Below are 115,343 nucleotides of genomic sequence, written 5' to 3'. Positions count from 1 at the left end.
CGTACGGCGCTCCCCCGGCACCGCACGTTGCGCGCGGTGATCGACTGGAGCTGGGAGCTGCTCAGCGAACCCGAGCGAACGGTCCTGCGCCGCCTGTCCGTCTTCGCCGGTGGCGCGAGCCTCGAGGCCGCCGAACAGGTCTGCGCGGACGACCCGATCGACGTCCTCGAACTGCTCACCGCACTCACCGAGAAGTCGCTGGTCGTTGCTGAGGGCAATGATGCGCCGCGGTACCGGATGCTCGGCATGGTCAAGGAGTACGCCGATCAGCGGCTCGCCGAGGCGGACGAGGCGGAGCTCGCGCGGAAGGCCCATCTGGCGTACTTCACCCAGCTCGCCGAGACCGCGGATCCGCACCTGCGCCGCGGCGAGCAGCTGGAGTGGCTCGCCATCGTCGAGGCCGAGCACGACAACATCACCGCCGCGATGCGAGGCGCCCTAGCAGCCGGTACGGCGGAACCTGCGATGCAGCTCGCCGCAGCCGCGTGCTGGTACTGGTGGCTCGGCGGGCACCGGGCCGAGGGCAGTGAGCTGCTGATGGCGGCGACCGCCGTACCGGGTGAGGTGGCCGACGAGATCCAGGCGGTCGTGCTGTCGTTCGTGGTCGGGTTCATGTCTTCCGGGCGGAGCGACCAGTTCGACGCGATGGAGTGGATCCAGCGGCTGTTCCAGCTCAGCCATGACGTGCAGGTCGCCCATCCCGCGGTCCGGTTCGCCGGTGCGCTGGAGAGTCTGCTGCATGACGCAGACGCGGTCATGCCCGCGTTCGAGCGGCTGCTGACCGATGAGGACCCGTGGGTTCGCGCCTTGGCCAGGCTGCAGCTGGGCAAGCAGCGGGTGCAGTTCGGGGACGGCAGCCGGACGGCGGACGCGTACCTGGAGGAGGCGGTCGCGGAGTTCCGCGCGACCGGCGAACGCTGGGGTCTCGCGTTCGCGCTGACCGAGCTGGCCGACCGGATCACCGTCCGCGGCGAGTTCGCGAATGCGGCCGAGTCCTACGATCAAGCTGCTCAGGTGGTTGCCGAGGTCGGCGCCATCGAGGACCTGCTGCGGATGCGGGCGCGACAGTCGCAGCTCTACTGGCTGGCCGGTGACGAGCGCGCGAGCGCGGTCGCGATGGCGGAGGCCGAGCGAGTGGCCCGTGTGGTCGCGTGGCCGGAGGCTCGGGCCGAGCTGTCGCTCGCGAAAGCCGAGCTCGCCCGGTGGAACGGCGATGCCGCGGAGGCCCGGCATCAGCTCGACCTCGCCGCGTCCGGGCTGCCGGCGAAGGCCGGGCAGGCGGGCATGCGCGGAGTGATCGACGGCATGCTCGGCTATCTCACCGACGACCTCGACGAAGCCCGCCGCTATCTCGCGTCGGTCTTCGAGCTCGTGGCGGACAGGTCCCCGTTGATGGCCGCGCAGACCCTCGTCGGGATCGCGGATCTCGCGCTGCGTCAGGGCGAGGCGGCGCAGGCGGCCCGGCTGCTCGCTGCCAGCCAGCAGATCCGTGGGCTGCGCGACCGCTCGCAGCCCGACATCGACCGGATCGAGCAGGAAGTACGGCGTCGCCTCGGCGACACGCTGTTCACCGAGGCGACGCAGGAGGGGGCAGCGGCCGACTGGCGGGAGCTGGCCGCCGTCACGCTTGCTTCGTGAACGTCGACGACGCCCAGAAGTAGCCGACCACCAGGATCCCGACCAGCCACGCGAGCGCGGGGATCACGTCACCGGCCGCCGGTACGCCGTTCAGCAGGCCGCGCAGCGCCTCGATGATCGAGGTGAAAGGCTGGTACTCGGCGAACTGCTTGACGCCCGGACCCATCTTGTCCGCCGGCACGATCGCGCTGCTGAAGAACGGCAGCATGATCAGCGGAACGGTCACCAGCCCGGCCGTCTCCGGGGTCTTCGCCACCAGCCCGAGCGCGACCGTGATCCAGCTGGTCGCGAGGCTGAGAAGCAGCACGATGCCGATCACCGCGAGCCACTGCATGAAGCTCGCCGCCGGGTTGAAGCCGAGCAGGAACGCGACTCCGATGATCGCGCCGACCGCGATCAGGTTGGTCAGTACGGCGGCGATCACGTGGCCGGTGAGCACCGCGTTCGGCGGCACGTCCATCACCTTGAACCGGTTGATGATGCCCTTGGTCTTGTCCGCGTTCACCGCGAGCGCCACGGACCCGAGCCCGTAGCAGACCGCCAGCAGGAGCAGGCCCGGGGTGGCGTAGTCGACGTAGTTGACCCCCACGCTGAAGGCGTCGCCGAGCATGTAGACGAACATCAGCATCACCACGATCGGCATCAGGACCGCGTTGAAGACCGACATCGGGTTGCGGGCGATGTGCTTGAGGTTGCGTCGCAGCATCACGATCGAGTGGTTCTTCATGCGACTACCTCCGTGGTGTGGCCCGTCAGGGCGAGGAAAACGTCATCGAGATCAGGGGTGTGGACCGAGAATTCCTCGGCGTCGATCGCGTACTCGTCGAGCCGGTCGAGCAGACCGCGGACCGACTTGGTCCGGCCGTCGCTGGGCACCCGCAGTACCAGCTCGTTCACGTCCGCGGTGGATCCCTCGAGGACCCGGGCGGCGGTGTCGAGGTCGGCCGCCGTACCGAAGCGGAACCGAACGTGGGTGCCGGGGATCCGGCGCTTCAGCTCGTCAGGGGTGCCTTCGGCAACGATCCTTCCGCCGTCCAGGACCGCGACGCGGTGTGCCAGGTGGTCGGCCTCTTCCAGGTACTGCGTGGTGAGGAGGATCGTGACGCCGTCCGCGACCAGGTCCCGGATGATCGTCCACATCGTCCGCCGGCTGCGCGGGTCGAGACCGGTGGTCGGCTCGTCGAGGAAGATGATCCGCGGGCTGCCGACCAGCGTCATCGCCAGGTCGAGCTTGCGGCGCATCCCGCCCGAGTACGTCGAGGCCTGCTTGTCGGCGGACTCGACGAGCTCGAACCGCTCCAGCAGCTCGGTGATGATCCGCTCGCCCTCGTTGGGCGTGATCGGGCTCAGATCGACCATCAGCTGGAGGTTCTCCCGGCCGCTGAGCAGCTCGTCGACGGCCGCGAACTGACCGGTCACGCCGATCGCCTTGCGAACCGCCTTGGCGTCGGAGGCGACGTCGTACCCGGCGACCCGGACCGAACCGCCGTCCGCCTTGGTCAGTGTCGTGAGGACGTTCACCGTGGTGGTCTTGCCGGCGCCGTTCGGGCCGAGCAGGGCGAAGATCGTCCCGGCGGGGACGTCCAGATCGATGCCGTCGAGGACGACCTTGTCTTGGTAGGCCTTCCGGAGACCAGAAGCCGTGATCGCTGAACCTGTCATGCCTCCAAGATCGCGGCCCGCCCTGACGCTCCCCTGACACCGTCCTGACACCACGATCAGCGGGTGTCAGGACGGTTCGTGGCTCAGGTGATTGTCATGCGAACCACCGGTTCGCGGCCTGCTCGAAGGCATTCCGGTCGGCGTCCCCGGCCCACGCGACGACACCATCCGGCCGGACCAGTACGGCGGCCAATCCGAGATCGTCGCGAGCCCGGCCGGCGGCGTACGGGGCGCCTGTGAATCCCTCGAGTTCTCCGGTGAAGTCGAGCAGGACGCCGCGTCCGTCCGCCATCAGGTCGGCGAGGCGCGTGCCGTCCTCGAGCCGGAACTCCGGGGCGACCCGGCCGACCAGCGGGTGCTCACTACCGAGGTCGTAGCGGTTCTGCATCCCGGAGATCTTGCCGTAGACGTACGCCGCGCCGTCGGGAGTGCCGAGAAGATCGCGCATCACACCCTGCAGGGCGCGGCCGTGCGGACCCGGCTTGAGCACCGTCACCTGGGCACGGGTCCAATCGAGAACCCATTCGCCGATCGGATGGCGCTCGCTCTGGTAGGTGTCGAGCAGGCCGTCCGGCGCGTTGCCCTGGATGGTCGCGGCGAGCTTCCAGCCCAGGTTCATCGCGTCACCGAGCCCGGTATTGAGCCCCTGACCGCCCAACGGCGAGTGGATGTGTGCGGCGTCGCCCGCCAACAGCACCCGGCCGTTGCGGTAGTTCGTCACCTGCATCGCGCGATCGGTGTACGTCGACGCCCGGCCGAACTCGGTGATTGTCACGTCGGTGCCCGACACCCTGCGCAGTACCTCCTGCAGATGCTCCACCGTCGGCTCCTGGGTGCGGTCGAAAGCACCGCCGTCGAAATCCAGGACGCCGATGTGACCGGCCATCCGCAGCGACACGTACATGCCTCGCGGGGTCACGGTGAAACCAGGCTGCAGCTTGGCCTCGTCGTCGACCTCGATCTGCATCGTGTACCCGGTGAACAGCGGATCGGTCCCGACGAACTCGAACCCGGCCAACCGCCGTACCGCGCTCCGGCCGCCGTCCGTGCCCACGACCCAGCGCGCGGCGTACTCGTCGTCACCGGCCCGGACGACCACGTGCTCGTCGTACTGGGTCAGGTCCGTCACGGCCGCGCCCCGCCGGATCTCGACGCCGTACTTCACGGCGCGCTCGGTGAGGACCTCCTCGACATGTGCCAGGCCCGTCATCAAGACCTCCGGCGCGGGCGTCGGCAACCGGTACGGCAGCGTCGCCCCGTCGACCGCGTCGGGATCGATCATGATGCCGGCGAAATGGCCGAACCCCCTGACCTCGCCGGGCTGGTCGTCGACCAGCGAGCCGTCGTCGACCTCCAGCAGATCTGCCAGCAGCCCACGCCGGTAGAACCCCGCCAGCGACGACGCCGTCAGACCCCGCATCCCCAGCGGAGCCGTCCGCCAGACCGAGCCCGGCTCGGCCTCGCGCTCGATCACCACCACCGAAACACCCTGCAGTCCCAGCTCACACGCCAGGAACAAACCGACCGGGCCGGCACCGACTATCGCAACGTCGTACATGAGATTCTCCCTGTCCTTGGCCTACCCCGAGACCATGACAAGAAGCGCTGGCACTGCACACGCACTGCACTGCCCCACCGCTGGCACGCGATGTCAGGCGCTGGTACGACTCACGGCATGACGTTGAAGAGCAGGGCGAGGGTGCCGACGACCTGAAGGAAGAACGTATTGCCGGGGTGCATGCCGATCGACAGCCGGAGGTCCTTCTTCTTGTAGACCATCCAGGCTCCGGGGAGCATGAAGATCACGCGCGAGATGAGCGGCCAGGGCGCCCACAGGTGGTAGAGCGAGAACAGCGCGCTGCTGAGCAGCGGGGTCAGGCGGCCCTGGTGGGGCAGCCGTGGCATCAGGAACCCGCGGAAGTACAGCTCCTCGATGATCGGCAACGACAGACCGGTGAACGGGATGCACACTGCCAGTGCGATCACCATCACCGAGTGCGGGTAGCCGTCCAGGTACGCCGTCACGCTGCCGCCGGCGCCCTCGAAGGGCAGCCAGGTGAAGAACGTGTTGTAGATGAGGTTGTCGAACGGCGTCAGCGCCAGACTCAGCACCAAGAACTGCAGGAACAGCACCACGACGATCGGCACCAACTGCCGCCGCGACAGCGGTTTGTCGAGGTAGTGCACGACCCCGCGCAGGGACCACCGGCCGTTACGTTGCCGCCCCAACCACAACAGCAGCCCCAGCTCTCCCGGCACGAGTACCACCAGCAACGCGATCGCCCAGGCCAGGAACGCCGGGTAGTGGATCGCCTGTGTCAGCGGATGCGCAATCAGGAAGTACGCCGCGACGACCAGCGCCCCGGGCACCAGATGCAACGCGATCGTCAACGGCCACGAGTGGCGCTCGGCCAGCAACCGCTGGGCGAACGGGTTCCTCGTGCCGACCTTCTCCGTAGTCTCCATGCCACCGAGACTCCCGGTCCCGGCAGACACGCCGCTGACACCGCGCTGACACCCCCGCAGTGTGGATTGGGAACGGTGGTTTCGCGGCGGCGGAGTGCGGCGTCGCTCGGATGCGGTATCGGTGGAGCGCAGGCGCAGCACCGCCCGGATGCGGCCGGTGACGCAGTCGGTGGCTGATCGCCGCTGTGGCGACCAGCCACCGCGTACGCGGCCGGCCGCAGTGGTTGAGCACCGGAAGCGGGAGATTCACCGACCAACGACCGGCACAATGGTGGCTGGGACGGTCGAGGGGGGATATGTGGTGACGGACAAGCCGATGGACTTGTACGACGGCGCCGAGCGGCTGGCGGGGCGCGCTTCGGTGGCGTGGCAGCGGAGCTGGCAGACGACTGCGTTGCACGACGCAGACGCGTTCGAGGCGGATCTCGGCGCACTGGACCTGTCCGAGGCCGAGGTCGCGGACCTGCTGCGCGCGCGGGACGAAGCCGCCGAGCGGGCGTTCGCTCGCGAGGACGAAGCCGTGGATCCCCGGTCGGGCGGCGACGTGGAGGCGAGTCCCAGCGAGACCGACGACTGGTTCGACTCCCGGAGATCGTTGGCGGCACGCTTCGCCGATCGGGTGCTGGACCGGAGATTCCTGGTTGACGAGAAGACGACGTACCAGTTGCGAGTGCCCCTGTTCGAGCTGGCGGCGCCGGAGCCGGACGGATGCCTGGTGACGTTCTCGAAGGAACGGATGACGGGCCTGGCGCTCGGCTGGGGCGTCTCGTTGTTCGGTGGTGGCCTCGGCGGCTCATCCTCGATCCGGGTCTCGTCGGTCTGGACGTTCCAGGCGTCGGCCGGGCAGCGCAAGCAGGTGTTCCTGCCCGTGACGGTCACGGTCGGCCGGATCACCGTGATGTCCGGCGACCGTGTCGTCTCGAGAAGCCGGCAGGTGCTCGCCTCGGAGGCGACGCCCGCCACCCAACCCGGCCTCGTCCTGCTGCCCCCGGATCCGCCCAGCCGCCCCGGTGCGCTGCTCGACAGCTTCCCGATCGCCGGGGACACGAGCGGCGCGCCCGCGACGTACGGGACGACGTACAAGTCCAGCTCACAGCGCAGGCTGGAGTTCGGCGCCGAGGTCTTCGGCGTCGGGGCGAACCTGTCCGCCGAGGTGACGATCGACGACGACATCGGCCTCAGCCTCGACCTCAGCGGCGGTCACGACTACGCCCTGCACGGACTCGAGCGCGGCGAGGGCCTGAGCTGGGTCGTCAGCTGAGGCTTCAGCGATTGCAGAGGGCGTCGCCGATGAGCTGATCGGCGAGGTGTTGCTGGCGGAGGGCGTCGGACCACTCGCGGCCGAGGACGCTCGACATCGAGACGGCCGCGCTCCGGCGTCCGTCCGTGGTGACGCCGGTCTCGGTGATGAAACCGCCGTCGCCGCCGCCGTGGCCCCAGTACTCGCCACCGCACGGCAGGGGCCGTTTGAAGATGCCCAGGCCGTACTGGCTGTTGGGCATGAGTTGGGCGATCTCGGGGTCCAGGTCGCGGAGGTTGGTGGTCATCTCGGTCAGCTGCGCCGGCTTGAGCAGCCGGCCGTCGAACACCGCTTGGAAGAACTCGTTGAGATCCTCGGTCGTCGAGACCAGCGAACCGTCCAGGTCGTTCAGGATCTGGTCGGTCACGTCGATCAGCCTGCCCTGCTCGAACGGCTGGTACGAGCGGGCGTGCGGAGCCGGCAACACCGGGCTGCGGTCAGGCCGCGTGTGCTTGAGACCGAGCGGCCGGATCACGCGCGCCTGGAGTTCGTCGTACCAGCTGTGTCCGGTGACTCGCTCGACGATCATGCCGAGCAGGACGTAGCCGATGTTGGAGTAGCTCCACTGCTGGCCGGGCTCGAACGCCGGTGGGTGGCGCAGCGTGCGCTTCAGCAGATCCTCCGACGAGTACCGATCGAACCGATGCCGGTAGAAGTCGGCCTCGGTCGCGAAGTCGGGGAAGTCGTCGGTCAGCCCGTGCGTGTGCTGCAGCAACTGCCGGACGGTGATCCGGCGGCCGTCGTTCCCGTTGCCTCTGATTGCCCCGGGCAACCATCGCTCGACCGGGTCCTCCAGCGACAGCCGGCCCTCGCCGACCAGTTGGAGCACGACGACCGCCTTGAACGTCTTGCCGGTACTGGCGATCCGGAAGTAGCCGTTCGCCGGCACCGGTCGTCCGGTCCGGCGATCGGCCACGCCCGCGGTCGCGACCTCGGTCCGCCCGCCGTCAGCCCGAGCCTGTACGCCGGTAACCCCTGCCGCGCTGAGCGCCGCTGCATCCTGCCGCAGCCGCGAAGGCTCCGCCGCATCGGCCGGAACCACCAATCCGGTAAGAACAATTCCGGCGATTACTGCCGCTCGAATCTTCATGCAGCCAAGCTATTGGCCGGTCCGGGCGGGCTACAGAGTGCTATCTCCCCCAAGAAATCGCGGCCTGCGTATTGACAGATCAGATCATTTCCGGGTCGTACATGAACATGCGGACGTCCTGGGGGCAGCGGCAGGACTTGGCCACCTTGGCGGCCCAGTGCAGGGCTTCTTCGCGGGTGGGGACGTCGACGACGAAGACGCCGCCGATGAGCTCCTTGGTTTCCGGGTAGGGGCCGTCCGTGATCAGGCCGTCGGTGTCGACTACGGCGGGGTCGGCGGCGTACAGGGGGTCCTCGTTGTCGTAGGCCAGGCCGCCGGCGAAGAGCAGGACGCCGGCCTCCTTGGCCTCGCGGCAGACCGCGTGCGAGTCCACACCCACCTGCGGAAAGTCCTCCGCGGGGATGTGGTCCATCGCGCCCTTCTCGAACGAGATCAGGTACCTCGGCATCTCAGCACTCCTTGTGTTCCGGTGGCCTTCTCACCCAGGCAACGAACGTCGATCACCGATTTCGACAGGTCAGGATGCGGAATTCTGCTCGGCCCGGGCGAGGCGCTCCTCGAGCACCCGGATCCGGTCGTAGAGGTCGACCAGGGTCACCCCGTTCGCCACTACGCCGGAGCGCTGCCAGTGCCGCCGGACAAACTCCTCGCGGGTCTCCCCCTCCGCCTGGGCGAACGGATTCTGCCCAGGCGCACCGAGAACGGCCGGCCCGAGCCCGTTCCGCGCCTGCCTGCGGATGCCCTTCATCACCAGGATCGGAACGAGCACGAACAGCAGCACCACAGGGATCAAGATCAGAAACAACCAGTTCGGGTTCATGAAATCCTTTGCCTCACCATAAGGTCGCGGGGCCTGCGAGGACCCAGCCTGTGTCGTGCTCGCGGACGTGGAAGCTCAGGGCGACGTCGAGGATCCGGCCGCGGTAGCTGATCTCGACGTACGGACTGACGCCGCCGTTGATACTCCACGTGATGTCGGCTCGCGCCAGCTCGCCGAGCCAGGAGAGGTCTTCCTTCCACTCGCCCGCTGCTTTGCGGCGATCCCTGTCGGGGCCGACACCGGCCGATTCGCTCCACAGTGCCTTGAGGACATGCGCCGTACCGTGCTCTTCGACGAGTTGCTCGAGCTCTTCCAGCTTCGCGGCGCGCAGCAGAGCGAAGTACCCGTCGACGACGGCCTCGACGTCCGCCCTGGTCGGCGGCGCGCTCCAGATCTTCACTCGGAGAACTCTAGAGGCCACCACCGACAAGGAGCCCCCCGAGGACGGCTGGCAGATCACCCGCGCCGACGTGGCCCGCTTCATCATCGACGAGATCACGCAGCAATCTTGGTCCCACCGCTGCCCAACCCTGGCGCAATAAGGTCCTTCTCCTTTCGGGCTGCGGGCAAAGTCAGCAGCAGCACGATTGCGCCGAGGAGGGCGATGGCTGCGATCCACACCGCGCCTACGTGCATGGCGTGGATGAATGCGTTGTCGGCCGCCTGAACAAGTGCGGGCTGGCCGAGGTGGCGGGCTTGTTCGGCGGAGACCCGGGCCTGCTCCTGCAGCGGACCGGGTACGCCGGTTAGCGAGGGTTCGATCGCCTGTCGGTAGACGATCGACAGGATCGAGCCGCCGACGGCGATCCCGAACACGCTGCCGGTTTGCCGGACGGTGTTGGTGACGGCTGATCCTGCACCGGCCCGGTCCAGCGGGAGGTTGCTGATCAGTGCGGCCGTCACGGGGCCGATCACCATGCCGATCGAGAGCCCCTGGATCAGCAGCAGGATCTCGATCCAGACGAGCGAGGTGTGCAGTCCGAGGACCGCATACCCGCCCATGGTGAGCGCTGCCACGGTGAGCGCTGGTACGGCGACGACCCTGAGCGAGAGGCGGCGTACCAGGTGGGTGGCAAGTGGCGCTCCCGCGAGCGCGCCGGCTGCGGTCGGGATGTTGGCCAGGCCCGCCTTCAGCGGCGAGAACCCGAGCGCGCCTTGCAGGTAGAACGCGTTGTAGAAGGTGATGGCGGCCACCGCGAAGAGCAGCAATCCGAGCGCCGCATTGCCGCCGCCGAAGGTGCGTTGCGCGAGCAATCGCGGATCAAAGCTGGGCACTTTGACACGTAGCTCGACGAGCACGAAAACGGCCAGCAGGAGCAGACCGCCAACGATCGGCGCCCAGACATCGGTACGGGTCCACACAGCCACTTGTCCCGCCCGGATCAGCCCGTAGGCCAACGCCACGAGCCCACTGATCGACAACAACATTCCCGCGGGGTCCAGCGGCCGCCGGGTGGGGCTGCGGAAATTCGGGACCAGTACGGCGAGCCCGGCCAACGCCAAGGCCGCGACCGGGACATTGATCAGAAAGACCGAACCCCACCAGAAATGGCCGAGCAGGAACCCTGCGAGCACCGGGCCGGCCGCCATTCCGACACCGGCCGACGTCGAGAAGATGCCGATCGCGGCGGCCCGCGCGGGGCCGGTGAAGGTCCACATCAGGATGGCCAGCATGGCGGGCGTGATCAGCGCGCTGCCGACACCCATCGCAGCACGAGCCGCAATCAGCTGACCCGCATCGTTCGCGTACGCCGCCCAGAGCGAGGCCGCGGCGAAGACCACCAAGCCGGTGGCGAACACAGTCCGGTGACCGAAGCGATCACCCAACGCGCCTGCCGTGAACATCAAGGTGGCGAAGGCCAGCGTGTACGAACCGGTCGCCCATTGCAGCTGACCGGGGTTGGCCCCCAGCCCACGGACCGGGTCGGCGAGGGTCTCCAGGGTGGTACTCAGGACGGTGTTGTCCAGCCAGATCAGCACCGAACACACCATGAGAACGGAAAGAATCAACTGCTGCCGGAACTTCGGCAATGCCTGAGGCGCGGTCATATACACCTTTGAATAGCGGTCGGAGAGAACCTGAACGCCAGGACCATAAAGAGCATCCGACCGCATTGTCAAGCGCAGTATTTCTCGTCACAATCCTTGCTGGGACAGCGTTTTCTATGCCCTTTCAGGGATTTGCCATGCGAACTATTTCATGGCTTCGGGAGAGTTGCGTCCGGGCGAAGTTCATGCCCTCGCAGGATCCCTTCCAGGGGGTACGGGGTCTGCCGGCTCTCGACGCGGAACCGGCGGTAGTAGTCCGTCATGACCGCGGCGAGCGCGGCGTGACGGAGGAGGATGTCCGCGATCTGCGGCGGAATTCCCGTTGGCCGTTCGCCTCGGGCGCAGGCCTGCACGAACGCGATGCGCTCATCCCGCTGATAGCCGTACAGGGCGGTGACGAGCCACTGCACCAGGTGCGTGAGCGTGTAGGCACGGTCATAGGTCTGGTGCTCGGCGAAGAAGTCGACCTCGTCCTTCGACAGGTCGAACTCCGACGAGATCGCGAGGCCGTAGTCCGCGAAGAACAGTCGCTCCCCGTCGGTCAAGATGTTCTGGAAGTGGCCGTCGAAATGCAGGAGACCGCGGCCGTTCATGAACGCGGTCCCGGCCTCGAGCTCGTTCAGCACCATGGTGCATGCCCGCTCGGCCGTCTCATCGTCAGCCTTGACCTGAACATCCAGCCAGTCATGCAGGTTCTGCGGGATGTATTCCAGGAACAGTACGACGCTCGCCGAGGCATCCCGCAACGCTTCGAGCCGTCGCCGTACCTGCGGGGCGCCTTCCCAGTAGGCGACGACCTTCTCCACGTCTGCCAGCTCCTCAGGCAGCGCCTGACCGGGGTCCGGCAGCACGCGCCAGTGATACATCAGCGGGAAGCCCTCATGCTCCCGCGCGAGCACCCAGTTCGTCGTCATGGTGTGCACCGCCAACTCCCGCCAGGCCCCCCACCCCGGACCCCCAGGGACCCCGAGGCCGGGATGACAGAAGGTCGGCAGCTCAAAGAGGTTCGCCGTCGACCGCACGTTCTCCGGTCGCAACTCCAGATCCGTCAGCGGCAACCGCTTGACGAATACCCGGCTCCCTTCCACCTCCAGTAATGCCGACGTACCGCCAATGCCAGCCCCCAATGGCGCCGCCGCATCCACAAGGTCCCGCAACTCACCATCACTGCGCAGCGCCAACGAACCAGAAACCGCACCGTAGCCAGCCACCCGCGAATCGAAGTCCACCAAAGCACCAACCTCTCTTGAGCACGACGACAGACCGGTGCCCTAGGACAACTTGACGGCCTTGGTGGCGAAGTAGCCAGGCAGCCAGCCGGCCGTGATCTCCGACTGGTGTGGCGCCTCGGCGAAGCCGGTAATGGCGAACCCCACGGCGGTCTGCCCGCCGATCTGCTCGGCGAGCGTGTGGCTGTACTCAAGTGGCGAGTCGGCGCCCCACAGCCGCTCCCGCTCGCCTGGTTCCAGATGGGTGACGTCGCTGTACGGCAGGCGGTGCCGCACGACCAGCTCGCGCCCTTCCATCGCCTCCGCATCGAAGAGGTAGACGTCCGGGTTGACGAAGCCGGATAGCAGCGTGCCACCCGGCCGCAGCACGCGGCAGCACTCTCGCCATACCGGGGCCAGTTCGGGGATGAAGAGGTTGGAGACCGGGTGCACGACCAGGTCGAACGAGGCGTCCGGGAACGCGCGCAGATCGCGCGCGTCACCGAGCACTGTCTTTATTTCGAGCCCATCCCGTACGGCGACCATCTCGTCCTGCGCGAGCTGGCCGGGCGAGTTGTCGAAGACGGTCACCCGCGCACCGGCCGCGGCAAGCACCGGCCCCTGCTGCCCACCGCCGGAGGCGAGGCAGAGTACGTCGCAGTCGGCGAGGTCCGGAGGAAACCAGGTCGGGTCGACCGGCGCGTCCCCCATCAGGACGATCGACCACTCACCGGCCCGCGCCTTCGCGACCACCTCGGGTGTCACCGGCCGCGTCCAAGGATTGGCCTTCTCCACCTCGCGATCCCAGGCTTGCCGGTTGTGGGCGACCGGATCCGTGCGCGGCTCATTCATGCGCCGAATGCTAATCCCCGCCATTTAGGCTGAGGCTGTGCGAGCTACCGATGTCGGCGTTGACGTTCTGCGGCCTGAGGTCGATGAGTCGCGGCTTGCGGCCTGGAGCGACGTGATGCGTACGGTGGGAGCGATCGAGCGCGGAGAGTACGCTCCCGCACCTACCCCGGGGCGTCTGCGCTTCGACCCGAGGACGACTCGGTGGTCCGGTGATCTCGCCGGCACGCTGGTCGGCGCCGCGGAAGTTCGTCCCGCCGGCGAGCCGAAGACTGCCTTTGCCCGGATCTACGTCCTGCCAGGCCTACGTGGCCATGGCGTCGGTCGAGCGCTCCTCACGGAAGTAGTCCGTGATCAGCGGGCCGCAGGTGTGGAGATTCTCGCCACCACAGTCCTCGCGGATACACCCGGCGCGAGCTACGCCCTCCGTCTCGGCGCCACGGTCGGTGATGAGCTGGTCATCAACGTGCTGGACTTCGCGACCCTCGACCGCGCTCCCCTGGAGCGGACCGTCGCCACCACCCATGACGGCTACCAGTTGGTGCAATGGTCCGGCCGCACGCCGGACCTCCTGGTCGACTCCTACGCCTTGGCCAAACGCGCGATCGCCGATGCACCAAACAACCATCTGCCGCCGGGTGCCGTCGCAGCCTGGGACCGCGACCTCGTACGCCAGACCGAACGCGAACGCGCCGACCACGGCGCCGACCTATGGGTCACCGCCGCCGTCATCGCCGGCACGTCCACCGTCGCGGCATTCACTGCGGTGGAGGTCGGACGCTCAACCGTGGACGTCAGCCAGGAGGACACAGTCGTCCTACATGAGCACCGCCGACACGGACTGGCAACTTGGGTAAAGGCCGCCATGGCCCTCCGACTAGCCAACGAGTTGCCGACCGTACGCCGCCTCTCCAGCACCACCGCCGTCGCCAACACCGGAATGCGAGCCGTCAACGCCCGCACCGGCTTCCGAGAGCTAACCCGACGCCTCCTCGTCACCATCGAACTCGCCGACCTAGCAAAGCGCCTCCACCTCTGAGTAGCCCTCGTTCAGCGTCGTGGTGTCAGCCCTGGATCGTACGACGCGCGCCGACCCGGCACAGGGATCGCGCGGCACCCGGTCAACCGACGCCGCGTTCGCAGGGCCCCCGGTCACGCGGTGCGCGGCTACCGGACGTTGCGATTGCCCGCCGGGGATCATGCGGCCCGCAGCCATCCCTGGCGGTGGTCGCTGGCCTCGGGGGCGTGTGCGCATGGCATGGCTGATCCGGCGCTGTGGTTGGTGATCCACGAGCGCCAGCTGCCGTCTCGAGCCCGGTGGCGGCGGTGGCAGGGGTCGGTGCCGCGAACCACCAGGAGTCCGGCGGCTTATGGTCCGGCTGCAGGGGTGTCGTCGGTGCCCCAGGGGTCGATGTAGTCGGGTGCGAGTGCGAGGAGCCGTTCGCGGAAAGCTTCGCGGGCAGCGACAAGCGCGGGGTTGGGCACAGCACTGGCCGCAGGGAGCCGGGTCGGCTGCTCGTATACCGGATCGCTCCCGGCATCGCCCCAGCTGAAACGAGCCGCGCCGACATCGCCCGCGTCGGCATCAGCCGCGCTGTCACCACCCGTGCCCGGACCTGCCCTGCCGGCACTGGGTCCGCCGCCACTGTCCCCACCAGCGTTGGCGCCAGTCGTGGTGGCTGGGGTGACCCATGCGGCCATGGCAGCAAGGTCCGCAGCGGTGGGCGGCGGCGGATCTGCCCAGCTCGGCCGGGTGACCTGGACAACACCGCCACTAATGGTGATGGTCCACTGGTTCTTATGGACCGCGCGGTGGTGCGCAGCACACACCAGAGCGAGATTCTGCAGGCTGGTCGGTCCGCCGTCGACCCAATGGATCACGTGGTGGGCATGACACATCCACGGCGGCGCCTTACACACCACGCAACCCTTGTCGCGCTTGTTCAACGCCCGGCGAATGTAGCGGTTCACGAACCGCTGCTCGGTGCCGACATCCAGCGGCTGCGAATCCCCACCCAGCACAATCGGCAAGATCGCCGCATCACAGGCCAGCAGCCGGACAGCACCCGCGGACAGGTTCCCGCCGAACACCAACTCACCCATCCCACCCGATCCACCGGCCGCACTGGTGGCACCCGATCCACCGGCAGCACCGGTCGCATGGACTGCGCTGCTGTTGAAGGCGTCGGGGATGTCTGTGAGAGCGTTTTTGAGGTCGTTGAAGTCGATGGTGACGGTCAGGTGTGGAACGCCGGGGTAGTCGGGGTTGCCTGCCGCGGCGTCCGAGATCACCGCCAACGCATCGGCTTGGCGCTCTTCCAGAGACCGCGGGTCACGTTCACCATCGACCGTCTTGTGCGGCGCGGCGAGGGTGTGGACCTGGGTCTTGAACTGTTCGCCGGTGGCGCCGGGCAGGAACCCGGAGATCTTCACGCCGCCTTCGACGTCCCGTAGCCGCAGTGACCGTTTCGCCTGGGCTTCGTCCTCGGCCGGTTCCGGGCCGTCGGTGTCGAGGCGGGCGAGGACGTCGCGGCCGAATTTGGCGAGTTCGCGGGGGTTGGTGTGTTGGGCGGCCTGGATCATTTCGCGTTCGGCGACGTCGAGGACGTCGACCGGGACCGTGGAGGGCGCCTTTTCCAGGGTCGACACGATGACCTTGGCCAGGTCCGGGTTCAGGGTCGCCGGTTCCGTGGGGTTTGCGGGGTCGGGTAGCGCGTCGGCCACCGCCTGATATTTGGGTAGGGCCTTGGCGAAGGCAAGGTCTTTGCGGACGTCGGTGGGGATGAGCTGGTAGCGGTGGGCGAGGAGTTCGGTGGTGTCGCGGGCGCCGAGGTCTTGGGCGGTGCCCAGCTGGTCGAGGCGGGCCATGGCTTCGAGTTCCCAGGTCGCGATCAGGGACTTGATGACCTGCGCGGTGTCGAGAGCTGACAGCAGTTCGCTGCCGCTCTGTGTGTACACCGGTGGCATCGCCATGATCTCCATACCTCAGAGCATAGACACGTCCACCGACAGTTTTCGAGCCCAGAACCCTTTATCTACAAGGGATGTGTGGGCTGTTGGTGTGGGCTGGTTGCCTGCTCAACTTGCCCACACCTGGTTGGTCGGTCGGGGGTGTTGGTGGTGGCCTTGGTCGGTGGATTTTCGTCACCGAGCACCCCAAATCCACCGGATAGTGAAAGCTCTCGCACCTCAGCCCCTGCTCCCGCAGGGAGGTGCCAACCTTAGATGCGGTAGCCAAGTCGGCCACAAGAGCGCTCAGGCAACCGAGACGGTCACTCACTTAGTCACTCAGGTCATGAAAAAGGGCCGGTTCTCCGAGTGGAGAACCGGCCCTTGACCTGTGGTGGAGCTTAGGGGATTCGAACCCCTGACCTCTTCCATGCCATGGAAGCGCGCTACCAACTGCGCCAAAGCCCCGCGGTGTAGTTCCTTGCGACTCCGAAAGCTTAGCGGATAGGGGGCGGAGAAGAAAAATCGGATACCTGGCTGCAGACGGTGAGCTAGATGACACGCTCCCCAAGGGTGTCAGGCTTGCACTACCGCCCTGAGAGTTGATGCACCTGGGCACACCGTCCCCGAGGGCAGTCGCCCAATCCGACTGCTCGGATCCGGCCGGCGTCGTACACGGTGGCTGGCCGCCGCGGCGGCCGGTCCTACGGAAGCCAGAGTGGCTGGCGCGGCTTGCGGCTGGGCGGGATGGTGTGCTCGGTCACTGACCTCACCTGCGGCGGAAGGATGGCATCGCGTCAGCCGGCAAAATCGGCGTGGCGTTGGTGACTGCAATCCGGTGACTGGTCGGGGTTGGTGCGGGTTCACGGATGATTGCTGCCGCTATGAGCCTGTTGCGATTTGGCCGGCGGCATCCTCCCCAAACCGGTTCGGGGAGGATTTGGGACCGATTCGGGGGGTGAACGCTCCCCGGTTCGCCTTCCAGGATGACGAAACTCTCCCCGAACCGGTTTGGGGAGAGATAACGCAACAGGCTCTGGGTGGCAGTAGATCCCCGCAGAGGTGGTTGGTGTGCTCCCGATTCGCGCCGCACCGGACAGGCCGGACACGTACCCGGTGGCTGGCCGCCGCGGCGGCCGACTTACTGAAGCGCTAAGCGGGCGTCGCCTGGGGCTGAGGGGGATGGCGAGGCTGGTGACCGCGTGCCCGTCGCCTGAGCTTCCGGGCTTCGGTTGCGGCGCCGGAAAACGAGGGGATCTCCCCGCAAGTTGACGGTTCTCCCCTCAAATTTTGGGCAGAGAAGGGTCAACTTGAACGGATATCCAGCCAAATGCCGCAGGCTGGCAGACAACCCCAACCGCAGTGGTCAACCGCGGCGGCGGGTCACCTGACAGGCCTCCTCGCCGTCGGGAGCAACTACAACCCGTCAGCCACAAGCAACGGGGAACCTCGGTCACCGGCCTCGCCATCCGGCCCAGCCGAAGACCACCCCAGCCACCCGCTTCAGTAGAACCGGCCGCAGCGGCGATCAGCCAGCGAGTACGACGCCGGCCGAATGCGAGCGGACGGATGGGACGCGCGCATTCGGGGAGGAGGGGCTCCTGGCCAGGCGAAGACCTCAGCCACCGCGACCGATCACCTGCGGCGATATCGCAACAGGCACCTGGGGGCAGTAGGTCTCCGTGACCCTCAGGCTCGTGAGGAATGCGGGCTGGTGGCCGGCTGGCCAGTCCGTCGGCCACGGCAGTCGGCGGAACCACGGCCGAGGTTGTCGCCGGAGGCGACTGAAGGGGGCGCCGCGGAGCGGTGGCTTTAGCGTTGGGGGTCGTCGGACATTACTGGTTCGGGGAGGGAGCCGGCGTTCCATTCTTCGATGCGCCAGCGGTTGGTGCGGGTGCTGGGGAGGAGGGAGACCCAGTTGCAGTTGGAGAGGCCGCCGAAGGCGGGCCAGTGGGGGTCTGGGATGGATAGGAAGCGGCAGATGCCTACGCGGGCGGCCAGGCCGTGGGTGGCGATGACTGTGGTGTCGGAGGCCTCGCCCTGGACGCAGATGCGGGTGAGGGCTTCGGCGAACCGGGCGGCTACTTCTTCGACGGTTTCGCCGGCGGTGCCGCGGCGCTGGGATTCGCCGGCTTTGATGCGGGCGGCGGCCTCGGGGTTGCGGGCGGCCAGTTCGGCCTGGGTCAGGCCGGCCCAGTCGTCGACGTCGATCTCGCGCAGGGCCTTGTCGTACTCGATCGGGAGACCGGTCAGGACGGCCAGCTCGCCGGCGGTGGCGGCGGCGCGCTGGAGGTCGCTGGAGAACAGGCGGGTGGGGGCCAGGGCGGCGAGGCGGGCAGCGGCGGCGCGGGCCTGGCCGATGCCTACCTCGTCGAGCGGGATGTCGGCCTGGCCCTGGATCTTGTCCTGCAGGTTCCACGCGGTCCGGCCGTGCCGCCAGACGATCAGTCGCCCAACAGTCATTCGGCCGAACCCGAAGCCGAGCCCGAGTCTGGGCCCGCGCCGGGGACGTCGGACGGCAGCTTGATCACCGGGCAGTCGCGCCACAGCCGCTCGAGGGAGTAGAAGCTGCGCTCCTCGTCGTGCTGGACGTGGATGACGATCTCCAGGTAGTCGAGCAGCACCCAACGGCCTTCGCGAGCGCCCTCCCGGCGTACCGGCTTGGCGTCGAAGTCGACCCGGAGCTTCTCCTCGACGGCGTCGACGATGGCGCGCACCTGACGGTCGTTGGAGGCGGACGCGACCAGGAAGGCGTCGGTGATGGCGAGCTGCTCGGAGACGTCGAAGGCGAGGACGTTCTCGGCCTTCTTGTCGTGGGCAGCCTCGGCGGCCGCGGTGAGCAGCTCGATGGCGCGTTCTGAGGCTGGCATTAACTAATCCTTTGAAAAAATTGCAGAGTCTAACGGTTGGTGTAGAGCTCGCGCTTGGCGATGTACTGGACGATGCCGTCCGGGACGAGATACCAGGTCGGGTTGCCCTTGGCGACCCGGGCGCGGCATTCGGTCGACGAGATCGCCAGCGCCGGGACTTCCAGCAAGGTGATCCGGTCCATCGGCAGCTTGTCCAGCGGCAGCTCGAGACTCTCGGTCCCGGGCCGCGTACAGCCGACGAACTGCGCGAGTTTGAACATCTCGTCGACGTCGCGCCAGGTGAGGATCTGGGCCAGCGCGTCGGCACCGGTGATGAAGAACAGCTCCGCGTCCGGATAGAGCGCGGACAGGTCGCGCAGCGTGTCGATCGTGTACGTCGGTCCCGGCCGGTCGATGTCGACCCGGCTGACCGAGAAGCGCGGGTTCGAGGCGGTCGCGATCACCGTCATCAGATACCGGTCCTCGGCCGCGGAGACGTCGCGATCGAGCTTCTGCCAGGGCTGGCCGGTCGGGACGAAGATGACCTCGTCCAGATCGAAGTACGCCTGGACCTCGCTGGCGGCGACGAGGTGGCCGTGGTGGATCGGGTCGAACGTCCCACCCATCACGCCCAGCCGGCGGACCCGCTCGACGGCAGTCATATCAGCTGTGCGGCCGGCCCTTGCCCAGGATCACGGTGACGAGCACCAGCAGCACCAGGACGAAGAGCGCGAACCCGCCGTACCACCACGGCGAGATGTGGGCGGCCTCGGAGGCCTCCTCGAGGGCCGCGAGCTGCGGCACGACAAGCTTGAGCATGGGCAGAGCCTATCTCGTGACCGGACACAGGAGCGCGACCGGTGGCACTCGTGGCCATCCGGTCGCGCAGGAGGTCGGTATCAGTTGGTGCGGGCGTGACGGGTCAGCAGCCGGCGCCAGAAGGACGGGACGGCGGCGGCGCGCTGGTACTGCGCGGCGACACGGTGCATCTCGTCGATGTGGGCACGGGCAACGTCGGGGGTGATCATGATTCCTTCACTGGGTTGTCTGCTCGGTTGGAGCGGACGGCTCCAACACCTCAAATTGTACGACAATCTGACGGTCCAGACAAACGAATTAAAGGCAGACTGGGTCACATGCCTACGAATCTGCGGCAAACAGGAGGTTCACACCATATGGACGTGATCGATCGGCAGCTGATCGAGGCCTTGCGGCTGAACGGCCGCTCCAGCTGGGCCGAGCTCGGCCGGGTGGTCGGACTGTCCGGTCCGAGCGTCCAGGAGCGGGTACGGCGCCTCGAGGAGCGCGGCGTTCTCCTCGGCTACCGCGCGATCGTGGCGCCCAGCGAGGTCGGCCTCGGCACGAGCGCGCTGATCGGCCTGTTCCAGCGCGACGACGTGGAGACCGACGACATCGTCGACCAGGTCCGCGAGATCCCCGCGGTCGAGGACTGCTGGTTCGTCGCCGGCGACCAGGAGCTCGTGGTGAAGATCCGCGTCGCCGACGTCAGCCAGCTGGAGGCCGTGGTCGGCTCCCTGCGCCGCGTGAACGGCGTCGTCCGGACCCGCACCACGGTCGTCCTCTCCACCCGCTGGGAAGGCCGCCCGGCGCCGCTGCCGGAGCCCCCGGCATGAGCGAGGTCGAGGTGTGGTGGGCGGGAATCGGGCAGGCTCGGGAGGAGTTCCTGGCCGACCTGAACGTGGTCGAGCAGGAGCGGTACGCGCGGTACCGGCGGGATGCTGACAAGGCGCGATTCCTGCTGGGGGTGACGCTGGTACGGCGATTGCTCGGGGAACGCATGTCCGTGCCGCCGGCGAGCGTCGTACTGGATCGGAGGTGTCCCGACTGCGGGAAGCCGCATGGGAAGGTGCGCGCCGAGGGGGTCGAGTTGTCGGTGTCGCATTCGGGCGACTGGGTTGGCTTGGCGATCGGTACGGCGCCGGTCGGGCTCGATGTGGAGCGGATCGACTCCGTGCAGGAGGTCGACGGGGTTGCGGGGATGAGCCTCGCGCCGGAGGAACTGCAGGAGCTCAAGCGGTATGACGGGATCGACAAGGCGCGGGCATTCACGCGGTACTGGACGCGAAAGGAGGCGCTGGTCAAGGCGACCGGCGCCGGGCTCGGGACCGCGCTGTGGACCGTGGTGGTGAGTGCGCCGGATCAGCCGCCCGCCGTGGTCAGCTGGGACGGCGGGCCGGCGCAGCTCAGCGACCTGGAGATCGATGCCGACCACCGGGCGGCCCTGGCGGTCCTGAGCGCCGAGCCGATCACGGTGGTGGTCGATCAGTTCCGGGTTTGACCTTCGCCGGTGACGACGTACTTGGTCGAGGTCATCTCCGGCAGACCCATCGGGCCGCGGGCGTGCAGCTTCTGGGTGGAGATCCCGATCTCGGCGCCGAAGCCGAACTCGCCGCCGTCGGTGAACCGCGTGCTCGCGTTCACCACGACCGCCGCCGAGTCGACCGCCTGCACGAAGCGCCGCGCGGCCGCCTGCGAGCGGGTGATGATCGCGTCCGTGTGCCCAGAGCTGTAGCGACGGATGTGCTGTACGGCGCTCTCCAGCGACTCGACCACCGCCGCCGACAGGTCGAGTGAGTTGTACTCGGTCCCGAAGTCCTCGTCCGTCGCCGCGACAATGTCCTTGCCCGCAGCAACAACCGTCGGATCGCCGTGCACCGTCACACCAGCAGAAGCCAGCGCAGGAAGGGCAAGCGCCAAGAACGCCGGAGCGACGTCGGCGTGCACCAGCAGCGACTCGGCCGCGTTGCACACGCTCGGCCGCTGCGTCTTCGAGTTCAGCAAGATGTCCAGCGCGAGATCGAGGTCGGCCTCAGCATCGACGTACACGTGGCAGTTCCCGACGCCCGTCTCGATCACCGGCACGGTCGACTCGCTGACCACGGTCTGGATCAGCCCCGCTCCCCCGCGCGGGATCAGCACGTCGACGAGCCCACGCGCCTGCATGAGCTCCTTCACCGCGGCGCGATCCGTCGGCACGCCCTGCACCACATCGGCCGGCAACCCCACCGAGACCGCGGCATCCCGCAGTACGGCGATGATCGCGACATTGGAGGCGGCTGCGGACGAGGAACCGCGCAGCAGCACCGCGTTGCCCGACTTCAAGCAGATGCCGGCCGCGTCGGCCGTCACGTTCGGCCGGGCCTCGTAGATGATCCCGACGACCCCGAACGGGACCCGGACCTGACGAAGCTCGAGCCCGTTCGGCAGCGTGTACCCGCGGACCACCTCGCCGACCGGATCAGTCAGCCCGGCCAACTGCTCCAGCCCGGCCGCCATCGCGTCGACCCGGCCCGCGTCCAGCGCCAACCGGTCGACGGTGGATTCCGGCGTACCGGCCTCGCGTGCCGCGGCGACATCCTGAGCGTTCGCGGCCACGATCGGCTCGGTGTTCGCTCGCAGGGCCGCTGCCATCGCATGCAGTGCCGCGTCCTTGGTCGCCCGCGAGGCTTCCGCCAACGCGTACGACGCTTCCCGCGCCCGCCGGGCCAGCTCGATGATCTCGCTCACGTGTTCATCGTAGGACGCACCCCACCCTCTCTGCCCCGCCGTCTCAGGCGCGGCAACCGCGCGATCGCGTGCGACAACGGCACCACCGCCGCGAGCGCGAGATTCAGCCGCCGATCGGACGGCGCGATCGGCACTCCGGCCCGCTTCAGCTGACGCCAGGCCCAGACCGAGTACGGAATCACCACCAGCGGCGTGGTCACCAGCCCCGGCGTATACCGGCGCAGTGCAACCGACTGCGCGATATGCGTCCCGGCGTGCAACCCGAAGCCCACCAGCGAAGCCTGGAAGAACTTGCTCCGCCCACCCGTCGCTGCGCCGGCCGCCGAAGCCGCCGCCATCGCAAGCCCGGTCAAACCGATTGCAGTCGCTGCCTCCGTCGCCGACATAGGCAACGCGCGCTCCGCTGCCGCCGCGGCCCGGAGTGACGTCGATTGGGCATCGACAGGGCTGATGCGGTCGAGCGCCTCAGCCAACTGGGCCGGAGCCTGGTGCGACCAGCGCGACATGGTCACGAGCTCTTCGAGGTCATGGATGATCCAGGCCGCGAGCAGACCCCAGGCGACGCGCTTCACAGCAGCACCAGATCGTCTCGGTGGACTACCTCGCGTTCGTAGGCTGGGCCTAGTTCGCGGGCTAGGTCTCGGGTGGAGCGGCCTAGGAGGGTGGGGAGTTCGGCGGCGTCGTAGTTCACCAGACCGCGCGCGACGACGACACCGGACGGCGACACCAGGTCGACGGGGTCGCCGGCCACGAAGGTGCCTTCGACGGCGGTGATACCGGCGGGCAATAGCGACGTACGGCGCTCTGTGACCGCGCGGACCGCGCCCTCGTCGAGCCGGAGGATGCCGACGCCGGAGGTGGCGTGCGCGAGCCAGAGCATGCGGGTCTTCTGGCGACGGCCGGTCGGGTGGAAGAGGGTGCCGACACGCTTGCCCTGCAAGGCGTCTGCGACCAGCGCGGCCGACGTCAGCACGACCGGGATCCCGGCCTCGGTGGCGATCGCGGCCGCCTCGACCTTGGTCTGCATGCCGCCGGTCCCGACGCCGGACGAACCGGTCTTACCGATCGCGAGCGGCTCCAGGTCGGCGGCGCCCCGAACCTCGGTGACCATCGTCGTGCCCGGTTTGCGCGGATCGCCGTCGTACAGGCCGTCGACGTCCGAGAGCAGCAGCAAGAGATCCGCGTGCACGAGGTGGCTGGTGAGCGCGGCCAGCCGGTCGTTGTCGCCGAAGCGGATCTCGGTGGTGGCGACCGTGTCGTTCTCGTTGACGATCGGTACGACGCCGAGCTCCAGCAGCCGCGCGAACGTCCGGAACGCGTTGCGGTAGTGGCTGCGCCGGGTAACGTCATCGACCGTCAGCAACACCTGACCGACCCGCAGGTTGTGCGCGGCGAACGCGTCGCTGTAACGAGCCATCAGCTCGCCCTGGCCGACCGAAGCGGCCGCCTGCTGCGTCGCCAGGTCACGCGGTCGCGACCGCAGCCCCATCGGCGCCAGCCCGGCCGCGATCGCCCCCGAGGAGACGAGCACGACCTCGGTCCCGGTCGCCCGGCGCGCCGCGATGGCGTCCACGAGCGGCCGGAGCCGGTCCAGGTCGATCCGGCCGCGCTGGGTCAGCGACGACGAGCCGACCTTGACGACAATTCGCGTGGCCTCGACGGCCTCCGCGCGCATGTTCATCAGGTATCAACCGTTCAGTCGTGTCTGGTGATTCGTCGCCGTAGCGAGCATGTGCTCGGCACGGTGCATCGGCGTGCTGGAGAGGGGGCCTCGATGTGGTTTATCGTGGCCCCCTCTCCAGTGCGGCGAGGTGCCGTGCCGAGTGCAGCGCAGTAGGCGAGGAATCACCAGACACGACTTAGTCGAGTTCCTTCTGCAGAGCGAGCTCGCGTGCTTCCTTGCGCGCCAGCTTCTCCGCCTTCTCCGCAGCTCGCTTGGCCTCGGCCGGGGACAGGTCGACCTCGTCCTCGACCCAGCCCTGCCCGTACTCCGACAGGTCGGTCTTGGCCTCCCCGGACCGGAGCGCGTGGTACTCCTCGTCCTTGCGCCGGCGCCGCTGCAGCGCGGGCCGGTCCTCCTCGAGCCGCTGGTCCTCGCCACGGCGGGACAACAGCTCCGCTCCGGCCTGGACCTCGGGCGCGAAGTCGAACATGACCGCGTTCGGGCCGTCGCCGATGACGACGCCGTCGCCCTCGATCGCGCCGCCCTCGAGCAGCGCCCGCTCGACGCCGAGCCGGTTCAGCCGGTCGGCCAGGTAGCCGACGGCCTCCGGGTTGCTGAAGTCGGTCTGCTTGACCCAGCGCTCGGGCTTGGCGCCCTGCACCAGCCAGCCGCCGTCCTCCGGCAGCTTCTTGACCTTGAACTCGGGCCCGCCCTGGACCTGCGGCCGGATGATGATCCGCGTGTTGTCGGGCTTCTCCTCCTCGGCACGGCGCTTGACCACGATCTCGGCCATCGCGAACTTCAAGGCCTCCAGGCCTTCGTGCGAAGCGGTCGAGATCGGGAACACCCGCAGTCCGCGCTGCTCCAGGCCCTCTTGCACCATCTCCGCGATCTCGCGCGCGTCCGGTACGTCGATCTTGTTCAGGGCAACGAGTCGCGGCCGGTCCTCGAGCCCGCCGTGGGCGGTCAGCTCGGCCTCGATCGTGTCGAGGTCGCTGAGCGGGTCACGGCCCGGCTCGTACGTCGCGCAGTCGATGACATGCACGAGCGCCGCACACCGCTCCACGTGCCGCAGGAAGTCGTGCCCGAGCCCGCGGCCCTCGCTGGCGCCCTCGATCAGGCCCGGTACGTCGGCCACGGTGAAGGTGGTCTCGCCCGCGACCACGACCCCGAGGTTCGGAATCAAGGTGGTGAAGGGGTAATCGGCGATCTTCGGCCGGGCGCGGCTGATCGACGCGATCAGCGACGACTTGCCCGCGCTCGGGAAACCGACCAGACCGATGTCGGCGACAACCTTCAGCTCGAGGACGAGTGTGCGCTCCTCGCCGTCCTCACCGAGCAGTGCGAAACCGGGCGCCTTGCGGGCGCTGCTGGCCAGGGCCGCGTTGCCCAGACCGCCCTTACCGCCTTGCGCTGCAACGAATTCGGCGCCAGGACCGACGAGGTCCGCGAGCAGCTCGCCGTCCGCCGTACTGATGACTGTGCCGTCCGGGACCGGCAGGATGACGGTGTCGCCGTTGCTGCCGGCCTGGTGGTCACCCTTGCCCTGGGCACCATTCGTCCCGGCGCGGTGGCTGGAACGGTGGTAGTCGACGAGCGTGGTGGTGTCCGGGTCGACGCGCAGGATCACGCTGCCGCCGTCACCGCCGTTGCCGCCGTCGGGACCGCCGAGGGGCTTGAACTTCTCCCGGTGCACCGAGGCACATCCGTGTCCGCCGCGGCCTGCAGTGACGTGCACCGTCACGCGGTCGACAAAGCTGGGGATCGCCATCGGTGGTTCTCAACTTCCTGTAGCCAAATAGAAATTGCTCAGTTGCCTAAGACAGCAAGAGAGCGGGTCCGCGGTATTCCGCGACCCGCTCTCTTGGAAGAGCTGTGAAAAAACCCGGGTGGCGGTACTACTCCGCCGGGGCCGGGACGATGTTGACGACGCGGCGGCCGCGGCGGGTGCCGAACTCCACCTTGCCCTCGGCGAGCGCGAACAGCGTGTCGTCGCCGCCACGGCCGACCAGGACGCCCGGGTGGAAGTGGGTGCCCCGCTGGCGAACGAGGATCTCGCCGGCGTTGACCAGCTGGCCGCCGAAGCGCTTCACGCCGAGGCGCTGTGCGTTGGAGTCACGACCGTTGCGGGTCGAGGCTGCTCCCTTTTTGTGTGCCATGAGTTATTCAGCTCACTTCTTAGCGTCGATCGCGGTGACCTTGACCTGGGTGTAGTGCTGGCGGTGCCCCTGGCGCTTCCGGTAACCGGTCTTGTTCTTGTACTTCAGGATGTGGATCTTGGGTCCCTTGGTGCGGCCGAGAACCTCAGCCGACACGGCTACCTTGGCCAGCGCCGCAGCGTCGGTCGTCACGGTGTCGCCATCGACGACCAGAACCGCGGACAGCGCGACGGTGTCGCCCACTGCGTCCGTCAGGCTGTCGATCTCGATGACATCGCCGACGGCGACCTTCTGCTGGGTGCCGCCACTGCGCACGATCGCGTACACCGTGGATCTCACTCTCTGCTGGAATGGAAAACTTACGGGGGCCTGCACAGACCATGCGGCCCACACAAACATGAGGCACGCGGATCGCGCGCCGAAGCTCAAGTTTACGGGTCCCCTCACAGACGGGTCAAACTGGCTCACCCGGCCCCGAGGGGACGCCGCTCACATTGTCAGCTGCTGGTGCTCACGAGCTCCTGGGTCTCACTGCCCGCAGCGGACCCGTTGCTGCTCGTTTCGGCCTCAGCGGCCGCCTTACCGCGGCCCCGGCTGCTGCGCCGGCGTCGCGTGCTCTTGGTGCCGTTCTGCCCGCCCTCTGCCGACAGCTCAGCAGCCTCAGCCTGTACGTCGGCGGTCGGGAACCCGGTGGCTTCCGGGCTCACGGCCTCGTCCGCGTCGGTCGACACGGGGTAACCGGTCGGCTCCGGCGCGCCATTGGCCTCGTCCGCGTCCTTCTTGGCGGACGCAGCGGCGATCTGGGCCAGGCGCTGGGCAGCGTCCGCGTGGTGCTGAGCGGTCTCCGCCTCGGTGCTCTCCTCGTCGCCACGGCCCTTGCCGCGACGGCGACGGGAGCTCTTCCGGCCGGCCTCCTCGGCCTGGGCAGCCGGCTTGCTCTGCTCCTGGCCGTTGCCACCGTTGCCGTTACCGCCACCGTTGCTCGCGCCGTTGCCGCCACCGCCGGTGTTGTTGCCGCCGCCGGTGTTGCCACGACCGCCGTCCCGGCGCCGGGACTCCTTCGGCTCGTCGTGCAGGATCAGGCCGCGGCCACCGCAGTGGTCGCAGTTCTCGCTGAACGCCTCGAGCAGGCCGGTACCGATCCGCTTCCGGGTCATCTGGACCAGGCCGAGCGAGGTGACCTCCGCCACCTGGTGCTTGGTCCGGTCACGGCCCAGGCACTCGACCAGGCGACGCAGTACGAGGTCGCGGTTCGACTCCAGGACCATGTCGATGAAGTCGATCACGATGATGCCGCCGATGTCGCGCAACCGGAGCTGGCGGACGATCTCCTCGGCCGCCTCCAGGTTGTTCTTGGTGACGGTCTCCTCGAGGTTGCCGCCGGAACCGGTGAACTTGCCGGTGTTGACGTCGACGACCGTCATCGCCTCGGTGCGGTCGATGATCAGCGAACCACCCGAGGGCAGCCAGACCTTGCGGTCGAGCGCCTTCTTGATCTGCTCGTCGACCCGGAAGTTGGCGAAGACGTCACCGGAGTCGGCGTCGTTCCACTTCTCGACCCGGTCGACCAGGTGCGGCGCGACGCCCCCGACGTACTCGCGGACCTGGTCGTAGGCACGGTCACCGGAGATGACCAGCTTGGTGAAGTCCTCGGTGAACAGGTCGCGGACGACGCGGATCAGCAGGTCCGGCTCGGCGGACAGCATCTGCGGGGACTGACCGTTCTTCGACTTCTTGTCGATCTCGATCCACGCCTCCTGCAGGCGCGCCACATCCGACGTCAGCTCCTCCTCGGACGCACCCTCGGCCGCGGTCCGGACGATGACGCCGGCCTCGTCGGGAATGATGTCCTTGAGGATCGTCTTCAGGCGGTTCCGCTCGGTGTCGGGCAGCTTGCGGCTGATCCCGCCGTTGCCGCCGCGCGGGACGTAGACGACGTACCGGCCGGGGAGGCTGATCTGGTTGGTCAGCCGGGCGCCCTTGTGGCCGATCGGGTCCTTGGTCACCTGGACCAGGACCGACTGGCCGGACTTCAGCACCTGCTCGATCTTGCGCGGCCCGTTGGACCCGCCGAGCGTGGCCCAGTCGACCTCACCGGCGTACAGCACCGCGTTGCGGCCCTTGCCGATGTCGATGAACGCCGCCTCCATGCTGGGCAGCACGTTCTGCACGCGCCCCATGTAGACGTTGCCGATCAGCGAGGTGTGCTCGGCCTGGGCGACGTAGTGCTCGACCAGGACGTTGTCCTCGGAGACCGCGATCTGGGTCAGGTCGTCGCGGGACCGGATCACCATCGTCCGCTCGACCGACTCGCGGCGGGCCAGGAACTCGGCCTCGGTCACGATCGGCGCGCGGCGGCGACCGGCGGCGCGACCCTCACGGCGGCGCTGCTTCTTCGCCTCCAGCCGGGTCGAGCCCTCGATCGCGGTGACCTCGTTGGAGGTGTTCTTGCTGCGCGGCTCGCGGACCCGGACGACGATCTCGTCGGGGTCGTCGGCCGCGCCGGCGCCCTCTTCGCCCTTACGGCGACGGCGACGCCGGCGGCGACGCGACGAGCTGCCGCCGTCTTCGCCGTCGTCGGCCGAACCGTCCTGCTCGTCGTCCGCGGAGGCTTCCGCGTCGTCGGCGTCCTGGTCGGCGTTCTCGTCCTGGTCGTCCGAGCTGTCCTCGGCGTCACCGGTCTTGCGGCGACGACGCCCGCCACGGCGACGCCGGCGACGCCGGGTGCCCTCCGCGGAGTCGTCCTCGTCGCCGTCCTCGGCCTGTACGTCGTCAGCCTGCTCCTCGGCCGTCTCGTCGGCCTCGGTCTCGTCCTCTTCGTCGTCCTCGAGCTCTTCGTCGACCGGGGTCTCGACGACCTCTTCGCGCGCCTCGGCGTCGCGGCCACGACGGCTCCGGCGACGGCGGGACGTGCTCGGCTGCTCGTCGTCACCCTGCTCGACGACCGGCGCGGCCTCTTCCGAGACCTCGACGGCCTGCGCCGCACGCGAGCCGCGCCCGCGGCGACCGCTCGGCGCGGTCTCGGTGGTCTCGACCTGGGTGGTCTCGCTCTGCTCGGTCTGCGCGCCCTTGGCGCCGCGACGGCTCCGCGAACTGCGGGCGGTCGGCTCGGTCGCCTCGACCGGGCTGGTGGCCGCGGCCTCGGCCGGAGCGTTGCTCGGCACGGTCGGGGCCTGGAACAGCACTGCGGCAGCGGCCGGAGCGCGCCGGCGGGTGCGACGCGGGGTGGTCTCTTCAACAGCCGGTACGTCGGCCTCGGCCGACGTACCGTCCACCGTCGGGAAGAGCGGGGTCGCCTCGGATGCGGCGGGCGCGTCAGCAGCGGGCTGGCCGCCGCGGCGCCGCGAAGTGCGCTTGGTGGCAGTCCGACCGGAGTCGCCAGCGCCGTCGGCCGAGCCAGCGGAGGCCGCGGTCGCGCCGGACGAGCCGGAATCGGCGGTGGCGGCAGCAGAGCTGCGCACGTGGGAGGTACCGGTGAAGGTGGTCGGGCGGGCGGGAGCCGGCGCGGCCTCAACGGTCTCGGCGGCCTCGGTGGTGCCGCGGCGGGAGCGCGTCCGGCGGGCGGGAGCCTGCTCGGCGTCAGCCACCGGGCCGTCGGTGACGGGGGTGTCGGTCGCTACCAGGGTGGCAGCGGCCTTCTTGGTGGTGGTGCGCTTGCGCGCAGCGGTCTTCTTGGCCGGCGCCTCCTCAACCGGCGCGGCCTCGAACAGGTCCGGGGCGGCGGTCTTCTTGGCGGCGCGCTTCGTCGCGGTGCGCTTGACCGGGGTCTCGGCGGCGGCCTTCTTGGCCGGTGCCTTCTTCGCGACGGCCTTCTTGGCCGGCGCCTTCTTCGCGGTCCGCGGCGCCGGGTCGGCGGCTACGGCGTCCGACTGGGTCGGGACCTCAGCGGACTTGGCGACCCGCTTGCGCGGGGTGGTCGCCTTCTTGGCCACGGTCTTCTTCGCTGCCTTCTTGGCAGTCGAACGGGCGGTGGCAGCCTCGGTGGTCGGCTCGTTGTCGAGCATGTGGTGCGGTCTCCTCAAGCCCGGCGGCGCATCCTGCGACCCCTGTCACGGGTCCGGCGCTGCTGCCTGGCGGTCACGGTTCGCCGCTCCTGGCATTTGCCGGGGCGACGGAAGCCTGCGGGATCCGCTCCACCCGGGCTCAGGGCACAGAGGGAGCGGCGGCGTCGCCCTCCGCTGTATGCGTCTGGTGGGGACCTGCCTGGCCGGTCGCGGTCGCCTGGTTGGCGTCGCGGTCACGAGCGAGCGGGTCGTCCACTGTGCCGGTTGCCGCGAGGTGCGGGCCCTGGGCGAGCCTGGTCAGAAGAGCCGGGCCCGTCACCGGGAGCGTCGCTACTTCGAGCAAGCCGGCGAGAACGTCGTCGGGTCTCACGGCCGGGGTTCCGTGCCGTAACACCACTTGCAGTATCGCACATGTCTCAACCGACGCCGGTTCACTACCGACGGTGAGTCGGAGAACGGCATCTCGACAGTCGAACGAGCGAATCCCCCGTTTGGTCATGCGCTCGACCGTGATTTCGGTCCTGGCGAGGAACTCCGCGACCGCCCCGGCGGCTGCTTCCGGATCGACCCCCGGCAACGCGATCAGCCACTCACTGGCCTCCAGCTGGTCGGCCAGGGCACCGGGCCCGGCGACCACCACCTCGAGCACGTCCAGCCCCGGCGGCAGCGCCTCGTCCAGGGCGGCGCGGACCTGCTCCGCGTCGCGCTCCTGTGTGAGCGAGATCTCCAAGTACTCCGCTTCCGAGGCGGCTCCGGTCGGCGCGGCACCGGCGTACGAGATCTTCGGGTGCGGGCTGAAGCCGTGCGAGAAGGCCACCGGGAGCTCGGCGCGGCGGACCGCACGCTCGAACGCCCGCTGGAAGTCGCGGTGGGAGGTGAATCGCAGCCGCCCGCGCTTGGCGAACCGGATCCGCAGTTTCTGGACCGCGGGGAGCTGCTGCGACGGCGGAGCTTGAACAGGTGCCACCCCCGCATTGTGTCAGCAACCCGCCTAAGCACAGGACGTATACGCCTGCTGGGCCCCGGCCGCCGCCTGAAGCGGCGCCCAACTGGGGTGCAGTGGACGTATATGTCCTGTCGTTCGGAGGATCAGGGCTGGGCCGCGGATTTGCCGGTGAGGTAGAGGGCCCAGCCGAGGAGGCCGGTGGAGGCGAGGCCGAGGACGACGCGGAGGTTGTTGAAGGTGCGCCAGCGGGCCTCGTCGAAGGCGGCCCGGGCGGCGGTGACGTCGATCGTGTTCGGGTCGCCGGCCGCCTTGAGCGCGTCGTTCATCGGGACGTTGACGGCGATCGTGACGATCACCGTGATCAGGTAGAGCGCGAAGGCGACCGCGATCCAGGGCAGCGCCTTCTCCTTCAGGCTCAGCAGCCCGGCGAGCGCGGTCAGCAGCAGCGCGCCGACGAAGCCCAGGCCGAGGAAGACCGGGCCGACGATCGCCCGGTCGGCCGCCTGGAAGGCCCCGACGAAGGTCTTGTCGTCGACCTTGGCCAGTCCGGGCATGAAGGCGGTCGCGTAGGCCCAGTAGACCCCTGCCGTCAGCCCCGTGGTGATCGTGGCCGCTACCAGCGCCGCCACCCGCAGTCCGTTCATGTCACTCCTCCCAGTACGGCGGGGTGTCGTCCTCGCCGTACCGAGAAAGTTATGGCAGCGAACCTTTCACCGACATGTCGCGAAAACTCAGCTCCATGTCTGGTCGGCTCAGAGCTTCGCGCACTGACCGGATCGCGGTCCGGAGACCTGATTCGGAGCCTCCAGATTGGTCGGGGCGACCGCGTTCCCGGTGCAGGACAGCGGACCCAGGACGGTGTTGCCGGCCAGCGCGACCGGCTCGGTGCTGGTGGCCGCGCCGACCGCGACCGGGCCGCTGATCGTGCTGCCGATCAGGGCCGTGCTGCGGGTGGTTCCGGACAGCGAGACCGGGCCGCGCACGGTGGTCCGGAGGAGGTGGACATCGGCCGCCTTGGTGGCATTGACCGGGCCGGAGACGCGGGCATCGGTCGCGACCAGCGAGGCCCCGGCGGCAATCTGGACCGGGCCGTTGACCGTTGCCCCGGTCAAGCAGGTCACCCCGGATCGCACGGCCAGCGGTCCGTTGTGGGTCCCGGTGATCGTCGTCGTACAGGTGGGGGCCGGGCGCAACAACGTGACCGCGAACCGCCGCGGCGTACCGATATTGCCGGGGGCATCGATCGCGCGGTACTCGACCTGGTGCCGGCCGTAGCCGGGCGGCACGTCGTCCCACGGGACCACCCGCGGTACGCCGAGTTTGCCGTAGACGAGCTGGTCGATCGCCGTCCCCTCCGCGGTGAACTTGAACGGTGCGGAGGCGTCGGTCGGCCAGCCGAAGTAGTTGAACCAGCCGTCCCCGTCGACGCGGAACTCCGGTACGACGTACCCGGTGCTGTCGTCGGTCGCGGCCAGCTTCATCGTGAAGGCGTCGTTGTAGATGTACTCCGGGCCGGTCGGCTTCTGGACCGTGAGCAGCGGCTTGGACATCGACGAGGTGACGTCGGGCTCAACTCCGTCGACCTGCCAGGTCAGGGTCTGCGCCCCGACGGTCGCGCTGAGGGTGTGCCGACCGCTCAAGTGCAGCGACCCGAGGTCGAAGTCGCGGTCGTTGCCGGGGTTCTCGGCCGGTTGGCCGTCCACCTTCCAGGCGATCGCCGGCTGCTCGGTCTCCGACTGCGTCGTCTCGGCGTACACGACCTCGTCCGCGTTGACCGGGTGATCGGTGGCAGTCGATCCGGCGAAGGCAACCGGGGTGCTCGTGGGCTTGGCCGTCAGGGTCGTGTTGATCGACCAGGTCCGGGACGCGGTCGGCCGGACGGCGGGATCGCGGATGTAGTCGGTCGGGTCGACGACCTTTGCCGTGAGCGTGTGCACGCCCGGCGCGAGGTCGAGCGTGGCGAGGTCCACCGCACGCCTGTTGGCGGTCGGAAGCGTGCGGCCGTCGAGGGTCCAGGTGACGTCGAGCTCGTGACTGCTCGGGTGCAGGGTTTGCAGCCAGACAACCTGATCCGCGGCCACCACCTGACCGGCCGGCGTACTCGCCTGGAACAGGTTCGCACGCGACGAGATCCGCTGCGTCATCCGCTCCCGCGAGATCTGGTCGAAGTAGTAACCGAGGGTCTTCATCATCGAGTGCCGGCTCGGCCGCCAGACACCGGAACCGGCGTACATGCCGCCCTCGTAGCGCCCGATCGGGCCGCCGGATTCGGACGGCTCCCCCAGCCAGCGGAACCACTTCTGCTGCTGGTCCTTCATCTGCTTCTCGGTCAGCAGCGAGTGGTGGATCGACGACGGCTCAGTGCCCTCGTACGGCGCTCCGCGGTCGCCGCGGGCGTAGTAGTCGTACTCGTCCTGGAGGCCGCCGAGCGAATGGCCGAGCTCGTGCGGGGTGATCAGTGCGGACAAGGCGTTCCCGCCCGAGGCTGTCGCGTAGGTGCCACCGGCGCCGCCGTACGTGTCACTGTTGCCGATGGCAAGGATCTGCCGGTTGCCCGACGTGGTGCCCGGGACGAGATCGGCGTACGAGATCGAGGCGGTGGAGCTGACCGTGAGCAGGCGCTGGACGCTGTTCGGGTTGCAGCCGCCCCAGAACCCCATCTGGAGCGGGGTGTCGACCTTGGGCGAGGTGAGGTTCGGATCGCAGTCGACGCCGCTCTGCGGTGAGGCGATCTCGACGGCGTACACGTTGATGTAGTTGCGGTACGACTTGAACGGCTCGATGCTCCACAGCACGTTCAGGTGCTTGTCGACCTGCTCGCGGAACTTCGGCAGCTCGGTCGCCGTGTAGCCGTCGCCCATCACGATCAGGTTGAACCGGGACGCCGTCGGGCCGGTCACCTGGAGCGGGACCACCTTGGCGTCCGGGACCGCTTCTTCCTGGGCCTGGGCCTGAGCCGACGTACCGGTACCGATGAGTGCCGCGGCGAGGACGCCGACAACCGCTGTCAATCGTGTGATCCGCACGGCAGCAGCTTACGAACGCGGACCGGAACGCGTAAGGCGCTGCCGCGTGGCGGTTCCGAATGACCTGGTGCCCGTCCTAATTTGGATGCATGACCAATCCAATGGACGATGCCACCGCGGTCGAGCGCGAGCGGGTGATGCGCCCGGTGATCCGGCTGGTGATGGTCTATCTCGGGCTGAGCATCCTGATCGCGCTGCTCGTCACGGTCCTGCACAACAGCGTGCTCGACTACCAGTTCCTGCACGCCGCGAACCACGACTCCCCCGACCCCGCCGTACGGGACCAGGTCCGCGCGAGTCTGTCGTGGGGCCTGTGGTCCCGGCCGGTCTCGGCGGTGATCATCCTGCTGGTCTACCTGCGCATCATCAAAGGCCTGCGGAACGGCAAGCGCTCGTCGTACCGGCGGATCCGGATCGTGGCGGTCGTGGTCACCGTCCTGAACCTCTACTACATCGTCTCCGGGCAGAACCCGGTCTGGATGAGCATCGGTCAGGGACTGCAGATCGTTGTGCTGATCGCCACGTTCGTGCTCGCCAGCCGCCCCGATGTCAAGGCGCACTTCCACCCCGCGCCGAAGGTCTGACCCCACACCCCGGGTTCATGCGGCATCATGAGGGCTCGGGGAACGTGAGGAGAGGACATCGATGACGGAACCGGCGCAGTCACCACGGCCCGAGCGCAGGGTGGATCCGGTGGTGGACGCGGCGGCGGACGGTGACGGCCGGGGCATCTACTGGGTGCTCAAGAACGTCGTGGTCGGCCCGCCCGTCAAACGGCTCTTCCGGCCGATCGTGGAGGGCGCCGAGAACGTTCCGGCCGAGGGTGCGGCGATCATCGCCAGCAACCACCTCTCGTACGCCGACTGGATCTTCATGCCGCTGGTGCTCCGGCGGCGGGTGACATTCGTCGCAAAGTCCGACTACTTCACCGGCGCCGGGATCAAGGGCCGGTTCCAGCGCGGGTTCTTCAAGGGCACCGGCCAGGTGCCGATCGACCGCTCCGGCGGCTCGGCCTCCGAAGGCGCGATGCGGGCCGGGATGAAGGTGCTCGAGCGCGGCGACCTGTTCGGCATCTACCCCGAGGGCACCCGCTCGCACGACGGCCGGCTGTACAAGGGCCGGACCGGCGTGGCCCGGCTGGCGCTGGAGGCGAAGGTCCCGGTGATCCCGTGCGGGGTGATCGGCACCGACGTGGTCGCGCCGCCCGGGAAGGTGGTCGCGTCGTTCGCCTCCCCGACGGTCAAGTTCGGCGAGCCGCTGGACTTCTCGCGGTACGAGGGGATGGAGAGCGACCGGCTCATCCTGCGCGCCGTCACCGACGAGATCATGTACAAGATCATGGAGCTGTCCGGCCAGGAGTACATCGACATGTACGCCACCAAGGCCAAGTCCCTCGAGGGCCGGGCGACCACCGGCGCCCCGAAGAAGGTCCGTAAGTCGGACACCTGATCCGCTGGTTGAGATGACGCAGGGCTACTCTGGTGGGCGTGGACGGACCGATCGCGTACCAGGGTGAGCCCGGAGCCAACTCGGCGATGGCGTGCACCGAGATGTTTCCGGAGCGCGAACAGCTGCCCTGTACGACGTTCGAGGACGCCCTGGAGGCGGTGAGCAGCGGCCGCGCCGGGCTGGCGATGATCCCGATCGACAACTCGATCGCCGGCCGGGTCGCCGACATCCACCACCTGCTCCCCGAGTCCGGGCTGCACATCATCGGCGAGTACTTCCTGCCGATCCACTTCCAGCTGATGGCCGTGCCGGGTGGGTCGATCGACCAGATCCAGACGGTCCGCAGCCACGTGCACGCGCTCGGCCAGTGCCGCAAGATCATCCGCGAGCACGGCTGGTCGACCGTGGTCGCCGACGACACCGCGGGCGCCGCGCGTGAGGTGGCCGAGCTGGCCGATCCCTCAGTCGCGGCCTTGTCGCCGCGGGCGGCCGCTGATCTCTACGGTCTCGAGACGCTCGCAGAGGACGTCGAGGACGCGCACCACAACACGACCCGATTCCTCGTGCTGGCGCGCGAACCCGTCGTACCGGCCGTGGGTTCGGGCCCGATCGTGACGAGCTTCGTCTACCGCGTCCGGAACGTGTCGGCCGCGCTCTACAAGGCACTCGGCGGGTTCGCGACCAACAGCGTCAACATGACGAAGCTGGAGTCGTACCAGCTGGGCGGCACGTTCTTCGCGACCCAGTTCTACGCCGACATCGAAGGCCACCCCGAGGACCCGAACGTGGCCCTCGCCCTGGAAGAACTGGCCTTCTTCTCCGTCGAGGTCCGCCTCCTGGGCGTCTACCCCGCGCACCCCTTCCGGGCCCAGATCGCCGAACCAGCCGCGAACCGAGCCCTCCGCCCCCACCACTAGCCCAGGCACCGCCCAGCTCCCGCCTGCCGCCCAAAGGTGGGCCGCCTTCTCTTTGTGCACGAGACCCATCTTTGGGCGCCCACCAGTCACTTTTCGGGCCTCCAGATGGTTGGTGGATACCCAAAGATGAGTGGGGCGCACAAAGAGCCGCGGGGTGGTTGGGAATCGGGCGGCGGCTCTTTGGGCGCTAGGTGCGGGGTGGTCAGTCGTTGGTGAGCTTGATGATGGTTCGGCCGGGGGTGGTGAAGGCGGTTGCGGCTTCGGTGAGGGGGCGGACGCTGGTGACCAACGGCCTCAGGGTGCCGTTGTGGAGGCGGGTGGCGAGCTCGGTGAGTTGGGCTCGGTTGGGTTCGACCACGAAGAAGATGGCTCGGCCGTTGCGGGGGTGCACGGTGGGCGGGTCGGGGATGGTGACCAGGGTGCCGCCGGGGCGGACGAGGGCGGTGGAGCGGTCGCGGATGTCACCGCCGAGGACGTCCAGGACGACGTCGACCTCACCCACGTTCTCCAGGTTCTCGCCTTCCAGGGCGACGAATTCGTGCACACCCAGCTCGTCCGCGAAGGCCTGACCGGACGAGCGACCGGTGCCGATCACGTGGGCGCCTACCTCCAGGGCCAACTGGGCAGCGACTGAGCCGACCGCGCCGCCGACGCCGTGGATGAGGACGGTTTGGCCGGCCTCCAGGTGGGCGTGGTCGAAGAGGGCCTGCCAGGCGGTCAGGCCCGAGATCGGCAGGGCGGCCGCGGTCACGTGATCGATGCCGGTCGGCAGCGGAGCCAGGTTGCGCGCCTCGACGGCGACGTACTCGGCGAGGGTGCCGTTGCGGGTCCAGTCGGCCAGGCCGAAGACGCGTTGCCCGACCGTGAGTCCGGTGGTGCCGTAGCCCAGCTCGGCGACGACGCCCGACACCTCATGCCCCGGAACACTCGGCGTACGGTCGTTTCCGGCGCGGTCGGTCCAGGTGCCGGGCCACTCGAGCTCGCCGCGGGTGAAGCCGGCCGCGTGCACCCGGACGATGACGTCGTTCTCGGCGGCGTGCGGGTGCGGCAGGTCGGTCAGGGTCAGATCGAGTGCCTTCCGGTCCCGGACTGTGATGGCTTGCATGACGCTCCTTGGTCGATGATTGGCCCATGAACCTGGCACCGGAATGGACCACCGGCGTAGGCCCCTCTCACCATACAGTTGAATTATGAACGATTTCCTGATTCCCGTAACGCCCGCGGCGACGGCAGCGCTGGAGGTGGCCGAGGCCTATCAATCCCCCACACTGCAAAGCCATTCGCGCCGCGTCTACCTCTGGGCGACCGGACTCGCCGCACAGGAGAACATCCGGTACGACGACGAGCTGCTCTTCGTGGCGGCGATGTTCCACGACCTCGGTCTGGTCCCGGTGTTCGACAGCCACACCGTCTCCTTCGAGGAAGCCGCCGGTCATCTCGCGCGGGTGTTCGCCGCCGGAGCCGGTTGGTCGCCCGAACGCCGGGAACGGCTCGGCGAGGTCATCGTCCGGCACATGTGGCCGGACGTCAGCGTCGCCGAGGATCCCGAGGGGCACCTGATCTCCCGGGCGGCCGCGCTCGACATCGTCGGTAAGGACTTCGACGAACTCAGCCCCGAGTTCCGCGCCGACGTACTGGCGAAGTTCCCGCGGCTCGGGCTCACCGACGAGTTCCTCGCCTGTTTCCAGGCCCAGGCCGAGCGCAAGCCCGACAGCTCCGCCGCCCGCGCGATCAAGTCCGACCTCGGCAACCGGATCGCCGCCAACCCCCTCGACGCGTGAAAGTCGGTTGACCGTTGCCGGGCCGGCTGTGAGGCTCCGTGACTATGTCGAAGGTCGCGAAGCTGCACGATGACGAGGTTGAGATCGACGCGGAACTGGTGGCGCGTCTACTCGCCGAACAGTTCCCGGACTGGGCCGACGCTCCGATCGAGGTCGTCGCTTCCTCGGGCACCGACAACGTGACCTTCCGCGTCGGCGAGGACCTGGCCGCCCGGCTCCCCCGGACCGTCAGCACGCAGGGCCAGGTCGAGGAGGACCTCACCTGGCTGCCGCGCCTGGCCCCGCACCTCCCCCTCGCCGTACCCGAACCACTCGCCCTCGGCGAGCCCGGCGCGGGCTATCCCTTCACCTGGGGCGTCTATCGCTGGCTGGACGGCGAGGCCTTCGAGCTCGACCAACTCGCGGATCCGAATGCGGCCGCCCGGGATCTCGCCGAGTTCATCCGCGCTCTCCAGGCGGTCGACACGACCGGTGCTCCGGTCCCATCGGACGACCCCTTCAGCCGCGGTACGCCGCTGAAGCCGCGCGACGCGATGTTCCGTGAAGCCCTCGACCAGCTGCGCGACGAGTTCGACACCGAGCTCGTCCTTGAAGCCTGGGATGCCTCCCTGGCCGCCGACACCTACAGCGGCCCACCTGTCTGGGTCCACGGCGACCTGATGAGCGGCAACCTCCTAGTTGCCGACGGCAACCTCTCCGCCGTGATCGACTTCGGTACCGCCCGCGCCGCCGACCCAGCGGCCGACGTACTACCCGCCTGGTGGCTCTTCGAAGGCGACTCCCGCCAAGCCTTCCGCGACGCCCTGCAAGTCGACCGGACGACCTGGACCCGCGCCCGCGGCTGGGCCCTCTCGCTCTCGATGATCGCCATCCCCTACTACCGGACCCGCCGCCCCGACCCCAACCCCGGCGAACACCCCTTCATCACCGACCTCCTCACCGACTTCAAGGCGGACCGCTGACATGGACATCGTGCTGGTGGACGGGCAGGACGCTGCGGCGTTCGATCAGTTCTACAAGGTCAAGTACGACGCTCGGATGGAGCTGAAATTCCCAGTCTGCAACGGGCTTGAGGAAGCCCGGGCAGCGGTGACCGGGACGCATGCAGAGTTCCGCGCCGATGGGGTCGGGCTGGTTGAGGACGGCGTCTGGGTCGGGGTGGCCTGGTTCGACTGGTGGCTGCTGGGGACGAGGGACACGGTCGATGTAGAGATCGCCGTCGTACCGGAGTGGCGACGACGCGGGGTGGCCTCGCGGTTGCTGGAGGTTGCGGTCGAGCGGGCCCGGGGTGACTCCCGACGGGTGCTGGTCGGCAGCGATCTGGCCGGGGATCCGGTGACCGGAGAGAGCGCCGGTACGGCGTTCGCGGCCGCCCGCGGGTTTGTCCGCAAGCACGCGGAGTTGCACCAGGTCCTCGAACTCCCGATCCCGATCGCGCCGAAACCCGTTACTGGGTACGAGATTGTGCAGTGGCGGGAGCACGCACCGGATGAGTGGATCGAGCAGTTCGCCGATCTCCAGACCGGAATGGATGCGGACGTGCCGGCCGGTGAACGCACCACGGACACCGTGACCTGGACGCCGGCGCTGATTCGCGACGCCGAAGCGCGGCGACTAGCTCAAGGACGCTTCACCTACGTCACGGCTGCCGTCCACACCGCGAGCGGCGAACTCGCGGCGTACACACAAATGGGCGGCACCCCGGAGACGCCCGACCGACTGCTTCAGTACGACACCTACGTCCGGCGCTCCCACCGCGGGCACGGCCTCGGCCTCGCCGTGAAGGCACCCAACCTCCAAGCCCTGCAGACCGGCATCGGGCGCCCTGCAGTCCTGCACACCTGGAACGCCCCCGAGAACACCCCGATGATTGCCGTCAACAACAAACTCGGCTTCCGTCCGATCGCCCAGCGAACGGCCTGGGAGCTCAACGTCTAAGCGAAGGTCCAGGTTGGGTGGGTGGCTTGCAGCAAGGGCTGGTGGCCGGACCAGTCTCGGGCTGGTAGTGGGGTGACGTCGAGTAGGTCGGGGCGGCCGGCGTGGAGGTTGTAGCCCCAGGAGAAGGCGGCGAGGGGCTCTACGACGTGGGAGCGGATGACGTCGGGTACGACGACGAGGAAGGTCGAGGCTCGCCAGGTTCCGTCGGGGTGATCGGGGTTGGCGGGGGCGTCGAAGAAGGTCGGTAGGTAGCCGTAGGTGTAGAAGGGGTCGACAGGCGACAGGTTCGGGACGAGGTCGATCGTGACGTCGTCACCACGGGTGATCACCTGGATCCAGCCCATGATCGCCTCGATGCCCTGGCCGTGATAGCGCAGGCCCGCCGTACAGATCGGGAAGCCGCGGAAGGCCTCGGCGTCCAGGTCGGGGACGACGAGTTGATGCCCGGAGGCCCACGGATCGTCGTTCGGTACGACGCGCACCGAGATCAGCCCACGGTGCCCGCGGGTCTCGAACGGGAGGGACAACTCTCGGCGCATGCCTCAACCGTATGCTGCGGGTGTGTGGAGCCGCTGCCTGAACGCTCGTGACCTCGGTGGATTCCCGACCCGGTACGGCGTTCCGACCGCCGCCGGCGCGCTGTTCCGGACCGACAGCCCCGAGCTGCTGGACTCGCCTGGGCACACGGAGTTCGTGGCCGTTGACGCCGGGTTGATCCTCGATCTGCGGTCCGACTGGGAGCTGAAGGAACCGCATCCGTTCGCGGACGATCCGTCGTACCGGCGGATCCCGTGGATCGACCCGGCCGCCGAGGCACTGCGCGATCCGGCCGCTGAGCCGAACCTGGTGGACGTCTACCGGAACAGCCTGAGCCGGAACGCGGCCAACATCAGCCGCATCTTCCAGGCGATCGCGGATGCCCCATCGGATCGACCGGTGATCGTGCACTGCCGCGCTGGCAAGGACCGCACCGGGCTGGCGGTCGCATTGCTGCTTGAGCTCGTCGGAGTCCCCCGCGACGCGATCGCCGCGGACTATGCGATCAGTGAGGTCAACCTCGGCCTGCAGGACGGGCCGGATGTCTCGCGGACCCGACCGGAGACGATCCTCGGTTCGCTCGAGCATGTCGACGGTCAGCTCGGCGGAATCCGCACCTACCTGACCGGACTCGGTCTCACCGAAGCGCAGCTCCACAGACTGGCCAGTCGCCTGCTGCCGGTCGACGCACAGGCGGTGGCGTCCGACTTCGACTGTTGATGGACGCCGAGTCGACCATGGTCGAGAGCTAGCAGGCCGCGTGGGAGCTGGGTAGTACCGCCGATCTGCCGCTCGGCGAACTGGTCTTATCAACCGTATCGAAAGGCTCGACGCCGGTAATCCAGTGACCTAATCTGCTGCTCTTCTGTTAATTGATAACCGAAGGGACTGGGGATGAGGAAACTTCTGGTCATGGCAGTCGCCGCGGCGGCGGCTGCGGTGGGTCTGGTGGCACCGGTACAGGCACAGGCGAGCACGGCCGGCACACAGGCCTGCGATCTCTACATCTCGCGGGGCGTCTACACGAGCGCCGAGATGTTGTACGTCGCTGTCTCGCTGGACGGCTGCTCGACCAGCGTGATGGAGGTCCGGGTCGAGCTGTGGCGCGCGGACAGCAAGACCGGCCCCTTCACCAAGTTCGACGAGACGTACGCGTACTCCGGCGGTGGGGCCTGGTTCGGTCCTGGTACCGACTGCGGTTGGTGGAAGGGCGTCGCCTACTGGCAGGACCAGGTCGAGACCACTCCGGACGTCCTGTTCGCCTGCAGCTGACGGGTAGTTGACACGGGGCCCGTTGTCCCGCGGGCCCCGTGTCCTCTTGAGGTCAACCAGCACCACGGGCGGTGTCCGGCCGCGACCATCGTGGCGTGACCAATGCCGTCGTGACCGCGTTGCGGGAGATCGCCAACCGCGATCTCTATCAGCGCAACGCTTTCCACGTCACGAACCTGAACACCAGTGTGGACCGCCGTACGACGCGACGCCGCCAGCAGCACGTGATCGCCGTACTCGAGGCCGGTGCCGATCTGGAGACAACTGGATCCACCGATCCGGACGAACTGCGGCTCGCGTTCGACCGCCTGCTCGGTGATCCGCGCCGACGGCTCGTCGACGAGGTCTTCGGCGAGTGGGGCCGTCCGGACGGCGAGTGCGGCTGTGACACCCCAGTCCACCAAGCACATGACGAGGCGGTCTACGCACACGCCAGTGCGATCGAACTGCTCATCACCGCACCGCCACCACCCACGTCGCCGCAGCCCCCGGTCCGTGCGTCCTGGGAGCGGGCCGCCGAGCGGTGGACTGCTGCGCTACAGGACCCACAGTTCTGGCAGCACCTGCGCAACCGGGTCCTCGCCCTCGATGACTGGCAGCTGGCCGCCAGTGCGGTCGACCAGATCCGCAGTGAGCTGCCCAGGGCCCTGACCGGTCCCCTGCTCGACCTGGCGGCCTCTGGCGACTACACCGACCGCACAGCGCGGATGCTGCAGCAGTGGCAGATCCCCGGCACCCAGACCGAGCAGTGGGTGCTGGACACCTTGCGTCCGCAGTACGAGCGGACCGAAGACGCCGTCGTACAGCTGCTCCGGCGACAGCAGAACTCTCCCGACGAGGTAGACGGCGTCATCGCCGAGCTGGAGCGCAGTGTGCTGCCCAGCTACCGGCGGTTGCAGGTCCTGCTGCCCTCAGTGGCTTTCCAGCGGACGCTGACACTGCGCGACGACATCGCGCTCGTCTATCACAACGGTGCGGTCGAGATCGTCAACCACATCGGGACGGACCCACGGGTCGGCCCGTGGCTGCGGCAGGCCGAGGGCTACGCCGCCGGTGCGGAGATGCAGGCGAAGCTCGCTGAGACGGCGCAGGTCTACACCCTGATGGACCTGGCCAAGGATCGCCCGGCGGCGCAGCAGAAGGCGAATGCCGACGCCGAGGGCTGCGGCTGCCTGATCTTCGGGCTGGTGATTCTCGCCGTAGTGATCTACGTGCTGATCAAGGTCCTCTCATGACGGCCCTGCTGGATCCGGGCGACCGGGTCGGAGAAGCGCTGGTGGTGGACCGGCGACTCGGGTCAGGTGCGTTCGGTGAGGTCTACCGGGTGCGGCACGAGCATCTCGGGCTGCAGGCGATGAAGGTGTTCCGCGAGGTGACGTCGATCGAAGGCACCGACGAGTTGCTGGAAGAGGCGCGGCTGCTGTCGACACTCGGTCACCCCAACATCGTTCGCCTCTTCGATGCCGGCGTCGTACCGACCAGCGAGGGCCAGCGCGGGTACTTCACCATGGAGTACGTCTCGGGTGGCACTCTGCAGCAGCTGGCCGATGGCTACCGCCCGGCGCTACCGGTCGAGCTCGCCGTACAGGTGATCGAGCAGCTCGCCTCCGGGCTGGCCGCGGCTCACGAACGGACGCCGCCGATCCTGCATCGCGATCTGACACTGGCGAACGTCATGTACGGCTACGACGGTCAGCGGCTCCGGATCCGGATCTCCGACTTCGGGCTGGCGAAGAGCGCCAACCCGATCACCATGCTGGCGAGCGCGCAGGGCACCTACGTCTTCATGGCTCCTGAGGTACTGCGGGACTTCGGCTACTCGACCGCATCGGACGTCTGGTCGATCGGAGTGATCGGCTACCTGCTGCTGACCGGACTGCTCCCGTACGACGACGGCACGGACATCACCGCGTGGTCGAAGACCCGGTACGAGCGTCGCCCGCATCCCCCGAGTGCCTTCGATCCGCGGATCGACGAGGTGCTGGACCGCATCGTGCTGGCAGCACTCGCGCCTGTCCCCCGCGATCGGACCGAGTCCGCAGTCGTGCTGGCCGAGCAGCTCGCGGAGTGGCGCCGTACGACGAAGACGCCGTCCGAACGCGCACAGGAGCTGGCTGACGAGGCCGTGGCGCTGGCGACCGAGGTGGGGTCGCTGGAGCGCGCAGTGGCATTGATGGAAGAGGCGTTCGTGCTGTCACCGGATCTGCGCTTGCAGTACTGGCTGGACGTGGCACGGTGGCGGAGAGGAGTCATCTGGTGAGCGGGCAGACAAGAGCCTGGTTCCGGCAGTGGCGGCAGCATCGCGAGATCCGGATCGCGGAGCCGACGTTCAGCGAGGAGCAGTGCCGGGAGCTGGCCGAGCTGGTCACTCTGCTCGACCGCCTGCCACCGCCTGCACCACCAGCTCCAGACGCTCCGTCAGCTCCATCAGCGCAGGCAGCTTCATCAGTGCAGGCAGCTCCGGAAGAGGACACCAAGGCGCTGGCTGAAGCGGCGACGAGTCTGTGGCGGGCGCAGCGGAAGCTGACGCAGGCCGGGCGCTCGGCCGAGAACCGGCAGACCGGCCGCTACCTGCGCGCCTGCGCCGAGGCCCTGGCATCGGCCGGACTGGTCGTGCAGGAACACGACGGTACGACGTTCAACGCCGGTCGGGCGCTCGATGTCCTTGTTTACCAGGACGATCCGGCCGTGACCGAGGAGACGATCGTCGAGACCGTGCGCCCGTCGGTCTACTACCACGACCAGCAGATCCAGCGCGGCGAAGTGATCGTCGCCCGGCCCCTGAGCGAAGCAGCACCGGGCGAATCAGCACTGAGCGAATCAGCACCGGGCGAATCAGCACCGAATGACGACGAGGCGACAAAGGTAGGCGACGGATATGCGTGACACGATCGACTTCGGGATCGACCTGGGGACCACGAACAGCGCGCTGGCGGTGGCCGGCGACGACGACGTACGGATCCTGAAGAACAACGACGACCAGTCCGACATCACGCCGTCGGCGGTCTGGCTACCGAAGGCCGACACGGTCTGGGTCGGCCGCCGGGCGCGGCACCGCGCCGAGACGGATCCGGAGAACGTCGCGATCGAGTTCAAGCTCGAGATGGGGCTCGCGGACGCGACCCGGACGTTCGGGAAGGCCGGGGTGACGCTGAGCGCGCCGCAACTGTCGGCCGAGGTGCTCAAGACGCTCCGCGCCGACGCCGCCCGGTACGCCGGTAGCGCCCCGGACTCGGTGGTGATCACGGTCCCGGCCGCGTTCGCGCTGAACCAGAACAAGGCGACCCTGGAGGCCGCGCGGCTGGCCGGGTTCACGGGTTCGGTGCCGCTGCTGCAGGAGCCGACGGCGGCCGCGTTCGCGTACGGCTTCGAGGATGCGGACGAACGCGCGTACTGGATGGTCTTCGACTTCGGCGGCGGGACGTTCGACGCGGCCGTGGTCAGCAAGCGGGACGGCGACCTGCGCGTCCTCAATCACGCGGGCGATCCGTACCTGGGCGGCAAGCTGATCGACTGGGCGGTCGTCGAGCGACTGCTGGCACCTGCGGCCGCGCGCGATCTCGGCCTCAAGGACTTCCGTCGCGACAACCCGATCTGGCGCGGCAACTTCGGCCGGCTCAAGCAGGCCGCCGAGCAGGCCAAGATCCAGCTGTCCAGTCGCGATCACGCCGAACTCCTCCTGGAGCTGGTGATCGACGGTTCCGAGGAGAGCTTCGAGTTCACGCTGACCAAGGAAGCGCTGGACGGCGTCGCGATGCCGTACTACTCCCGCGCGGTGAACCTGTGCCGCGAGGCGTTGACCGACAGCGGTCTCGGCGCCGACAAGATCGATCGACTCCTCCTGGTTGGCGGAGCCACACTGGCGCCCGGGCTGCGCGAGATGCTCGGCGACCCGGTGCACGGGCTGCAGATGGAGCTCGACACCCGGATCGACCCGACCACTGTCGTGGCGCGCGGCGCGGCGATCTTCGCCGGAACCATGCGCCGGCCGGCCTCGGAGTCGGTGGTGCGCGCCGTCGGCGAGTACGGCGTCGAGCTCGCCTACGAGCCAAGCGCGACAACCACTCAGCCAACAGTGGCCGGTCGACTGAGCGGACCGGCTGGTGACGTCGACTGGACCGGACACAGCGTTGTGATCGCGAACCCCGAAGGCCGGCCGCCGTTCCGGACCGGCCGCGTCGCCGTGAACCGGGTCGGCGCCTTCGCCACCGAGGTCGAGCTCGACGAGCACCGGACCTCGCGGTTCATCATCGAGCTGTACGACGGGAACGGCGCACCGCTGCCGCTGGCCGGTGGGACCTTCGGGATCACCCATCGCGATGTCGAGTTCGGCGGCGCGCGGTTGACGCACTCGCTCGGGATCGCGCTGGCGGATCAGAAGTTCTCCGCGCTCGTCCGCAAGGGGACGGCGGTTCCGACGCGGGTCCGCGAGATCTTCCGTACGTCGCACGCGTTCAACCGCTCCGACCCCGAGGCGCTGGTCCGGATCCCTGTGGTGCAAGGCGAACGGGCCCGGGCCGACCGGAACCGGCAGGTCGGCATGCTGCAGATCCGGCCGGTCGACATCCGGATCGACCTGCCCGCCGGGACCGAGGTCGAGGTCACCTTCGAGGTCGACGAATCGAACCTGGTCACGGTGGTGGCCGACGTACCGCTGATCCAGGCGCAGTTCGAGGCGGAGATCGACCTCGACGACATCCGTACGCCGGATGCCGGGGCGCTGGCCGATGAGCTGGCCGAGGTCGAGCGGCGGATCGCGGACGCGCAGCGGAACGCGTCGACGAGCCCCGAGGTCGAGCAGCGACTGGCTCGGCTGCAGGAGGAGGGCACGCTGGCGACGGCACGCGAGCAGGTCCGCGCGGCCTCCGCGGATGCCGGAGCCGCGGTCACGGCCGAGGATCGGTTGCGGGAGGTGCAGGCGCAGCTGGACGACATCGACGAGGCGGCGACGCGACCGGCCAAGGAGCGTGAGCTGCGCGAGGTGCTCTCCGAGGCCGAGGAGTTGACCGAGCACGTCGGCCGCGCGAGTGACCGCGCCGAGCTGGCCGATCTGCGAACCAGGGCTCAGGATGCGATCGACCGCAAGGACATCCGGTCGATCGAGCGGGAGACCGAGCAGGTTGTGTCGTACCTGATCGGGCTCGAACGACGGCAGCCCGGGTTCGTGATCCGGCTCTTCAACCAGCTGGCGCTGGACACCTCGTCGATGCGACCCGCGGCCGAAGCGCGTCGCCTGATCGCGGCGGGCCGGACGGCCGCAGCCCGCGGTGACGAGCGCGAGCTGATGGTCGTCTGCCAGCAGCTCGTCCGCCTCCTCCCCCAGTCCGAGCAGAGCACCGTCGTGGGTCTGGTCCGCTCATGAACCCACTCGCGACCCAGCTCGCCCTGTCCCAGGCAGCGCACGCTGCTCGGCGCGGCGAGTTGGCCGAGGCACTGGAGTTGTTGGAGGGGCTGGAATCCGCTGAGGCAGCGGACCTGCGAGCCCGCGTGCTCGCTCAGCTCGGCCGCTGGCAGGAAGCCGACGACGCCTGGGCCGCGTCGGCCGACCGATCACCCCACCTCCATCCCGGGACGGGGATGGAGGTGGGGGCTTCAGCCGGCCGGGCGCTTGCGCAGAAGGTGCTCGCCGGGCGCTCCCGCCAGCGGCCGGTCGCCCGACCGCTCGCTGCGGCAGCCATCGCCGTACTGGCGGTGGGTGGAATCGCGGTGGGAACCGCGTCGGCAGTGAATCGCCCTGCCGCAGTCGTGGCGACGCCCCAGCCTCAGCCCTCTGTGGCGCCGGAAACGGTCACGGTGACGCCGACCGAGCAGTTGGACGAGCTGAATCGACGCCTCGCCGCCGAGAAGGCCAAGGCCGCCGCCCTCGACAAGATCGCCGCCTCGGTGGCCATGCCTGGTGTCACCGTACGGCGGGAGCCCGGTGCGGTGCGGTTGGTCTTCGACCGCGGCCTGTTCAGCTCCGGAGCCACCTTCGCCCCAGGCAGTACCGATCTGCTCGACCGCCTGGCCCCGAAACTCAAGGCGGTCCCCGGAATCACGGTCGTCGGCCAATCGGTCGCCGTACCGGGTGGTGAAGCCAGCGGTGGATCCGGTACGGCGCTCGCCCGGGCGCGGGTCGCCGCCCAGCGACTGGCTGCAGCGGGCCACCTGCCGCTGACGCGGTTGGTGCTCGCCTCAGGCGATCAAGCCCAGCCGCTGTTCACAGGCGAGCCCCGCAACCGCACCGTAAGCCTCCTCCTAACCGCCTGACCGCCCACAACCCGGGGCCATCAACAAGAGCCAGTGGCCGTGAACAAGCAATAACTTGTTCAAGCCCTCCGCCGACTGTCCACTCCCCGAGTTGCGGCCGGGCGCGACTGAGCCCACCGTGCACGAAACCCCGCCGTACCGGCCGCAGTCCCGCCACACCTCGCCCAGTCCCGAACCATCGCAGTTGATGGGTCAGTCCCAAGGCCGGTTAGTTAACGGTGCCGGGGTCAAACACGAGTTCGCCCGCCTAACGTCCGAACGATCGCAGTACATGGTCGGCGTGCTTTCGGACGTTAGCTGCGGTGTCTGCAGGTCGCTGAACCCGGAGTCGCCGACAGAGCGTGGATCCGCTCCCTTTGTGGAACCTCCTTGCCGTTGGGCGCAGATTTGTTACCACAAAGGCGGCTTCGCCCGCCTCCGGCGGCCACTGAACCTTCGGGTACGGCGAGCGCCGAAAAATTACCCCACAGCGTCATCACGTACGCAACGTCCGAAGAACCGGAGGGCGGGCCCTCCGATCGTTCGGACGTTAACGCGGGGGCGGGGCTGATTGACGGGCCCGACAACCCGCTGGCTCGGGGCGGATCGCCATTTGGCGGGCTGACCACGGGGTGGTGGGGAGCGCGTAGGTGGGGGTCTAGACGACCGAGAGCGGTAGCAGTCTCTTCCCGGTCGGGCCGATCTGGATCTCCGTGTTCATCTGCGGGCAGACGCCACAGTCGAAGCACGGGGTCCAGCGGCAGTCCTCGACCTCGAGGCCGCCGTCCTCCTCGAGCGAGTCCTGCCAGTCCTCCCAGAGCCAGTCGCGGTCCAGGCCCGAATCGAGGTGATCCCAGGGCAGGACCTCGGCGTACTCACGCTCGCGCGTCGTGTACCAGGCCAGGTCCACCGGCTCGTCGGCGAGCGCCTTGTCGGCGCAGTCGATCCACCGCTCGTAGGAGAAGTGCTCGCTCCAGCCGTCGAACCGCCCGCCGTCACGCCAGACCGCCTCGATGATCCGGCCGACCCGCCGGTCGCCGCGGGACAGCAGGCCTTCGATGATGCCGGGCTTGCCGTCGTGGTACCGGTAGCCGATCGCCTTCGCGTACTTCTTGTCGGAACGGATCGCCGCGTTCAGCTTCGCCAGCCGCGCGTCGGTCTCCTCGACGCCGAGCTGCGCCGCCCACTGGAACGGCGTGTGCGGCTTCGGAACGAATCCGCCGATCGACACCGTGCAGCGGACGTCGTTGCGGCCGGAGACCTCGCGACCGGTCGCGATCACCTTCTTCGCCAGGTCGGCGATCGCCAGCACGTCCTCGTCGGTCTCGGTCGGCAGGCCGCACATGAAGTACAGCTTCACCTGCCGCCAGCCGTGGCTGTACGCCGCCGCGACCGTCCGGATCAGGTCCTCCTCGGTGACCATCTTGTTGATCACCTTGCGCATCCGGTCCGACCCGCCCTCGGGTGCGAACGTCAGACCGCTGCGCCGGCCGTTGCGGGAGAACTCGTTGGCCAGCGTGATGTTGAACGCGTCGACCCTTGTCGAAGGCAACGACAGCGAGACGTTGCTGCCCTCGTACCGGTCGCCGAGGTCCTTGGCGACCTCCGCGATCTCGCTGTGGTCGGCCGACGACAGGCTGAGCAGGCCGACCTCCTCGAAACCGGTCTTCTTCAGGCCGTTGTCGATCATCGCGCCGATCGTGGTGATGCTGCGCTCCCGCACCGGGCGGGTGATCATCCCGGCCTGGCAGAACCGGCAACCGCGCGTGCAGCCGCGGAAGATCTCCACCGAGAACCGCTCGTGCACGGTCTCGGCCAGCGGCACCAGCGGCTTCTTCGGATACGGCCAGGCGTCCAGATCCATCACCGTGTGCTTCGCGGTGCGGAACGGCACGCCGGAGCGGTTCGGTACGACGCGCTGGATCCGGCCGTCGGCCAGATACTCGACCGTGAAGAACTTGGGCACGTAGACGCCACCGGACTGCGCGAGCCGCATCAGCACCTCGTCGCGGCCGCCCGGGCTGCCCTCGTCCTTCCACTCCTTGATGACGTCGGAGATCTTGAGCACGATCTCCTCACCGTCACCGAGCACCGCCGCGTCCAGGAAGTCCGCGATCGGCTCCGGGTTGAACGCAGCGTGCCCACCCGCGATCACCAGCGGGTCCTCGTCGGTCCGATCCACGGCGTACAGGGGGATGCCGGCCAGGTCGAGCGCGGTCAGCATGTTCGTGTAGCCGAGCTCGGTCGAGAACGACAGCCCGAACACGTCGAACGCCCGCACCGGCCGGTGGCTGTCCAGCGTGAACTGCGGGATCTTGTGCTCCCGCATCACCGCTTCCATGTCCGGCCAGACCGAATACGTCCGCTCGGCGAGCAGGTGCTCACGCTCGTTCAGCACCTCGTACAAGATCTGAACGCCCTGGTTCGGCAGTGCGACCTCATAGGCGTCCGGATACATCAGTGCCCAGCGCACGCTCACCGAGTCCCAGTCCTTGCTGACCGAGTTGAGCTCACCTCCGACGTACTGGATCGGCTTCTGCACACTCGGCAGCAGCGCCTCCAGGCGCGGGAACAGCGATTCGACAGTCATCAGAACTTCCCGGTCGGCAGCAGATCACCTACCAGGTTAGCCCCGAGCACGCTCCACACCTGAATCGACCGCACGGAGGCTCGTCATTCGTGGGCTACCAGGCGCAGGCGGCGATCAGCCCCCGAGGCTGGTCGGCCTCCGGGGCGTCTGCCGGCAGGTGCACTGAGGGGCGGTCCCAGAGCGCGCTGGTCTCCGGTGAGGTGAAGGGGTGGCGCAGCACGACGCGATGTGCCCCGATCTGGACCGGGTGACACTCCGGGCGTTCGCTACACCGCACACTGCTCCCCTTCGTCGACCGCTACCCGCAGAGTACCGGTCCATACCGGTAGAAGTCGACCGTATTACTACTCAAAGGAGGTCAGTGACTCAGACTGTGACCGGCGGCTGGGCGCGGGTGGTGATCGCGAGGCGGTTCCAGAGGTTGATGGTGGCGATCGCGAGGACGACATTCACGGCGCCGTCGTCGCCGAAGTGCTTGGCCGCGTCGTTCCATACGTCGTCGGGGACGCCGTGCTCGCCCAGCTTGGTGACGGCATCGGTCAGGGCGAGGGCCGCGCGCTCGGTCTCGTCGTAGAAGGAGACCTCACGCCAGGCCGCCAGACCGAAGAGGCGCTGGGTGGTCTCGCCTTCCTTGAGGGCGTCCTTGGTGTGCATGTCGATGCAGAAACCACAGCCGTTGATCAGCGAGGCGCGCACCTTGATCAGGTGCAGCACCTTGTGGTCCAGAACGCCCTGGACGTAGTTCTCGACGCCGTACAGGGCCTTCACACCCGCCGGCATGGCCTTCATCATGTCGCTGCGTTGTTCCATACCCACTCGACAAGACGGCCTCGCCCGACGTGACAGCGACCCCGGTGACCTCGATCACGTGGCGGGTTTGAGCACCGCCTGCGCCTTGGTGGCGCCGGCCTCGGCCGCGGCCGCCAGCACGGACTCGTCACCGGCCAGCACACTGACCGACAGCATCACGTCGTTCACTCCGGTGATGAGTGCGGTGAACTCGAGCCCGCGCTTCGGCCCGCTGACACCCATCAGCCGGAAGGCATAAGGCTTGGTCCCGTACGCCGGAGCGGTGAGCTCGTCGACCTGCATCGTCGTGCTGCCTTCACCCTCGGCGCGCATGGTGACCTTCGGGCAGGCCGTGACGGCGTCGGCGTACTTCTCGCGCAGGCTGCCGACCTTCTCCACCGATCCCAGCGAGTCGAAGCTGAAGTCGATGTACGGACCTTCCTGACCACCGGAGAACGAGCGGCTCACGGTCGCCTGCGAGCCCGGCGCCTCGGTGGCGTTCAGATACTTGACCAGGGTCTTGCAGCGGCTGCTCGTCGAGCTGAACGGCTTCGAGCCGTCGTCCGCCTCGTCCTGCTCGCGGGTGAACCCGGCCGGCAGATCGGACAGCTCGAGCAGCGCCTTGGTCAGGTCCGCCTCGGTCCGCACGACCAGCCCTGTCGACGGGTCGGCGGTCGCCGTGACCGCCTCGGGCGGTGTCGAACTCGGAGTCGAAGGAGCCGGAGTCTGCGGGGCGGAAGCCTTGTCGTCGCCCCCACCGCACGCGGTCAGCGTGAAGACGAGGGCAGCGGCGAGAGCAAGGGAGGACGACACGAACCTGGTCATGGAATTCCTCGGTGGCGGAGTCACACCACCCTGTGGACAAACTGTCCACGAGGCGGCCGAGCAGGCAGCAGCGTACCGGATCAGAAGGCGTGTGAGCGCAGGTGGATGTTCTGCAGCAGGCCGACCGCGAGCAGGCCGGCGAACATCGACGAACCACCGTAGGAGACGAAGGGCAACGGCAGGCCGGTGACCGGCATGATTCCGAGCGTCATCCCGATGTTCTCGAAGGCCTGGAACGCGAACCAGCACACGACTCCGGTGGCCACCAGCCGGCCGAACGCGTCGCGGGCGTTGATCGCGATCCGCAGCCCGCGGAACAGGATCAGCGCGAACAGCAGGATGATCGCGCCGGCGCCGATCAGACCGAGCTCCTCCCCCGCCACGGTGAAGACGAAGTCGGTGTGCTGCTCGGGGACGAACGCGTTCTGCGTCTGCCCGCCGTGGAACGGTCCTTGGCCGAACACCCCGCCGTTGCCGATCGCGATCCGGGCCTGGTTCACGTTGTAGCCACTGCCCTGCAGGTCCTGCGACGGGTTGGCGAAGTTCAGGAACCGCTTGAGCTGGTAGTCCTTGAGGATCTGCAGCTTGATCGACAGCGTCGTGATCACGACCCCGGCCGTGACGAGGCCGAGCATCCAGCGTTTCGGTACGCCGGAGACCGCGATGATCCCGAACACGATCGAACCGAGCACCATCACCGTGCCGAGGTCGGGCTGCAGCAGCACCAGCAGGACCGGGATCGCGGCGACCACGACGGCCTGCGCGATGTCGATCGTCCGGGCTGTCTCGTTCCGGTCGGTCTCACCCTTCTCCGCGATCAGCAGCGCCATCCCGACGATCACCGCGAGCTTGGCGAACTCACTCGGCTGGATCGACATCCAGGGCAGCTGGATCCAGGATCGCGAACCGTTGATGACCGCACCGACCCCGGGCACCAGGACCAGGATCAGTCCCACGATCGCACCGGCGTACAGGACCGGGGCGAGCAGGCGGAGGCGGCGCGGATCCGTGACCGCGGCACCGACGGCGAGGATCAGGCCGATCGCGAAGTTCATCGCGTGCCGGATCAGGAAGAAGTGCGGGTTGCCTTCGGTCAGCGACTCGCGGTTGTGGGTCGCGGACCAGATCAGCAAGGCGCCGATCGACGACAGCGCGACCACACCCAGCACGAGGATCCAGTCCACCTGCCAGACGGTCGACCGCCGGTCCACGCGCGGCCTGGTCCGGATCGGGCTCAGGGTCGCCATCACTGCGGCTTCTTCGGATCGGTGGCCGGCGGCGCCGGGGGCTTGATGTCGTACAACGTCTCGTAGATCTTCCGGACCGCCTCACCACCGGCACCCGAACCCGTGCCGGCCTGGCTCAGCATCATCACCACGGCGTAGCGATCGGTGTACGACGCCATCCACGAGGTGGTCTGCTTGCCGTAGACCTCGGCCGTCCCGGTCTTCGCCCGGACCGGGATCTTGTCGAGCGGGAACCCGGTGAACTTCCACGCCGCCGTACCGCTGCGGGCGGTCTCCTTGAGTCCCTTGTCGATGTAGGCCAGGTTGTTGGCCGAGACCGGAAGCTTGGCCTTCACACTCGGCTCGATGACGTGGTTCTTGCCGTTGGCACCCTTCCACGACTCGACGACACGCGGCTCGTACAGGGTGCCGCCGTTCGACAGGGCCGAGTAGACGACCGCCAGCTGGAGCGGCGTGATGATGGTGTCGCCCTGGCCGATCGAGAAGTTGACCGCGTCACCCGCGCGATAGCGGAAGCCGTCGACACAGAACTCCCGGGAGAACTGCTTCAGGAACGCCGAGGTCCCGGCCGGCGGGTTGTCGGCGAGCTTGCAGTAGTAGTCCTTCTGCGAGTCGTAGTAGGTCTTCTTCCACTTGCGGTCCGCGATCCGGCCGCTCGCCTCACCGGGCAGGTCGATCCCGGTCGGGGTGCCGAGGCCGAACTTCTTGGCCATGTCGACGAGCGGGTCCTTCGCGTTGATGTCACCGGAGTTGCCGCCCTCCTTGAGCCACAGGGCGTAGGCGATCCGGTAGAAGAAGGTGTCGCAGGAGATCGCGAGCGCGCGGTCGAAGCCGATCATCCCGTACGAGGCGGACTCGTAGTTCTTGAAGCGGCGGTCACCGACCTCCAGGTACGACGAGCAGTCCAGCCGCGTCTTCGCGCTGTAGCCAGCGCCGAGCGCGGCCGCCGTGGTGATCGGCTTGAACGTCGAACCGGGCGCGAGCTGGGCCTGCAGCGCCCGCGACACCAACGGCGTACCGGACTTGCGTGAGTAGAGCGCATCCAGCTCGCGTTGACTGATCCCGCCCACCCAGACGCCGGGGTCGTAGTCCGGGTAGCTGGCCATCGCCACGACCTGGCCGGTCTTGGTGTCCATCACAACCGCGGCGCCGGAATCCGCGATGTAGTTGCGTTTGGTGATCTTGTCGTACTGCTTGCGCGCATTCAGCAGCGCGCTCTTCAGCTGCGCCTCGACCGAGGACTGGATCCGCGCGTCGATCGAGCTCACGACGGTCGCGCCCGGAGTCGGCGCGGTCTGCTTCTCGATACCGGTCGTGTACCCGACCGCGTCGACGATGACGTCCTTCACGCCGGGAGCACCGCGCAGCATCTGGTCGTACGTCCGCTCGACGCCGGCCCGGCCGACCAGGTCCGAGCGGTGCGGGACCGAGTCCTGCCCGGACTTGTCGATCTTCTCCAGCTCGTCCGTGGTGATCGGCGACAGGTACCCGAGGATGTGCGCCGCGTTCACGTTGAACGGCGCCGGATACGCACGCAGGGTCTGGGAATCGGCGCCGACCCCCGGGAAGTCCTCGCGTCGCTCCATCACCTCGATCGCGACCTGCTCGCTGACGTCCTTGGCGACCGGGATCGGCTGGTACGGCGTTCCGTTCCAGCAGCGGGGTGGCTTCGAGGCACCGGGCTCGCCGCACAGCATCGTGCGGTCCTTGAGCTCCTTCGGGGTCTGGCCGATCACCTTGGCCAGCCGGGCGATCACGTCGGTCTGCTGCTTGTCCGGCAGCTTCGCCAGCACCGACCGATCGACGGTGATCACCAGGGACACCCGGTTGCCGACCAGCGTCCGGCCCTTCGCGTCCACGATCGTGCCGCGCGGCGCGGGCACCAGCACCTGGCGGGTGTGGTTCTGCGTGGCTGCCTGGCTGTAGTCGGCCCTCGACATCACCTGCATGTACCAGAGCCGGGCGAACAGCGTGCAGAACAACGAGAAGACCAGCACACCGATCACATACAGCCGTAATCGCGCCTTCAGCGGGGTCTCGAAGAAATCAAAACTCACGAGTCATCACCCGCCGCTCGCGGGTCGCGGTGAACCGCGACATCAGCCACATCACCAACGGGATCACGACGATCGCCCCGACCACGTCGTACCCAGTGGCGATCCCGATGCGGACCCCGAACTGGCCCCAGTCGACCGAGGGATCGTGCAGCAGCGCGCCGGTGGCCGAGTAGATCAGCAGCGACAGTCCCGAGCCGAAGACAACGGTCAGCGCGACACCGAGCGGACCGACCGGCCCGGCCGAGGTCTCGCGCCGAATCAGACCGGCCACATACCCCGCGATCGCCAGCGCGAGCGCCCAGCGACCGGCGGTATGATCGGCCGGCGGCACGATGTCGAGCAGCAGCCCGCCCACGAACCCGGCGATCGCACCCCACTCCGGGCCGCGCGACAACGCCAGCGCGATCACCACGATCAGCACCAGGTCACAGGTGACACCGGCGACCGCGATGTTCGTCAGCACGGACGTCTGGATGGTGACCGCCAGCATCAGCAGCAGGGCGGCCAAACCGACTCTTAGTGCGATCACGTTTAACTCCCCTTCCCTGCTGTTGTTGACGGCTTGAGTTGTGCGCGCGGCGGGCGAGCCGGCGGACCGGTCACCACTCCCACGGTGTCGATCCGGGTCGGATCGACGTACGGCTTGATCGTCGCGGTGGTCCCGAGGGCACCCGCCGTCGCCGACACCGAGGTCACCTCGCCGATCGGCACGCCGGGAACGTACGGCGCGTTGCCGCTCGAACCCCAGGTGACGATCCGGTCCCCCACCCGGGGCTTGGCCTTCAGGTCGACGAGCTTGTAGTCCAAGGTCCCGGCCAGCTCGCCACGACCGGAGACGAACCCGAGCGCCAACGTCGAGTTCAACCGGCCACCGACCGTGGAGTTACGGTCGCCGATCAGCAACACGGTCGCGGTCGACTGCGTCGTCCGCACCACGCGGCCGACCAGGCCGCTCCCGTTGATCACGGTCATGTCCGCGCGCACGCCATCCGCCGTACCGGCGTCGATCGTGACTGTGTGGTTGAAGCTCTGCAGACTCCCCATCCCGACCACGCGCGCCGGAGTCATGGTGAACTTCGGCGCGAGCCGGAGCAGGCTGTCCAGCTCGCCGGCCCGGTTGCGGGAGTAGTCGGTGGTGTTCAGCTCCTGCCGGAGCCTGTCGTTCTCGCTTTGCAGTTTTTCATTCTCTGCCTTCAACTTATCCGTTTCCGCGAAGCGGTCCCGGAGGTTGTCCACAGGCTGCCGGGCCGAGCTCGCGGTCGACTCCAGCGGGCCGAAGACAGCGGCCGCGCCGGCCCGCAACGGCTCCACCGGCGAACCGGCCGAGCGGCGGGCGTCGAGCACGATCAGCGTGAAACAGGCAAGAATGATGAGCCCGAGAATCGTCCGGCGGCGCCGGATCTCCCGCGGTACCCCGGCCGCCCGGACCAGGCCTCGCGCGGGGGTGCCGAGGTCTTTGAGCATGGTCAGCGCCGGTTGTCGGTGACGAGAATCCGGTTCAGCGTCTCGATGTTGTCGACGCATTTCCCGGCGCCCAGGACGACGGCGTCCAGCGGGTTGTCGGCGACGTGGATCGGGATGCCGGTCTCGTGCCGCAGCCGCTCGTCCATCCCCTTGAGCAGCGCGCCACCGCCGGTCAGCACGATGCCGCGGTCGACGATGTCACCGGCCAGCTCCGGTGGGGTCTTGTCCAGGGTGGCCTTGACCGCGTCGACGATCGCGGTGATCGGCTCCTCGATCGCCTGCCGGATGTTCGCCGAGGAGACCTTCACGGTGCGCGGCAGGCCGGAGATCATGTCCCGGCCGCGGATCTCGCTGTCCGGCCCGTCGGTGGTCGGGAACGCCGACCCGATCGTCATCTTGATCTGCTCCGAGGTGGCCTCGCCGAGCAGCAGCGAGTACTCCTTCTTGCAGTAGTTCACGACCGCCTTGTCGATGGCGTCACCGGCGACCCGGATCGACTGGCTGGTGACGATGCCGCCGAACGAGATGACCGCGACCTCCGTCGTACCGCCGCCGATGTCGACGACCATGTTGCCGGTCGCGTCGCGGACCTCGAGGTTCGAGCCGAGGGCCGCGGCCATCGGCTCCTCGATGATGTAGACCTTGCGGGCGCCGGCCATGTACCCGGCGTCGCGGACCGCGCGCTGCTCGACCGCGGTGATCCCGGACGGCACGCAGACCACGATCCGCGGTTTGGCGAAATACCGGCGCCGGTGCACGCGCTGGATGAAGTAGCGCAGCATCTGCTCGGCGGCGTCGAAGTCGGCGATCACGCCGTCCTTGAGCGGCCGGATCGCGGTGATGTTGCCGGGCGTCCGGCCGATCATCTTCTTCGCCTCGTGACCGAACGCGACCGCTTCGCGCGGTTCGTCGGTCCGGGTCGCGACCACGGACGGTTCGTTCAGGACGACCCCACGCCCTCGCACGTAGACGAGGGTATTAGCCGTTCCGAGGTCGACCGCCATGTCACGGCCCAGCATGCTGTTCGCCATCTCGGGGGCCCTCCACCTGCTCGGGTCCGGGATTCTCAGGCTAAGCGCGGACCCAGCGCCACCCGGGGACCGACACGACCCGCCTGCCCAGCACGCATCGTATCGGTCCCCTCACTCACCGCCCGCCGTGGGTCACTCGAACAGCAGGTCGCTCAGGCCGACCAGGTTGTCGGCCACGGTGACCGCCACCTTCATCGGCCCGCCGTACTGCCGCTCGACGATCTTGCCGAGCCCCTCGCACGGGTCGTCCCAGCAGCTCGCCGCCCGGACACCGGTGTGGTAGATCTGCGGCGCGAACACCCCGATCGCGGGCTGCCCCTTCTTCCCGATCACCGGGCCGACGACCGCCAGGCCGGTGTCCCGCTTCGCGTCGGCGTAGAACATGTCGTCGATCCGCTTGCGTTCCTTGTCGTTGTGCATCCCGACCGACTCGTTGTTGCGGTAGCCGAAGTCGTGCCGCCGGCAGGCCGCTTCGAGCTGCAGGTTCGGTACCTGACTGCAACCGTCGGAGTCCCAGACGAACTTGTACCGCGCCCACTCGGGATCGTCCTGGTGCGCCCGGGCGTACCGGAACAGCGCCGCCGCCTCCGGAGTGTCCGCCGTGAGCTTCTGGTACATCTTCTTGCGCTGCTTCGGCGTCGCCAGCGGGATCTTGCGCGGTTTGAGCGCCTTCTTCTTCGGCCAGCCGCACTTGCCCTTCCAGCAGTAGTCACCCTTGCGGTAGTTGCTGCGCTTCTTCCCGCCCGGCTTGTAGACCCCCGAGTCGACCCACTTGCCGGAGTCACCCTCGAAGAACCGCAGACCGTCGGGGTCACTGAACGTGGCCGGACTGTTGTTCCCGTAGGCGTAGGCGTTCAGCTGCTGCGGGTCGGCCGGGTCGATCACCGGGTCGACCGACAGGAACTTGCCCAGCGCGGGGTCGTACTCCCGGGCGCCGAGCCGGGTCAGCCCAGTCTCCGGGTTGGGTGCGCCGCCCACGAAGGCGCGGTCTCCCCCGGTCCAACCGGTCGACGAGCCCCGCGGTACGCCGAACGGATCGAGCAGCCGCGTGGTGATGGACAGGGTGGCCGCGTCCAGCGCCGCCTGTGCGGTGCCGTAGCGGTCTTCCACGGTCCAGCTGAAGCCACCGCCGGTACGAACGCCCAGCCCGGCGTAGTAGCGCGTCCCCTTGAGGACCGTGCCCGTCAGCTTCAGTTCACCGGACCCCACGAACAGCGTGGTCGAACCACTGTCGCGACGGATCAGCGGCTGCCCGTCGGCGTCGTACACGTAACTGCTGCCACCAGCGGAGCTCAGTAGGCCCTCGTCGCTCCAGACGAGCGGCTGCGGCTTGCCGTCCGGACCGGTCCGGCTGACGGTGTTCCCGGCCTCGTCGTACTGGTACGACGAGACTGTCGATCCCGCGGTCACCGACTGCACCGCGTGAGGCAGGTCGCTGCCGGGTTGGCCGTAGCCGTAACTGCTGACCTTGTCTGCTGCCCCGCCAAGTCCCTTGGTGGTGATCTTGGTGCGGTTGCCGGTCGCGTCGTACGCATACTGCTGCCAGTACGGCGCTGGGCCGCCGATCCGAGCGACGTCCGGCGCACCGGCACAGTCGTCGGTGGCTGTCCAGGCGGCCGTCGTACGGCGCAGGTGGTCGTAGCTGAAGCACTGCGTGTCCAGCGTGCGCCCCTGGAGCTGGTCGCCGATCTTCGTGACGTTTCCGGCCGGGTCGTAGCTGTACGTCTGATTGGCGGCCAGAACGTTGCCCTGCGAATCCCGCTGCGTCTTGACCTGACTCAGCCGGCTGGTGCCCGGGTCGTAGAACGAGGTCCGCCACAGCGTCTTCTCGATCGGGCCGAGCACTGTCTGGGCGACCTCCCCCAATCCGGTGTACTTGGTGTCGTTCACGTAGTTCAGAGCACCGGTGACCTTGTCCAGCTGTCCGGAGTTCTCGTATGAGTAGTTGAGCGTCTCCGCGGGCAGATCGCCCAGCTTGGGCAGGCCGGTCGACCAGGGGCTGCCGTCGTCGGCATAGGTCTGGCTGCTGGTGTAGGTGCCCGCGAGCCTGCCCTCGTTCGCCGGAACGACCAACTGCTCCCCCGTGGAACGCCCTGCCTCGTCGTAGCCCGTGATCGACCGGACGTATCCGTTCTGACCGACGTACCGGGTCGAGGAGGTCAGCTGTCCCTTGGCGAGAGTGTCGTAGACGGACTTGGTCAGCAGCGGACCGGTGGCCGAACCGCTGTGCGTCTCGAGCTTGCGTCCGAGGTCGTCGTAGCTCGTCGTCACGGTCTTGCCGCGCGCATCCGTCGTACCGAGCACCTGGCCGGCGTCGTCGTACGTCATGGTCGCGATGCCCTTGTCCGGGTCGTCCACCTGGACGCGCCGCCCGAGCAGGTCGTACTCGTAGCGCCACACGTTGCCCGCGGCGTCCTTGATCGACGCCATGTCGCCGCGCTTCGTGTAGCTGTACGTCGTCGTGTCGGCCGGCGTACTGGTGGTCCGGCCCTGGTACTGCAGCCGGGAGGTCGTCTGACCGCGCGCGTCGGTGACGGTCGTGGTCAGTGTGCCGCCGGCCGGCGGCAGCACAGTCACCCGGTCGCCGCCGTACGTCGTGGTCGTCCGCCACTTGTCGACGTTGTACTCGACGTGCACCTCGGCGGTCTGGCGCTCCGCACCGTCGAAGCCGATCACAGTCGCGTTCGGCACCTCGCCGTTCGCGGCCGTCGCCAGCGTCGTACCGGGTGTGGTCGTGGGGTCGTAGAACGGCGATCGCTTGTAGAACACGAGCCCGCGGCTGTTGGTGAACTCGTCGGTCAGGATCCGGCCGCCGAGCGGGCTCGACGCCTGGGTCTGCCGAAGTCGCAGGAAGCCGTCGAACAGCTGGTACGACGGGACCTGGTTGCCGTTCGCCTTCAGAGTGAGCGTCTTGACCCACGTCGGCCCACCGACCTTGCGGACGCCGTACTCGAACTGCACATGCGGCGACTCCTGGTTCGCACTGGAACGACCGGGCTGCCAGACCGCGGTCAGACGTCCCAGTGCGTCGTACGTGGCCGAGGTGACCTGGCTGTCGGCGTCACTGCTCGTCAGTGGCTTCCCGAGCCGCGGATCGACCGTCTGCTTGGTGACGTGCCCCAACGCATTGGTCTTTGTGAACGCCGTGGTCAGGCCGTTGACATCGGTGTACGCCGCGGTCGTGGGGCGGTTCAGCGCGTCCTTGACCTGCAGCGAGCGGCCGTAGTCGTCGTACGTCGTCGTGGTCTGCGTCAGGTACGTCGGTGTGCTGCCGCTGTACGACTTGGCGACCTCCACCTTGGTCTCGTTGCCGTTGCCGTCGTACGACGAGACCGAGTCCTCGACCGCATCGGCAGGATACGAAGGGGTCACCCCGCAGGCCACACCGACCGTGCGCACCCGCTCGGGCAGGTCCAGCACCCCCTTGTCCGCGATCGAGATGTACGTCTTCGTCGTACACCGGTCGTCCGTCGCGGTGGCCGTATCGCCGACGTCGTTGACCTCGACCTCGTTGCCGTACCCGTCGTACCTGGTCTGCACCTCAGTGGTCCGGAAGCCGCCGGCCGCGAGCGCTGTCCTGCTCACCAGCCGCGCCTCCTCGACCTGATAGGCCTCGTACGGCGCTTGTTGCGCGGTACGGCGCGACCACGGGTCGTGAATCTCCGTACTGATCACCGGACCGTCGACCCCGTTGTAGGTGATCTCCTCGCGGAGTGATCCGGCGTACTGCTTCGCATCCGGAGCGACCGCGCCGGTGGAGTCGGTGAGGTTGCCGCCCAGACCGCGGTAGTACTGATAGCGGGTCGCCGACCGCGGACTGGTCGGTTCCTGGGTCGTATCGCCCTTGGTGACCAGCACCTTCTCGTAGCCCCGCCACTCCGTCCAACTGCGGAACTTCGGGTCGGCGAGCGGGTTGTCGTCGTACGCCCAGGCGGCATCGCCTTCGTAGGTGTAGGTGGTGCGAGTGTCGTAGTTGGTGGTGACGGTGTCGTCCTCGGTGATCTCACCGACCACGTACTTGTGAAACCAGTCGTTGCGAGGCTCGACCTCGGGCGCCATCACCCAGCGGACCGGGAAGCACCGCTTGCCGTTGCTCGACGGAGCGGGCAGGGTCGTGGGCGTGCAGTTCGCGGCGGCGTACGTCACGTTCACCCGGCCGCCGGACTCGTTGGTGACACTGACGATCCGGGGCCGGTTGAGGGCCGGCAGACCGTCCGGGTCGGAGTCGACCCGGTTAGGCTTCATTTCGTAGCCGAAGGTGACCGGCGGCAGGCTGACGGGAGTGTCGGCCGCCAGTCCCGTCCGGGTGATCGAGTCCAGCCACAGTGGTGCGGCTGTCGCGTCCCCTGGGGCCGGATAGCTCTGCGCGAGATCCCACTGGTCGACATGGGCCCAGTTGTTGCCACCTGTGGATACCTGGGTGTTGATCTTGGCCAAGCGCTTGGTCGACCAGAAGCTGGGCGAGAGTTCGTCCTTGCAGTCGGCCTGCGCGCAGTCGGTGTCCCAAGGGACGTCCGGCCAGCTCTTGGCGTCGTGCACCGCGCAGTTCTGGCCCGCCACGCACCGGTCGGCGGTGGTGAAGACGACGCGGGCCGCTGCCTGGGCGTACGCGTTGCCGTCCCGCAGGCCGTACTCGATGCGCTTGAGCGTCGCGCCGCGTGCGTACGAGGCGACACTCGCACCGAGGTTCGCGCCGTACTTCCCGGTCTCGACGTCGTAGTAGTAGCTCATGGCGTTGCCGTTGCGGTCCACGACGTAGTCCACGTTCCACCGGTACGCCTGCTGGCAGACACTCGCCGCGAACGTCGGCTTGTTGCAGGGCTCGCCGGTGTCGTTGCCGTAGACCGGGACCCCCAGCGTGGAGTTCGTCGTCGTCCCCCCGCTGGTCCACCCCGGAAGCCTGGTCAGGCCGAAGTAGTAGCGCGTCCCGTCGGGTGTGGTGATCTTCCAGTACTCACCGTTGTCGTCGTCGTTGATACCGGCACTACGCAGGATGTGCTCGACCTTGGTGCCGTCGTCGCTCTCCGGACGCCAGGTCCCGTTCTCGAACACCAGATGGCCGGACCGCTCCCCCAGCGACATGACCGCGTTCTCGGTCTCCCAGCACAGGTCACCGGTCTTGGTCTTGCCGTTGTTGCCGTCGAGGTCGTCGGCACAGGGCTTGTAGGACCGCTCGATGAAGCCACCGCCCAGGTCCCAGCCCTCACCGATCCATGAGGTCTGGTTGTTGGTCGCCACGGTGCGTCCGTCGACGCTCTGCGACGAGTACGACGCGGCCAGGTCGGGCTCGAGTCCGCCGGGCACCTTGGGCATCGCGAAGTTGTAGCCCCAGGAGAACCCGCCGCTGGCGGTCGCGACCTGCCAACTGCCTGAGGACGACAGTGAGGTCGCCTTGTAGGTGCCGGCCGAACCGCTCGGGGCCGCCGCGACGGTGAAGCTACTTGACGCAGCATTCACCGGTACGTCGGCGTACAGCTTGCCGGCCTTGGTGTCGTTGCGCTGGTTCTGTGCGCCGTTCACCTGGAGCCGGGACGCCCAGTCACCGCCGAAGGAGTCCCGGAAGGCGGAGTAGTCGACTGCGACCCGCACTGTGCCCTTGGCCGACTTGCCGTCGGTCCGGCGGACCTGGAACGTCAACTGGTCCTTGTTCCGCGGCTGCAGCTCGACCCGGACCTTGGCCGGTGCTGCCGAGTCGCTCTTGACCACGCTGATCGGGAACTGACTGGCCGCCTTGCCTACAGCTAGCTCTGCGGCACCGGCGGCCGGCCAGGCTGTGCGCATGGCCGCGGCCTGAGGTGCGGGCTTCGTCGGTACTGACTCCGGAGTGAAGGCTTTCGTCTTCACAGTTGGCGTGGTCGGTAGTGCCGGTGTGACCGGCGCAGGTGTTCTCTCGGGTACGCCGGCTGCCTCAGCCGGTGCCGTCAGTGATAGGGCGACTATGCCCACAACGGCTGCGAATGCTTTGTTCATCGCAGTGTCCTTCAGAGGTTGGCGGCGGTGAAGCCGAGGGAGCGGTCCAGGGTCTGGCCTTCACAGCCGGGGTCACGGGAGTCGAACAGGTCTCCCCAGGACGCCCGACAGCGGAACAGCTCGGTGCGACCGGTGCCTGCGTCGGTCCAGCCGTAGCCGAGGGTTCCGACCACGGTCTTGCCCTCACAGCCGGCGTCGTTCGACGTGAACGCGTCCGCGCCGTCGCGGCACTGCATCCAGGCCGTCGTACCGGCTAGCTGACGCATTGCCAGGTAGCCGAGCGACCCTTCGGCCCGTTGCGTGGCTGCCAACCGGCCGGTGCCGCTGATGTGGTCGTACGGGTGGTTCGTGGCGTTCGTACGGATCAGCGCGGAGTAGGCGCGCACGTAGCCGAGGCGGAACTCCATGGCCGCGCCCTGGACTCCGTCACAGCCTGCGTCGTTCGAGGCGAAGTGGGCGACCATGCTGATGTAGCACCGGTAGACCGGGACCGTCTCGATGCCGGCCGGTGGCGTGTCCCAGAACTGCCCGACGCTGTTCAGCACCGTGTGACCGGCACACGTCGCGTCGAGGAAGTAGTCGGTCGCCCCGTTGCGGCACGCATAGATGGTCTTGGTGTTCGCGGTTCCGGCCGGAGCAGGCACGCCGAGACTCTTCTGGAAGTGCGAGCTGTCCGGCACCGGGCCGTTCGTGACCATCCGGAACCCGCTGGTGTCCATGAAGTACGACAGCTGACCGGAGTACGCCGTCTTGCGCTCGGTCGGCCGGTTGGTGAGGTCGTCCCGGATCTGTCCGAGCGTCCGCACACCGGTCCAGACGTGAACGTCGTCGAGTTCGCCGGTGAAGGTATCGACGACCTGACCCGCCTTGCGGCCTGCTCCGACCTGCAGCGCCCCAGTTGCGTTCCATTTGGCCTGCGCCGACACATTGCCGCCGACCGGCTGGTTGTCGACATACAGCCGGATCTCACCGGCTGCCTGGTCGTAGACACCGACCAGCTGGGTCCAGGCATTCGCAGTCGGTGCCGCCGAGTCGCGGACGACCACCGGGACATCGCCGGCCCCGTCGACCTGCGAGAGGCTGAAGTACCAGCGCCGCGCGGGCCCGTCGTACCCGAGCTGGAAGCCGCTGATCTGCTGACCGTCCTGGCTCAGCACGGTCCGGCTCACTCCGTCGACGGTGTCGAGCTTGACCCGTGCGCTGACTGTGAAGCTGCTGTCCGTCCGCACTACCGCGTTCGGACCGGTGATCCTGGTCTTGCTAGCGGCCGCACCTAGCCGGTAGTTGCCAGAAGCATCGTTCACCTGGACGGTGCCGGCGGGCTCGTCGAGTGGCCAGAACAGCTCCTCGACGGCCGGTTTGCCTGCCAGGTCGTCGATCTCACCGGCGGAGAGCACCCGGTTGTACACCTGCACGTCGTCGAGTGTGCCGAGCCAGTTGTCGACACCAGCGGCCTGGTACTGCGCGCGGCCGAGCTGGGTGGCACCGGTCGCCTTCCACGGGTTCGGGTGGCTCGCGGCGCTGCCTTCGACACCGTCCACGTACAGCTTCACCTGCTTGGTGGAGTCGTCGAAGACACCGGTCAGATGCGTCCAGCGCCCGGCCACCGCGGGTCCGGTGGACTCGGCCACGTGCCGCGCCGCCGCGTCGGCGTCGCTGTCCGGCATCATGAAGTTCCACTTCTTGCTGTCCGGGTTGTACTGCAGGAAGAACCCGCTCAACCGCGTGCCGTTCTGGCTGACCGCCGTGCGATAGACGGTGCCGGCCTGGTCGAGCTTCACCCACGCGGCCACCGTGAACGACTTCGCGGTGTCGACGGCCGCCGTACCGGATGCCGCGACGTAGGCAGCGGCGGTACCGTCCAGCGAAAGCGCGTCACCCCTGCGACCGCTGGTCCACTTGCTCGCCGGTGCGGCCGGGCGGACGCCGTTCCGGTCGCCTGCCGCGTCGTCGTAGACCGCCGTGTCGGCACCTTCACCGTCCAGCCGCCAGGCCGCGGTGGGTGCCGCGCCCGCTCCGACGAAGAACTCGTAGACCTTCGCCGTCGCGGAGACGTTGCGGGCGCGGTCCACGGCCCGGACAGTCAGGTACTGCGGCCCGCGGTCCGGCGGAGTCACCAGTACGTGCGCCAGGCCGTCGGAGCCGACCGCAGCGTACCGGTTCTCGAAGGCTCCGAGCAGGGAGTACTGGAAGCCTGCGACGTCGGTGTCACCGCCGGTCTTGAACGCGAACCCACCGGTGAAGCCCACACCGCCGCTCGCCGTGCAGTCCGGCTTGCACTCGGTGTAGGTCGGGGACGTCACCTCAGGGGCGGCCTGTGGGGCGGTCCGGTCGACCGTCAGGTCGCAGTACCCGCTCCAGGCCGAGGTGTCCTGGTCGTCCGAGGTATAGACGTGGAACGAGAGCTTGCTGCCGTCAGCGGCGTGCTGTGGCGCGACCTCGGCGCCGAAGGTCGTCCCCGAGGCGAACAACGCAGTGGTCGAGCCACCGAGCACGTTCTGCCGGGCACGGTCGGTCCACTCGAAGCGAGTGCGGATCAGACCGGGGTCCTCGTCGGTGGCGGTCGCGAACAGGCGCGGGCCACGGGTGGGACTCTGGTCCGCGCTGACGGCCGGGTTCACGAAGATCTCCTGGCCCTGGCAGGGCTGGTTCTCAACAGTCAACCCGGTCGGGACACCGGGCCGCGTGTTGTACGTGACCGAGAGCGTCGGGGCCACACCGAACTTCTTCCAGGCGTACTGGTCGTTCTCATCGGTCGCGGACAGGGCGATCGTCGCCCAGCCCCACCAGGAGTTGACGGCGTCGTTGACAGCCGTCGCGGCCGGCCAGCCGAGCCAGATGTCCTTGCACTGCGGTGCCATCACGTCGCCGAGGTTCGCGCCCAGACCAGGCTTGTTGCCCCAGTTCGTCGTGGGCTCCACCGGAGAGGTGCTGGACGCACGGACCGGGCGCTGCTTGGAACAGTCCGGGACGTGATCCAGGAATGCGTTGAAACGAGCGCCCTTGATGATCTTCTGCCCACCCAGCAGGCCACGGACGTCGAACCGGAAGTACGTGCGGGCGATCCCGATGTTGTTGCACCCGCCGCTGAGCGTGTAGCAGTTGCCGACCTTGCCGATCTTGTCCGGGTCGGCGCCGCCGTTCCAGTACTCGGTATCCGCCTTGCCGGACAGCACCATGGCCCAGCCATAGAGTGGACCGGCCGTGTCGGGGTCCAGGTAGACCGGGTACTTGGTCGTAGCGCTGGTGAGCAACTGCTGGTCGGGAGTGACCGTCAGAGTCGCGCCCGTCAGTTTCGAGGTGCCTACCGCGCGCTTGTCGCCGGAGTCCCACATCTGCGGCGAGCTCGCCGTGTACACCAGCTTGCCGTCGGCGTCGTACGCACCGAAGCTGCCCACCTGCTTGTCCCGCAGCAACAGCCCGTCAGAACTCAGGCCCAGCTGCAGAGTGCGCAGTTGCTTCGCAGCGTTCGCGTTGTGAATCACGAAGACCTTGGCGAACCCCTGCGTCTTCGCAGTCAGCTGCAGGTCGACACCCGGAAACACATCCCGGTACGTCGCCGTGCTGCCCTGCAGGTCCGGCGTGGGTAGCGCCTTCACCCAGCTGTAGGACATCTGCCGACCGGGCGCGCCCAGAAGCACCATGGCCCGGTGACCACCACCGGAGAACGTGGTGGGGACAGTGGTCGCCCGGGGACCGACAGTCCCATCAGCACGACGTTCCAGCGTCGTGTCGATCGGCGTCCACCCCGCACCCCGCCGTACCCGGATCGGCTCGGTGTGGAACGTCTCCGTGAACGTACCGTCCGGATTGGCCACCACATCGCTGGTAGCGGTCTGTGCGGACGGCACCGGCACCGCCGTCCCCGTCTGCCGAGCAGTGTCGCTAGCTGACGGGGACGGTGGAGCGGCTGTCGCTTGGCTGGGTACCAACAGGGCCAGCGTGCTCGCGAGAAGCACAGCTGGCCGGAAAACGGCAGGCAGCGGTGACAAAGGGTCCCTCCCTGGGCAGAAGGGGGTGCGAGACCACCCCCGCAGGGAGAATGCGGCCCACTGCTTTCAAGCCGCTGTCAGCTTCGGACAGCGAGCACTCGGCTACGGCAGGTCGGGGAACCAGATCTTGGTCTCGCGCTCGGCGGACTCCGGGGAGTCGGAGCCGTGGACGAGGTTCTCGCGGTTGGACAGGGAGAAGTCGCCGCGGATGGTGCCGGGGGCGGCCTTGCGGCCGTCGGTGGCGCCGTTGAGGGCGCGGACGACCTCGATCGCCTCGTCGCCTTCGAGGACCAGGGCGACGAGCGGGCCGCTGGTGACGAACTCGCGCAGCGGCGGGTAGAAGTCGCGCTCGACGTGCTCGGCGTAGTGCTGGTCGGCCGTCTCACCGTCGATGGTGCGGAACTCCATCGCGACGATCGACAGCCCCTTGGCCTCGAACCGGCCGAGGACCTCGCCGACCAGCCCGCGGCGTACCGTGTCGGGCTTCAGCAGGACCAGGGTGCGCTGCGACATCTTTAACTCTCTCTCGAAGAAGGCGGGGCGGCAGAGCTTACCTGCTGGGCAGCTTTGGCCTCCTCGATGCGGCGGCCGAGGACGATCGCCGCGATCCAGAAGGCCGCGAAGGCCAGGCCCAGCACGAACATGACGGGTACGACGAAGCCCAGGCCGACGGCGCCGACCTGGACGGCGGAGCCGAGGATGTAGCCGGTCTGGTTACGCAGCAGGCCGGCCGACAGGATCGCCAGTACGGCGAGGCCCAGGCAGACCGGGAGCGCGACGGCCGGGCGGACGTCGGCGACCGAGATCATCACCGGGGTGACGAGCGCGAGCAGCAACGCCTCGAAGGCGAGGACGATCGACGCCAGTGATCTCATTCGTCGTCACCGGGCTCGGGATCGGCAGCGTCGGAGTAACCGGGCAGCGGATCGGCCTCTTTGGGCTTGCGGACGAGCAAGGTCCGGGCCTCGCCGGCGGTGACGACCGAGCCGGTGACGAGGACGCCGCCCGATCCCATCGCGATCGAACCCTCCTCGGCCAGCCGGATGGCGTCGTCGATGGCGTCGATCAGGTGCGGGCGGACCAGCACGCGGTCCTCGCCGAAGATCTCGATCGCCAGCTCACCGAGCTCCTCGGCCGGCATCGACCGCTCCAGGAAGCTGTTCCGGGTGCAGATCACGGTCTCCATGATCGGCTCGTACGCCTCGAGCAGGCCGTAGACGTCCTTGTCCTTCATACAGCCCAGTACGCCGATCAGCGGCTGGAAGGCGAAGGCCTCGGACACCGCCGCGACGGTCGCCTGAGCACCGTGCGGGTTGTGCGCGGCGTCGACGAGGATCGTCGGGCTGGTCCGGACGACCTCCAGCCGGCCGGGGCTGGTGACCTCGGCGAACCCGGCCTGCAGCAGCTCGGTGGTGACACGTCCTTCGGACTCCTCGCTGGCCCCGAACAACGCCTCGACGGCCGCGACCGCGGTGGAGGCGTTGTGCGCCTGGTACTCACCGTGCAGCGGAAGGAAGATGTCGTCGTACTCGCCGCCGATGCCCTTCAGCGAGATCAGCTGACCGCCGACCGCGACCGAGCGGCTGACGACACCGAACTCGAGCCCCTCGCGGATGATCGACGCGCCGACCTGGGCCGCGCGGCCCATCAGCACCTCGAGGACGTCCATGCTCTGCTGCGACACCACCGCCGTACCGCCGGTCTTGATGATGCCGGACTTGTCGCGGGCGATCGTGACCGGATCCGCGCCCAGGATGTGCGCGTGGTCGACCGCCACCGGGGTGATCACCGAGACCGTCCCGTCGGCGACGTTCGTCGAGTCCCAGGTCCCGCCGAGGCCGACCTCGATGATCGCCACGTCGACCGGGGCGTCGGCGAAGACCGCGAACGCCATCCCGGTGATCACCTCGAAGAACGAGAGCGGGTGCTCCTGCTCGGAGTCGACCACGTCGAGGTAGGGCTCCAGCTCGACGTACGTCTCGACGAAACGCTCCTCGCTGATCGGTTCGCCGTTCAGCGTGATGCGCTCCCGGACCGACTCCAGGTGCGGGCTGGTGAACCGCCCGGTCCGGAGCCCGGCCTCCTGCAGCAGGGAGTCGATCATCCGGGCCGTGGAGGTCTTGCCGTTGGTCCCGGTCAGGTGCACGACCGGGTACGACTTCTGCGGATCGCCGAGCAACTCGACGAGCCGCTGGACCCGGTCCAGCGTGGGGTCGATCTTCTGCTCCGGCCAACGGGCCTGGAGCCGTGCCGATACCTCGGCGTAGGAGAGGTCGCTCATCAGACCCTCAGTCTAGTGAGGCTGTGGATAAACCGTTCGGAGCACCCCTTGACAACCACTAGGATTGTGAGCATGAGCCAGACGTCCCGCGTTCCAGACAAGCCCAGCCTCGACGGCCTCGAGGAGAAGTGGGCTGCCGTATGGAAGGAGCAGCAGACCTACGCCTTCGACCGCACCGCGGAGCGCGCCGATGTCTACTCCATCGACACGCCGCCGCCGACGGTCTCGGGGTCGCTGCACGTCGGGCACATCTTCAGTTACACCCACACCGACCTGATCGCGCGCTTCCAGCGGATGCGCGGGAAGTCCGTCTTCTACCCGATCGGGTGGGACGACAACGGCCTGCCGACCGAGCGCCGCGTCCAGAACTACTACGGCGTCAAATGCGACCCCTCGCTGCCGTACGACCCGGATTTCACCCCGCCGGAGAAGCCGGACGCGAAGAAGCAGATCCCGATCTCGCGGCAGAACTTCGTCGACCTGTGCGGTCAGCTCACGCATATCGACGAGCAGGCGTTCGAGGCGATGTGGCGACGGGTCGGGCTGAGCGTCGACTGGTCCTACCTCTACACGACCATCTCCGAGGACTCCCGCCGTACGTCGCAGCGCGCGTTCCTGCGCAACTTCGCCCGCGGCGAGGCGTATCTGTCCGAGGCGCCGACGCTCTGGGACGTCACCTTCCAGACCGCGGTCGCGCAGGCCGAGCTCGAGCCCCGGCCGTATCCGGGTGCCTACCACCGGATCTCGTTCCACGGTGCCGACGGCCCGGTCTACATCGAGACGACCCGGCCGGAGCTCCTGCCGGCCTGTGTCGCGCTGATCGCCCACCCCGACGACGACCGCTACAAGAACCTGTTCGGTACGACGGTCCGCTCGCCGCTGTTCGACGTCGAGATCCCGGTCCTGGCGCACCCGGCCGCCGAGATGGACAAGGGCGCCGGCATCGCGATGTGCTGCACCTTCGGCGACCAGACGGACATCACGTGGTGGCGTGAGCTGCAGCTGCCGGTCCGCACGGTCATCGGTCGGGACGGGCGCATCCTGCGGGAGACCCCGGAGTGGCTGACCGGCTCGGAGCTGTACGAAGAGCTGGCCGGCAAGACCACGTTCAGCGCGCGCGAGCTGATCGTCCAGAAGCTGCGCGACAGCGGCGACCTGGACGGCGAGCCGAAGAAGACCGAGCGGATGGCGAACTTCTTCGAGAAGGGCGACAAGCCGCTCGAGATCGTCTCCACCCGGCAGTGGTACATCACCAACGGTGGCCGGAGCGCCGACCTCAAGGCCGAGTTCCTGGAGCGCGGCAACGAGCTGGCCTGGGTCCCGGAGCACATGAAGCACCGGTACATGAACTGGGTCGACGGGCTGAACGGCGACTGGCTGGTCTCCCGGCAGCGCTTCTTCGGCGTCCCGTTCCCGGTCTGGTATCCGATCGACGCAGATGGCGAGGTCGACTACGACCACCCGCTGATGCCGGCCGAGGCCGAGCTGCCGATCGACCCGACCTCCCAGGCACCGCGTGGGTTCGACGAGTCCCAGCGCGGCAAGCCGGGTGGGTTCGAGGCCGACCCGGATGTGATGGACACCTGGGCGACGTCGTCGCTGACCCCGCACATCGCGTGCGGTTGGGAGCGCGACGACGACCTGTTCCAGCGGACCTTCCCGATGGACCTGAACACGCACGCCCACGAGATCATCCGCACCTGGCTGTTCTCCCGCGTCGTCCGGGCCGTCTTCGAGAACGGCACGCTGCCCTGGGCCCGCTCGATGATCTCCGGATTCGTCGTCGACCCGGACCGCAAGAAGATGGCCAAGTCCAAGGGCAACGCGATCATCCCGGACGAGATCCTGACGAAGTTCGGGACCGACGCGGTCCGCTGGCGGGCCGCGATGGCCCGGCCGGGGATGGACTCGCCGTTCGACGAGTCGCAGATGAAGGTCGGCCGGCGGCTGGCGATCAAGGTTCTGAACGCTTCGAAGTTCGTGCTCTCGTTCGGTGCGACCACGGTTGATGCGGCCGCGGTCACCGAAGCGGTCGACCTGGCGATGCTGCAGCGGCTGCGGTCGGTCGTCGCCGATGCGACGGCTGCCTTCGAGCGGTACGACTACACCGGTGCGCTGGAGGTTTCCGAGCGGTTCTTCTGGACCTTCTGCGACGACTACGTCGAGCTGGTCAAGGAGCGCGCGTACGGCGGTCAGGGTGAGCCTGCTGCTGCCTCGGCCAAGGCTGCGCTCGCGGTGGCGTTGTCCGTCCAGCTTCGGCTGCTCGCGCCGTACCTGCCGTTCGCGACCGAAGAGGTCTGGTCGTGGTGGCAGGAGGGTTCGATCCACAAGGCTTCCTGGCCGACGGCTGCGGCCGACCTGACTGTTGCCGAGCAGGAGGCCGAGGTCCTGGACGCGGTCTCCGAGGTTCTGGCGGGCATTCGCGGTGCGAAGTCCGCGGCGCAGGTCTCGATGAAGACCGAGGTCAGCAAGGTCGAGGTCAGCGGACCCGCCGCTCGTCTCGCCCTCGCCGAGCGCGCCGAGCCGGATCTGCGCGCAGCCGGCCGGATCACCGGTGAGATCGTCTGGAACGCCGAGGAGACCGACGCGGTCAGCGTCGTCGCCACCCTCTGATGTGCTCGTCGTAGTGCCCGTCACCCCGCTCGGGGAGGCGGGCACTACGCGTTTGAATCGAACGACTACGCTGCGGAACCAGGCTTGTCCGATGTGCGACCATCGGCCTCGACCCCCGTGTCAGCACCAAGGAGCCCCCGCATGAGCAACCCCACCCCGAGCGACCCCGCCTCCCCGGAGTCCCCGGAGTCCGGTGCGCAAACCCCCGCTCCCCCGGCCGCCGGCGCCGAGCCAGCAGCTCCCAAGCCCGCAGCCGACGCGACCACCACCCCGAGCACCGAGCCTGCGGCTCCGAAGCCCTCAGCCGACGCTTCCCCGAAGACAGAGCAGCCCGCCGAAACGGCAACCCCAGACGCGAAGCCGACCACCCCGGCTTCCCCGGCTTCCCCGGCTTCCGAGAAGCCTCACGACGTCGCGATCCCCACCGCCCCGGACGGACCAACTGCGGCAAGCGAGACGACCGAGGACAAGGCAGCGACTCCGACCGCGCCGACGACTCCCGCAGCGGAGAAGTCGGCCGACGGGGAGAAGGCGGCTGCTGCCGGCCGGGGTGCGGCTGCTGGGAGCTCCAAGGACGCGGCGAAGATGACACGTGCGGAGAAGAAGGCCGCGAAGAAGGATGCTGCGGATCAGAAGAAGGCGGCCAAAGGATCGATCTCGATCGTCGTCGATCGGAGCTTGCCGCCGGGGACCGTGGTTGTCGAGTCGTCCGAGGGCACGACAGTCCATTCGGTGGAGGGTCAGCCGGCCGACGGGGAGAAGAAGGTCGGGTTCTGGCGGCGCGGTCCGTTCGTGACTGTGGCTGGGGCCGTTGTGGTGCTGGTGATCCTCGGGTTGCTCGGGTACGTGTGGGGTCTGGGCCCGTTGAACCGGTTGAACACAGCTCGCGGAATCACCCCGCCAGCGAAGCTGGCCGGGCTCGACCGGATCACCGACGCGGACATTCGCGGCCAACTGCAGCTCGACCAGACCCGGCAGGCGCTGAGCCGGATCAACAACGGCAAGCAGGCGACGGTCGAGGCGTACGGGAATCTCGACGGCGACCGGCTGTTCGTGGTGATCGCATTGCGCGGCAAGGTCGACATCGCGAAGACCGTCGCGGACTCGGGCGCCTCACCGGACAAGATCAAGAAGGTCGGCCAGGCAACCTGCGTCGAGACCACCGGCAACCTGCCCACCCAGTGCTACCGCGGCTCCAACACCCTCACTGTTATCGCCCAGTCCGCCAACGAAGGCATCACCGTCGACCAGGTAGCCCCGGTCGCCGTAGAAGCCTTCCACGCAATGAAGTAACACCCGTCTACTTTGGGTCGGCGCGGATGCGGCCGACAACGTCCGCGGCTGGTTGGCGCTGCGGCCGATGAACTGAAAGATGGGTGGCTGGGGCAGTCTCTGGCTGGGCCGGATGGTGCAGCCGGTGATCGCGGTGCCCCGGCCGACGACTACGCGACCTGGCCGAGCCTTCCCTTCGCCCGTTGCTTGAGCTTCCGGGCTTCTGTTGCTGCCGGCGACGAGGAGGCCTGTTGAGTGGCCCGTTCGCGGTGGTTTTGGCGGTTTGCGGGGCTCTGCTGTCTCCCTGCGGCAGTAGGTCCCCGCAAAGATGTCCGTGGGTCGTGATCCGTCGCGGTGGTTGATCCACTGTGCGACCCAGGAACCCCTCCTCCCCGAATGTGCTCGTCCCGTCCGGCCGCTCGGATTCGGCCGGCGGCGTACGCGGTGGTTGGTCGCCGCTGCGGCCGGATTTACAGAGACGGGTGGCTGGGGCGGTCTCTGGCTGGCCCGGATGGTGCGGCCGGTGATCACGGTGCCGGTTGCTTGAGCTTCTGGGCTTCGGTGCGGCCGGCGATGAGGAGGCCTGTTGAGTGGCCCGTTCGCGGTGGTTTTTCGCGGTTTGCGGGGATCTGCTGCCTCTGAGTGCCTGTTGCGATTTCGCCGCAGGTGATCGGTCGCGGTGGTTGAGGACTTTGGCCGGCCAGGAACTCCGCCTCCCCGGATGTGCCCGTCCCATCCGGCCGCTCGGATTCGGCCGGCGATGTGCGCGGTGGCTGGTCGCCGCTGCGGCCGGTTTTACTGATGCGGGTGGCTGGTGCGGTCTTCGGCTGAGGGGGATGGTGCGGTCGGTGACCGAGGTTCCCCGTTGCTTGTGGTTGACGGGCTGTGGTTGCGGCCAGCGATGAGGAGGCCTGTCAGGTGATTCGCCGCCGTGGTGACCACTACGGTTCGAGTCGGCTGCCAGCGTGTGAAATTTCGCTGGATATCCGTTCAAATGGGCGCTTCTCTGCTCAAATATTGAGGGGAGAACCAGCAACTTGCGGGGAGATCCCCTCATTTTCTGCACCGCAACCGAAGCCCAGAAGCTCAGGTGACCGGCACGCGGTCACCGGCCTCGCCATCCCCCTCAGCCCCAGGCGACGCCCGCCTAGCGCTTCAGTAAATCGGCCGCCGCGGCGGCCAGCCACCGGGTATGTGTCCGGCCTGTCCGGTGCGGCGCGAATCGGGGGTACAGCTCTCTTTGCGGGGATCTGCTGCCACCCAGAGACAGCAGCTCCCCGCAAACCCGTGGAAACCCCGCCCAGCCACAGGTCCACGGAGACCTACTGCCAAATACCGGCAGCAATCATCCGTGAACCCGCTCCAACCCGCCCAGCCACCGGATTGCAGGCACCAACGCCACGCCGATTCTGCAACAGCCTCTGAGCGGCAGCAGATCCGCGCAGAGGCGCGATTCGCGGGTCCGTCGGCAGGTTTACGGAGTTTCTACTGCCACGGAGCGATAGTAGGACTCCGTGAATCTCGCAACCGGCACCTTCAGACGGCCTCAACTCGTTGGCCGCAACCGAAGCCCGGAAGCTCAGGCGGCGGGCAGATGGTCGCCGGCCTCGCTATCCGGCCCAGCCGTAGGTGCGGCCAACCATCCTGTCGTTGCCAACGGCCGCAGCGGCGAGCAACCACCGGGTACCTGTCCGGCCGCAGGGCAACCGAGCGGGAGCTCGCCTTTGTGGAGTGCTACTGCCACCCAGCGGCAGTAGGACTCCACAAAGATGTGGGGAGCGGTGGTTAGGCGAGTAGGCCGGCTATTGCAGTCATTAGGGGGATGGAGACGAGGGTGCTGATGAGGACGGCGCTTCGGGCCAGGGTTCTCGAGGTTCGGTAGTGGACGGCGTAGACGTAGACGTTTTGGGCGGTTGGTAGGGCGGCTAGGAGGGTGGGGGCCAGCAGCGCGGCGCCGTGGAGGTTGAGGATCCAGCGGGCGACGGCGTACGCGATCAGGGGTTGGGCGACGGTCTTCAGGACCACGGCCAGTACGACGTCTCGCTGCAAAGTGATCGAGTCCTTCGCTCCCGCGCTCAGGCTGAGGCCGTATGCGATCAGCGCGACCGGAACGGCGGCTGCCGCGAGCAGGTCGATCGGGCGCATCAGCACCGTTGGCAGCGGCAGGTTGAACGCGGCCGCCACCAGCCCGAGGAGCGATGCAACCGTCAGCGGGTTGCGCAGCGGTCGGGTCAGGAGCGTGCGTAGTTGGACCCGGCGCCCGCTCCCCTGTCGATCGCCGTCCAGAATCGCGAACGCTACCGGCGCGAACACCAGCAGCTGGAACAGGACGATCGGCGCGACCAGTGCGCCGTTCCCCAGCACGTACGCCGCGATCGGTACGCCGAGGTTGCCCGCGTTCACGTACGACGACGCGAGCACTCCGACCGTCGCCTCGGAGCGCGAGCGTCGCCAGAGCAGCACCGCGATCAGCAGGAAGATCACCTGGACGACGAGCAGACTGGCCAGGTTCGTCACCAGGACCATGGAGAAAATCGAGTGCAGGTCCGCGCGCGCGACGGTGGTGAACAGCAGCGCCGGGGTCGCGACGAAGAACGCCAGCCGGGACAGCACGAGCTCGTCCTCGGAGCGCAGGACGCCGGCCAGACCGACCAGGTATCCGAGCACTGCGACCGCCACCAGCGCGACGAACGCACCCACGACGGCGGACACCCGCGGTCAACTCCTCAACGGCTCGGCAACCCCCGAATCGTAGCGGGAAGGCCGCTCCACACCTTCGGGCAACCATCCTCCGGGCACCTTCACCGCCGCGGGGCGGAGCCCTACCCTGGTAATCGCTGACAGTTCAGCGCATCACGCGGAAAGATTCCGCCCTGGGGAAGGATGCCGATGTCCGCTCATCTCAAGCGAGGGCTTGCCGTCGCGGCCCTGCTCACCGTCATCGGGGTCCCGGCCGCCGCCACACCAGGCGGCGATCCGGGTTCCTCCGGCTACACGTCCGACCCGGCCTCGCCGGGCTACCGGAACACCCCGAGCAAATCGGCCGACCCGATTCCCTCCGCGCCGCGAGCCGACGGGAGCTTGCCGATCGGCGATGCCGATCTCGCCGAGACGCGGACCGACCAGGCCCTTGCGCCTGGGGTCACGCTGACCAAGATCGTTCGCGGTACCGAACCGGCCGACCCCGACGAGATCGGTACGACGACTCGCGGGCCGTGGGTGGTCAACGTGGTGACGATCGATCCGGCACTCGCGCAGGGTCGCCTCCAAACGTCGTACGGACCGGATCTGGCGCGGACCGAGAAGACCTCGCAGCTGGTCAAGAGTGCGGCCGCGGTCGTCGGTACGAACGCGTCGTTCTTCACCTTCACCGCGAACCCGACGTACCCGGGTGATCCGGTCGGGCTCGGCATCTCCGACGGTCAGCTGATCAGCGAACCGACCACGAGCGCGACCGAGATGAACCTGCTGATCGATGCCAGCAGCAACCAAATGAGCGTGCAGAAGGTGCGCTGGACCGGGCAGATCCGGAACCGCGACACCGCTGCGACGCTGCCGCTCGAGTTCATCAACCACCCGCCGGTGGTGCCGGCGGCCTGTGCGGATGTCGTCGATCAGACCACCTGCACCGCTGCGGGCGACGTCGTGCTGTTTACCCCGCACTTCGCCAGCAAGACTCCGACGGGGCATGGGGTCGAGATCGTCTTCGACCGGCTCGGTTGTGTGGTCCGGACGTCGCGCACCCGCGGCAGCACGCTCACGGTCAGCCAGTTTGCGCTGCAGGCGACCGGGAAGGACACCAACGCATTGCTGGCCCTGACCGCGGCCGGCGGCTGTGTCGACCGCAATCACACACTGACCGGCGATCAGGGCACGCCGATCGCACTGCACCGCGGCCTGTACGGCGTGGTCGGGCGCTACCGGCTCACCCAGGGCGGCGCGATCGTCGTACCGCCTGGCTCTGGAAGTTTCTTCGCTCGCAACCCACGGACCATCGCCGGGGCCACGGCGGACGGGAAGTTGATGCTCGCCACCATCGACGGGCGGCAGACCACGAGTGTCGGTACGACGCTCGCCGAGACCGGTGCGGTCGCGAACGCGCTCGGGATGCACAACTCGGTCAACCTGGACGGCGGCGGCTCGACCGCGATGGCGCGCACGAACGGGACGCTGATCAACCGCCCGAGCGGGACGAACGGCGCCGAGCGGTACGTCGGCGATGCGCTCCTCTACTACCCCACCCGCTCGTAACCTGGTGGATGCTGACGAGTCAGCGGCGTGAACGGTAAAATTCCACCCATTCGGGGAAGGATGGGCTCATGAAGCCTTCCGCCCGCCGCGGACTCGCCGCCGCCGCCCTCCTGACCATCGCCGCCACCCTCACCACCCCCGCAACCGCCGCACCACCGAGCCCAAGCACCGGCCTGACTGGCGAGACCGCCGCACCGGTGACGGCTGGCTTGGCCGGGGAGTCGGGGGCGCCCATCCCGTCTTCGGCGACGGGGGTGGCCGCGTCCCAGGTACCAACCGGGCGTCCGGCGGGCGGGTTGCCAGTCGGCGGCCCCGCCCCGACCCAGCCGAGTACCAGCCAGAGCCTCGCGGACGGGTTGCCGATCGGGGACTCGGATCTGGTTGAGACGCGGAGCAGTGAGAGTTTGGGTCGTGGGGTGACGTTGACTCGGATCGTGCGTGGGACTGAGCCGGCGCCTGCGGATCAGATCAACACGACGCCGCGCGGGCCGTGGGTGGTGAGTGTGCTGACCATCGATCCGCGGCGGGCTCGCGGACAGTTGCAGGCGACGTACGGCGCGGATCTGGCGCGGGTGGAGAAGACCTCGGAGCTGGTTCGTGGTGCTGGTGCGGTGGCCGGGGTGAATGCGTCGTTCTTCACGTTCACCGCGAACCCGACGTACCCGGGTGAGCAGGTCGGGCTCGGGATCTTCGACGGCAAGCTGCTGAGTGAGCCGCTGTCCGATCCGGCCGAGGCGAACCTGCTGATCGATGCCAAGAGCAACAAGGTGCTCATCGGTCATCTCAGCTGGACGGGCAAGCTTCGTAACCGGTGGACCAAAGCCGAACTGCCGCTGGAGTTCGTCAACCACCCGCCGGTGGTGCCCGTCGGCGAGGCGCCGGGCGACGTCGTACTGTTCACGCCTGAGTTCGGTGCCGCGACGCCGTCAGGTGCTGGGGTGGAGGTTGTCTTCGATCGGCGCGGGTGCGTCGTTCGAACGGCGAACACGCGGGGAACGACGCTGACCAAGAGCCAGTTCGCGGTGCAGGCGACCGGGCCGGATACCAACGCGCTGCTTGCGCTCACCACGCGCGGTTGTGTGGATCGTCAGCTCGCTGTCGCTGACCAGCGGGGTCGGAAAGTCCAACTACACAAGGGCTTGTACGGCGTGACCGGTCGCTACCAGCTCACGTCGAACGGCGTGGTCGTCGTACCGCCTGGGTCTGGAAGCTTCTTCGATCGGAACCCGCGCACGATCGCCGGTACCACCCGCGACGGCAAGATCGTCCTCGCCACCATCGACGGCCGACAGACCACCAGCGTCGGCACCACGATGACCGAAACCGCAGCAGTCGCGAAGGCGCTCGGCCTGCACGACTCCATCAACCTCGACGGCGGCGGCTCCACCGCGATGGCCCGAGCCGACGGCACCCTCGTCAACCACCCCAGCGGCACCAACGGCGCCGAACGCGCCGTGGGCGACGCCATCGTCTTCGTTCCCCACCACTAAAAAGCTAACGTCCGAAAGACTCGCCGACGGTGGTCGGCGTGTCTTCGGACGTCAGGGGTCAGGAACCGGCGAGGGCCTTGAGGCGGCGGAGGGTTTCTTCGGCGCCTAGGGCCTGGGTGGTGGCGTGGAGGTCGGGGCTCTTGGTGGCGCCGGTGATGGCTACCCGGACGAGCTGGGAGGCCTCGCGGATGGAGCCTGGGAAGGCGTCCGGGTCCTTCTTGTATTCCTTGGCGTTGGCGGCGAAGCCGTGCTTGGCGGCCAGGTCGCGGATCTGGTTGAACCACTCCGAGGCGTCATCGCGGTGCTCGTAGCTGGCGACCAGGTCCTGTGCGAAGGCGGTGACGACCTCCGGTGCGACGCCGAGGGCGGCGATCCGCTCGTCGGTCGGGCCGGTGACAAGCTCGAACAACGAGGGGAAGAAGAACGCGTACGCCGCACGGAAGTCGGACCACTTGCGCAGGTCCTTGCGCGGGTTCTCCACACCGTCGCGCTCGACCGCGAGAGCGCGCAGCGCAAGCTCGGGCTCCGCGTCCAGCACCGGGACGAGCTCGGCGTCGTACTCGAGAGCCCAGACGCGGACCGCGTCGAAGATCTGCTGACCGCTCAGCGTGGCGATGTGGTCGGCGCTGATGTCCTCGAGCTTCACGAGGTCGACGAGCGGACCGGCGACACCGCACTGGTCGAGCTGGATCGGCGCGGCGAGCGCCTCCGCCAGCGGCACCTCGGCCAGCCGGCCGTTCGCCAGGCCGCGCAGGTAGTAGAGGACCGCGTCGGCCGGGAAGCCCGCGCCGATGTAGAAGTCGACGCCGGCCTCAGGGTCCTTGCGCTTCGACAGCTTCCGCTTGCCGCCGGGGATCTGCTTCATCAGCGGCGCGATGTGCGCGTACTGGATCGGCTCGAACTCCAGGGCCGCGAACAGCTGCTGGTGCAGCGGCACGGAGGAGATCCACTCGTCGCCGCGGATCACCAGGTTGACCCGCATCAGGTGGTCGTCGACAGCGTGCGCGAAGTGGTACGTCGGGAGCCGCGGCGACTGGTCCGACGCCTTCAGGATCACGGCGTCGTTCCGGTTCGCCTCGTGCTCGAGCTCACCGCGGATCGCGTCGGTGAACCGGGCTCGCTGGCCGTCCGCGTCGTCCGGCGCCCGGAAGCGCACGACGTACGGCGTCCCGTCGGCCAGCTTGGCGGCCACGTCGGTCGCCTCGGCATCGCGCCAGATCGCCCACTTGCCGTAGTACCCGGTCGGGACCTTGTTGGCCTGCTGGCGTCCGGTGATGTCGGCCAGCTCCTCCTTGGTGGCGAAGCACAGGTAGGCCTTGCCCTCGCGGAGCAGCTGCCGCACGTAGGTCAGGTAGATCTGCTCACGCTGCGACTGCATGTACGGCCCGTAGGAGCCCTTGGTGACATCCTCGTCGGAGGAGATGTGGAAGTAGTCGAACCCGCGCGCGAACTGCTCCAGCGCACCCTCGACCTCACGCGACTGGTCGGTGTCCTCGATCCGCACCAGGTAGACGCCGCCGGTGTTCGTGGAGACGTCCCGGTCGATCATCCCGGCGTAGATCCCGCCGATGTGGATGAACCCGGTCGGCGACGGGCCGAGCCGCGTCACCTTCGCACCGTCGGCCAGCTCACGCTGCGGATACTTCTCCTCCCAGAACTCCGGCTCGGGGAGATCGGCAGGGAACAGGCCATCGATGACCGCGCGGTCGAGCATTTTTCGGTACGTCTCACTTCCGGGGTTCAGCAGAGGGGTGGTAACCGGTCGAGCCTAGCAACTCCGGAGCGGGGAACCGGCCTCAGAGCGTTGCGCGGTGGGCGCGATTGATCGTGATGAGCTCGTCCAGGGAGTCCCGGGTCCGGAGCAGCTCCTCGATGTGGTTCGACAACCGGTCCCGTTCGCCGGCCATCCGCTCGGCCGCGGCATCCGACGTCCGCTCGCTCGGGGCGTCCGCACACGGCAGCACGTCCTTGATCGTCCGGCTCGACAGACCCGCGGTGAACATCCGCTGGATGAACGCGACCCGCTCGATCGCGTCGTCGCCGTACTGCCGCTGACCACTGGCGCTGCGCGTGCTGGCGAGCAGGCCCTGCTCCTCGTAGTACCGCAACGAACGCACGCTGACGCCGCTCTTCGCGGAGACCTCGCCGATCCGCATCGATCCTCCTCGTGTGACCTGGGCCACGAACCTTTGCCCCTCACATGAATGTGAGCTTTTAGCGTAGCCGCATGAGCACCCTCTTCGACAACTACCGCCTCGGCCACCTCGAACTCCCCAACCGCGTAGCGATGGCACCGATGACCCGGGTCCGCGCCGCAGCCGGCGGTCTCGCGACGCCCGCGATGGCGACGTACTACGCCCAGCGGGCCACCGCCGGGCTGATCGTCTCCGAAGGCGTCCAGCCGAGCCTGATCGGACAGTCCAACCCCGGTACGCCGGGACTGCACACCGACGAGCAGGTCGAGTCGTGGCGCCAGGTGACCACCGCCGTCCACGCGAACGGTGGCCGCATCTTCGCCCAGATCATGCACGGCGGCCGCGTCTCGCACCCGGAGACCAACGGCCTGCAACCGGCCGGCCCATCAGCCGTCGCTGCGGTCGGCGACGTCTTCACTCCGAGCGGAAAGCAGCCGGCACCGCTCCCGCGCGCGATGACGACGGCCGAAGTACCGGAACACGCTCGCTCGTACGCCGACGCGGCCCGGCGCGGTGTCGAGGCCGGATTCGACGGGGTCGAGTTGCACGGCGCCAACGGCTACCTCATCTCGCAGTTCCTGGCCGACAACTCCAATCTGCGCACCGACCAGTACGGCGGCTCGATCGCGAACCGGATCCGCTTCGCCGTCGAGTCTGTCGAGCAGACGGTCGATGCGGTCGGCGCTGCTCGGACCAGCATCCGACTGTCCCCCGGCGCGACGATCTGGGGTGTGCAGGAGAACGACGTACCGGCGCTCTACACCGCACTGGTGAAGGAGCTGGCGCAGTTCGACCTTGCCTACCTGCACCTTGAGGTCACCACTGACGAGGCAACGCTCGCCACCCTGCGCAAGCTCTGGCCAGGCACCCTGATCATCAACCCGGGTCCGGTGACGGGTCCCGGCCAGACCAGGCCCGCGGATGCCGACTACTGGCTTCGCCAAGGCGCCGACCTGATCAGCTTCGGCCGTGCGTTCATCGCCAACCCGGACCTGGTCGAGCGCCTCCGCAACAACCTCCCGCTGGCACCCGCCGACGAGGCCACGTTCTTCCAGGGCGGCAACGACGGGTACCTGACCTACCCGGCGTACCAGTACGACGCCGTCGCGGCCTAGGTCAGCACCGCGACATCCGGCCAGGCGATCCGCAGACAAGCCGGGCTCCCATCGAGCCGACTCGGATCGCCGCCGGGCGGTGGCGCCAGCGCAGTCCCGACGGCCTCACCACCGCTGGCGCGATAGAAGCCCTGCGCGGCGGCGTTCTGCTCGAGCACCCACAGGTACATGGCGTTGCTGGCTCCGCGTCGTCCGACAGCACTCGCCGCCTGCCGCAACAACCGGCCGCCGATACCTGACCCGCGCTGGGCGTTCCGCACATGCAGGTTGTCCACCAGGCTGCCCCACTGCGGGTCCGCATCAAACATCACATGCACGAACCCGACCAGCCCGCCGTCATCCTCCGCGAGGACCGTCTCGGCATGCCCCGGTACGGCGAGCCGCTCCGCCCAGACCGCTCGCCGCTCGACCTCGATGTCCCCGTCCAAGAACGCATCAGCGAACGCACCCCGGTAATGCCGCCGCCAGCTATCCGCATGCAGCAAAGCGATCTGCTCCGCGTCGCCAACCCCAGCCACCCGAAAAGAAGTCACCCCCAACCTCACCACGCCGTACCGGATCCAGACCACAAGATTTCGCGCCGACTAAAGCGCCAACCCGGCCTGCCTTGAGCACCGATCAACCACTTTTCGACCGAACAGATGGCTGAGCCGTGCTCAAGGTCGTTCGTTCCAGCAGGTGGTCTGGGGAGCGGGAGGGGTTGTTGCGGTGGGTAGTGGCGTTGATACTCGGCGAGCATGAGGATCAAGCCCCGAATCGCCCTGATGTCCGCCCTCGTCACTGTCGGGCTACTTGTCGCACCAGCCGCCCGCGCCAGCTCGCCCACGATCGATCCGCGACCGTCGACCGCGAAGCTCACGGTCGAGCTGCACAAACTCGCCGTACTGAGCCATGGCAGGATCCGCGTCACTCCGATCGGCCGCACCAACGAGAACCGGCCGGTCTGGGCCGCGCGGGTCGGCCACGGCAAGCTGAAGATCCAGTACGTCACCCAGCAGCACGGTGACGAGCCGCTCGGCACGCCCGCGGCGCTGGAGTTCCTGCGGACGGTCGGTGTCGGCAACAGCGCGTGGCAGCGCAAGCTGCTGTCCGAGGTGACCGTCGACATCGTCGTGCGCGCGAACCCGGACGGCCACGAACACAACTGGCGCTACAACTACGACCCGACCGCCACCCCGGAGTACGGCGAAGCCGGCAAGGGGTACGACATCAACCGGTACCACGATCCGGCGGTCGCGCCGCAGGACAATCCGGCGACCGAGGCCGGGCTGGTGCAGCGCCGGTACGCCGCGTTCCAGCCGGACATCATGGTCGACTACCACATGCAGGGTCGCTACAAAGATGCCGCCGGCAAGGAAATCACCGCCTCCACGCTGTGGCCGACGAACTCGGCCGTGAAGCCCGCGGACGTGAACTTCGCCAAGCAGATCGCGGTCCTCGTGCAGCGGTCGATCAACGGCACCGGCGGGAACGTGTCGCAGTACCCGGGCGGCGACTACCAAGGCATCGCCCGCAACGGCTACGGCCTGCTGGGCAGCGGCAGCGTCCTGATCGAGCTGAGCGACATCCCCGGCCGCGAGCAGACCCAGATCTCGGACGCACTCGCCTCGATGCTCGCCATCGTCCGCTCAGCCGCCGACGGTTCACTCCGCAAGATCGACCCAGCCGCCGCCAACACCATCCCGCCCCGCGGCCCCGCACTGCCCGGGACACTTGCAGACGAGGACGAGGCGGCCTGATCCAACGCGCTAAGGACAGGAGGTATCCGCCAAATCGCGGCTGCCCGAGCTGGGCGTAGGCGCGCGATGGCGTCTACGTAGACCTATACGTCCTGTCCTTGGCGCACCTCTTCGACGCGGACCTGGACGCCGTAGCGAGGGCGCATGGCGCCGTAGCCGATCGGGCGGATCCGTTGTGGCACTGGGCTCAGCGTGACGCGTTCGAGGAGTCGGCTCAGGATGACCTGTAGCTCGACAGTGGCGAAGGTCGCGCCGATGCAGCGGTGCGGCCCGGCGGCGAACGGGAGGAACTCGGCCGGGGTCGGCTTGTGATACCCCGGCCGGTCCGGATTCCAGCGCTCCGGGTCGAACCGCTTCGGCTCCGGCCAGATCTCAGCGAGGCGATGCGTCACATACGGGCTGATCACCAGCTGACTGCCCACCGGGATCTGCTCCCCCGCGAACTCGAACTCGGTCGCGACATAGCGACCAGACATCACGGCCGGCGGATGCAACCGCAAGCCCTCGGAGACCAGGTTCGCAACGGCCGGATCGTCGTACGGCGCTCCGGCCGCCCGCTGCCAGTGCTCGGGGGCGTTCACCAACTCGTGGACCAGCCAGCCCATCGCAGCACTCGTGGTCTCGTAGCCGGCCGCGATCAAGCTGATCACCTGATCGCGGATCTCCTCGTCGGACAGCCGATCGCCGTCCTCGTCGACCGCCTCGACGAGCGCGGACAGGACGTCCTTGCCGGCCTGCTCCGGATGCGCCCGCCGATAAGTGATCTCTTCATAGACCAGACCATCGACCTCCGCCTTGGCAGCGAGCGACCGCCGCCAGGTCGGCAGCCCGAACCGCTCCTGCACCAACCGCTCGAACGGCAACAGGTCAAGGAGATCCAGCACCAACTGCAGCTGATCCCCCAGCCGCTGCTCGTCCGCCGCCAACCGGTCCCCGAACAGCAGCTCGATCGTGCTCCGCCGGATCGCTCGCCGGAACTCGGCGTACGCGTCGACGACCGTCCCCGGCCGCCACCCGTCGATCACCTGGTCCGCGTTGCGGCGGAAGGTATCGACGTACTCGGCGATCTGACGGTGGTGGAAGGCCGGCTGCATCAACCGTCGCCGGCGTTTGTGCGGCGCACCGTCGCTGACGATCAGTGCCGACTCACCAGTGATCGGCACCAGGAACTCCATCGCCTCCCGCCACCGGAAGAGGTCCGAGTTGGCGAACACGAACTGGTTCGCCTCGGCCCCGAGCAGGAAGGTGAAGCGGATCGGCCCGAGCCCCGTCTTCACCACTGGCCCGCGACGCCGGTACATGTCGACAAGTTCGTCGTAGGGACGTCGCAACAGCTGGAAGTAGTCGATTGCCTTCGCGGTTGGCACCCGTCCATCATCACCTCGCCGACCGCGCCCAGGCCGGGATCGTGCGCGATCACGCAGCCCTCACCGCCGGTTCAGGCAATCTGACCAAGACCCGCACCCACAACTTCGCCGACTACCTCTTCCTCGACGAAGTTGTGGTTGCCTGAAGCGCGGTTCTACCAGCTGTTGTTGGAGATTCCTGTCCCCAGGAACACCTGGTCGTGGGTGTTGCCGTCGGTGTCGTCGGTGTAGACGACGGCTACTTCGGCGAACGACGAGACCGCCACGGCCATCTGTTCCTGGCGACCAGGAGTGGCCGAGCTGAGTCGCTGGGCGGAGAGGCGGCCGGTGTCGGTGCCGGCTGCGTCGAAGCCGCGAACCCAGACGTCGGGATCGGCGGCTTGGGCCGTCCAGCCGACGACTGTCTGCTTGACGTCGTCGATGCCGACCGAGGGCGCCTTGCCGCCGGCCGCGACCTCTACGTCGGCGAAGCGGGCGGTGCCGCTGGCGTCGAAGGTGCGGGTCCAGGCTCCGGCGGTGCCGGTGTGGTTGGACTCCCAGGCGACAGCGAAGTCACCGTTGAAGTTGGCGTCGACTGTTGCGTGCGACTGCTCTCCGCCGGTGTTGGAGTTCGCGACCCGACGTGTCAGGTTCACGGCACCATTCGTCCTGGCCAGACGCACCAGACCGACGTTGTACGACGCGTTGGCGTCACCGTCCTCGTCCCACACGACCAACGCGTCCCCAGAGGCCGAGACTGCGACATCCGGGTTGTGGTGCTGACCGGTCGTCTGCGAGGCGGTGACCTCCCAGGCCCGGGTTGTCGGTCCAGTGTACCCGGCCGCCTTCACCGTGGCCGGCGTACCGGTCTGGATGTCTTCCCACACCGCAGTGAAGGCGACAGCCCCACCCAAGGGTGCACCATCTGGGTCCACAGAAACGCGGGGGTTGATCTGCTGACCAGTAGCACTGCTGTTGGCGTTACCGGAGGCCGTGACTGTGCCTGCGGTGTTCAGAACGCGGTAGGGGATGTTGTAGAAGCCATTGCCGTCCGGGTCGTCCTGCCAGACCACTACTGCGTTGCCCTTGTCATCCAGACCAACGTCCGGGTGCAGGTGCCGCCAGTTGGTCACACCGGAGTCGCCGCCGGCGGACAGCTTCTTCTCGTAGACAGCAGTGCCGTTGTGGAACAGGCGAATCCAGATGTCGCTGTGGACGTTGTCGGCCGTGTTGTCCGCGTCGCGATCGTCCTCCCACACCACAGCGACGTACCCGGTCCGGTTGATTGCTACAGACGGCGAGTCCTGATCGCCAGTGGCCGTGCTGTTGGCGACGATCCAGGTCGGGGTGGCGACGTGCGCGGACGCCGTCGGCGCCATGAGCCCGAGTGCGGTGACAGCAACGCCCGCGACGGCCAGTGTGCGCTTGAGCTTCAGCATGGTCACACCGCCTGCAATCCGGGCTGGCCCTCTTGGATGACGAACGACTTCGCAGTCGTCGCAGCGGCACCGTGCTCCGACACCTTCGCGACAGCACGGAAGTCGGCCCGCATCTCGGTCGGCGAGATCGTCGTACGGATGTAGCCGCGCCTGTTGTTGAAGAACTTCAGCCAGGGGTTGGTCCCAACGTCAGGAATGGCAGTGGCTCCGTCCCCGTCCCCACTGGACGTGACCGATGTGCAGACGAGCTCACTGCCGATGGTGGCCGAGTTGGCGTTGTTGTAGTCAGCCTTGAGGTCACTGGCCCAAGCACGGTGCACATCACCAGTCAGTACGACGGGGTTGCGCACACCGCGGTCCACCCAGCCCTGCTGGATCCGGGCGCGGGAGGCGCGGTAGCCGTCCCACGAGTCCATGCTGGCGCCGGTGGAGTTGAACCGGCGAGCGAAGAACACCTGCTGCCCGATGATGTCCCAGGTCGCGGTCTTCTGGTTCAGTCCGTTCAGCAACCAGGTCTCCTGCGCGTTGCCCGGCAGGCTGCGCGACGCGAGGTCCGCATCGGAGCAGACCTTCCAGCCGTCTCCACAGGCCTGGTCGTTGCGGTACTGCCGGGTGTCGAGCATGTGGAACGTCGCCAGGTTCCCCCACTGCAGACGGCGGTAGAGCTGGATTGCAGCGCCACCGTTCACCTGCGCAGGTCGCAGCGGCATGTTCTCGTAGTACGCCTGGTACGCAGCCGCCTGCCGAGCAGTCCACTGAGCAGCCGTCAGAGCCGGCGTACTGTCGGCGCGGATGTTGCCGGCCCGGTTGTTCTCGACCTCATGGTCATCCGGTACGACGATCCACGGCGCGACTGCGTGAGCTGCCTGCAGGTCCGCGTCGCTCTTGTACTGCGCGTACCGGCGCCGGTAGTCCGCCAGCGACACGATCTCCGAGGCACCGGCGTGCAACCGCGGTCGACCGGTCGTCGCGCCGTACTCGTAGATGTAGTCACCCAGATGCAGGATCAGACCGGGGTTGTCCTCAGCCATCCGCCGGTAGGCCGTGTAGTAGCCCTCTTCGTAGTGGGCGCACGAGGCGAACGACATGACGAGCTCTCGGCCCGGAGTGCCGGCGGCCGGAGCAGTCCGGGTGCGGCCGACCGGTGAGAGGTGGCCCTGGGCGCGGAACCGGTAGTAGTAGTCGAAGTCCGCGTTGAGTCCACCGGCGATGACGTGGACCGAGTGAGCAGAGGCGGACTTCGCGACGACGGAGCCGGAAGCGACCAGTGTGGCGAAGGTGTCGGTGGTCGACACCTGCCAGTCGACGGTCACGTCCGCGGTCCCCATGCCACCAAGGCCGTCGGCGTTCAGGGGTGAGGGGGCGAGTCGTGTCCAGAGGACCACACTGCTCGCGTCGGGATCGCCCGAGGCGATCCCGAGCTGGAACGGGTACGGGACTGCCGCGGTGGCCGCGATCACGGCTGAACGGACCGGGAGTGCGCTGACGCCGGCCGCGGCGAGTCCACCGAGGACAAGGGTTCTGCGACTGATTGGGCTCATGAGGCCTCACCTTCACGGGTACTCAGGGCGGGGGTCTCCCGGATGGATGACGTGGACGCTGACATCCGGGAAACCTTGAGCATGCGTGGTGCGGTGGCCATCTTTGCGCAATTCCCGTAACTTTCCTACCGGTTGGTCTAGGCAGTTTGGTCTAAGCCGTGACCAGGATCAGCAGCGCCAGTGCCGGGATCCCCTCCATCAGGGAGTTCAGCCAGAGCCGTCGCTCCGACACGACCAGCACCACCGCCATGAACGTGTGCTGCGCCGCCGTGAACACGACCAGCGCGTGCCCGGCCGACTCGTGCCCGTTGGCCGCCAGTACGACGCCTGCCACCAGCGCGATTGCGGTTGTCAGGTTGTAGAACCCCATGTTGATCGTCCAGAGCCGGACCGACCCGAAATGCTCGGGGTCGGTCAGGAACATCGGGTACAGCTTGGGGTGCTTCCAGAGGAACGCCTCCATCACGAACACCACGGTCAAGATCACCGCGATCACGACGGCCAGCACCTGCGCCGCCGTACTCATGACTGGACCACCGTGACGCGAAAGGTGAGGAACTTCGCGGCCGGCGTGAGCACCGAGAAGGTGTTCGCCGTACCGGCCGGGATGCTGATCGAGGTCCCCGGACCGAGGTCGTAGCCCTCGTCATCGGCCTGGACCAGGATCCGCCCCTGCAGCACGTAGTACGCCTTGCTCCACGGCTCCACGTTCGGCGGCCCGCCCGGACCCCGCGGCGCGTCGATCTCCAGCAGTTCGTACTCGGTGCCGGTGTGTTCGGCCCCGATCTTCACAGTCACGGTCGAGTCCGGCGCGACGTACTCCTGCCCGGTCCCTGCTGAACTCAGATGCACTGTCATACCGGCGACGGTAGGAAGCCGGCTATCCGCTGGGCCATCCCGCACGACAGGGCTTCGGACGGCCTATCCCATCCCCACAATTCGGGGATAGGCGACGTCGGTACGGCGGCGCATACTGAGCGCATGTGGGAGGGGCAGGCGCGGTCCGCGCGCCGGGAGATCGCGGCGCTGGCGACGTCCGGACTGGGCGTCGAGGCGCTGCACGCCGCCGCGATCGAGGTGGTCGACCGGATCGTGGCCAGCGACTTCACCTGCTGGGCGGCGCTCGACCCGAGCAGCCTCATGATGAGCTCGATGACCAGCGGCCGGGACCGGATCCCACCGGAGCTCGAGCCGCTGCTGGCCGAGACCGAGTACGTCGGCGACGTACCGAACTCGTTTGCCGAGCTTGCCCAGCACGCACGCCCGGTCGCCCGCTTGTCCGACCTGCCGCATCGCGACGTCGTCGGGCACCGGCGGCTGAACGAGATCTGGCGGCCGCTGGGGATCGACCACGAGGTGCGGGCGGTGTTCAGCGTCGATGGGGACTGCTGGGGTGCGGCGGGGTTCGTGCGATCCGGCTCGGACTTCACTGATCGCGAGCTGGAGTTCCTGACGGCGGTTGCTCCGGCGATCGGCGCGGCGACCCGAGTCGCGGTCCGCTCCGGCGCGCACGGCTACCGCGGTGGCGCCGGCCCCTCGATCATCGTCACCGGAGCCAACGGCGAGCCGCGCGCCGTCACCGCGGCCGCCCGGTCCTGGCAGGACGAGCTGGATCAGATCGCGCCCGGCCGATTCGCCGTCCTGCTGCAGGCCATGGTGACCGGGACCCGGGCCGCGGCCGGCGGCACGTTCCAGGCGCGGGTCCAGACCGCGTCCGGAGGCTGGGCCTTGATGCAGGGCAGCCGGCTGATCAGCGACGACGACGAGTCCGAGGTCGTCGTCACGATCGAGCCGGCTTCAGGTCAGCACCTCGTCGGGATGCTGCTGGCGGCGTACGGGCTGACCACCCGCGAGCGCGAGATCTGCCTCGAGGTGATCTCCGGGCACACCACCGCCGAGATCGCCGGCCGGCTGTCGATCTCACCGCACACCATCCAGGACCACCTGAAGGCAGCGTTCGCCAAGGTCGGCGTCCGCAGTCGCGGTGAGCTCGTCGCAACGCTCCGGCCGGACGATCTCACTCCGTCGCGCTAGTTGTTGATCAGCTTCAGGGCGAGCTGCGGATCGAACGTGCCCGCCTTTTCACCGGACTCGCCGCACGGCCCGTCCGAGTCACCAGGAACCTTCACCCAGAGGAGCATTTCGGCACCGCCGCCTTGCTGTGCGGTCGTGCCGAGCTTGCGGCCGGCCGGGTTGCACCACTCGGAGCCCTTCGCACCGTTGCCGTTGCGGCTGGTGTCGATGACGAACGGCTTCGGCGTCGCCCAGTGGCTGTTGAGATCGTTGGCGAAGGCAATGGTCTCGGCGGTCGTGTAGTAGTTCGACACGTTGATCGCCACCCCGTGGGCGTTCGCGATGCCGATGCTGTTCAACCGCGCAGCGAGCTCCCCGGCACCGATGCCGGTCCCCCAGCCCTTGTTGGTCGCGTCGGCGTACGTCCACGTGTTCGGCGCGGAGCTCTTGAGCGTCTGCAGCGCGAAGGTGAGCATCCGGATCCGGGCGTTCTTCTCGTTGATGTCGGTGATGCACTGGAAATCGCCGATCGAGTCCGGCTCCAGGATCACCAGCGCCGGCCGGCTACCGATCGCCGTCGCAAGGGTCTGGATCCAGTTCTTGTACGCCGTCTCGCCCGCGGCACCGCCACTCGAATGGCCACCGCACGCGTCCCGGCCGGGCAGGTTGTACGCGACCAGCACGGGCAGCTTGTCGGCCGTGTCCGCCGGACCGACGTAGTTGTTGATATCCGTGGCCAGGTTGGTGTTCCAGCCACCGAACCAGCGCGCCATCGGCTCACTGCCGATCGCGTTGTTGATCGTGGTCGCCGTACCGCCGGGGTGCGCGTTGGCCCACTCCTTCGGGTTCGAGTGCGGGTCGACGTAGAAGCCGTTCGTAAGCTCGATCGGGCTTCCTGCCGGCGGCGGACCGTCCACCTCGGTCAGCGAGACGTTGTCGAGCCAGAAGGTGTAGCCACCGCCGGCCAGTCCACCGAGCTGGAAGGTCAGCTCGGCCTGGGTGGTCTCCAGCGAGCTGGTGAAGTCGAGGCTGATCCGCTGCGTCGCCGTACCGACCGAGAAGGTCTGGTTGAGCGCGGCGGTGAACGGGGTCGCGTTGAGCTGCACCGTGGTCAGCAGCGTGCGGGCCGCGGAGGCACGCGCGTCGAAGGCCAGCGTGTACTTGCGGCCTTGGTGAACCGCGAACGCCGGGGTCTTCTGGCCGAGCATGGCGTCCCACTTGTTCGCGGTTCCACCCGGTACGACGGCCTTCAGCTGGCCGGCGTCCGGGCTGATCGGCGTATTGCCGGTCCCCCACCAGTTCGCCGTACCGTTGCTGAAGGTGCCGTTCGTGAGGAGCTCGGGGGCGGCGCTCGCCGTGGAAGCGCTGCCAGGAATTGCCACTCCGAGAGTGAGTGCGGCCGTGATGAGGCCACGGAGAATTCGTTGCATGGATGGCTCCTTCGGGGCGAAAGGGGCGGGGAGGTCCAGGGACCGGAAGCGCTCCCAGTTTGCCCGGTCACGCTCTCGGTTGTCACTAGTTTTCGGTCATCGAATCGAACTCGTCACCGACTTACCGATCGGCAGCGGGTCGAACGGCTTGCGATCCTGCTGACAGGTCGAACCATCAGGCGGTGCCGCCAGCGTGGTCAGGTACTTCGTGAGCAACTCGTCCGCGCAGACGCTCGCGCCGAAGCTGGTGGCGTGCCCCCAGCCCTCGATCGTGACCATCCGTGCGTCCGGCCACAGGTTCGCAAACGGCCGGGTCGCCTGGTACGGCGTGGCCGGATCATGCCGTGTCCCGAACACGAGGACCGGCGGCTTCACCCGGTTCTCGAACGGTCCGGCGAAGGCATCGGTGTCGGTCAGCCCGAGGAATTCGCACTGGATCCCGATCCACGCGCGATACCGGCCGAAGTGCGGAGCGCGCTGGTCGGCAGCGTCGGCGTACGCCGGGTAGGCCAGCGGCCGGCCGGTCTGCCGGGTCTCGACACACGGCTGCATCGCGTTGCCGATCGAGGGGTAGTCCTCTTGCCGCGCAGGCGCCGCCTTGCTCTGGGCTTTCGGTTGCGTCGCCAACTCGGCCAGTTGCTGGGCCAGCGCGGGATAAGTGTCCGACCTGTAGAAGGCGTCGAACATGATCCCCACCGTGGTCGAGTAGTCGAAGCCCCCGATCGGCTTGCTCTGCAGGCGATCGAGCAGATTCTCGACGACGGTCTTCGGGGCGCCGAGCGCATTCAGCGGGCAGGCTGCCGCGGCCTTCTTACACTCCAGCAGGAACTGCTGATAACTGTCCGACGCGGCCTCCCCCTGCCGAAGCCGCGCACCGAACGGCAGGTCGTCGCCGTTCGAGCCGGTGTACCGCTCGGGAAGCAGCGTGCCGTCCATGACCATGGCCCGAACCTTGTTCGGGAACAGCTTCGCGTACGTCGCGCCGAGATAGGTGCCGTAGGAATAGCCGATGTAGTTGAGTTTCTTGTCCCCAACCGCCTGCCGCAGCACGTCCAGATCCCGCGCGACGTTCGCAGTCGAGTAGTGCTCAAGCCGATCGGGCGACGTCTTCCGGCAACTGGCCGCCATCTTCGCGGCGTCGGCGATGTACCCGCGCTCCTCCTTGGCGGTGGTCGGGAACAGCTTCAGCTTCGCCAGCACCGCCCCCTCCTCGGCCGCCGTCGGATAGCAAGTGACCGGGTCCGACAACCCGACCCCGCGCGGGTCGAAACCAAGGATGTCGAACCGCGCGCGCAACTCCGGCGAGTAGGTCGACGCGTTGTGCTGGATGAACGAAACCCCAGAGGCCCCGGGCCCGCCTGGGTTCGTGAACAGCGTCCCGATCCGCCGGGCCGGGTCGCTCGCGGGCAACCGGGTCAGGGCGATGGTGGTGGTCGATCCGTTCGGGCGGTCGTAGTCGGTCGGGACCTCGACCGTCGCGCACTGGAACTGAGCCAGCTCCGGTCCACAGGTCCCCCAGTTGATCTTCGGTACGCCGACCGCGCTCGCGCTGACGGGCATCGTCAGCGCGAGCGCGGTCATGGCAACTGTCAGAGTTCTTCGGTGCCTCATGGGAGGACCGTATTTAGCGCACGACCCCCAGCGCTTCGGTCGCGAGAGGGAAGGCCTTCACTCTCGCGAGGGTGCTGGCCGGAATCGGATCGAACGGCTTGCGATCCTGCTGACAGGTCGAGCCGTCGGCCGGTGCGGCCAGCGTGGTCAGGTACTTCGTGAGCAGCTGATCCGCGCAGACGCTCCCGCCCAGGCTGGTCGAGTGCCCCCAACCCTCGATCGTCACCATCCGCGCATCCGGCCACAGGTCGGCGTACGGACGAGTCGCCTGGTACGGCGTGGCCGGGTCGTGCCGGGTGCCGAAGACCAGCACCGGCTGCTTGACCTTGTTCTCCCACGGCCCGAGGAACGCGTCCTGGTCCTTCAGCCCGAGGAGCTCGCACTCGGCACCGACCCAGGCACGGAACCTTCCGAAGTGCGGCGCCCGCTTGTCCGCGGCATCGGCGTACGAAGGGAAGGCCAGCAGCCGGCCGGTCAGCCGCGTCTCGACGCACGGCTGCATGCTGCTGCCGGCCGAGGTGTACTCCTCCTTGCGGCGGTTCCACTCGATCAGCGACTCGGTCGCCTTCGGTGCCGCCTTGGCCCGGGCGGTAGCGGTCGGCCAGGTGGCCAGCTCGGCCAGGGTCTCGGCCAGCCCGGGGTAGGTGTACGACGAGTAGAACTGGGTGAACATGTAGGAGACCAGCGTCGCGTAGTCCATCTTCAAGGTGCTGCCGTCCGGCAACGGGATCAGGATCGGTGTCTTCTTCAACCGCGCCAGCGTGTTCTCGACAACTGTTGTCGGGTCGCCGACCTTGTTCAGCGCGCACGCGGCCGCAGCCTTCTTGCACTCCAGCAGGAACTGTTTGTAGCTGTCCGATGCGCCTTCGCCCTGCCTGATCCGGGCGCCGACCGGCTGCTTCTCACCGTTCGAGCCCGAGTACCACTCCGGGAGCAGCGTGCCATCGAGCGCGAGTGCCCGGACGTTGTTCGGGAACAGCTTCGCGTAGGTGGCCCCGAGGTACGTGCCGTACGAGTAGCCGACGTACGTGAGCTTCTTGTCGCCGACAGCCTGCCGGAGCAGGTCCATGTCGCGGGCGACGTTCGCCGTGGAGTAGTGCTGGAACCGGTCGGGTGACGTGGTCCGGCAGTTGAGCGAGAATTTCGCGACGGCGGCGAGGTACTGGCGCTCCTCCTTGGCGGTCACCGGGAACGCGCTGATACCGGCGAACGCTGCCTGCTCCTCGGCGGCGGTCGGGTAGCAGGTCACCGGATCGGACTGGCCGACCCCGCGCGGGTCGAAGCCGAGGATGTCGAACTTGGCCCGGACATCAGCGGAGTACGCGGACTGCGCGATCTGCTGGATGAAGGGCACCCCGGGGCCACCAGGCCCACCGGGGTTGGTGAACAGCGTGCCGATCTTCTGGGCTCGGTCGGTCGCTGGCAACCGCGTAAGCGCGATCGTGGTGGTCGGCCCACCCGGGCGGTCGTAGTCGGTCGGGACCTCGACCGACGCGCACTGGAACGGCTCGAGCTCGGGGGCGGTTCCGCAGGAGCCCCACTTGATCTTCGGTACGTCGTACGGCGGCTGGGCAGCGGCCGTCATCGGCACGATCAGCGCGAGTGCGCTCACCGTGACGGTCAAGGTACGAAGGACGGTTTTCATGCCTCGAACCTAGGCGGGCACAATCTCGCGACGCGTCCACCACGAGAAGGAGGCCGGACACCCGCCGTACGGCGGATCCGGCCTCCCTCGTGCGTGTGTTCCTACGCGGTCTTGTCGCGCCGCTCGCGCTTGCGCTCGATCTGGTCGCGCGGGATCAGCGTCGGGTTCACGTTCTCCAGCACGACGGCCTTGTTGACGACGACCTTGGCCACGTCCTCACGGCTGGGCACCTCGTACATCACGTTGAGGAGCACCTCCTCCATGATGGCGCGCAGCCCACGGGCGCCGGTGCCACGCAGCAGCGCCTGGTCCGCGATCGCGTCGACCGCGTCGTCGGTGAACTCCAGCTCGACGTTGTCGATCTCGAAGAGCCGCCGGTACTGCTTGACCAGCGCGTTCTTCGGCTCCGACAGGATCTTGATCAGCGCGTCACGGTCCAGCGGGGAGACCGTGGTGATCACCGGAAGGCGACCGATGAACTCGGGGATCAGCCCGAACTTCAGCAGGTCCTCCGGCATCACATCGGCGTACCCACCGACCTCGCGCGGCTTCTCGGTCTCGCGGGAGGCGTTGAACCCGAGGGTCTTCTTGCCGACCCGCTGCTCCACCATGTGGTCCAGACCGGCGAACGCTCCGCCGACGATGAACAGCACGTTGGTGGTGTCGATCTGGATGAACTCCTGGTGCGGGTGCTTGCGGCCGCCCTGCGGCGGGACACTCGCGGTGGTCCCCTCCAGGATCTTCAGCAGCGCCTGCTGGACACCCTCGCCGGAGACATCGCGGGTGATCGACGGGTTCTCGCTCTTGCGGGCGATCTTGTCGACCTCGTCGATGTAGATGATCCCGGTCTCGGCCTTCTTGACGTCGTAGTCGGCCGCCTGGATCAGCTTCAGCAGGATGTTCTCGACGTCCTCACCGACATAGCCGGCCTCGGTCAGCGCCGTCGCGTCCGCGATCGCGAACGGGACGTTCAGCATCCGGGCCAGGGTCTGGGCGAGGTAGGTCTTGCCGCAGCCGGTCGGGCCGATCAGCAGGATGTTCGACTTGGCCAGCTCGACGGCCTCGTCCTTCGCGTGCCGGCCGGCGCTGGAGGCGCCCTGACCGTCGCGGACCCGCTTGTAGTGGTTGTACACCGCCACCGCGAGCGCCTTCTTCGCCACGTCCTGTCCGACGACGTAGGCATTGAGGAAGTCGTAGATCTCCCGCGGCTTCGGCAGCTCGGTGAGTCCGACCTCGGAGCCCTCGTTCAGCTCTTCCTCGATGATCTCGTTGCAGAGATCGATGCACTCGTCGCAGATGTAGACGCCGGGACCGGCGATGAGCTTCTTGACCTGCTTCTGGCTCTTACCGCAGAACGAGCATTTGAGCAGGTCGCCGCCGTCACCTATGCGTGCCACCGGGACAGATCCCTTCTCTGAGCAGTCGAACCGTGGGCCGGGGGGCGTGGCCGCTCGGGGCCGGGGCGCCGTCGTACCGAATGGACACCCCTACTTCGACAGGTACCCCGCCGAACCTGTTTCGACGGTACCCCGTCAGGAGCCGAAACGCCGCGCTCCGTGCCGGGTTGTGTCTACGCCGGTGGCGAACGCCGCGGGGCCTTGACAACTTTCGGGTGCGATCGGTGGGCCCCGGGTGCGGGGCCCACCGTCTCACGGGTCAGACTCCGGCCGGAACCGGCTTGAGCGTCTGCAGCACGTCGTCGATCAGGCCGTACTCGATCGCCTGCTCGGCGGTCAGGAACTTGTCCCGCTCGATGTCGCGGGAGACCTCTTCGTGCGACTTGCCGCTGGCGTCGGCGAGCATCTTCTCCAGCAGCGCGCGCAGGCGGAGGATCTCGTTCGCCTGGATCTCGATGTCGCTGGACTGCCCGTAGGTGCCCTCGGTGGCCGGCTGGTGGATGATGATCCGGCTGTTCGGCAGCGCGAGGCGCTTGCCCGGCGTACCGGCGGCGAGGAGCACCGCGGCGGCCGAGGCGGCCTGGCCCAGGCACACGGTCTGGACGTCCGGCTTGATGTAGCGCACGGTGTCGTAGATCGCGGTCAGCGCGGTGAACGAACCACCGGGCGAGTTGATGTAGATGCTGATGTCGCGGTCGGAGTCCATCGACTGCAGGCAGAGCAGCTGGGCCATCACGGCGTTCGCGATCTCGTCCGTGATCGGCGTGCCGAGGAAGATGATCCGGTCCTCGAACAGCTTCGTGTAGGGGTCGATGCGGCGCATGCCGTACGACGTGCGCTCCTCCCACTGCGGGATGAAGTAGTTCATGTTTGCGTCCTTAGGTTCTTGCCGAGGGGGAGCAGGTCAGGAGTTCGGGCTGCCGGAGCTGAGCTGAGCGGCGCTGTTGACCACGTGGTCGATGAAGCCGTACTCCTTGGCCTTGTCCGCGGTGAACCAGCGGTCGCGGTCCGCGTCGGCCTCGACCTGCTCGAGCGGCTGGCCGGTGTGCTCGGAGATCAGCTTGAACAGCAGCGCCTTCAGGTGCAGCGACTGCTCGGCCTGGATCTTGATGTCGGACGCCGTGCCTCCCATACCGCCGGAGGGCTGGTGCATCATGATCCGGGCGTGCGGCAGGGCGTACCGCTTGTTCTTCGCGCCGGCGCAGAGCAGGAACTGGCCCATCGAGGCGGCCAGGCCCATCCCCACCGTGGCGACGTCGTTGGAGATCCACTGCATGGTGTCGTAGATCGCCATGCCGGAGTCCACCGAGCCACCCGGCGAGTTGATGTACAGCCAGATGTCCTTGTTGGGGTCCTCGGCGTTGAGGAGCAACATCTGCGCGCAGATCGCGTTCGCGTTGTCGTCGCGAACCTCGGACCCCAGGAAGATGATCCGGTTCTGCAGCAGGCGCTGGTAGATGTGGTCGTCGTGTCCGCCGGATCCATTGCCGCCCGCGGCGGTGGGGCTGGCTGCAAATGTCTCGTTCACGAAGCCGACATTACTGGGCGGGAGCGACAGACCTAAGGCTGGGCCACAGGTGTTCGCTCACGGCGCACCGGTGAGGCGGAACAACCGCCCCGAACCAGCCTCCACCGAGACCCGGAACGCAGCCCCCGTCAGGGTCACCGGCTGGTACGCACCTGACGCGGGCACGAACTCCTCGACCGCCCCGACCGCCGCCTGAACGGTGATCGTGACGCTCGCGGCGGCGCCGTACCGGCGGTTGGCGACGAACAGCCGGCGCCGGCCGTCGTCGGCAGCGGTCCGGAACTGGCCGAGGACGGCCGGGTCACCAGCAACAGAGCGCAGCTGAGTCGAAGCAAGGGGGTAGTGGTCGAACGAGATGAACGTCGGCGCCATCTGGTCGGCGTACCGGGTCAGGAACTCCCGGTACGCCGCCTCCTGCTTGGGGTCGTAGAACGGGACCAGGTTCACGTGGGTCAGGTCGGGCGGACCTGCGGCGGCCAGTACGTCGGAGATCATCCGCAACCGCGGGTACAGGCGTGGAGGCGGTTCGTCGATCAGGTGGAACCCAACGAACGCGGGCGAGGCGGCGGGCCGCTTGCGGCGAGGGCCGTCAGTACGACGACCGCCAGTACGCGGGCGGACCTCCCGAGGGGACGGGTGGAGGTCATGCTCCGACGCTAGCCGCGGCCGCTATCAGCTCGCTGTCAACGCGAAACGGCCCGGAACCCCTTGGCGGGGTCCGGGCCGTTCGGCGTACAGATCAGGCCTTTGCGGGCTCCTCGACCGGGGCCTCGGCTGCCTCCGGGTCGGCGTAGGTGCCGTCCGGCTGCAGGGTCTTCAGCTCGATCACGTTGCCGGAAGCGTCCTTGACCACGGCGTGCTCGACCAGGTGGGCCAGCGCCTTGCCGCGGACGACCTCGGACACCAGGCTCGGGACCAGGTTGTTCTCGACCGCGTGCTGGGCGAACTGGTCCGGGCTGACGCCGGAACGCTGCGCGTGCCGGACGATGTGCTCGGTGAGCTCCTGGTCGTTGACGCTCAGCTCCTGCTGCTCGGCGACCAGATCCAGCACGAACTGCGCCTTGATGGCGTCCTCGGAGCGCTTCTTCAGGTCCTCGTCGAACTCTTCCTGGGTCTGCTCCTCGCCCTCCAGGAACTGCTCGAACGACATCCCGGAGTACCCGAGCTGCTGCTCCAGGTTCTCCTTGCGGGCGGCCAGCTCGTCGGTCAGCAGACCGTCCGGAACCGGCACGTCGACCAGGGTCAGGATCTTCTCGAGAACCGAGTCCCGGGCCTCGCCGGCCTGCTCGAGCCGCTTGCCGCGCTCCAGCCGGGACTGCACGTCGGCCTTCAGCTCGTCGGCGGTGTCGAACTCCGACGCGGTCTGCGCGAAGTCGTCGTCGAAGGCCGGGAGCTCCTGCTCCTTGACCGCGGTCACCGTCACCGACACGTCGACGTCGTCACCCTTGAGCGAGCCACCGACCAGCTGCGTGACGAAGGTGTTGCTCTCGCCCGCGCTCAGCCCGATGACGGCCTCGTCGAGGCCGTCCAGCAGCTGACCGCTGCCGACCTGGTACGACAGGCCGGTGGCCTGCGCCTCCTCGACCTTCTCGCCGTCCTTGCTGGCCGACAGGTCGATCGTGATGAAGTCCTTGTCGGCGGTCGCCCGCTCGACCGGGTTCAGCGAGCCGAAGCGCTGCCGGAGCGCCTCGATCTGCTCCTCGACCTCGGAGTCGGCGATCGCGATGTCCTCGACCTCGGCCTCCAGACCCTCCAGGTCCGGCAGCGTGATCTCCGGGCGCACCTCGACCTCGGCGGAGAACTGCAGGCTCTCCTTGTCGTTGAACTCGGTGACGTCCACCTCAGGGCGGCCGATGGCCTTCACCTGGTTGTCCTGGACGGCCTGCGAGTACAGCTTCGGCAGGGCGTCGTTGATGGCCTCTTCGAGAACCGGCCCACGGCCGACCCGCTGGTCGATCACCTGCGGGGGGATCTTGCCCTTGCGGAAACCAGGAACCTGGATCTGCTGGGCAATGCTCTGGTACGCCGCGTCGAGGCTCGGCTTGAGCTCCTCGAACGGCACCTCGACGATGAGCTTGACCTTCGTCGGGCTCAAGGACTCGACGGTGCTCTTCACGGTGGCGGTTCTCCTTGATCTGATGACATAACCGGCGCGGCGGACAGCCCGCACCACAGCGGTGCTGCAGGGGGTTTCCACGGTGCTGCATGGATTAGTCGGGGCGACAGGACTCGAACCTGCGGTCTCCTGCTCCCAAAGCAGGCGCGCTAGCCACTACGCTACGCCCCGCAGTGACCGCACGAGTCTAGTCGACGCGGAGGGGTGCTCGCGCCACCACCCCCACCCCGGAACCAGTTTGAGCCGGAACGCCCAGATGTGGAATCATGTCCGGGCACCCACTCCGGTGGGCCGCACGCGGGTGTAGCTCAATGGTAGAGCCCCAGTCTTCCAAACTGACTACGCGAGTTCGATTCTCGTCACCCGCTCGATCGAGAGCGAGGAGTGTCTGCAGAAAGCGCAGACCTTCTCGCTCTCGCCATTTCAAGCTCGCTCCGCTCGCGGCGGGGGCTCCGCCACCCGCACCCCCAACCTCGCTCCGCTCGGCTCCCCCCGGCCGAGCCCGCGCCCCCGCCCGCCCCGTGGCTGAGGTCGTGCCCACGCTCGCCCCCGTGGCTGAGGTCGCGTGCCCACGCTCGACCCCGTGGCTGACCCCGCCGCCCCACTCGCCCCGTGGCTGTCCCCGCGCCCACACCCCCCGCCGTGGCCGAGCCCGCGCCCCCGCTCGCCGCCGTGGCTAAACCCGCGGCCCCGTGGCCAACCCCGTGCCCACACTCCCCGCCGTGGCTCAGGTCGCGCGCTCGGCTCCCCCGGGTGGCCGCCGCGTCTTTGGGCGCCCAGCGCGTCTTTGTGCACCCACCGACCACGCAGACCGCCCCAAAACGGTTGATGGGATCACAAAGTTGGCGCGCCCGCACAAAGTTGGCGCGCACACACAAAGAGCAGCCCGCCCACCCTTGGGCACGAGGCTCCACCTTGGGCACCCATCGCGTCTTTGGGCACCCACCAACCACGCAAACCGCCCCAAAACGGTTGATGGGATCACAAAGACGGCGCACCCGCACAAAGCTGACGCGCGCGCACAAAGAGCAGCCCGCCCACCCTTGGGCACGAGGCGTCGCCTTGGGCGCCCGGGGCATCTTTGGGCACCCACCGACCACGCGGAGTGGCCCGAAATGGTTGGTAGGGGCTCAAAGTTGGCGCGCACACACAAAGAGCAGCCCGCCCACCCTTGGGCACGAGGCTCCACCTTGGGCACCCAGCGCGTCTTTGGGCACCCACCAACCACGCAAACCGCCCCAAAACGGTTGATGGGATCACAAAGACGGCGCACCCGCACAAAGCTGACGCGCGCGCACAAAGAGCAGCCCGCCCACCCTTGGGCACGAGGCGTCGCCTTGGGCGCCCGGGGCATCTTTGGGCACCCACCGACCACGCGGAGTGGCCCGAAATGGTTGGTGGGGGCTCAAAGACGGCGCACCCGCACAAAGCTGGCGCGCGGGTACAAAGAGCAGCCCGCCCACCCTTGGGCGCGAGGCGTCGCCTTGGGCGGTCGGGGATCTTTGGGCGGTGGGGGGATCTTGGGGGCCCCACGGGTACGGCGAGGGGGGTGAAATGGGTGGTGGGGGCTCGGCGGGGGCGGGAGGGTGGGGGGATGGAGTTGCGGAGTTTGGGTGAGGCGGCTGAGGCGGCGTACTGGGAGCGGTTGTACGGGCGGTGGGAGCCGATGGACTTGAGCGGGGTTAGTGCGTTCATGCGGGGGTTTGGGCGGGAGTGGTGGGTTGTTGGGGGGTGGGCTATTGATGCGTTCACGGGGGTGGGGCGGGAGCACTCGGATGTGGATGTTTCGATCTTTGCGGGTGATGTGCCGGCGCTGCGTGCGCATGCGGGTGATCGGTGGCATTTGTGGAATCTGGCGGGTGGGGACATGCGGCCGCTGACTGATCGGCATCCGGAGGTGTTTTCGCCGGCCAGTCAGGTTTGGGTTCGGGAGCATGGGGATGCGCCGTGGGTTGTTGATCTGCCGTTGACGCCGGATGCGGATGGGCTGTGGTGCAACAAGTACTTGCCGGAGCACACGGGGCGGCTTGAGGACGTTACTTGGGTGGCGGAGGACGGGATTCGGTATTTGAATCCTGAGATCGTGCTGCTGTTCAAGGCGCGTCTGCATCGGACGAAGGACCAGTACGACCTGGAGCGAACCTGGCCGCTGTTGTCCGCACCGAAACAGCAATGGCTGCGCGAGACGGTACGGCGTGCTTATCCGGACTGCCCGTGGAAATTCGTGTGACAAGGATTCTGGTGCGGAGGATCCTTGGGGGTTCGGCTTGGTGAGAGGGACGGATGCAGGCGGGGATTTCGGTTTCGGCGGGTGAGCTGCCGGAGGTTTTGTTGCATGTGGCTGTGGTTCGGCCGGTGTTCTTGTGGGGTGCTCCGGGGATTGGGAAGAGCAGTCTGGTGCGGGCTTTCGCGGAGTCGCTGGGGCTGGAGTGCGTGACGTTGCTGGGGACGCAACTGGCGCCTGAGGACCTGATCGGCGTGCCGCAGATTGTTGACGGGCGGAGCCGGTTCGCGCCGCCGGTGGCTATTGCCCGGGACGAGCCCTACTGCTTGTTCCTGGATGAGCTGAATGCTTCGTCTGCCGAGGTACAGAAGGCGTTCTACTCGCTGATTCTGGATCGGCGGATCGGTGAGTACGAGCTGCCCGAGGGGTCCGTGGTGATCGGTGCGGGTAACCGGGCCACGGACAACGCGCTCGCCCGGCCGATGGCCAGTGCGTTGATCAACCGGCTGGTGCATGTCCATCTGCGCGCTTCCGCGAGCGACTGGCTGAAATGGGCTGGTACGGCGGGAATTCACCCGTGGGTGCTCGACTATCTGCGCAACCGGCCGGACCACCTGTGGACTGCACCGCCGAAGACCGAGGAGCCGTTCTCGACGCCGCGAAGCTGGCACATGCTGTCGGATGCGCTGCACTCGTACGGCGACGGTGCCACCGACGAGACGCTCCGGGTGCTTGCCTTCGGCACCTTGTCTGCCGCGCACGCCTCGGCCTTCCGCGCGTTCGTGAAGACGGTGCGGAACGCGTTCGGTCTGGAAGCGGTGCTGAAGGGTGAGGCCGGTTGGCCGGCCGCTCCCGAGGACCGCGACCTGCTGTACTTCCTGGCCGAGACCTTCCGCGCCCGGCTGATCAAGGAGCTCCCCGCCGACAAGAACTCCGGCAGTCCGGCCGCGCGTCAGCTCGCGCACCGCGGCAAGGCGCTGCTGGTGGAGCTGGCCGAGATCTCGCTCGAGATCGCGCAGGTCGTGATCGCGTCGGACGACGACGGCCGGCCGGTGCTGCCGACCTGGTTCCTGGTCGAGGTCAGCCGCGACCTGCCCCGGCTGGTCGCCGCGCGTGCCTGACCGGCGGCGCAAGGCCCGCAAAGACCCGGCCCGGGAAGCGATCCTGGCCGGTTGGGACGTCGTACGGCGGCATCCGCTCTTCGTGCCGATGGTGGGCTACGAGCCGCCGGCCAAGGACGACGCGTGTCCGCGGGACGGCTGGGCCCGGATCGACTCGAACGGCAGGATCCTGGTCCACCCGAGTCGCCGAGCCACTCCGGAGGAGTGGACCTGGGTCTTTGCTCACCTGCTGATCCACCTCGGACTCGGCCACCTGGACCGCGACCGCCCGACGCCCGACCAGGCCGCGAACGCAGCGTGCGACGTCGCGGTCAACCACTTCCTGCACTCGCTCAAGCTGGGCCGTGCGGTGGTCGACCTGCCCGATACCTATCCCAGCACTGACGAAGACACACTGGCGCGGCAGTGGCGAAGCAGCACAGTCCCGGACCAGTACGCCGATCTCGGCGTCGCAGGCGGGCAGTCCGACGTACTGATCGTGCCGTGGACTGGTTGGGGCAAGCCACCGGACTGGAGCCAGCTGTTCGCCGCCGGACTGTCGAATGCCGCAGCAGCCGCAGTGGACGTCGCTGGTGGCGCGCGGTCGTCGCTGATGGACCGCAAACCCGGACGGGACGTGTGGGACCTGGCTCTGGGCTGGTTCGTCTCCTCCTATCCACTGCTCGGCGCACTCGCCGCCACCATGAAGATCGTGGCCGAGGCCGAGGTCGCCCGTGGCTGGGACATCCAGATTGCGGCAGTGAACGCCGCAGCGGGTGAGATCTACATCAACCCGCTCACCAACCTGACGCAGAACGAATGGCGCTTCGTCATGGCGCACGAGATGCTCCACGCCGCACTCCGGCACGGCGAACGTGTCGGAGGCCGTGATCCGTACCTGTGGAACGTCGCAGCCGACCTGGTCATCAACGGCTGGCTCCTGGAGATGAGCGTCGGCACCATGCCCGACGGAGCCCTCTATGACCCAGCCCTGAAAGGCATGTCCGCCGAAGAGGTCTACGACCGGGTCGCCACCGACCTGCGCCGATACCGCAAGTTGGCAACCCTGCGTGGGACCGGACTGGGCGACGTACTGGGCCATCCGCTGCCACACACCGGTGAGGCTGCCCGTGCGGCCGGCCTGGACGACATCTACCGGCGCGCACTGAACACCGGCCTCGCCTACCACGACCCCTCCCGCGGACTGCTCCCGTCCGGCCTGGTGGAGGAGATCCGCGCGCTGGAGCACCCACCGCTGAGCTGGGACGCCCAGCTCGCCCGCTGGTTCGAGGAGCACGTCCCTGCGGTCGAACGCACCCGCACCTACGCCCGCGCCTCTCGACGCCAGGACAGTACGCCGGACATCCCGCGGCCGGGGTGGATCCGGCCTGTCGAGCTGGAGCGCCTCCCGACGTACGGCGTCGTCCTGGACACCTCGGGTTCGATGGACCGGGTGCTGCTCGGCAAAGCACTCGGCGCCATCGCGTCGTACTCGCGAGCCCGAGACGTCCCCGCCGCTCGCGTCATCTACTGCGACGCAGCCCCGTACGACGCCGGCTACGTGCCCGTTGACGACATCGCCGGCCGAGTGCAGGTCCGCGGCCGGGGCGGCACGGTTCTCCAGCCCGGAGTGGACCTCCTGGAGCGAGCCGACGACTTCCCTGCCACCGGGCCCATACTGCTCATCACCGACGGCCACTGCGACGTGGTCCGCGTCCGCCGCCCGCACGCCTGGCTCCTCCCCCGCGGCGCCACTCTCCCGTTCACTCCCCGCGGCCCTGTCTTCCGCGTCGAATAAAGTCGCCCGGTGCACCCCGGCCGAATCATCATCCTGAACGGCGCCCCGCGCTCCGGTAAGACCAGCATCGCGACCGTCATCCAGAACACGTTCGACGGCGTCTGGATGAACCTCGGTGTCGACCACTTCCAGCAGATGACACCACCGCAGTACCGGCCCGGCATCGGACTCCGCCCCGGCGGCGAGCGCCCTGACCTTGAGCCGCTCGTCGTCACGCTGTACGCCGCCATGTACGACGCGATCGCCGCTCACAGCCGGCTGGGGCTCAACGTGGTGGTCGATGCGGTGCACCACGACTCCTACTCGACTCCGCTCGGCATCCTGCCGTCGTGTGCTCGCCGGCTCGAGGGACTGCCGGTGTTGTTCGTCGGCGTGCGCTGCCCGGTCGACGTCGTACTGGAGCGACGGCGGGCGACCTGGGGTGGCGTCGGCTACAACCAGGGCGGGACTGTCGCCGACCCGGTAGCCCTGTGGCAGGAGGCGGTCCACACGCCTGGTGTGTACGACGTCGAGGTCGACATGTCGGCGCTCACTGCAGATGAGTGTGCGCAGGTCATAGGGCAACAGGTGGACAGCGGTTCGGCGTTCGAGCGTTTGGCAGCAGGCCTGGTTTAGGGTCCTCGGGTGACTTTGATCGGGGACGGTACGACGCGGCTTGTGGTGGTCCGGGGGAACTCGGGGTCGGGGAAGAGCAGTACGGCGCAGGAGATCCGGCGACGGCTCGGGTATGGCGTGTCCTGGGTCGAGCAGGACTACGTCCGGCGGACTCTGCTGCGGGAGCACGATCGGTTCGGGCAGCCGAATGTGGGACTGATCGACATGATCGTGCGCTACGCGCTCGCCCACGGCTATCACGTAGTGCTGGAAGGCATTCTGAACAACCGCACGTACGGCGACATGCTCCGGCAGCTCGTGGCCGACCACGCCGGCGTGACCGGGGCGTACTACTTCCAGCTGCCGTTCGACGAGACCATCCGGCGACACTCGACCCGCGAACTGTCGAAGGTCGTCACGGCCGACCAGATGCGTGACTGGTACCGCGACATCGACCTCCTGGGCGTACCCGGCGAGCAGGTGATCGGTATCGACAGCACGCTGGACCAAACCGTCGACCGCATCCTCGCCGACCTCGACTGGACGACCGGAGGCGCTGTCAACGAGCCAGTGGTGGGCTAGCGATCAGTTGGCGGAGCGCAGTGGCGTGGCCGGCGTGTTGTGCGGTTTCGGCGGCCATGGTGAAGAGCAGGAAACCCAGTGTGGTCTCGTGAATCGGCCAGTGCGCGACATACGCCGGGCTCTCCAGGTCCAGCGACAGGATGACCTGGTCCGCCTTAGCGGACAGCTCCCGGTAGACGCCGGTGATGTAGTCAGTTGACTCCTCCGGCGTTGCCCACAGGTCCTGCTCGTCATGGGGGTTGTCCCGGAACCAGGTTGGGCGCAGTGCGGGCGTGTGGCCGAGTGACTCGCCCAGATAGCCGTGCTCTTCGCCGGCCAGGTGCTTCACCAGACCGAGCAGATTCGTACCGCTGGCCACCATGGGACGCCGCCGGTCGTACTCCGACACTCCCTCGACCGCGGCCAGCACCTGCGCGCGACTACGCCGCAGACTCTCCAGCAACTCAAGCTTCATCGGTGCTCCTCAGCAACCTTGAGAACCTCGTCAGCAACGGTCGTCACTGGCCGACTCGCGTCGACGAGAGTGGCGCCGAAGCGAGCGTTGTCGGCATCGACGGTCGCGTGCCAGTGCAGAATGCGACGCAGCTCCTCCTCGGACGAACCGAAGCCTTCGGGCCGCTGCGCAATCCGCCTCCGTACCGTATCGGCGTCCACCGACAGACCGGCTCCGTCTAGCCACACCCCCAGGCGGTCCGCGTCCACGTCGTACGACGGATGGCCGCGTCGCACCAGTTCCGCGCAGACCGTCGACTTGCCGGAGCCGGATGCGCCGGCCACGTAGAACAGAGGCATTGCTGCAGTCTGCCCGACTGTCAGTTGAGAGTCTTGGTGGTGCGGAGGGGTGAGAGTGCTGCGATCAGTACGCCGATGAGCATTCCGCCGCTGGAAAGCAGCAGCGTTGGCCGCAGACCGAGCGCAGTGGCCAGCAGGCCGGACAGCGCAGCCCCCAGAGCCTGGCCGCCGATGACCAGGGTGCGCCAGGTGGCCGTGGCTTGACCTAGCTGGTGCGGAGCAATGCGGGACTGCCGGAGTGTGCGTTGCGGGATGCCGAACAGCGCCATGCCCAGTCCCGAGATCGCCTGTCCCAGATAGATGACTGGCGCGAGTCCCGTAGCCAGTGCGGCACCAGACACGACCGAAAGGAACTGTCCGGACATGTAGGCCCGACCGATGCCAACCCGCCTGCACCAGGCCGACGCCACCAGCGTCCCGACCACAGCTGCGGCACCAGATGCGGTCAGCGCGATCCCGACGTACGCCGGGGACCAGTGCAGCTCGCGGACCAGGTACAGCACCACGAGCGGTCCCTGCATCGAACCGAACAGCGACCCGATGGTGGCCGACAGAGTGAGCGGTCCCAGCAAGCGATCGGCGAACAGCACCCGCAGACCGGTCGACAGCCGCACCGGCGTCCGCTCCGGAACCGGCACGCGCTCCGGCTCCCGGATCAGGTACGACGTCACAGCCGACACCACGAACGACACCGCATCGACCAGGATCGCGAACGGCGCACTCACCGCCTGCACCAGAAACCCCGCCGCGGACGGTCCAGTCGTCGACGCCACGTTGGTCGTCAGGAGCGACGCACTGTTCGCCCGCATCAGGTCCGCACGCGACACCAGCGCCGGCAGCAAGGTCTGAGCTGCGGTATCCGACAGCAGAGTGAGCACACCAGTCAGTACGGCGACGCCGTACAGCTGGCCTATCTGCAGCACGCCCGCAGCAGCTGCCAGTGGGATCGACCCCAGCAGTGCGGCGCGTCCAACGTCCGCCAGCACCAGAAGCCGTCGCAACGACACCCGGTCGACCACCAGCCCAGCAGGCAGTCCGAAGACCAGGTGTGGCAGGACGGTCAACGCCGACAGCAGTCCCATCTCGAGCGGAGACGCCTGGAGGGTCAGTACGGCAACTAGCGGCAGCGCGACAGTGGTGATCGAGCTACCAGCCGTGGACACCAACTGCCCGAGCCATAGCTTCCGAACCTCGCCCTGCACCAGCAACCCCATGTGCGGCAACCTTTCACTCCCAGCGGTCAGTGACTACGGGTGTTCGCCCCGAGCGGAGCGTGTTCACTCCACGCGAACTGGGAGCTCCCGCATCCCGCGAAGCGGCTGTCGGCACAGCTGCGTCAACGACAGAGCCGCTACCGCCGAGCACAACGCCAGTGCGATGACGGGCTCGCTGAAAGCGTCGGCGATCAGTCCACCGAGGAAGGCACCCACTGGGATCGTGCTGAGGTTGATCGTCCGCGCTGTCGCCTGCACGCGGCCCAGATAGGCCGACGGAGTGAGGTGCTGGCGCAAGGTGATCACCGTGGCGTTCCACACCGGCAGCCAGAGCGACGACACGAACATCAGCCCGACCACCCAGACCACAGCTCCACCCAGCAGGCTGAGTGGCACCAGGAGCCAGACCGCTCCTTCCAGACCGGTCAGCAGCAGTGTTCGGCCCACACCGAGCCGGCGGAGCAGCCATCCGGTCGCAGCGACACCGAGTAGGGCTCCAACCGCGCCGACCGTGAACAGCAGCCCGACAGAACCGGCAGACAGGTCGAGGCCGCGGTACAGGAAGACGATGAGCACCGTCCGGTTCGCGTTCATGCCGAGGTTCCGCAGTGCCGCCGAGACGGTCAGCGGCCGCAACACCGGGTGCCGCCAGACTAGTCCGAGTCCGGCGACGATCTCCCGACCGAGCGGCTCCCGCGCAACGGACACCGGCAGCGGCTCCGGCGTACGGATCGCTGTGATGCCCGCGAGCGACGCCACGAACGACAGCGCGTTGACGCCGAAGCCGACCGCGACCCCGCCGAACTGGAGTAGCAGACCGCCGACAGCCGGGCCGCCTAGCCGGGCGAGCGAGTTCGAGAGCTCCAGCCGCACATTGCCGCGGGCCAGCTCAGAGCCGGTCAGCAGCGAAGGCAGATAGGTCTGGTAGGCCAGGTCGAAGAACAGCGTGGCGACCCCGACCAGTGCGGCGAGCGCGTAGAGCAGCGGCATCGACAACCAGCCCAGTGCTGCGCAGAGCGTCAGTACGCCGAAGCACGCGATCCGGATCGCGTTGGCCGCGAGCAGCACCGGGCGACGCCGTACCCGATCCAACACGGCTCCGGCGACCAGACCGAGCACCGGATAGGTGATGCTGCCGGCTGCGTTGAGCGCGCCGACCTGCGTCGCCGAGGCGCCCAGAACGAGGACCGCGGCGGTCGGCAGGGCCAGTGTCGAGACCTGGTCGCCGAGGAGGCTGACCGACTCGCCGAACCACAGCGAGCGGAAGTCCCGGCGGCGCTGCACCCTCCCCACCCTGCCGCAGCTCGCCCCGGGAACACGCCCGGGAGCCGCGAGATTGCAGGAAGTTGCAATCCGAACCGAAGACCTATCGCGGTTCGTAATGACTGTGATGCCGGTCACCGCCTGGGTCCGGCGGTGGCCTATTGCAACAAGCTGTAATTCATCCACGGGGAATGGAATTGGCAGGACAGGCGCTTACCTACTGAGCGATAATGGACAGTGCGCCTGTCTTCCGGTCGCGAACCCCCTGCCTAGTTGATGATGGGAAGTGCGCCCGTCCAGATGCCCTCAGAGCACCCTGTCCAAGCTCCCTCGATCCAAGCCCCCTCGATCGCACCACCGTCCCCACGGACCCCCGAACGAAGCCGCAACCTGTGGCGACTCCGGCCCTATCTGCGGCCGCACCGCTGGCGGCTGATTTTGATGTTCTCGACGGCCATGCTCGGCGTCGGTGTCAGCCTTTCGATCCCCCTGGTCACCCGGTCCATCATCGACGGCCCGGTCACCCGCCACGAGCTGGACCTGCTGGTCCCGCTGGCGTTCCTGGCCCTCGGGCTGAGCCTCGCCGAGGTGATCCTGGTCTGGATCCGCCGGATGGCCCAGTCCCGCACGGTCTCCGACCTGGAGGCGTCGCTCCGGCAAGACCTCTACGTCCGGCTGCAGTCCCTGCCGATGGAGTTCCACACCCGCTGGCAGAGCGGTCAGCTGCTGTCGCGGGTCACCACAGACCTGTCCACCATCCGCCGGTTCATGGGCTTCGGCCTGCTGTTCCTGGTGATGAACATCCTGCAGCTGGGCGTCGTCACGATCCTGCTGCTGCGGCTCTACTGGCCGCTCGGCGTCGTCGTGCTGGCGGCCGCCGTACCGATCGTGATGGTGTCGCTGAAGTTCGAGAAGAAGTACCTGCGGATCTCCCGCAAGGTGCAGGACCAGGCCGGCGACCTGGCCACCCGCGTCGAGGAGTCGGCGCTCGGCTTCCGGGTGATCAAGGCCTTCGGCCGCCGTCAGCACGTGCAGCGGCAGTTCGACGACGAGGCGATCACCCTCTACACCACCGAGGTCGAGAAGGTCCGGCTCTCGTCCCGGTTCTGGAGCTTCCTCGGCGTCATCCCGAACCTGACGCTCGTGATCGTGCTGCTGCTCGGCGCGCTCGCGGTCGGCCGGCAGTCGATCACCCTCGGCACCCTGGTCGCGTTCATCACGCTGATGCTGTCGCTGGTCTGGCCGGTCACGTCGCTCGGCGCGATCCTCGCGATGGCGCAGGAGGCGATGACCGCGGCGGACCGGATCAGCGAGATCCTCGACACGCACTCGGTGATCACGTCCGGTCCGCTCGAGCTGACCGGGTCGCGGGGCCACCTGCGGTTCGAGCACGTCGGGTTCCAGTTCTCCGACGACTCCTCGGAGATCCTGCACGACATCAACCTCGACCTCACCCCCGGTACGACGCTCGCCCTGGTCGGCTCGACCGGTTCGGGCAAGACCACGCTGACCGCGCTGGTCCCCCGCCTGTACGACGTCACCGCCGGCCGGATCACGATCGACGGGCACGACATCCGCGACCTCACCCTGAACTCGCTGCGGACGGCGGTCGCCTCGGCGTTCGACGACCCGACGCTGTTCTCGATGAGTGTCCGGGAGAACCTCACCCTCGGCCGCCCGGACGCCACGGACGACGAGATCCAGGAGGCGCTGCAGGTCGCGCAGGCCGAGTTCGCCAACGACCTCCCCTGGGGTCTGGAGACTCGCGTCGGCGAGCAGGGCATGTCGCTGTCGGGTGGCCAACGGCAGCGGCTCGCACTGGCCCGCGCAGTGCTCGCCAAACCGGCCGTGCTGGTGCTGGACGACACCCTGTCCGCACTGGACGTCCACACCGAGGCTCTGGTCGAGGAGGCGCTCCGCAGAGTGCTGGCCGACACCACCGGCATCGTGGTCGCGCATCGTGCGTCCACAGTGATGCTGGCCGACCAGGTGGCGCTGCTCCAGGGCGGCACGATCACCCACGTCGGTACCCACCAGGAGTTGCTCGCGACAGTGCCGGCGTACCGGCATCTGCTCGCGGCTGACGAAGAGGAGGTGCATGCATGACGACGACTGAACAGCAGACACCTCCTGCCGAAGAACAGAACGAACAGGACAAGCCGCAGCAGTCCTGGCGCGGGGTGTACGAGGACGAAGGCACCAAGGAGTTGTCGAAGGCAACGACCGTGCGGCTGAAGGAGGACTCCCGCAAGCTGCTCGGCGAGCTGCTCCGGCCGTACAAGAAGCTGATCTGGGTCCTGGTCGCGATCGTCGTGATCGAGAACGCGGCCCGGCTCGCGGTGCCGTACCTGGTCCACCTCGGCATCGACAACGGCATCCCGCCGATCCTCGCCGGTGACGGACCGAGAGCACTGATCACAGTCGTGATCGCCGTTCTCGTCAGCGCGTTGCTGCAGGCGTTCACCCGGCAGATCTTCCTGATGCGGTCCGGCCGGCTCGGGCAGACGATCCTGCTCGGTCTGCGCCGGCGCGTGTTCGACCACTTCCAGCGGTTGAGCCCGGCGTTCCACGACAAGTACACGTCCGGCCGGGTGATCTCCCGGCTGACGTCCGACGTCAGCGTCATCGACGAGCTGCTGGCCAACGGGTTCGACGGTCTGGTGACCGCCGTGCTGACCCTGTTCGGTACGGCGGTTCTGCTGCTCGTGCTCGACCTCAAGCTCGGTCTGATCGCGCTGCTGTCCTTCCCGCTGCTGCTGTTGCTGACAGCGTGGTTCCGGAAGCGGTCGGCGGTCGTGTACCGGCGGACGCGCGAGGCCGTCGTACTGGTCATCGTGCACTTCGTCGAGTCGATGACCGGGATCCGGGCGGTGCAGGCGTTCCGCCGGGAGCCCCGTAACGAGGAGATCTTCGCCGGGGTCAACGAGCAGTACCGGGAGGCGAACTACGAGTCGTTCCGGCTGAACGCGGTCTTCATGCCGTCGATCAAGGGCGTCGGCAACGTCACCATCGTGGCGATCCTCGCGTTCGGCGGTTACCAGGCCTACCACGGTCACGTCACCGTCGGCGTACTGACCGCGTTCCTGCTCTACCTGCGGCAGTTCTTCGAGCCGCTGCAGGACATCTCGCAGTTCTACAACACGTTCCTGTCCGCGAGTGCCGCGCTGGAGAAGCTGTCCGGCGTACTCAACGAGGAGCCGGACGTGGCCGCGCCGGTCAAGCCGGTCAAGCCCGCGGTGGCGCGTGGTCACCTGGAACTGCGCGGCGTGCAGTTCCAGTACGTCGACGGCGTACCGGTGCTGCCGGGACTCGACCTGGACGTGCCGGCCGGTCAGACTCTGGCCCTGGTCGGGACGACAGGTGCCGGGAAGACGACCATCGCCAAACTCGTGTCACGCTTCTACGACCCGACCGGCGGCCACGTGCTGCTGGACGGCCAGGACCTGCGTGATCTGAACGAGGACGACCTGCGGGAGCGGGTCGTGATGGTGACGCAGGAGAACTTCCTCTTCACCGGCTCGGTGGCCGACAACATCCGCTTCGGCAAGCCGGACGCCACCATGGAAGAGGTGGTCGAGGCCGCCAGGATCATCGGCGCCCACGACTTCATCTCCGCACTCCCCCAGGGCTACGAGACCCAGGTGGAGAAGCGAGGCAGCCGCCTGTCCGCCGGCCAGCGCCAGCTGGTCGCGTTCGCCCGCGCCTTCCTCGCCGACCCCGCCGTCCTCATCCTGGACGAGGCCACCTCCAGCCTCGACATCCCCAGCGAACGCCTGATCCAGCGAGCCCTGCGAACCATCCTCGCCGACCGGACAGCGATCGTGATCGCGCACCGCCTCTCCACCGTCGAGACCGCGGACCGGGTCCTCGTCCTCGAACACGGCATCATCCTCGAAGACGGCCCACCGCAAACCCTCATCACCACCGGCGGCAACTACGCCGGCCTCCACCAAGCCTGGGAAGACTCCCTCGCCTAGCCGGTCGGCGCGTGGTTCACCCCCCACGCGCCGACCACCCCGGTACGACGCTCAGCCCCACGCGCTGAGTAGATCGTCCGGTGTGAAGACCTGGAGGCCGTCGACAGCGCACCCGCTGCGGCTGACCGCGATCAGCGGGGTGTCCTCGTCGGCGCCGGGGAGTTGGGCTCGATGGGTGATGAGGCTCGCGAGGTCGCGGGCGTCGAACGGCTTCTTCTCCAGCCACTTGGTCGATCCGACCATGGTGAGGTTGTCGGCGACCGGTGCGCGGTCCGCTCCGACGAGGTCGATCTCGGGGTTGTTGGTGCGGGTCCAGTAGCCGCCGATCACGTTGGTGTTCGCCGGCAGGCGGTCATCGGCGATCCGCCAGAGAGCCTCCCGGATCACGGGCTCGATGGCGCGTCCACGCCAGGATGTCCAGCCGCGCCGTACCGACTCCACCACGAGGTCGCCACGGCCGCGCTCGATCGTCGGGATCGCGGAT

General features: G+C 68.0%; 96 protein-coding genes, 3 tRNA genes and 1 pseudogene (2 of these 100 running past the window's edge). 34 read left to right on the top strand and 66 right to left on the bottom strand.

All coding sequences use genetic code 11. The features are described 5' to 3' along the window. Window positions 1-1,638, top strand: the 3' portion of a protein-coding gene (locus tag OG474_RS31535; RefSeq protein WP_405057242.1) for a BTAD domain-containing putative transcriptional regulator. Its footprint begins 1,446 nt before the window's first position; 1,638 of the gene's 3,084 nt are visible here — the last part of the coding sequence; its start codon lies beyond the left edge, outside the window; it ends in the stop codon at window positions 1,636-1,638. Here the strand turns inward: OG474_RS31535 and OG474_RS31530 are convergent. From OG474_RS31530 to OG474_RS31515, 4 genes are all read right to left on the bottom strand, one after another. Further along, window positions 1,622-2,365: an ABC transporter permease gene (locus OG474_RS31530; protein ID WP_405057241.1), complete on the bottom strand. Its 744-nt coding sequence runs from the start codon at window positions 2,363-2,365 to the stop codon at window positions 1,622-1,624. The genes OG474_RS31535 and OG474_RS31530 overlap by 17 nt on opposite strands. After that, on the bottom strand, window positions 2,362-3,300 hold the full coding sequence (locus tag OG474_RS31525) for an ATP-binding cassette domain-containing protein (RefSeq protein WP_405057240.1): 939 nt from the start codon (window positions 3,298-3,300) through the stop codon (window positions 2,362-2,364). Before OG474_RS31525 ends, OG474_RS31530 begins: the two co-directional genes overlap by 4 nt. 94 nt (window positions 3,301-3,394) lie before the next feature. Then, window positions 3,395-4,858 (bottom strand): FAD-dependent oxidoreductase, encoded by a 1,464-nt coding sequence (locus OG474_RS31520; protein ID WP_405057239.1) that lies wholly within the window; start codon window positions 4,856-4,858, stop codon window positions 3,395-3,397. Between the two features lie 110 nt (window positions 4,859-4,968). Beyond that, window positions 4,969-5,766, bottom strand: a complete 798-nt coding sequence (locus OG474_RS31515) for a CPBP family intramembrane glutamic endopeptidase (protein ID WP_405057238.1) — start codon at window positions 5,764-5,766, stop codon at window positions 4,969-4,971. Window positions 5,767-6,067: 301 nt separating this feature from the next. On the opposite strand from OG474_RS31515, the gene OG474_RS31510 reads away from it, so the two are divergent. Further along, window positions 6,068-7,027, top strand: a complete 960-nt coding sequence (locus tag OG474_RS31510; protein WP_405057237.1) for a hypothetical protein — start codon at window positions 6,068-6,070, stop codon at window positions 7,025-7,027. A 4-nt stretch (window positions 7,028-7,031) separates the two neighbouring features. On the opposite strand, the gene OG474_RS31505 is transcribed toward OG474_RS31510, so the two are convergent. The 7 genes from OG474_RS31505 to OG474_RS31475 form a co-directional block, all read right to left on the bottom strand. Then, a complete protein-coding gene (locus tag OG474_RS31505) occupies window positions 7,032-8,156 on the bottom strand; it encodes a serine hydrolase domain-containing protein (protein ID WP_405057236.1) in 1,125 nt (374 codons plus the stop codon). A gap of 79 nt (window positions 8,157-8,235) precedes the next feature. Continuing rightward, a complete protein-coding gene (locus OG474_RS31500) occupies window positions 8,236-8,604 on the bottom strand; it encodes a YciI family protein (RefSeq protein ID WP_405057235.1) in 369 nt (122 codons plus the stop codon). 69 nt (window positions 8,605-8,673) lie between these two features. After that, window positions 8,674-8,976: a hypothetical protein gene (locus OG474_RS31495; RefSeq protein ID WP_405057234.1), complete on the bottom strand. Its 303-nt coding sequence runs from the start codon at window positions 8,974-8,976 to the stop codon at window positions 8,674-8,676. Between the two features lie 13 nt (window positions 8,977-8,989). Next, window positions 8,990-9,376, bottom strand: coding sequence for a hypothetical protein (locus OG474_RS31490; protein WP_405057233.1), 387 nt, complete (start codon window positions 9,374-9,376; stop codon window positions 8,990-8,992). A 95-nt stretch (window positions 9,377-9,471) separates the two neighbouring features. Beyond that, window positions 9,472-11,025, bottom strand: a complete 1,554-nt coding sequence (locus OG474_RS31485; protein WP_405057232.1) for an MFS transporter — start codon at window positions 11,023-11,025, stop codon at window positions 9,472-9,474. Window positions 11,026-11,174: 149 nt separating this feature from the next. After that, complete coding sequence (locus OG474_RS31480) at window positions 11,175-11,939, bottom strand: hypothetical protein (protein ID WP_405057231.1); 765 nt, start codon at window positions 11,937-11,939, stop codon at window positions 11,175-11,177. Window positions 11,940-12,296: 357 nt separating this feature from the next. After that, window positions 12,297-13,085, bottom strand: a complete 789-nt coding sequence (locus OG474_RS31475) for a class I SAM-dependent methyltransferase (RefSeq protein WP_405057230.1) — start codon at window positions 13,083-13,085, stop codon at window positions 12,297-12,299. A 37-nt stretch (window positions 13,086-13,122) separates the two neighbouring features. Here OG474_RS31475 and OG474_RS31470 point away from each other — a divergent pair, with 37 nt between their 5' ends. Continuing rightward, a complete protein-coding gene (locus OG474_RS31470) occupies window positions 13,123-14,121 on the top strand; it encodes a GNAT family N-acetyltransferase (RefSeq protein ID WP_405057229.1) in 999 nt (332 codons plus the stop codon). 329 nt (window positions 14,122-14,450) lie between these two features. Here the strand turns inward: OG474_RS31470 and OG474_RS31465 are convergent, their stop codons facing one another. The 7 genes from OG474_RS31465 to OG474_RS31435 all read right to left on the bottom strand — a co-directional run bounded on the left by OG474_RS31465 (window position 14,451) and on the right by OG474_RS31435 (window position 19,908). Beyond that, complete coding sequence (locus OG474_RS31465) at window positions 14,451-16,064, bottom strand: DUF222 domain-containing protein (protein ID WP_405057228.1); 1,614 nt, start codon at window positions 16,062-16,064, stop codon at window positions 14,451-14,453. 359 nt (window positions 16,065-16,423) lie between these two features. Beyond that, window positions 16,424-16,499, bottom strand: a tRNA-Ala gene (locus tag OG474_RS31460). 1,344 nt (window positions 16,500-17,843) lie between these two features. Further along, window positions 17,844-18,494, bottom strand: a complete 651-nt coding sequence (locus tag OG474_RS31455; RefSeq protein ID WP_405057227.1) for a histidine phosphatase family protein — start codon at window positions 18,492-18,494, stop codon at window positions 17,844-17,846. Further along, window positions 18,491-18,901 (bottom strand): ribosome silencing factor, encoded by a 411-nt coding sequence (rsfS, locus tag OG474_RS31450; protein WP_405057226.1) that lies wholly within the window; start codon window positions 18,899-18,901, stop codon window positions 18,491-18,493. Before rsfS ends, OG474_RS31455 begins: the two co-directional genes overlap by 4 nt. 29 nt (window positions 18,902-18,930) lie before the next feature. Beyond that, on the bottom strand, window positions 18,931-19,506 hold the full coding sequence (nadD, locus tag OG474_RS31445; protein ID WP_405064633.1) for a nicotinate-nucleotide adenylyltransferase: 576 nt from the start codon (window positions 19,504-19,506) through the stop codon (window positions 18,931-18,933). Between the two features lie 37 nt (window positions 19,507-19,543). Further along, complete coding sequence (locus OG474_RS31440; RefSeq protein ID WP_405057225.1) at window positions 19,544-19,699, bottom strand: hypothetical protein; 156 nt, start codon at window positions 19,697-19,699, stop codon at window positions 19,544-19,546. Between the two features lie 80 nt (window positions 19,700-19,779). Beyond that, on the bottom strand, window positions 19,780-19,908 hold the full coding sequence (locus OG474_RS31435; protein WP_405057224.1) for a hypothetical protein: 129 nt from the start codon (window positions 19,906-19,908) through the stop codon (window positions 19,780-19,782). Window positions 19,909-20,055: 147 nt separating this feature from the next. On the opposite strand from OG474_RS31435, the gene OG474_RS31430 reads away from it, so the two are divergent. Next, window positions 20,056-20,514, top strand: a complete 459-nt coding sequence (locus tag OG474_RS31430) for an Lrp/AsnC family transcriptional regulator (RefSeq protein WP_405057223.1) — start codon at window positions 20,056-20,058, stop codon at window positions 20,512-20,514. Then, window positions 20,511-21,179, top strand: coding sequence for a 4'-phosphopantetheinyl transferase family protein (locus tag OG474_RS31425; protein WP_405057222.1), 669 nt, complete (start codon window positions 20,511-20,513; stop codon window positions 21,177-21,179). The genes OG474_RS31430 and OG474_RS31425 overlap by 4 nt, the downstream gene beginning before the upstream one ends. On the opposite strand, the gene OG474_RS31420 is transcribed toward OG474_RS31425, so the two are convergent. From OG474_RS31420 to OG474_RS31375, 10 genes are all read right to left on the bottom strand, one after another. Continuing rightward, a complete protein-coding gene (locus OG474_RS31420) occupies window positions 21,164-22,408 on the bottom strand; it encodes a glutamate-5-semialdehyde dehydrogenase (RefSeq protein ID WP_405057221.1) in 1,245 nt (414 codons plus the stop codon). The two genes, OG474_RS31425 and OG474_RS31420, sit on opposite strands and share 16 nt — an antisense overlap. Next, entirely contained in the window at window positions 22,405-22,980 is a 576-nt protein-coding gene (locus tag OG474_RS31415; protein ID WP_405057220.1) for an HXXEE domain-containing protein, read from the bottom strand. The genes OG474_RS31420 and OG474_RS31415 overlap by 4 nt, the downstream gene beginning before the upstream one ends. Continuing rightward, window positions 22,977-24,089: a glutamate 5-kinase gene (proB, locus tag OG474_RS31410; protein ID WP_405057219.1), complete on the bottom strand. Its 1,113-nt coding sequence runs from the start codon at window positions 24,087-24,089 to the stop codon at window positions 22,977-22,979. Before proB ends, OG474_RS31415 begins: the two co-directional genes overlap by 4 nt. A 178-nt stretch (window positions 24,090-24,267) precedes the next feature. Then, window positions 24,268-25,842, bottom strand: a complete 1,575-nt coding sequence (gene obgE / locus OG474_RS31405) for a GTPase ObgE (RefSeq protein WP_405057218.1) — start codon at window positions 25,840-25,842, stop codon at window positions 24,268-24,270. A gap of 127 nt (window positions 25,843-25,969) precedes the next feature. Next, on the bottom strand, window positions 25,970-26,230 hold the full coding sequence (rpmA, locus tag OG474_RS31400) for a 50S ribosomal protein L27 (RefSeq protein WP_405057217.1): 261 nt from the start codon (window positions 26,228-26,230) through the stop codon (window positions 25,970-25,972). A gap of 12 nt (window positions 26,231-26,242) precedes the next feature. Then, a complete protein-coding gene (rplU, locus tag OG474_RS31395) occupies window positions 26,243-26,557 on the bottom strand; it encodes a 50S ribosomal protein L21 (RefSeq protein ID WP_405057216.1) in 315 nt (104 codons plus the stop codon). 170 nt (window positions 26,558-26,727) lie between these two features. Continuing rightward, complete coding sequence (locus tag OG474_RS31390) at window positions 26,728-30,234, bottom strand: Rne/Rng family ribonuclease (RefSeq protein WP_405057215.1); 3,507 nt, start codon at window positions 30,232-30,234, stop codon at window positions 26,728-26,730. A gap of 139 nt (window positions 30,235-30,373) precedes the next feature. Further along, window positions 30,374-31,201, bottom strand: coding sequence for a TIGR03936 family radical SAM-associated protein (locus tag OG474_RS31385; RefSeq protein ID WP_405057214.1), 828 nt, complete (start codon window positions 31,199-31,201; stop codon window positions 30,374-30,376). Between the two features lie 122 nt (window positions 31,202-31,323). Continuing rightward, window positions 31,324-31,824, bottom strand: a complete 501-nt coding sequence (locus OG474_RS31380; RefSeq protein WP_405057213.1) for a DUF1772 domain-containing protein — start codon at window positions 31,822-31,824, stop codon at window positions 31,324-31,326. A 108-nt stretch (window positions 31,825-31,932) separates the two neighbouring features. Next, window positions 31,933-34,206 (bottom strand): M64 family metallopeptidase, encoded by a 2,274-nt coding sequence (locus tag OG474_RS31375; protein ID WP_405057212.1) that lies wholly within the window; start codon window positions 34,204-34,206, stop codon window positions 31,933-31,935. Window positions 34,207-34,295: 89 nt separating this feature from the next. Here OG474_RS31375 and OG474_RS31370 point away from each other — a divergent pair, with 89 nt between their 5' ends. The 3 genes from OG474_RS31370 to OG474_RS31360 all read left to right on the top strand — a co-directional run bounded on the left by OG474_RS31370 (window position 34,296) and on the right by OG474_RS31360 (window position 36,572). Then, window positions 34,296-34,790, top strand: a complete 495-nt coding sequence (locus OG474_RS31370; RefSeq protein WP_405057211.1) for a hypothetical protein — start codon at window positions 34,296-34,298, stop codon at window positions 34,788-34,790. Between the two features lie 61 nt (window positions 34,791-34,851). After that, complete coding sequence (locus OG474_RS31365; protein ID WP_405057210.1) at window positions 34,852-35,655, top strand: lysophospholipid acyltransferase family protein; 804 nt, start codon at window positions 34,852-34,854, stop codon at window positions 35,653-35,655. A 38-nt stretch (window positions 35,656-35,693) separates the two neighbouring features. After that, window positions 35,694-36,572, top strand: a complete 879-nt coding sequence (locus OG474_RS31360) for a prephenate dehydratase (RefSeq protein ID WP_405057209.1) — start codon at window positions 35,694-35,696, stop codon at window positions 36,570-36,572. A 202-nt stretch (window positions 36,573-36,774) separates the two neighbouring features. Here the strand turns inward: OG474_RS31360 and OG474_RS31355 are convergent, their stop codons facing one another. After that, entirely contained in the window at window positions 36,775-37,677 is a 903-nt protein-coding gene (locus OG474_RS31355) for an NADP-dependent oxidoreductase (RefSeq protein ID WP_405057208.1), read from the bottom strand. Window positions 37,678-37,762: 85 nt separating this feature from the next. On the opposite strand from OG474_RS31355, the gene OG474_RS31350 reads away from it, so the two are divergent. Genes OG474_RS31350 through OG474_RS31340 form a run of 3 tightly spaced genes read left to right on the top strand, consistent with a single transcriptional unit; the run spans window position 37,763 to window position 40,291 of the window. Then, the gene (locus tag OG474_RS31350) at window positions 37,763-38,353 is read left to right on the top strand and encodes an HD domain-containing protein (protein WP_405057207.1); all 591 of its coding nucleotides are present in this window, start codon (window positions 37,763-37,765) and stop codon (window positions 38,351-38,353) included. Window positions 38,354-38,397: 44 nt separating this feature from the next. Then, window positions 38,398-39,315, top strand: a complete 918-nt coding sequence (locus OG474_RS31345; RefSeq protein WP_405057206.1) for an aminoglycoside phosphotransferase family protein — start codon at window positions 38,398-38,400, stop codon at window positions 39,313-39,315. Window position 39,316: 1 nt separating this feature from the next. Further along, window positions 39,317-40,291, top strand: a complete 975-nt coding sequence (locus tag OG474_RS31340; RefSeq protein ID WP_405057205.1) for a GNAT family N-acetyltransferase — start codon at window positions 39,317-39,319, stop codon at window positions 40,289-40,291. Here the strand turns inward: OG474_RS31340 and OG474_RS31335 are convergent. Then, window positions 40,288-40,830 (bottom strand): hypothetical protein, encoded by a 543-nt coding sequence (locus OG474_RS31335; RefSeq protein ID WP_405057204.1) that lies wholly within the window; start codon window positions 40,828-40,830, stop codon window positions 40,288-40,290. The genes OG474_RS31340 and OG474_RS31335 overlap by 4 nt on opposite strands. On the opposite strand from OG474_RS31335, the gene OG474_RS31330 reads away from it, so the two are divergent. From OG474_RS31330 to OG474_RS31300, 7 genes are all read left to right on the top strand, one after another. Continuing rightward, window positions 40,829-41,548 carry a tyrosine-protein phosphatase gene (locus tag OG474_RS31330; RefSeq protein WP_405057203.1) on the top strand — a complete coding sequence of 240 codons (720 nt, stop codon included), beginning with the start codon at window positions 40,829-40,831 and terminating at the stop codon, window positions 41,546-41,548. The two genes, OG474_RS31335 and OG474_RS31330, sit on opposite strands and share 2 nt — an antisense overlap. A gap of 174 nt (window positions 41,549-41,722) precedes the next feature. Continuing rightward, window positions 41,723-42,100, top strand: coding sequence for a hypothetical protein (locus OG474_RS31325; protein WP_405057202.1), 378 nt, complete (start codon window positions 41,723-41,725; stop codon window positions 42,098-42,100). A 95-nt stretch (window positions 42,101-42,195) separates the two neighbouring features. Then, entirely contained in the window at window positions 42,196-43,335 is a 1,140-nt protein-coding gene (locus OG474_RS31320) for a hypothetical protein (protein ID WP_405057201.1), read from the top strand. After that, on the top strand, window positions 43,332-44,360 hold the full coding sequence (locus OG474_RS31315) for a serine/threonine-protein kinase (RefSeq protein WP_405057200.1): 1,029 nt from the start codon (window positions 43,332-43,334) through the stop codon (window positions 44,358-44,360). The genes OG474_RS31320 and OG474_RS31315 overlap by 4 nt, the downstream gene beginning before the upstream one ends. After that, window positions 44,357-44,986 carry a hypothetical protein gene (locus OG474_RS31310; protein ID WP_405057199.1) on the top strand — a complete coding sequence of 210 codons (630 nt, stop codon included), beginning with the start codon at window positions 44,357-44,359 and terminating at the stop codon, window positions 44,984-44,986. The genes OG474_RS31315 and OG474_RS31310 overlap by 4 nt, the downstream gene beginning before the upstream one ends. Continuing rightward, window positions 44,979-47,462 (top strand): Hsp70 family protein, encoded by a 2,484-nt coding sequence (locus tag OG474_RS31305; RefSeq protein WP_405057198.1) that lies wholly within the window; start codon window positions 44,979-44,981, stop codon window positions 47,460-47,462. Before OG474_RS31310 ends, OG474_RS31305 begins: the two co-directional genes overlap by 8 nt. Next, entirely contained in the window at window positions 47,459-48,349 is an 891-nt protein-coding gene (locus OG474_RS31300; protein WP_405057197.1) for a hypothetical protein, read from the top strand. The genes OG474_RS31305 and OG474_RS31300 overlap by 4 nt, the downstream gene beginning before the upstream one ends. 637 nt (window positions 48,350-48,986) lie before the next feature. On the opposite strand, the gene OG474_RS31295 is transcribed toward OG474_RS31300, so the two are convergent. The 13 genes from OG474_RS31295 to OG474_RS31235 form a co-directional block, all read right to left on the bottom strand. Beyond that, on the bottom strand, window positions 48,987-50,918 hold the full coding sequence (locus OG474_RS31295) for a TIGR03960 family B12-binding radical SAM protein (protein WP_405057196.1): 1,932 nt from the start codon (window positions 50,916-50,918) through the stop codon (window positions 48,987-48,989). Window positions 50,919-51,284: 366 nt separating this feature from the next. Continuing rightward, a complete protein-coding gene (locus OG474_RS31290; protein WP_405057195.1) occupies window positions 51,285-51,728 on the bottom strand; it encodes a carboxymuconolactone decarboxylase family protein in 444 nt (147 codons plus the stop codon). Window positions 51,729-51,782: 54 nt separating this feature from the next. After that, window positions 51,783-52,532: a hypothetical protein gene (locus tag OG474_RS31285; RefSeq protein ID WP_405057194.1), complete on the bottom strand. Its 750-nt coding sequence runs from the start codon at window positions 52,530-52,532 to the stop codon at window positions 51,783-51,785. A gap of 80 nt (window positions 52,533-52,612) precedes the next feature. Beyond that, the gene (gene rodA / locus OG474_RS31280) at window positions 52,613-53,779 is read right to left on the bottom strand and encodes a rod shape-determining protein RodA (RefSeq protein WP_405057193.1); all 1,167 of its coding nucleotides are present in this window, start codon (window positions 53,777-53,779) and stop codon (window positions 52,613-52,615) included. Then, window positions 53,779-55,836 (bottom strand): penicillin-binding protein 2, encoded by a 2,058-nt coding sequence (gene mrdA, locus OG474_RS31275; protein ID WP_405057192.1) that lies wholly within the window; start codon window positions 55,834-55,836, stop codon window positions 53,779-53,781. The genes rodA and mrdA overlap by 1 nt, the downstream gene beginning before the upstream one ends. Continuing rightward, window positions 55,826-56,365 (bottom strand): rod shape-determining protein MreD, encoded by a 540-nt coding sequence (mreD, locus tag OG474_RS31270; RefSeq protein ID WP_405057191.1) that lies wholly within the window; start codon window positions 56,363-56,365, stop codon window positions 55,826-55,828. Before mreD ends, mrdA begins: the two co-directional genes overlap by 11 nt. Window positions 56,366-56,367: 2 nt before the next feature. After that, a complete protein-coding gene (mreC, locus tag OG474_RS31265) occupies window positions 56,368-57,300 on the bottom strand; it encodes a rod shape-determining protein MreC (RefSeq protein WP_405057189.1) in 933 nt (310 codons plus the stop codon). Between the two features lie 2 nt (window positions 57,301-57,302). Next, window positions 57,303-58,331, bottom strand: coding sequence for a rod shape-determining protein (locus OG474_RS31260; protein ID WP_132413477.1), 1,029 nt, complete (start codon window positions 58,329-58,331; stop codon window positions 57,303-57,305). A gap of 132 nt (window positions 58,332-58,463) precedes the next feature. Further along, window positions 58,464-64,301 (bottom strand): phospholipase A2, encoded by a 5,838-nt coding sequence (locus tag OG474_RS31255; RefSeq protein WP_405057188.1) that lies wholly within the window; start codon window positions 64,299-64,301, stop codon window positions 58,464-58,466. Between the two features lie 11 nt (window positions 64,302-64,312). Continuing rightward, window positions 64,313-68,158 carry a LamG domain-containing protein gene (locus tag OG474_RS31250; protein WP_405057187.1) on the bottom strand — a complete coding sequence of 1,282 codons (3,846 nt, stop codon included), beginning with the start codon at window positions 68,156-68,158 and terminating at the stop codon, window positions 64,313-64,315. Window positions 68,159-68,395: 237 nt separating this feature from the next. Further along, window positions 68,396-68,806: a nucleoside-diphosphate kinase gene (ndk, locus tag OG474_RS31245; protein WP_405057186.1), complete on the bottom strand. Its 411-nt coding sequence runs from the start codon at window positions 68,804-68,806 to the stop codon at window positions 68,396-68,398. Between the two features lie 2 nt (window positions 68,807-68,808). Next, a complete protein-coding gene (locus OG474_RS31240; protein ID WP_405057185.1) occupies window positions 68,809-69,168 on the bottom strand; it encodes a DUF4233 domain-containing protein in 360 nt (119 codons plus the stop codon). Next, the gene (locus OG474_RS31235) at window positions 69,165-70,574 is read right to left on the bottom strand and encodes a bifunctional folylpolyglutamate synthase/dihydrofolate synthase (protein WP_405057184.1); all 1,410 of its coding nucleotides are present in this window, start codon (window positions 70,572-70,574) and stop codon (window positions 69,165-69,167) included. The genes OG474_RS31240 and OG474_RS31235 overlap by 4 nt, the downstream gene beginning before the upstream one ends. A 72-nt stretch (window positions 70,575-70,646) precedes the next feature. Between OG474_RS31235 and valS the strand changes: the two genes are divergently transcribed. Continuing rightward, window positions 70,647-73,187: a valine--tRNA ligase gene (valS, locus tag OG474_RS31230; RefSeq protein WP_405057183.1), complete on the top strand. Its 2,541-nt coding sequence runs from the start codon at window positions 70,647-70,649 to the stop codon at window positions 73,185-73,187. A 141-nt stretch (window positions 73,188-73,328) separates the two neighbouring features. Continuing rightward, on the top strand, window positions 73,329-74,480 hold the full coding sequence (locus OG474_RS31225; RefSeq protein ID WP_405057182.1) for a hypothetical protein: 1,152 nt from the start codon (window positions 73,329-73,331) through the stop codon (window positions 74,478-74,480). Between the two features lie 1,764 nt (window positions 74,481-76,244). On the opposite strand, the gene OG474_RS31220 is transcribed toward OG474_RS31225, so the two are convergent. Continuing rightward, window positions 76,245-77,171: an AEC family transporter gene (locus OG474_RS31220; protein WP_405057181.1), complete on the bottom strand. Its 927-nt coding sequence runs from the start codon at window positions 77,169-77,171 to the stop codon at window positions 76,245-76,247. A 177-nt stretch (window positions 77,172-77,348) separates the two neighbouring features. Between OG474_RS31220 and OG474_RS31215 the strand changes: the two genes are divergently transcribed. Together OG474_RS31215 and OG474_RS31210 are read left to right on the top strand one after the other, a co-directional pair. Continuing rightward, window positions 77,349-78,710 carry a phosphodiester glycosidase family protein gene (locus OG474_RS31215; RefSeq protein WP_405057180.1) on the top strand — a complete coding sequence of 454 codons (1,362 nt, stop codon included), beginning with the start codon at window positions 77,349-77,351 and terminating at the stop codon, window positions 78,708-78,710. Between the two features lie 68 nt (window positions 78,711-78,778). Next, entirely contained in the window at window positions 78,779-80,200 is a 1,422-nt protein-coding gene (locus OG474_RS31210) for a phosphodiester glycosidase family protein (RefSeq protein ID WP_405057179.1), read from the top strand. 58 nt (window positions 80,201-80,258) lie between these two features. Here OG474_RS31210 and OG474_RS31205 read toward each other — a convergent pair whose 3' ends face one another. Next, window positions 80,259-81,914, bottom strand: coding sequence for a glutamate--tRNA ligase (locus OG474_RS31205; protein ID WP_405057178.1), 1,656 nt, complete (start codon window positions 81,912-81,914; stop codon window positions 80,259-80,261). An 82-nt stretch (window positions 81,915-81,996) separates the two neighbouring features. Further along, entirely contained in the window at window positions 81,997-82,356 is a 360-nt protein-coding gene (locus OG474_RS31200; protein ID WP_405057177.1) for a MerR family transcriptional regulator, read from the bottom strand. Window positions 82,357-82,427: 71 nt separating this feature from the next. On the opposite strand from OG474_RS31200, the gene OG474_RS31195 reads away from it, so the two are divergent. Next, window positions 82,428-83,510, top strand: a complete 1,083-nt coding sequence (locus OG474_RS31195) for an alkene reductase (RefSeq protein ID WP_405057176.1) — start codon at window positions 82,428-82,430, stop codon at window positions 83,508-83,510. Here OG474_RS31195 and OG474_RS31190 read toward each other — a convergent pair. Beyond that, window positions 83,507-84,043: a GNAT family N-acetyltransferase gene (locus OG474_RS31190; protein WP_405057175.1), complete on the bottom strand. Its 537-nt coding sequence runs from the start codon at window positions 84,041-84,043 to the stop codon at window positions 83,507-83,509. The genes OG474_RS31195 and OG474_RS31190 overlap by 4 nt on opposite strands. A 204-nt stretch (window positions 84,044-84,247) precedes the next feature. On the opposite strand from OG474_RS31190, the gene OG474_RS31185 reads away from it, so the two are divergent. Further along, a complete protein-coding gene (locus tag OG474_RS31185; RefSeq protein ID WP_405057174.1) occupies window positions 84,248-85,249 on the top strand; it encodes a M14 family zinc carboxypeptidase in 1,002 nt (333 codons plus the stop codon). A gap of 83 nt (window positions 85,250-85,332) precedes the next feature. Here the strand turns inward: OG474_RS31185 and OG474_RS31180 are convergent, their stop codons facing one another. After that, the gene (locus tag OG474_RS31180) at window positions 85,333-86,616 is read right to left on the bottom strand and encodes a cytochrome P450 (protein WP_405057173.1); all 1,284 of its coding nucleotides are present in this window, start codon (window positions 86,614-86,616) and stop codon (window positions 85,333-85,335) included. Here OG474_RS31180 and OG474_RS31175 point away from each other — a divergent pair. Beyond that, entirely contained in the window at window positions 86,610-86,762 is a 153-nt protein-coding gene (locus tag OG474_RS31175; protein WP_405057172.1) for a hypothetical protein, read from the top strand. The genes OG474_RS31180 and OG474_RS31175 overlap by 7 nt on opposite strands. Window positions 86,763-86,771: 9 nt before the next feature. On the opposite strand, the gene OG474_RS31170 is transcribed toward OG474_RS31175, so the two are convergent. From OG474_RS31170 to OG474_RS31155, 4 genes are all read right to left on the bottom strand, one after another. Next, window positions 86,772-88,034, bottom strand: coding sequence for a hypothetical protein (locus OG474_RS31170; protein WP_405057171.1), 1,263 nt, complete (start codon window positions 88,032-88,034; stop codon window positions 86,772-86,774). Between the two features lie 2 nt (window positions 88,035-88,036). Beyond that, window positions 88,037-89,575, bottom strand: coding sequence for an alkaline phosphatase D family protein (locus OG474_RS31165; protein ID WP_405057170.1), 1,539 nt, complete (start codon window positions 89,573-89,575; stop codon window positions 88,037-88,039). 151 nt (window positions 89,576-89,726) lie between these two features. Beyond that, on the bottom strand, window positions 89,727-90,101 hold the full coding sequence (locus OG474_RS31160; protein WP_405057169.1) for a DUF1304 family protein: 375 nt from the start codon (window positions 90,099-90,101) through the stop codon (window positions 89,727-89,729). Further along, window positions 90,098-90,433 (bottom strand): cupin domain-containing protein, encoded by a 336-nt coding sequence (locus OG474_RS31155; protein ID WP_405057168.1) that lies wholly within the window; start codon window positions 90,431-90,433, stop codon window positions 90,098-90,100. Before OG474_RS31155 ends, OG474_RS31160 begins: the two co-directional genes overlap by 4 nt. 123 nt (window positions 90,434-90,556) lie before the next feature. On the opposite strand from OG474_RS31155, the gene OG474_RS31150 reads away from it, so the two are divergent. After that, the gene (locus tag OG474_RS31150) at window positions 90,557-91,609 is read left to right on the top strand and encodes a LuxR C-terminal-related transcriptional regulator (RefSeq protein ID WP_405057167.1); all 1,053 of its coding nucleotides are present in this window, start codon (window positions 90,557-90,559) and stop codon (window positions 91,607-91,609) included. Here the strand turns inward: OG474_RS31150 and OG474_RS31145 are convergent. The 9 genes and pseudogenes from OG474_RS31145 to OG474_RS31105 form a co-directional block, all read right to left on the bottom strand. Beyond that, window positions 91,606-93,018, bottom strand: a complete 1,413-nt coding sequence (locus OG474_RS31145; RefSeq protein WP_405057166.1) for a glycoside hydrolase family 6 protein — start codon at window positions 93,016-93,018, stop codon at window positions 91,606-91,608. The genes OG474_RS31150 and OG474_RS31145 overlap by 4 nt on opposite strands. Before the next feature lie 96 nt (window positions 93,019-93,114). Next, complete coding sequence (locus OG474_RS31140) at window positions 93,115-94,629, bottom strand: alpha/beta fold hydrolase (protein ID WP_405057165.1); 1,515 nt, start codon at window positions 94,627-94,629, stop codon at window positions 93,115-93,117. A 13-nt stretch (window positions 94,630-94,642) separates the two neighbouring features. Beyond that, complete coding sequence (locus tag OG474_RS31135; RefSeq protein WP_405057164.1) at window positions 94,643-96,274, bottom strand: alpha/beta hydrolase; 1,632 nt, start codon at window positions 96,272-96,274, stop codon at window positions 94,643-94,645. A gap of 101 nt (window positions 96,275-96,375) precedes the next feature. After that, the gene (gene clpX / locus OG474_RS31130) at window positions 96,376-97,671 is read right to left on the bottom strand and encodes an ATP-dependent Clp protease ATP-binding subunit ClpX (protein ID WP_405057163.1); all 1,296 of its coding nucleotides are present in this window, start codon (window positions 97,669-97,671) and stop codon (window positions 96,376-96,378) included. A 259-nt stretch (window positions 97,672-97,930) separates the two neighbouring features. Continuing rightward, window positions 97,931-98,545, bottom strand: a pseudogene (locus OG474_RS31125) (ATP-dependent Clp protease proteolytic subunit); the annotation flags it as partial. A 30-nt stretch (window positions 98,546-98,575) separates the two neighbouring features. Continuing rightward, window positions 98,576-99,199 (bottom strand): ATP-dependent Clp protease proteolytic subunit, encoded by a 624-nt coding sequence (locus OG474_RS31120; protein WP_171671210.1) that lies wholly within the window; start codon window positions 99,197-99,199, stop codon window positions 98,576-98,578. Window positions 99,200-99,256: 57 nt separating this feature from the next. Beyond that, on the bottom strand, window positions 99,257-99,694 hold the full coding sequence (locus OG474_RS31115; protein ID WP_405057162.1) for a hypothetical protein: 438 nt from the start codon (window positions 99,692-99,694) through the stop codon (window positions 99,257-99,259). Between the two features lie 244 nt (window positions 99,695-99,938). After that, the gene (tig, locus tag OG474_RS31110) at window positions 99,939-101,315 is read right to left on the bottom strand and encodes a trigger factor (protein WP_405057161.1); all 1,377 of its coding nucleotides are present in this window, start codon (window positions 101,313-101,315) and stop codon (window positions 99,939-99,941) included. A 98-nt stretch (window positions 101,316-101,413) separates the two neighbouring features. After that, window positions 101,414-101,486 (bottom strand) — tRNA-Pro (locus OG474_RS31105). A gap of 126 nt (window positions 101,487-101,612) precedes the next feature. On the opposite strand from OG474_RS31105, the gene OG474_RS31100 reads away from it, so the two are divergent. From OG474_RS31100 to OG474_RS31075, 6 genes are all read left to right on the top strand, one after another. Then, window positions 101,613-101,683: transfer RNA gene (locus OG474_RS31100), tRNA-Gly, on the top strand. Window positions 101,684-102,705: 1,022 nt separating this feature from the next. Next, window positions 102,706-103,545 (top strand): nucleotidyltransferase domain-containing protein, encoded by an 840-nt coding sequence (locus tag OG474_RS31095; protein WP_405057160.1) that lies wholly within the window; start codon window positions 102,706-102,708, stop codon window positions 103,543-103,545. Window positions 103,546-103,598: 53 nt separating this feature from the next. Next, the gene (locus OG474_RS31090) at window positions 103,599-104,660 is read left to right on the top strand and encodes an AAA family ATPase (RefSeq protein WP_405057159.1); all 1,062 of its coding nucleotides are present in this window, start codon (window positions 103,599-103,601) and stop codon (window positions 104,658-104,660) included. After that, window positions 104,653-106,437, top strand: coding sequence for a DUF2201 family putative metallopeptidase (locus OG474_RS31085; protein WP_405057158.1), 1,785 nt, complete (start codon window positions 104,653-104,655; stop codon window positions 106,435-106,437). The genes OG474_RS31090 and OG474_RS31085 overlap by 8 nt, the downstream gene beginning before the upstream one ends. 9 nt (window positions 106,438-106,446) lie before the next feature. Beyond that, window positions 106,447-107,052 carry a chloramphenicol phosphotransferase CPT family protein gene (locus OG474_RS31080; RefSeq protein ID WP_405057157.1) on the top strand — a complete coding sequence of 202 codons (606 nt, stop codon included), beginning with the start codon at window positions 106,447-106,449 and terminating at the stop codon, window positions 107,050-107,052. A gap of 9 nt (window positions 107,053-107,061) precedes the next feature. Next, a complete protein-coding gene (locus OG474_RS31075) occupies window positions 107,062-107,613 on the top strand; it encodes a kinase (protein ID WP_405057156.1) in 552 nt (183 codons plus the stop codon). Here OG474_RS31075 and OG474_RS31070 read toward each other — a convergent pair. The 4 genes from OG474_RS31070 to OG474_RS31055 form a co-directional block, all read right to left on the bottom strand. Further along, complete coding sequence (locus tag OG474_RS31070; RefSeq protein ID WP_405057155.1) at window positions 107,591-108,067, bottom strand: DinB family protein; 477 nt, start codon at window positions 108,065-108,067, stop codon at window positions 107,591-107,593. The genes OG474_RS31075 and OG474_RS31070 overlap by 23 nt on opposite strands. Then, window positions 108,064-108,405: a hypothetical protein gene (locus tag OG474_RS31065; protein WP_405057154.1), complete on the bottom strand. Its 342-nt coding sequence runs from the start codon at window positions 108,403-108,405 to the stop codon at window positions 108,064-108,066. The genes OG474_RS31070 and OG474_RS31065 overlap by 4 nt, the downstream gene beginning before the upstream one ends. Window positions 108,406-108,425: 20 nt before the next feature. Next, window positions 108,426-109,619, bottom strand: coding sequence for an MFS transporter (locus OG474_RS31060; RefSeq protein ID WP_405057153.1), 1,194 nt, complete (start codon window positions 109,617-109,619; stop codon window positions 108,426-108,428). A gap of 63 nt (window positions 109,620-109,682) precedes the next feature. Then, entirely contained in the window at window positions 109,683-110,903 is a 1,221-nt protein-coding gene (locus OG474_RS31055) for an MFS transporter (RefSeq protein ID WP_405057152.1), read from the bottom strand. Between the two features lie 420 nt (window positions 110,904-111,323). Here OG474_RS31055 and OG474_RS31050 point away from each other — a divergent pair, with 420 nt between their 5' ends. Next, entirely contained in the window at window positions 111,324-112,988 is a 1,665-nt protein-coding gene (locus OG474_RS31050) for an ABC transporter ATP-binding protein (RefSeq protein ID WP_405057151.1), read from the top strand. Continuing rightward, complete coding sequence (locus tag OG474_RS31045) at window positions 112,985-114,859, top strand: ABC transporter ATP-binding protein (RefSeq protein WP_405057150.1); 1,875 nt, start codon at window positions 112,985-112,987, stop codon at window positions 114,857-114,859. Before OG474_RS31050 ends, OG474_RS31045 begins: the two co-directional genes overlap by 4 nt. A gap of 51 nt (window positions 114,860-114,910) precedes the next feature. Here OG474_RS31045 and OG474_RS31040 read toward each other — a convergent pair whose 3' ends face one another. After that, on the bottom strand, window positions 114,911-115,343 hold the 3' end of the coding sequence (locus OG474_RS31040; protein WP_405057149.1) for an ATP-binding protein. Its footprint extends 989 nt past the window's final position; the window shows 433 of its 1,422 coding nt (coding positions 990-1,422); its start codon lies beyond the right edge, outside the window — the gene reads right to left on this strand; the stop codon is at window positions 114,911-114,913.

Origin of the sequence: Kribbella sp. NBC_01505 (assembly GCF_045040285.1) — a bacterium.
GTDB lineage: Bacteria > Actinomycetota > Actinomycetes > Propionibacteriales > Kribbellaceae > Kribbella.
This window is presented reverse-complemented; position numbering and strand designations above follow the sequence as displayed.

Excerpts from the sequence above, each read along its gene's own strand:
- OG474_RS31235 (WP_405057184.1), bottom strand. The coding sequence starts at position 70,574 with ATGAGCGACCTCTCCTACGCCGAGGTATCGGCACGGCTCCAGGCCCGT.
- OG474_RS31060 (WP_405057153.1), bottom strand. The coding sequence starts at position 109,619 with ATGGGGTTGCTGGTGCAGGGCGAGGTTCGGAAGCTATGGCTCGGGCAG.
- OG474_RS31115 (WP_405057162.1), bottom strand. The coding sequence starts at position 99,694 with ATGATCTCCGACGTACTGGCCGCCGCAGGTCCGCCCGACCTGACCCAC.
- OG474_RS31520 (WP_405057239.1), bottom strand. The coding sequence starts at position 4,858 with ATGTACGACGTTGCGATAGTCGGTGCCGGCCCGGTCGGTTTGTTCCTG.
- OG474_RS31185 (WP_405057174.1), top strand. The coding sequence starts at position 84,248 with ATGAGGATCAAGCCCCGAATCGCCCTGATGTCCGCCCTCGTCACTGTC.
- OG474_RS31340 (WP_405057205.1), top strand. The coding sequence starts at position 39,317 with ATGGACATCGTGCTGGTGGACGGGCAGGACGCTGCGGCGTTCGATCAG.
- OG474_RS31480 (WP_405057231.1), bottom strand. The coding sequence starts at position 11,939 with ATGACGACGAACTGGGTGCTCGCGCGGGAGCATGAGGGCTTCCCGCTG.
- OG474_RS31090 (WP_405057159.1), top strand. The coding sequence starts at position 103,599 with ATGCAGGCGGGGATTTCGGTTTCGGCGGGTGAGCTGCCGGAGGTTTTG.
- OG474_RS31335 (WP_405057204.1), bottom strand. The coding sequence starts at position 40,830 with ATGCGCCGAGAGTTGTCCCTCCCGTTCGAGACCCGCGGGCACCGTGGG.
- OG474_RS31390 (WP_405057215.1), bottom strand. The coding sequence starts at position 30,234 with ATGCTCGACAACGAGCCGACCACCGAGGCTGCCACCGCCCGTTCGACT.
- OG474_RS31380 (WP_405057213.1), bottom strand. The coding sequence starts at position 31,824 with ATGAACGGACTGCGGGTGGCGGCGCTGGTAGCGGCCACGATCACCACG.
- OG474_RS31475 (WP_405057230.1), bottom strand. The coding sequence starts at position 13,085 with ATGAATGAGCCGCGCACGGATCCGGTCGCCCACAACCGGCAAGCCTGG.
- OG474_RS31330 (WP_405057203.1), top strand. The coding sequence starts at position 40,829 with ATGCCTCAACCGTATGCTGCGGGTGTGTGGAGCCGCTGCCTGAACGCT.
- OG474_RS31465 (WP_405057228.1), bottom strand. The coding sequence starts at position 16,064 with ATGGAGATCATGGCGATGCCACCGGTGTACACACAGAGCGGCAGCGAA.
- OG474_RS31285 (WP_405057194.1), bottom strand. The coding sequence starts at position 52,532 with ATGACCAGGTTCGTGTCGTCCTCCCTTGCTCTCGCCGCTGCCCTCGTC.
- OG474_RS31425 (WP_405057222.1), top strand. The coding sequence starts at position 20,511 with ATGAGCGAGGTCGAGGTGTGGTGGGCGGGAATCGGGCAGGCTCGGGAG.
- OG474_RS31240 (WP_405057185.1), bottom strand. The coding sequence starts at position 69,168 with ATGAGATCACTGGCGTCGATCGTCCTCGCCTTCGAGGCGTTGCTGCTC.
- OG474_RS31305 (WP_405057198.1), top strand. The coding sequence starts at position 44,979 with ATGCGTGACACGATCGACTTCGGGATCGACCTGGGGACCACGAACAGC.
- OG474_RS31205 (WP_405057178.1), bottom strand. The coding sequence starts at position 81,914 with ATGCTCGACCGCGCGGTCATCGATGGCCTGTTCCCTGCCGATCTCCCC.
- OG474_RS31495 (WP_405057234.1), bottom strand. The coding sequence starts at position 8,976 with ATGAACCCGAACTGGTTGTTTCTGATCTTGATCCCTGTGGTGCTGCTG.
- OG474_RS31485 (WP_405057232.1), bottom strand. The coding sequence starts at position 11,025 with ATGACCGCGCCTCAGGCATTGCCGAAGTTCCGGCAGCAGTTGATTCTT.
- OG474_RS31255 (WP_405057188.1), bottom strand. The coding sequence starts at position 64,301 with ATGAACAAAGCATTCGCAGCCGTTGTGGGCATAGTCGCCCTATCACTG.
- OG474_RS31525 (WP_405057240.1), bottom strand. The coding sequence starts at position 3,300 with ATGACAGGTTCAGCGATCACGGCTTCTGGTCTCCGGAAGGCCTACCAA.
- OG474_RS31155 (WP_405057168.1), bottom strand. The coding sequence starts at position 90,433 with ATGACAGTGCATCTGAGTTCAGCAGGGACCGGGCAGGAGTACGTCGCG.
- OG474_RS31505 (WP_405057236.1), bottom strand. The coding sequence starts at position 8,156 with ATGAAGATTCGAGCGGCAGTAATCGCCGGAATTGTTCTTACCGGATTG.
- OG474_RS31195 (WP_405057176.1), top strand. The coding sequence starts at position 82,428 with ATGAGCACCCTCTTCGACAACTACCGCCTCGGCCACCTCGAACTCCCC.
- OG474_RS31145 (WP_405057166.1), bottom strand. The coding sequence starts at position 93,018 with ATGCAACGAATTCTCCGTGGCCTCATCACGGCCGCACTCACTCTCGGA.
- obgE (WP_405057218.1), bottom strand. The coding sequence starts at position 25,842 with ATGGCGATCCCCAGCTTTGTCGACCGCGTGACGGTGCACGTCACTGCA.
- ndk (WP_405057186.1), bottom strand. The coding sequence starts at position 68,806 with ATGTCGCAGCGCACCCTGGTCCTGCTGAAGCCCGACACGGTACGCCGC.
- OG474_RS31370 (WP_405057211.1), top strand. The coding sequence starts at position 34,296 with ATGACCAATCCAATGGACGATGCCACCGCGGTCGAGCGCGAGCGGGTG.
- OG474_RS31170 (WP_405057171.1), bottom strand. The coding sequence starts at position 88,034 with ATGCTGAAGCTCAAGCGCACACTGGCCGTCGCGGGCGTTGCTGTCACC.
- OG474_RS31165 (WP_405057170.1), bottom strand. The coding sequence starts at position 89,575 with ATGAGCCCAATCAGTCGCAGAACCCTTGTCCTCGGTGGACTCGCCGCG.
- OG474_RS31440 (WP_405057225.1), bottom strand. The coding sequence starts at position 19,699 with ATGCTCAAGCTTGTCGTGCCGCAGCTCGCGGCCCTCGAGGAGGCCTCC.
- OG474_RS31500 (WP_405057235.1), bottom strand. The coding sequence starts at position 8,604 with ATGCCGAGGTACCTGATCTCGTTCGAGAAGGGCGCGATGGACCACATC.
- OG474_RS31290 (WP_405057195.1), bottom strand. The coding sequence starts at position 51,728 with ATGGAACAACGCAGCGACATGATGAAGGCCATGCCGGCGGGTGTGAAG.
- OG474_RS31325 (WP_405057202.1), top strand. The coding sequence starts at position 41,723 with ATGAGGAAACTTCTGGTCATGGCAGTCGCCGCGGCGGCGGCTGCGGTG.
- OG474_RS31095 (WP_405057160.1), top strand. The coding sequence starts at position 102,706 with ATGGTTGGTGGGGGCTCAAAGACGGCGCACCCGCACAAAGCTGGCGCG.
- OG474_RS31430 (WP_405057223.1), top strand. The coding sequence starts at position 20,056 with ATGGACGTGATCGATCGGCAGCTGATCGAGGCCTTGCGGCTGAACGGC.
- OG474_RS31355 (WP_405057208.1), bottom strand. The coding sequence starts at position 37,677 with ATGCAAGCCATCACAGTCCGGGACCGGAAGGCACTCGATCTGACCCTG.
- OG474_RS31150 (WP_405057167.1), top strand. The coding sequence starts at position 90,557 with ATGTGGGAGGGGCAGGCGCGGTCCGCGCGCCGGGAGATCGCGGCGCTG.
- OG474_RS31045 (WP_405057150.1), top strand. The coding sequence starts at position 112,985 with ATGACGACGACTGAACAGCAGACACCTCCTGCCGAAGAACAGAACGAA.
- OG474_RS31050 (WP_405057151.1), top strand. The coding sequence starts at position 111,324 with ATGTTCTCGACGGCCATGCTCGGCGTCGGTGTCAGCCTTTCGATCCCC.
- OG474_RS31515 (WP_405057238.1), bottom strand. The coding sequence starts at position 5,766 with ATGGAGACTACGGAGAAGGTCGGCACGAGGAACCCGTTCGCCCAGCGG.
- OG474_RS31135 (WP_405057164.1), bottom strand. The coding sequence starts at position 96,274 with ATGAAAACCGTCCTTCGTACCTTGACCGTCACGGTGAGCGCACTCGCG.
- OG474_RS31315 (WP_405057200.1), top strand. The coding sequence starts at position 43,332 with ATGACGGCCCTGCTGGATCCGGGCGACCGGGTCGGAGAAGCGCTGGTG.
- OG474_RS31160 (WP_405057169.1), bottom strand. The coding sequence starts at position 90,101 with ATGAGTACGGCGGCGCAGGTGCTGGCCGTCGTGATCGCGGTGATCTTG.
- rsfS (WP_405057226.1), bottom strand. The coding sequence starts at position 18,901 with ATGCCAGCCTCAGAACGCGCCATCGAGCTGCTCACCGCGGCCGCCGAG.
- OG474_RS31210 (WP_405057179.1), top strand. The coding sequence starts at position 78,779 with ATGAAGCCTTCCGCCCGCCGCGGACTCGCCGCCGCCGCCCTCCTGACC.
- OG474_RS31365 (WP_405057210.1), top strand. The coding sequence starts at position 34,852 with ATGACGGAACCGGCGCAGTCACCACGGCCCGAGCGCAGGGTGGATCCG.
- OG474_RS31140 (WP_405057165.1), bottom strand. The coding sequence starts at position 94,629 with ATGAGGCACCGAAGAACTCTGACAGTTGCCATGACCGCGCTCGCGCTG.
- OG474_RS31295 (WP_405057196.1), bottom strand. The coding sequence starts at position 50,918 with ATGACTGTCGAATCGCTGTTCCCGCGCCTGGAGGCGCTGCTGCCGAGT.
- rpmA (WP_405057217.1), bottom strand. The coding sequence starts at position 26,230 with ATGGCACACAAAAAGGGAGCAGCCTCGACCCGCAACGGTCGTGACTCC.
- OG474_RS31225 (WP_405057182.1), top strand. The coding sequence starts at position 73,329 with ATGAGCAACCCCACCCCGAGCGACCCCGCCTCCCCGGAGTCCCCGGAG.
- OG474_RS31200 (WP_405057177.1), bottom strand. The coding sequence starts at position 82,356 with ATGCGGATCGGCGAGGTCTCCGCGAAGAGCGGCGTCAGCGTGCGTTCG.
- proB (WP_405057219.1), bottom strand. The coding sequence starts at position 24,089 with ATGAACATGCGCGCGGAGGCCGTCGAGGCCACGCGAATTGTCGTCAAG.
- OG474_RS31455 (WP_405057227.1), bottom strand. The coding sequence starts at position 18,494 with ATGACTGTTGGGCGACTGATCGTCTGGCGGCACGGCCGGACCGCGTGG.
- OG474_RS31070 (WP_405057155.1), bottom strand. The coding sequence starts at position 108,067 with ATGAAGCTTGAGTTGCTGGAGAGTCTGCGGCGTAGTCGCGCGCAGGTG.
- OG474_RS31215 (WP_405057180.1), top strand. The coding sequence starts at position 77,349 with ATGTCCGCTCATCTCAAGCGAGGGCTTGCCGTCGCGGCCCTGCTCACC.
- OG474_RS31435 (WP_405057224.1), bottom strand. The coding sequence starts at position 19,908 with ATGATCACCCCCGACGTTGCCCGTGCCCACATCGACGAGATGCACCGT.
- OG474_RS31300 (WP_405057197.1), top strand. The coding sequence starts at position 47,459 with ATGAACCCACTCGCGACCCAGCTCGCCCTGTCCCAGGCAGCGCACGCT.
- nadD (WP_405064633.1), bottom strand. The coding sequence starts at position 19,506 with ATGGGTGGGACGTTCGACCCGATCCACCACGGCCACCTCGTCGCCGCC.
- OG474_RS31065 (WP_405057154.1), bottom strand. The coding sequence starts at position 108,405 with ATGCCTCTGTTCTACGTGGCCGGCGCATCCGGCTCCGGCAAGTCGACG.
- OG474_RS31350 (WP_405057207.1), top strand. The coding sequence starts at position 37,763 with ATGAACGATTTCCTGATTCCCGTAACGCCCGCGGCGACGGCAGCGCTG.
- OG474_RS31530 (WP_405057241.1), bottom strand. The coding sequence starts at position 2,365 with ATGAAGAACCACTCGATCGTGATGCTGCGACGCAACCTCAAGCACATC.
- OG474_RS31260 (WP_132413477.1), bottom strand. The coding sequence starts at position 58,331 with ATGGCGAACAGCATGCTGGGCCGTGACATGGCGGTCGACCTCGGAACG.
- OG474_RS31345 (WP_405057206.1), top strand. The coding sequence starts at position 38,398 with ATGTCGAAGGTCGCGAAGCTGCACGATGACGAGGTTGAGATCGACGCG.
- mreC (WP_405057189.1), bottom strand. The coding sequence starts at position 57,300 with ATGCTCAAAGACCTCGGCACCCCCGCGCGAGGCCTGGTCCGGGCGGCC.
- rodA (WP_405057193.1), bottom strand. The coding sequence starts at position 53,779 with ATGGCGACCCTGAGCCCGATCCGGACCAGGCCGCGCGTGGACCGGCGG.
- valS (WP_405057183.1), top strand. The coding sequence starts at position 70,647 with ATGAGCCAGACGTCCCGCGTTCCAGACAAGCCCAGCCTCGACGGCCTC.